This window comes from Paenibacillus sp. J22R98, from assembly GCF_059383835.1.
Map to the genome: position 1 here is coordinate 288,358 of NZ_JBXENW010000007.1, position 115,343 is coordinate 403,700.

At 50.8% G+C, this 115,343-nt stretch carries 92 protein-coding genes, 2 pseudogenes and 1 riboswitch (2 of these 95 only partly in view); of the genes and pseudogenes, 24 read left to right on the plus strand and 70 right to left on the minus strand.

Annotated features, from left to right (window positions below; translation table 11 throughout):
• The 4 genes from AC50Y3_RS20690 to AC50Y3_RS20705 form a co-directional block, all read right to left on the minus strand.
• Nucleotides 1-2,322 carry the 5' portion of a DEAD/DEAH box helicase gene (locus tag AC50Y3_RS20690; RefSeq protein WP_494820617.1) on the minus strand. The gene continues 609 nt to the left of window position 1, outside the view, so 2,322 of the gene's 2,931 nt are visible here — the first part of the coding sequence; it begins with the start codon at nucleotides 2,320-2,322; its stop codon lies off the left edge, out of view.
• Nucleotides 2,319-3,923 (minus strand): SWIM zinc finger family protein, encoded by a 1,605-nt coding sequence (locus AC50Y3_RS20695; protein ID WP_494820618.1) that lies wholly within the window; start codon nucleotides 3,921-3,923, stop codon nucleotides 2,319-2,321. The genes AC50Y3_RS20690 and AC50Y3_RS20695 overlap by 4 nt, the downstream gene beginning before the upstream one ends.
• Before the next feature lie 164 nt (nucleotides 3,924-4,087).
• Entirely contained in the window at nucleotides 4,088-5,836 is a 1,749-nt protein-coding gene (locus AC50Y3_RS20700) for a sensor histidine kinase (RefSeq protein WP_494820619.1), read from the minus strand.
• A gap of 169 nt (nucleotides 5,837-6,005) precedes the next feature.
• Nucleotides 6,006-6,680 (minus strand): tetratricopeptide repeat protein, encoded by a 675-nt coding sequence (locus tag AC50Y3_RS20705; protein WP_494820620.1) that lies wholly within the window; start codon nucleotides 6,678-6,680, stop codon nucleotides 6,006-6,008.
• Nucleotides 6,681-6,838: 158 nt separating this feature from the next.
• Here AC50Y3_RS20705 and glsA point away from each other — a divergent pair, with 158 nt between their 5' ends.
• Nucleotides 6,839-7,777 (plus strand): glutaminase A, encoded by a 939-nt coding sequence (glsA, locus tag AC50Y3_RS20710; protein ID WP_494820621.1) that lies wholly within the window; start codon nucleotides 6,839-6,841, stop codon nucleotides 7,775-7,777.
• A gap of 77 nt (nucleotides 7,778-7,854) precedes the next feature.
• On the opposite strand, the gene AC50Y3_RS20715 is transcribed toward glsA, so the two are convergent.
• A complete protein-coding gene (locus AC50Y3_RS20715; RefSeq protein ID WP_494820622.1) occupies nucleotides 7,855-9,327 on the minus strand; it encodes a DHA2 family efflux MFS transporter permease subunit in 1,473 nt (490 codons plus the stop codon).
• Between the two features lie 228 nt (nucleotides 9,328-9,555).
• Here AC50Y3_RS20715 and AC50Y3_RS20720 point away from each other — a divergent pair, with 228 nt between their 5' ends.
• The gene (locus AC50Y3_RS20720; protein WP_494820623.1) at nucleotides 9,556-10,161 is read left to right on the plus strand and encodes a TetR/AcrR family transcriptional regulator; all 606 of its coding nucleotides are present in this window, start codon (nucleotides 9,556-9,558) and stop codon (nucleotides 10,159-10,161) included.
• Nucleotides 10,162-10,363: 202 nt separating this feature from the next.
• Here the strand turns inward: AC50Y3_RS20720 and glpX are convergent, their stop codons facing one another.
• Genes glpX through AC50Y3_RS20735 form a run of 3 tightly spaced genes read right to left on the minus strand, consistent with a single transcriptional unit; the run spans nucleotide 10,364 to nucleotide 12,837 of the window.
• Complete coding sequence (glpX, locus tag AC50Y3_RS20725; RefSeq protein ID WP_494820624.1) at nucleotides 10,364-11,332, minus strand: class II fructose-bisphosphatase; 969 nt, start codon at nucleotides 11,330-11,332, stop codon at nucleotides 10,364-10,366.
• A 15-nt stretch (nucleotides 11,333-11,347) separates the two neighbouring features.
• A complete protein-coding gene (locus AC50Y3_RS20730; protein WP_494820625.1) occupies nucleotides 11,348-12,166 on the minus strand; it encodes a pyruvate, water dikinase regulatory protein in 819 nt (272 codons plus the stop codon).
• An 11-nt stretch (nucleotides 12,167-12,177) separates the two neighbouring features.
• Nucleotides 12,178-12,837, minus strand: coding sequence for a CBS domain-containing protein (locus AC50Y3_RS20735; RefSeq protein ID WP_494820626.1), 660 nt, complete (start codon nucleotides 12,835-12,837; stop codon nucleotides 12,178-12,180).
• Nucleotides 12,838-13,070: 233 nt separating this feature from the next.
• Here AC50Y3_RS20735 and AC50Y3_RS20740 point away from each other — a divergent pair, with 233 nt between their 5' ends.
• Nucleotides 13,071-13,292, plus strand: a complete 222-nt coding sequence (locus tag AC50Y3_RS20740) for a helix-turn-helix domain-containing protein (protein WP_090641524.1) — start codon at nucleotides 13,071-13,073, stop codon at nucleotides 13,290-13,292.
• 538 nt (nucleotides 13,293-13,830) lie between these two features.
• Here the strand turns inward: AC50Y3_RS20740 and AC50Y3_RS20745 are convergent.
• Nucleotides 13,831-14,745, minus strand: a complete 915-nt coding sequence (locus tag AC50Y3_RS20745) for a phytanoyl-CoA dioxygenase family protein (protein ID WP_494820627.1) — start codon at nucleotides 14,743-14,745, stop codon at nucleotides 13,831-13,833.
• Nucleotides 14,746-14,920: 175 nt separating this feature from the next.
• Between AC50Y3_RS20745 and AC50Y3_RS20750 the strand changes: the two genes are divergently transcribed.
• On the plus strand, nucleotides 14,921-15,784 hold the full coding sequence (locus tag AC50Y3_RS20750) for a helix-turn-helix transcriptional regulator (protein WP_494820628.1): 864 nt from the start codon (nucleotides 14,921-14,923) through the stop codon (nucleotides 15,782-15,784).
• 121 nt (nucleotides 15,785-15,905) lie between these two features.
• Here the strand turns inward: AC50Y3_RS20750 and AC50Y3_RS20755 are convergent, their stop codons facing one another.
• Nucleotides 15,906-16,694 carry a YhcN/YlaJ family sporulation lipoprotein gene (locus AC50Y3_RS20755; RefSeq protein ID WP_494820629.1) on the minus strand — a complete coding sequence of 263 codons (789 nt, stop codon included), beginning with the start codon at nucleotides 16,692-16,694 and terminating at the stop codon, nucleotides 15,906-15,908.
• Nucleotides 16,695-16,869: 175 nt separating this feature from the next.
• Between AC50Y3_RS20755 and AC50Y3_RS20760 the strand changes: the two genes are divergently transcribed.
• The 3 genes from AC50Y3_RS20760 to AC50Y3_RS20770 are packed head-to-tail and all read left to right on the plus strand — an operon-like array spanning nucleotide 16,870 to nucleotide 20,333.
• Entirely contained in the window at nucleotides 16,870-18,189 is a 1,320-nt protein-coding gene (locus AC50Y3_RS20760) for a spore germination protein (protein ID WP_494820630.1), read from the plus strand.
• Nucleotides 18,186-19,244: a GerAB/ArcD/ProY family transporter gene (locus AC50Y3_RS20765; RefSeq protein ID WP_494820631.1), complete on the plus strand. Its 1,059-nt coding sequence runs from the start codon at nucleotides 18,186-18,188 to the stop codon at nucleotides 19,242-19,244. Before AC50Y3_RS20760 ends, AC50Y3_RS20765 begins: the two co-directional genes overlap by 4 nt.
• A 9-nt stretch (nucleotides 19,245-19,253) precedes the next feature.
• Nucleotides 19,254-20,333 (plus strand): Ger(x)C family spore germination protein, encoded by a 1,080-nt coding sequence (locus tag AC50Y3_RS20770; protein WP_494820710.1) that lies wholly within the window; start codon nucleotides 19,254-19,256, stop codon nucleotides 20,331-20,333.
• A gap of 43 nt (nucleotides 20,334-20,376) precedes the next feature.
• On the opposite strand, the gene AC50Y3_RS20775 is transcribed toward AC50Y3_RS20770, so the two are convergent.
• Genes AC50Y3_RS20775 through kduI form a run of 5 tightly spaced genes read right to left on the minus strand, consistent with a single transcriptional unit; the run spans nucleotide 20,377 to nucleotide 25,800 of the window.
• Nucleotides 20,377-21,489, minus strand: a complete 1,113-nt coding sequence (locus AC50Y3_RS20775; protein ID WP_494820711.1) for a glycoside hydrolase family 88 protein — start codon at nucleotides 21,487-21,489, stop codon at nucleotides 20,377-20,379.
• Nucleotides 21,490-21,536: 47 nt separating this feature from the next.
• A complete protein-coding gene (locus tag AC50Y3_RS20780; protein ID WP_494820632.1) occupies nucleotides 21,537-23,381 on the minus strand; it encodes a heparinase II/III family protein in 1,845 nt (614 codons plus the stop codon).
• Between the two features lie 32 nt (nucleotides 23,382-23,413).
• Nucleotides 23,414-24,163 (minus strand): 2-dehydro-3-deoxy-D-gluconate 5-dehydrogenase KduD, encoded by a 750-nt coding sequence (gene kduD / locus AC50Y3_RS20785; RefSeq protein WP_494820633.1) that lies wholly within the window; start codon nucleotides 24,161-24,163, stop codon nucleotides 23,414-23,416.
• Nucleotides 24,164-24,165: 2 nt separating this feature from the next.
• Nucleotides 24,166-24,933, minus strand: coding sequence for a DeoR/GlpR family DNA-binding transcription regulator (locus AC50Y3_RS20790; protein WP_494820634.1), 768 nt, complete (start codon nucleotides 24,931-24,933; stop codon nucleotides 24,166-24,168).
• Between the two features lie 33 nt (nucleotides 24,934-24,966).
• Entirely contained in the window at nucleotides 24,967-25,800 is an 834-nt protein-coding gene (gene kduI / locus AC50Y3_RS20795; RefSeq protein ID WP_494820635.1) for a 5-dehydro-4-deoxy-D-glucuronate isomerase, read from the minus strand.
• Nucleotides 25,801-26,043: 243 nt separating this feature from the next.
• Here kduI and AC50Y3_RS20800 point away from each other — a divergent pair, with 243 nt between their 5' ends.
• From AC50Y3_RS20800 to AC50Y3_RS20820, 5 genes are all read left to right on the plus strand, one after another.
• Nucleotides 26,044-27,087, plus strand: coding sequence for a LacI family DNA-binding transcriptional regulator (locus AC50Y3_RS20800; protein WP_494820636.1), 1,044 nt, complete (start codon nucleotides 26,044-26,046; stop codon nucleotides 27,085-27,087).
• A gap of 459 nt (nucleotides 27,088-27,546) precedes the next feature.
• Nucleotides 27,547-28,515: an ABC transporter permease gene (locus tag AC50Y3_RS20805; RefSeq protein WP_494820637.1), complete on the plus strand. Its 969-nt coding sequence runs from the start codon at nucleotides 27,547-27,549 to the stop codon at nucleotides 28,513-28,515.
• Nucleotides 28,516-28,527: 12 nt separating this feature from the next.
• Nucleotides 28,528-29,412, plus strand: coding sequence for a carbohydrate ABC transporter permease (locus tag AC50Y3_RS20810; protein WP_494820638.1), 885 nt, complete (start codon nucleotides 28,528-28,530; stop codon nucleotides 29,410-29,412).
• Between the two features lie 46 nt (nucleotides 29,413-29,458).
• On the plus strand, nucleotides 29,459-31,111 hold the full coding sequence (locus AC50Y3_RS20815) for a type 2 periplasmic-binding domain-containing protein (RefSeq protein ID WP_494820639.1): 1,653 nt from the start codon (nucleotides 29,459-29,461) through the stop codon (nucleotides 31,109-31,111).
• A 67-nt stretch (nucleotides 31,112-31,178) separates the two neighbouring features.
• The gene (locus tag AC50Y3_RS20820; RefSeq protein WP_494820640.1) at nucleotides 31,179-32,438 is read left to right on the plus strand and encodes a Gfo/Idh/MocA family protein; all 1,260 of its coding nucleotides are present in this window, start codon (nucleotides 31,179-31,181) and stop codon (nucleotides 32,436-32,438) included.
• A 73-nt stretch (nucleotides 32,439-32,511) separates the two neighbouring features.
• On the opposite strand, the gene AC50Y3_RS20825 is transcribed toward AC50Y3_RS20820, so the two are convergent.
• The 11 genes from AC50Y3_RS20825 to AC50Y3_RS20875 form a co-directional block, all read right to left on the minus strand.
• Nucleotides 32,512-33,339 carry a carbohydrate ABC transporter permease gene (locus tag AC50Y3_RS20825; RefSeq protein WP_494820641.1) on the minus strand — a complete coding sequence of 276 codons (828 nt, stop codon included), beginning with the start codon at nucleotides 33,337-33,339 and terminating at the stop codon, nucleotides 32,512-32,514.
• Between the two features lie 4 nt (nucleotides 33,340-33,343).
• Complete coding sequence (locus AC50Y3_RS20830) at nucleotides 33,344-34,204, minus strand: carbohydrate ABC transporter permease (protein ID WP_494820642.1); 861 nt, start codon at nucleotides 34,202-34,204, stop codon at nucleotides 33,344-33,346.
• A 74-nt stretch (nucleotides 34,205-34,278) separates the two neighbouring features.
• Complete coding sequence (locus tag AC50Y3_RS20835; RefSeq protein ID WP_494820643.1) at nucleotides 34,279-35,631, minus strand: ABC transporter substrate-binding protein; 1,353 nt, start codon at nucleotides 35,629-35,631, stop codon at nucleotides 34,279-34,281.
• Between the two features lie 98 nt (nucleotides 35,632-35,729).
• The gene (locus AC50Y3_RS20840; protein WP_494820644.1) at nucleotides 35,730-37,310 is read right to left on the minus strand and encodes a response regulator transcription factor; all 1,581 of its coding nucleotides are present in this window, start codon (nucleotides 37,308-37,310) and stop codon (nucleotides 35,730-35,732) included.
• A complete protein-coding gene (locus AC50Y3_RS20845; protein WP_494820645.1) occupies nucleotides 37,291-39,012 on the minus strand; it encodes a sensor histidine kinase in 1,722 nt (573 codons plus the stop codon). Before AC50Y3_RS20845 ends, AC50Y3_RS20840 begins: the two co-directional genes overlap by 20 nt.
• 916 nt (nucleotides 39,013-39,928) lie before the next feature.
• Nucleotides 39,929-40,921: a glycoside hydrolase family 43 protein gene (locus AC50Y3_RS20850; RefSeq protein WP_494820646.1), complete on the minus strand. Its 993-nt coding sequence runs from the start codon at nucleotides 40,919-40,921 to the stop codon at nucleotides 39,929-39,931.
• Nucleotides 40,922-41,037: 116 nt separating this feature from the next.
• Nucleotides 41,038-41,484, minus strand: coding sequence for a divergent PAP2 family protein (locus tag AC50Y3_RS20855; RefSeq protein ID WP_494820647.1), 447 nt, complete (start codon nucleotides 41,482-41,484; stop codon nucleotides 41,038-41,040).
• Between the two features lie 107 nt (nucleotides 41,485-41,591).
• Complete coding sequence (locus AC50Y3_RS20860; RefSeq protein WP_494820648.1) at nucleotides 41,592-42,086, minus strand: hypothetical protein; 495 nt, start codon at nucleotides 42,084-42,086, stop codon at nucleotides 41,592-41,594.
• A 32-nt stretch (nucleotides 42,087-42,118) separates the two neighbouring features.
• Nucleotides 42,119-42,958 carry an undecaprenyl-diphosphate phosphatase gene (locus AC50Y3_RS20865; RefSeq protein ID WP_494820649.1) on the minus strand — a complete coding sequence of 280 codons (840 nt, stop codon included), beginning with the start codon at nucleotides 42,956-42,958 and terminating at the stop codon, nucleotides 42,119-42,121.
• A 144-nt stretch (nucleotides 42,959-43,102) separates the two neighbouring features.
• Entirely contained in the window at nucleotides 43,103-43,789 is a 687-nt protein-coding gene (locus AC50Y3_RS20870) for a response regulator transcription factor (protein WP_494820712.1), read from the minus strand.
• A gap of 5 nt (nucleotides 43,790-43,794) precedes the next feature.
• On the minus strand, nucleotides 43,795-45,261 hold the full coding sequence (locus AC50Y3_RS20875; protein WP_494820650.1) for a HAMP domain-containing sensor histidine kinase: 1,467 nt from the start codon (nucleotides 45,259-45,261) through the stop codon (nucleotides 43,795-43,797).
• Nucleotides 45,262-45,670: 409 nt separating this feature from the next.
• Between AC50Y3_RS20875 and AC50Y3_RS20880 the strand changes: the two genes are divergently transcribed.
• Nucleotides 45,671-46,663, plus strand: a complete 993-nt coding sequence (locus tag AC50Y3_RS20880; protein WP_494820651.1) for a ketoacyl-ACP synthase III — start codon at nucleotides 45,671-45,673, stop codon at nucleotides 46,661-46,663.
• A gap of 133 nt (nucleotides 46,664-46,796) precedes the next feature.
• The gene (locus AC50Y3_RS20885) at nucleotides 46,797-47,720 is read left to right on the plus strand and encodes a J domain-containing protein (protein WP_494820652.1); all 924 of its coding nucleotides are present in this window, start codon (nucleotides 46,797-46,799) and stop codon (nucleotides 47,718-47,720) included.
• A gap of 1,019 nt (nucleotides 47,721-48,739) precedes the next feature.
• Here AC50Y3_RS20885 and AC50Y3_RS20890 read toward each other — a convergent pair.
• The gene (locus AC50Y3_RS20890) at nucleotides 48,740-49,876 is read right to left on the minus strand and encodes a sn-glycerol-1-phosphate dehydrogenase (RefSeq protein WP_494820653.1); all 1,137 of its coding nucleotides are present in this window, start codon (nucleotides 49,874-49,876) and stop codon (nucleotides 48,740-48,742) included.
• Nucleotides 49,877-50,051: 175 nt separating this feature from the next.
• Here AC50Y3_RS20890 and AC50Y3_RS20895 point away from each other — a divergent pair, with 175 nt between their 5' ends.
• Nucleotides 50,052-51,140, plus strand: a complete 1,089-nt coding sequence (locus tag AC50Y3_RS20895; RefSeq protein WP_494820654.1) for a glycosyltransferase family 4 protein — start codon at nucleotides 50,052-50,054, stop codon at nucleotides 51,138-51,140.
• 112 nt (nucleotides 51,141-51,252) lie between these two features.
• Nucleotides 51,253-51,969: a glycosyltransferase family 2 protein gene (locus tag AC50Y3_RS20900; protein ID WP_494820655.1), complete on the plus strand. Its 717-nt coding sequence runs from the start codon at nucleotides 51,253-51,255 to the stop codon at nucleotides 51,967-51,969.
• A gap of 81 nt (nucleotides 51,970-52,050) precedes the next feature.
• Here AC50Y3_RS20900 and AC50Y3_RS20905 read toward each other — a convergent pair whose 3' ends face one another.
• Together AC50Y3_RS20905 and AC50Y3_RS20910 are read right to left on the minus strand one after the other, a co-directional pair.
• On the minus strand, nucleotides 52,051-53,034 hold the full coding sequence (locus AC50Y3_RS20905; protein WP_494820656.1) for a phosphotransferase enzyme family protein: 984 nt from the start codon (nucleotides 53,032-53,034) through the stop codon (nucleotides 52,051-52,053).
• A gap of 16 nt (nucleotides 53,035-53,050) precedes the next feature.
• The gene (locus AC50Y3_RS20910) at nucleotides 53,051-53,782 is read right to left on the minus strand and encodes a Stf0 family sulfotransferase (protein ID WP_494820657.1); all 732 of its coding nucleotides are present in this window, start codon (nucleotides 53,780-53,782) and stop codon (nucleotides 53,051-53,053) included.
• Nucleotides 53,783-54,235: 453 nt separating this feature from the next.
• Here AC50Y3_RS20910 and AC50Y3_RS20915 point away from each other — a divergent pair, with 453 nt between their 5' ends.
• Nucleotides 54,236-55,123, plus strand: coding sequence for an AraC family transcriptional regulator (locus AC50Y3_RS20915; protein WP_494820658.1), 888 nt, complete (start codon nucleotides 54,236-54,238; stop codon nucleotides 55,121-55,123).
• Between the two features lie 537 nt (nucleotides 55,124-55,660).
• Here AC50Y3_RS20915 and AC50Y3_RS20920 read toward each other — a convergent pair.
• The gene (locus tag AC50Y3_RS20920) at nucleotides 55,661-58,294 is read right to left on the minus strand and encodes a GH116 family glycosyl-hydrolase (protein WP_494820659.1); all 2,634 of its coding nucleotides are present in this window, start codon (nucleotides 58,292-58,294) and stop codon (nucleotides 55,661-55,663) included.
• 163 nt (nucleotides 58,295-58,457) lie between these two features.
• Between AC50Y3_RS20920 and AC50Y3_RS20925 the strand changes: the two genes are divergently transcribed.
• The gene (locus tag AC50Y3_RS20925) at nucleotides 58,458-58,931 is read left to right on the plus strand and encodes a hypothetical protein (RefSeq protein ID WP_494820660.1); all 474 of its coding nucleotides are present in this window, start codon (nucleotides 58,458-58,460) and stop codon (nucleotides 58,929-58,931) included.
• 73 nt (nucleotides 58,932-59,004) lie between these two features.
• Here the strand turns inward: AC50Y3_RS20925 and AC50Y3_RS20930 are convergent, their stop codons facing one another.
• The 3 genes from AC50Y3_RS20930 to AC50Y3_RS20940 all read right to left on the minus strand — a co-directional run bounded on the left by AC50Y3_RS20930 (nucleotide 59,005) and on the right by AC50Y3_RS20940 (nucleotide 62,386).
• Nucleotides 59,005-60,999, minus strand: coding sequence for a D-apionate lactonase family protein (locus AC50Y3_RS20930; protein WP_494820661.1), 1,995 nt, complete (start codon nucleotides 60,997-60,999; stop codon nucleotides 59,005-59,007).
• Nucleotides 61,000-61,399: 400 nt separating this feature from the next.
• Nucleotides 61,400-62,050 carry a pyroglutamyl-peptidase I gene (pcp, locus tag AC50Y3_RS20935; RefSeq protein ID WP_494820662.1) on the minus strand — a complete coding sequence of 217 codons (651 nt, stop codon included), beginning with the start codon at nucleotides 62,048-62,050 and terminating at the stop codon, nucleotides 61,400-61,402.
• 36 nt (nucleotides 62,051-62,086) lie between these two features.
• A complete protein-coding gene (locus tag AC50Y3_RS20940) occupies nucleotides 62,087-62,386 on the minus strand; it encodes a hypothetical protein (protein WP_494820663.1) in 300 nt (99 codons plus the stop codon).
• A 192-nt stretch (nucleotides 62,387-62,578) separates the two neighbouring features.
• Between AC50Y3_RS20940 and AC50Y3_RS20945 the strand changes: the two genes are divergently transcribed.
• Nucleotides 62,579-63,061 (plus strand): hypothetical protein, encoded by a 483-nt coding sequence (locus AC50Y3_RS20945; RefSeq protein ID WP_494820664.1) that lies wholly within the window; start codon nucleotides 62,579-62,581, stop codon nucleotides 63,059-63,061.
• Nucleotides 63,062-63,932: 871 nt separating this feature from the next.
• Here the strand turns inward: AC50Y3_RS20945 and AC50Y3_RS20950 are convergent.
• The 6 genes from AC50Y3_RS20950 to AC50Y3_RS20975 all read right to left on the minus strand — a co-directional run bounded on the left by AC50Y3_RS20950 (nucleotide 63,933) and on the right by AC50Y3_RS20975 (nucleotide 72,197).
• Complete coding sequence (locus tag AC50Y3_RS20950; RefSeq protein ID WP_494820665.1) at nucleotides 63,933-65,441, minus strand: ABC transporter substrate-binding protein; 1,509 nt, start codon at nucleotides 65,439-65,441, stop codon at nucleotides 63,933-63,935.
• Between the two features lie 117 nt (nucleotides 65,442-65,558).
• Nucleotides 65,559-66,488: a carbohydrate ABC transporter permease gene (locus AC50Y3_RS20955; RefSeq protein ID WP_494820666.1), complete on the minus strand. Its 930-nt coding sequence runs from the start codon at nucleotides 66,486-66,488 to the stop codon at nucleotides 65,559-65,561.
• A gap of 15 nt (nucleotides 66,489-66,503) precedes the next feature.
• Nucleotides 66,504-67,496, minus strand: coding sequence for an ABC transporter permease (locus AC50Y3_RS20960; RefSeq protein ID WP_494820667.1), 993 nt, complete (start codon nucleotides 67,494-67,496; stop codon nucleotides 66,504-66,506).
• A gap of 231 nt (nucleotides 67,497-67,727) precedes the next feature.
• Nucleotides 67,728-69,338 carry a response regulator transcription factor gene (locus AC50Y3_RS20965; protein WP_494820713.1) on the minus strand — a complete coding sequence of 537 codons (1,611 nt, stop codon included), beginning with the start codon at nucleotides 69,336-69,338 and terminating at the stop codon, nucleotides 67,728-67,730.
• Between the two features lie 39 nt (nucleotides 69,339-69,377).
• On the minus strand, nucleotides 69,378-71,150 hold the full coding sequence (locus AC50Y3_RS20970; RefSeq protein WP_494820668.1) for a cache domain-containing sensor histidine kinase: 1,773 nt from the start codon (nucleotides 71,148-71,150) through the stop codon (nucleotides 69,378-69,380).
• 138 nt (nucleotides 71,151-71,288) lie between these two features.
• Nucleotides 71,289-72,197: a YfiT family bacillithiol transferase gene (locus tag AC50Y3_RS20975; protein WP_494820669.1), complete on the minus strand. Its 909-nt coding sequence runs from the start codon at nucleotides 72,195-72,197 to the stop codon at nucleotides 71,289-71,291.
• Between the two features lie 169 nt (nucleotides 72,198-72,366).
• Between AC50Y3_RS20975 and AC50Y3_RS20980 the strand changes: the two genes are divergently transcribed.
• Together AC50Y3_RS20980 and AC50Y3_RS20985 are read left to right on the plus strand one after the other, a co-directional pair.
• Nucleotides 72,367-72,795, plus strand: coding sequence for a hypothetical protein (locus tag AC50Y3_RS20980; RefSeq protein WP_494820670.1), 429 nt, complete (start codon nucleotides 72,367-72,369; stop codon nucleotides 72,793-72,795).
• 431 nt (nucleotides 72,796-73,226) lie between these two features.
• Nucleotides 73,227-73,493, plus strand: a pseudogene (locus AC50Y3_RS20985) (transposase); the annotation flags it as partial.
• 111 nt (nucleotides 73,494-73,604) lie between these two features.
• Here AC50Y3_RS20985 and AC50Y3_RS20990 read toward each other — a convergent pair.
• From AC50Y3_RS20990 to AC50Y3_RS21040, 11 genes and pseudogenes are all read right to left on the minus strand, one after another.
• Nucleotides 73,605-76,085, minus strand: coding sequence for a carbohydrate-binding protein (locus tag AC50Y3_RS20990; protein ID WP_494820671.1), 2,481 nt, complete (start codon nucleotides 76,083-76,085; stop codon nucleotides 73,605-73,607).
• Nucleotides 76,086-76,421: 336 nt separating this feature from the next.
• Nucleotides 76,422-76,803: pseudogene (locus AC50Y3_RS20995) on the minus strand (GNAT family N-acetyltransferase).
• 65 nt (nucleotides 76,804-76,868) lie between these two features.
• Nucleotides 76,869-78,440: an ABC-F family ATP-binding cassette domain-containing protein gene (locus tag AC50Y3_RS21000; RefSeq protein WP_494820672.1), complete on the minus strand. Its 1,572-nt coding sequence runs from the start codon at nucleotides 78,438-78,440 to the stop codon at nucleotides 76,869-76,871.
• An 827-nt stretch (nucleotides 78,441-79,267) separates the two neighbouring features.
• Entirely contained in the window at nucleotides 79,268-80,065 is a 798-nt protein-coding gene (locus tag AC50Y3_RS21005; protein ID WP_494820673.1) for a glycosyltransferase family 2 protein, read from the minus strand.
• Nucleotides 80,066-80,110: 45 nt separating this feature from the next.
• Nucleotides 80,111-81,061 (minus strand): NAD-dependent epimerase/dehydratase family protein, encoded by a 951-nt coding sequence (locus tag AC50Y3_RS21010; protein ID WP_494820674.1) that lies wholly within the window; start codon nucleotides 81,059-81,061, stop codon nucleotides 80,111-80,113.
• The gene (locus AC50Y3_RS21015; RefSeq protein ID WP_494820675.1) at nucleotides 81,058-81,900 is read right to left on the minus strand and encodes a dTDP-4-dehydrorhamnose reductase family protein; all 843 of its coding nucleotides are present in this window, start codon (nucleotides 81,898-81,900) and stop codon (nucleotides 81,058-81,060) included. Before AC50Y3_RS21015 ends, AC50Y3_RS21010 begins: the two co-directional genes overlap by 4 nt.
• The gene (locus AC50Y3_RS21020) at nucleotides 81,897-82,880 is read right to left on the minus strand and encodes a polysaccharide biosynthesis protein (protein WP_494820676.1); all 984 of its coding nucleotides are present in this window, start codon (nucleotides 82,878-82,880) and stop codon (nucleotides 81,897-81,899) included. The genes AC50Y3_RS21015 and AC50Y3_RS21020 overlap by 4 nt, the downstream gene beginning before the upstream one ends.
• Nucleotides 82,870-83,967, minus strand: coding sequence for a non-hydrolyzing UDP-N-acetylglucosamine 2-epimerase (gene wecB, locus AC50Y3_RS21025; RefSeq protein WP_494820677.1), 1,098 nt, complete (start codon nucleotides 83,965-83,967; stop codon nucleotides 82,870-82,872). The genes AC50Y3_RS21020 and wecB overlap by 11 nt, the downstream gene beginning before the upstream one ends.
• Nucleotides 83,968-84,007: 40 nt before the next feature.
• Complete coding sequence (locus AC50Y3_RS21030) at nucleotides 84,008-85,531, minus strand: glycosyltransferase family 4 protein (protein ID WP_494820678.1); 1,524 nt, start codon at nucleotides 85,529-85,531, stop codon at nucleotides 84,008-84,010.
• A gap of 163 nt (nucleotides 85,532-85,694) precedes the next feature.
• Nucleotides 85,695-86,840 carry a CgeB family protein gene (locus tag AC50Y3_RS21035; protein ID WP_494820679.1) on the minus strand — a complete coding sequence of 382 codons (1,146 nt, stop codon included), beginning with the start codon at nucleotides 86,838-86,840 and terminating at the stop codon, nucleotides 85,695-85,697.
• Between the two features lie 44 nt (nucleotides 86,841-86,884).
• The gene (locus AC50Y3_RS21040) at nucleotides 86,885-87,979 is read right to left on the minus strand and encodes a CgeB family protein (RefSeq protein ID WP_494820680.1); all 1,095 of its coding nucleotides are present in this window, start codon (nucleotides 87,977-87,979) and stop codon (nucleotides 86,885-86,887) included.
• 201 nt (nucleotides 87,980-88,180) lie between these two features.
• Here AC50Y3_RS21040 and AC50Y3_RS21045 point away from each other — a divergent pair, with 201 nt between their 5' ends.
• On the plus strand, nucleotides 88,181-88,387 hold the full coding sequence (locus tag AC50Y3_RS21045; protein ID WP_091220103.1) for a cold-shock protein: 207 nt from the start codon (nucleotides 88,181-88,183) through the stop codon (nucleotides 88,385-88,387).
• An 846-nt stretch (nucleotides 88,388-89,233) separates the two neighbouring features.
• Here AC50Y3_RS21045 and AC50Y3_RS21050 read toward each other — a convergent pair.
• From AC50Y3_RS21050 to AC50Y3_RS21075, 6 genes are all read right to left on the minus strand, one after another.
• Nucleotides 89,234-91,222 carry a methyl-accepting chemotaxis protein gene (locus AC50Y3_RS21050; RefSeq protein ID WP_494820681.1) on the minus strand — a complete coding sequence of 663 codons (1,989 nt, stop codon included), beginning with the start codon at nucleotides 91,220-91,222 and terminating at the stop codon, nucleotides 89,234-89,236.
• A gap of 232 nt (nucleotides 91,223-91,454) precedes the next feature.
• Nucleotides 91,455-93,038 carry a DUF3502 domain-containing protein gene (locus tag AC50Y3_RS21055; RefSeq protein WP_494820682.1) on the minus strand — a complete coding sequence of 528 codons (1,584 nt, stop codon included), beginning with the start codon at nucleotides 93,036-93,038 and terminating at the stop codon, nucleotides 91,455-91,457.
• Nucleotides 93,039-93,131: 93 nt separating this feature from the next.
• Nucleotides 93,132-94,022 (minus strand): carbohydrate ABC transporter permease, encoded by an 891-nt coding sequence (locus AC50Y3_RS21060; RefSeq protein ID WP_494820683.1) that lies wholly within the window; start codon nucleotides 94,020-94,022, stop codon nucleotides 93,132-93,134.
• 15 nt (nucleotides 94,023-94,037) lie between these two features.
• The gene (locus tag AC50Y3_RS21065; protein ID WP_494820684.1) at nucleotides 94,038-94,973 is read right to left on the minus strand and encodes an ABC transporter permease; all 936 of its coding nucleotides are present in this window, start codon (nucleotides 94,971-94,973) and stop codon (nucleotides 94,038-94,040) included.
• Nucleotides 94,974-95,679: 706 nt separating this feature from the next.
• Complete coding sequence (locus AC50Y3_RS21070; RefSeq protein ID WP_494820685.1) at nucleotides 95,680-98,025, minus strand: helix-turn-helix domain-containing protein; 2,346 nt, start codon at nucleotides 98,023-98,025, stop codon at nucleotides 95,680-95,682.
• Between the two features lie 18 nt (nucleotides 98,026-98,043).
• Nucleotides 98,044-99,192: a GntR family transcriptional regulator gene (locus AC50Y3_RS21075; protein WP_494820686.1), complete on the minus strand. Its 1,149-nt coding sequence runs from the start codon at nucleotides 99,190-99,192 to the stop codon at nucleotides 98,044-98,046.
• A 262-nt stretch (nucleotides 99,193-99,454) separates the two neighbouring features.
• Nucleotides 99,455-99,555: riboswitch (cyclic di-GMP riboswitch) on the plus strand.
• A 124-nt stretch (nucleotides 99,556-99,679) separates the two neighbouring features.
• Here AC50Y3_RS21075 and AC50Y3_RS21080 point away from each other — a divergent pair.
• Nucleotides 99,680-101,893 (plus strand): putative bifunctional diguanylate cyclase/phosphodiesterase, encoded by a 2,214-nt coding sequence (locus AC50Y3_RS21080; RefSeq protein ID WP_494820687.1) that lies wholly within the window; start codon nucleotides 99,680-99,682, stop codon nucleotides 101,891-101,893.
• 58 nt (nucleotides 101,894-101,951) lie between these two features.
• Here the strand turns inward: AC50Y3_RS21080 and AC50Y3_RS21085 are convergent, their stop codons facing one another.
• The 10 genes from AC50Y3_RS21085 to AC50Y3_RS21130 all read right to left on the minus strand — a co-directional run bounded on the left by AC50Y3_RS21085 (nucleotide 101,952) and on the right by AC50Y3_RS21130 (nucleotide 109,803).
• Nucleotides 101,952-102,269 (minus strand): hypothetical protein, encoded by a 318-nt coding sequence (locus AC50Y3_RS21085; RefSeq protein ID WP_494820688.1) that lies wholly within the window; start codon nucleotides 102,267-102,269, stop codon nucleotides 101,952-101,954.
• The gene (locus AC50Y3_RS21090; protein ID WP_494820689.1) at nucleotides 102,266-102,586 is read right to left on the minus strand and encodes a hypothetical protein; all 321 of its coding nucleotides are present in this window, start codon (nucleotides 102,584-102,586) and stop codon (nucleotides 102,266-102,268) included. The genes AC50Y3_RS21085 and AC50Y3_RS21090 overlap by 4 nt, the downstream gene beginning before the upstream one ends.
• Nucleotides 102,583-102,939, minus strand: coding sequence for an alpha-helical endospore appendage domain-containing protein (locus AC50Y3_RS21095; protein ID WP_494820714.1), 357 nt, complete (start codon nucleotides 102,937-102,939; stop codon nucleotides 102,583-102,585). The genes AC50Y3_RS21090 and AC50Y3_RS21095 overlap by 4 nt, the downstream gene beginning before the upstream one ends.
• Nucleotides 102,940-102,964: 25 nt before the next feature.
• Nucleotides 102,965-103,252 (minus strand): nucleoside-diphosphate sugar epimerase, encoded by a 288-nt coding sequence (locus AC50Y3_RS21100; RefSeq protein WP_494820690.1) that lies wholly within the window; start codon nucleotides 103,250-103,252, stop codon nucleotides 102,965-102,967.
• A gap of 100 nt (nucleotides 103,253-103,352) precedes the next feature.
• Complete coding sequence (locus AC50Y3_RS21105; protein WP_494820691.1) at nucleotides 103,353-104,714, minus strand: glycosyltransferase family 2 protein; 1,362 nt, start codon at nucleotides 104,712-104,714, stop codon at nucleotides 103,353-103,355.
• 21 nt (nucleotides 104,715-104,735) lie between these two features.
• Complete coding sequence (locus AC50Y3_RS21110; protein ID WP_494820692.1) at nucleotides 104,736-105,947, minus strand: GT-D fold domain-containing protein; 1,212 nt, start codon at nucleotides 105,945-105,947, stop codon at nucleotides 104,736-104,738.
• Nucleotides 105,944-106,669, minus strand: a complete 726-nt coding sequence (locus AC50Y3_RS21115) for a sugar phosphate nucleotidyltransferase (RefSeq protein WP_494820693.1) — start codon at nucleotides 106,667-106,669, stop codon at nucleotides 105,944-105,946. The genes AC50Y3_RS21110 and AC50Y3_RS21115 overlap by 4 nt, the downstream gene beginning before the upstream one ends.
• Nucleotides 106,670-106,689: 20 nt before the next feature.
• A complete protein-coding gene (locus tag AC50Y3_RS21120; protein WP_494820694.1) occupies nucleotides 106,690-107,442 on the minus strand; it encodes a glycosyltransferase family 2 protein in 753 nt (250 codons plus the stop codon).
• Nucleotides 107,439-108,536, minus strand: a complete 1,098-nt coding sequence (locus AC50Y3_RS21125; protein ID WP_494820695.1) for a hypothetical protein — start codon at nucleotides 108,534-108,536, stop codon at nucleotides 107,439-107,441. The genes AC50Y3_RS21120 and AC50Y3_RS21125 overlap by 4 nt, the downstream gene beginning before the upstream one ends.
• 4 nt (nucleotides 108,537-108,540) lie before the next feature.
• Complete coding sequence (locus AC50Y3_RS21130; protein WP_494820696.1) at nucleotides 108,541-109,803, minus strand: glycosyltransferase family 2 protein; 1,263 nt, start codon at nucleotides 109,801-109,803, stop codon at nucleotides 108,541-108,543.
• Between the two features lie 171 nt (nucleotides 109,804-109,974).
• Between AC50Y3_RS21130 and AC50Y3_RS21135 the strand changes: the two genes are divergently transcribed.
• Entirely contained in the window at nucleotides 109,975-110,448 is a 474-nt protein-coding gene (locus AC50Y3_RS21135; RefSeq protein WP_494820697.1) for a DL-endopeptidase inhibitor IseA family protein, read from the plus strand.
• Between the two features lie 873 nt (nucleotides 110,449-111,321).
• On the opposite strand, the gene AC50Y3_RS21140 is transcribed toward AC50Y3_RS21135, so the two are convergent.
• The 4 genes from AC50Y3_RS21140 to AC50Y3_RS21155 form a co-directional block, all read right to left on the minus strand.
• The gene (locus AC50Y3_RS21140; RefSeq protein ID WP_494820698.1) at nucleotides 111,322-112,497 is read right to left on the minus strand and encodes a trans-sulfuration enzyme family protein; all 1,176 of its coding nucleotides are present in this window, start codon (nucleotides 112,495-112,497) and stop codon (nucleotides 111,322-111,324) included.
• A complete protein-coding gene (locus tag AC50Y3_RS21145) occupies nucleotides 112,494-113,321 on the minus strand; it encodes a carbohydrate ABC transporter permease (protein WP_494820699.1) in 828 nt (275 codons plus the stop codon). The genes AC50Y3_RS21140 and AC50Y3_RS21145 overlap by 4 nt, the downstream gene beginning before the upstream one ends.
• The gene (locus tag AC50Y3_RS21150; RefSeq protein ID WP_494820700.1) at nucleotides 113,321-114,202 is read right to left on the minus strand and encodes a carbohydrate ABC transporter permease; all 882 of its coding nucleotides are present in this window, start codon (nucleotides 114,200-114,202) and stop codon (nucleotides 113,321-113,323) included. The genes AC50Y3_RS21145 and AC50Y3_RS21150 overlap by 1 nt, the downstream gene beginning before the upstream one ends.
• A gap of 63 nt (nucleotides 114,203-114,265) precedes the next feature.
• Nucleotides 114,266-115,343 carry the 3' portion of an ABC transporter substrate-binding protein gene (locus tag AC50Y3_RS21155; RefSeq protein ID WP_494820701.1) on the minus strand. The gene runs 260 nt beyond the window's last position, so 1,078 of the gene's 1,338 nt are visible here — the last part of the coding sequence; its start codon lies off the right edge, out of view; its stop codon occupies nucleotides 114,266-114,268.

The window sequence follows — 115,343 nt, forward strand, 5'->3', positions numbered from 1 at the left end:
GCATACCTGCTTCAAGCGAGTAAGCGCGGAGAGAATGATTCCCCGGCGCTGCAGCGCACCGACTGCCTCCAGCTGATTCATCAGTTCAGACACAATATTCTCGTATAGCGCACCTTGCTCCACGGTCAGCGACAAATAGGTACGCATCTCATTTTTCTCCGGCAGCGCAAGCGCAATGGCAGGATCTTTCTTAAGCCTCCGCAGCATGAAAGGCTTCACCCAGCGCTGCAGCTCTGCAATAAGCGCCTCGTCGCGCTCCTTCTCAATGGGAAGCACCACGGCTTTGCGGAATTCAGTCAACGTCCCCAAATACCCCGGATTTGTAAAATCATACAGCGACCAAAGCTCCGTCAACCGATTCTCCATCGGCGTCCCCGTCAATGCGACCCGGTGATGCGCGGAGAACCCGCGAATCGCGGAGGATTGCTTCGTATAGTAGTTCTTAATATTCTGCGCTTCGTCGAGACAAAGGACATCCCACGAAACAGCGCCAAGCTCTTCCTCATCAATTGGAGCAAGCGTATACGAAGTAATGACAAGGTCAACCGCCGCCGCTTCCGCCGCAAACTCCTCGCCGCGCATACGTTTCGGTCCATAATGCACCATCACGCGAAGCTCCGGTGCGAACCGTTCCAGCTCCTTCTCCCAGTTGCCGATAACCGACGTTGGGCAAATGAGCAGCGAGGGTCCGAAGCTCCCTTGCTCCAGTACATGCTGCAAATACGCCGTAAACTGAATCGTTTTGCCAAGACCCATGTCATCCGCTAAGCAGCCGCCAAGTCCGAATTTCCGCAGAAACGCGAGCCACGATACCCCTTGCAGCTGATAATGGCGAAGCTCGCCTTGGAACGCATCCGGCGTTTCGACAAGCGGCAAGTCCGCCGACTCATTGAGCTGCCCGATCCAAGTCGCCAAATGCTCATTCAGCTCGATTTCGGCTGTTAACGCTTCTTGAAGCTCATCCTCCGGCTCCAGCTCTGCCCCGCCGCGCAGATGCATCTCCATCACATCGCGCATGGTTAAGCCGCGCTTGCCGCCGTTCTTCTTCAACCACTTGCGCAGCCGCTCCATGTCGCCCGGGTCCAGATGCACCCATTCGCCGCCAACTTGCATCAGTCTGCGGTTCTCGGACGCCAGCTTCATAAACTCCGCTTCCGTCATATCGACATTGCCTACAGCAAGCTTCCAATCAAAATCAACGATTTGCTGAAGGCCGAACATCGACTGCTCGGCAGAGCCGACAGACGATTTCACTTTGGCTTTCAGCTTCATGCGGCGATTACGCGCCGCCTCCCACCAAGATGGCAGCAGGACCGAGCAGCCTGCCGCAAGCAGCTTCACGCTCTCCTGCTCCAGAAATGCATACGCCTGCGCATCGTTCAGCTCAATACGGATGAGACCCGCATCTTTACGATCGCCTAGCCCCTCCTCCGATCGCGTCCATTCCGGCAGCGCCGCAGCCCACTTCATCTCTTCCTTGCGCATACGCTCGGCAAAATGCTCCCGCCACGCTTCCGGAGCATCCGCCGGCAGCACAAACCGTTCTTCGCTCCGTGCCTCAGCCGCTTCGTTAAGCGCAAGCGTCATCCAGCGTCCGCTATCTTCGCGGTCACGAACGGCCGGGCGAAGCCGCCAGCCATGCCCATCGCTCGGCTCCAGCAGCTGCAATGCGGTACGAAACGGTGCATTGTCCTGCTTCATGCCGATGGAAACGAGCCAATCGTCCTCATCGGCCGCTTTCATCATAAGCGCACCTTCACCGGCCTGCGACGCGGCGTTGCGCCAAGCTGCGCCTACCGAATCATCGGAAGCAATCAACTCTTCCATAATGCCGGTCAGCCACCCTTGTATCGCACCGCTATCGCCTTGCTCCTCGAGCTGCGCTGCAAGCTGCTTCCACGCCATGCGCGTGTTCTCTTCACCCCGCGGCACATCCAGGCGCCAAGCTCTCGCTTCAGCCCGCCAGCGCGACCAATCCGGCGAGAACCAGCCGTGGAGCAGCGCCTCGCGCATCATGACAGCAAGCTTGGCCAGTATCTCCAGCCTATCGGTCCATTCCACCTGAAGCAGCCTAACCGGCCGCGGAGAAGACAAGTAATCCATCGCAATCGCCGGCGACAACGGCAGCTCGGTCCGTTTGAGCCGCTCATCCGTACGTTCCTCAATCTCCGCACCAAACCAAGAAGCCTCGTGCCAAGCGAAGAGAAGGCGGCGCAGACGAAGCGTTAGTCCAGCGACATGCCCAGCTGCCAGCACCAGGCCTTCGCCCTCATTCCAAAATCCGTCAACGACGACCGTTTCAGTACCTGTGTAACCTCTCATGTGATGATTTTACCCCTCCAAAGCTCTTCCTGCAGCGCGCGCAGGCGCCCATGCTTTCGTACGATACCATCCACATAACGGCTCCATTTATCGCCGTGCTCCTCCGCTTTGTACAGCTTCTCGAGCTTCTTCATCAGCTTGACCGCTTGCCTGTAGCCTTGCCGATTACGCGAGCGAATCGCGCCGTCAATCGCTTGATGATACAGCGGGTACAGTACACGGGGAGCAGCCTTGCTGATCTCCCGCACCAATTGGATATCCATCTCATCGGGCTCGATGCCGAATAATAGCTGCAAATCGGCCCATTTCTCATAATGCTTGCGATCCAGCCAATGCTCCGTCAACGCCGAATAGGAATACGGCAGGAATGAAACCAAATACTGCTGCCAGCTTGGATTGTCCGGCTGCTGAAGATCTGCCAAACGGCACATCGACAAGAACGGTCCAAACGCTTTGGATTTCCGTTCAATCGATAACCCGCCATACAAATACCGAATCCAGTTCTCCAGCTTCGCCCAATTCCGCTCCTCCAGCCGCTGCAGTGCACAATCGCAAGCAAGCAGCGCCGTCCGATTAAATTGGGTTCTGGACAGCAGCTCCATCGCATAATCGTCGTTGTCCTCCGCATAAGCCAGATAAGCGAGTGCCATCGGAGCAAAGAAGCTCGCATGTCCCGTGCCTTTCTCCTCTGCCAGCTTATGCTCCAGCCATTGCTTCTCCTTGCCCGTCCAAGTGGAATCGTGTACAAGCTGCCCCCAAATCGAGAAATACAGCGCCTCCCACCTGTGAAGCTGCTGCTCCCGATCCATTTCCCGTTCATGAAACAGCTCAAGCAATTGTTCGACCCCGACACGTTCGAGTTCCGTCATTGTTTCCGGTGTAAGCTCCCCTGCAAGCTCATGGTAGTGATTTATCCAAGGCTCCGTCATCCGCGCAAAAGCCATCTCATAATAGTAACGGCTGTAGCTGTCCGTATGGGAATAAGCCCGTTCGGATTGCTCCACGACAAAAATAATGCCATGCATCCAGTGCAGCCTTCTCAGACCTTCCTCCCAATTCTTCGAAACCGCCTTGATCGCCTGCAATACAGGCTGCAGCGGGTGCAAAGAATGTCTGCATTGCCGCCATACTTCACCATGCTTCGCTTCCATATCTTGCTGCCATAGACGCGGGTCTCCTTCGAGACCTGTCTTAGCTGCGGCAGCGACTTCCGCTGCCGGAGCCCTATCCCCGGCTCCTTGCTGACCTACCGCAAACATTGGATCACGACCATATAACAAGCGGTTATGCACCTCATCCGCACTTCTTCCCGCGTATTCATAATAAGCGTAGAAGACTGCAGCCATATGCTTGCAATACCCTTTTACCGGACAAGTACAAGTGCTAAAAGAAAATTCATCGCAGTCGAGCGTAACGGCAAAAATTGCAGCATCCTTGACGGTTCCATATACAGAGGTTCCTTCCATCACTTGAACGGAAAGCACCTTCTCCCGGCGGTAATAATCAAAGCCAAGCTGCATCACCTCAAGGGGGATGCTGCTTGCGACAGCTGTTTCCAAAGCCTGCAGCCGCTGTTCATCCAATTGAAAAAACGTGCTCACGATGCGTCCCCCGTTCCTCAATAACCATTCCAACCATTATACCACATTCACAAACGGTTTCGCTTTGAACTGGGACAGACATGATGAGAATAAAATAAAAGCCCCTTGTCCGGACCGGAAAGTCCGAGCAAGAGGCCAAGTATGATTTTCAGTAAAATCGCAACTTAATAAGGCACTTTCACGATAAATGTCACCGTATTCGGTTCATTAATGGCAAGGTTAATGGCACCTTTGTACTTATCGACAATGGACTTCACGATGTGCAGGCCAAGTCCGGAATGACTGCCCTTCTTCGACGTGTACCCTGCTTGGAATAACGGTTTATTCGCAAGCTCTTCTGCGCGCAAACAGGTGTTGCTTACGGCAAATTCATAATAACCGGTCTTCTGGGATGCCGCGATGTGAACCGAACGTTGGCCCTCCGCGTAATTGAGCACCTCATCAAACGCATTATCGATCAAATTTCCGAGCAGCCTTGTCATGTCAAGCGACTTCATCCCAAGCTCAAGCTTATTGATGTCATTGAAATCCGACTTGAATTCCACCTTGAGCAGTTCAGCCTGCAAGCCTTTCGCACGAATGAGCGCTGCAATGGCGGGATTGCCGATATCGATAATATCGTTTAATTCCCTGATCTCGCCGGTTAATTCAGCCGCGTACGACTTCAATTCCTCCGTCTTGCCAAGCTCTGCAAGCGCGTGAATGGTTTGTACATGATTCGCGAAATCATGTCGCTGGGAACGAATCGACTGGAACAGACCGTTTATTTCATCCAAATACGTTTCTTGCGCCTTACGAATCAGCTTATCTTGTGATTTGCGGTAAGCAGAGACGAACAGATAGACCAGAATCAAGCTAATTACCGTCACGATGCCGATAATGATTGCAATATTGACGAATTGCTTATCCAGGGTATGTTGAATGATCGCATAATCCGATACAAGCGAGATAACATAGCGATTAAGCGGTTCACCGTTTTCATCCAGCATACTGGCTGATTTATTCGTTATATCTACCGGAATAAACAGCTTGATTACATGCTTGCCGTTAATGACAGCATTCTGATAGACCTTTATGTTCTTCTCATTCGCCAATTTTACGTTAGCCAAATCATCAGGATTCGTAAACTTATACGTTCCATTGATGATCGGATTTTGCGTCATGTGCTGCAGAACCTCGCCATTATCGGTAATGGTTGTTTTCTCGCCGTCACCAAAGGTTTCCGGGTTAATGATCGTAATTTCGCTTAACGATTTATTCTCTTTGAGCGTCTGCGAGATGAGCTTATCGACGCCGGTCGCATCATCGTAATCATGCTGTCTGCTGTCGTAGCTGATGTAAGGATCGATCATATAATTGGTTGTGCCGTCGTAATAGTAACCCCATTTCTGAATGGAGCTGGTTTCCGTCGTGGCAAACTCAAATGGACCTGTCCAATAATTCGTCAAGTGCTGGCCCCAATCAATCGTAACCCTATGCTCATCGAACAATTGGTTAAAGGCCTGGTACCAGGGTTTCCATGTATTTGTCTTGTATCCGATCTGTTTAGGACTGGACGATTTATAGAGGATGATGTTGTCCTTGGTTCGTTTGAGCAACGTGATACCCACCATATCCAGCTTCTTGGAAAGCTCTACCAGTTGTGAGTTGGATACTTTCTCAACATCCGGATTTAGTGCAAATTGAGTAGCGATCGAGGCGGCACGAAGCTCACGTCCGATTTGCTCTTGATATTTCTCTGCGCCGCCCCGGGACAGCTCAATGGAAATTTCAATTTGCTTTGCAACGGATTCCATTTCGTGTTCTAGGCCAGCTTCCAATGAATCTTTGGTTGTAAAATAATAGATGGTATTATTGACGCCAAGTAATAACGCGATTAATAAAATGGCAAGAAGCCACGCATTTCGCCGCATTTCGACAGACTCTCCGATCAAATTCGATATTTCCTTCAATTATCTACGATTTCATAGAGAGTGACAATGAAAGAATTGAACAATAATGGGTGTAACGTACTAAATATGGAGGCTTTTAACGCTAAAAAAGCGGCTCAGCACATGAAAGTCCATGCTGACACCGCTTCTTTTAGGAAGAAAGTCTTTTGAAAAATGCTAGAAGCGCCCATTTGCGCTCTTGTCGTTTCTTGTAACGAGGCAATGCACGGTAGAGTGTCCCGCATTCCACCAGCGTTTGCTTCGCATCCTCCGTTCTTCCCAGCTGCGTATAGAGCAGAGCCAGCTTATAGTAAGCTTCGATGGAAGAAGAATGTATGGCACGGAAGGATTGCAAATGTCCGATTGCCTTCTCCGGATTGGTTTTGGCATAAATCGCAGCTAACCGCAAGTAAGGCGTCCCGTATTTGACTCTCGGATTAATCGACAGCGCATTGCCGATTGCCGCTTCGGCTGCATCCGTTTCACTAAGGTGAATAAGCGAAGCGCCTAAATCATCCCAGAATTCCGCGGAATGCTCCAGCGCATCCTGCAGCGGCATCAGCCATTCCTTCGCTTCTTTATATCGTTTGCGTTCAATCAGCAATCGCGCGAGCTCGTGCTTGGCCGGAATATCGTTTGGATTCATAATGATTTGTTGGCGCAGCCGTCTGATCGTACTGAATCTGCGCAGCGGCTTCACGAAACTCGGCGTGAGTCCGATGAATCTGCGGTCCAGTACATAGAGTAGGGCTAGTAGGACAAGAACAGCAAGAAACGGACTGCCCGTCAGCCACCATATTAAGCCGAAAAGTAAGATTTTAACCATATTTCCTCCTGCTAACCATGATAAGGTTTATTGCTGTCATCATTGTACACGATTGGCCTAGATATCAGATAGTGGAAATTCTATTCCCTCTTGCAGAGCAGCTCCGGTGCGCCGTACACTATGAAGTAGATAAGGACAGCGAAGAGGATGAGGCGACAATGATGATGGAGCAATTGCGAGAAACGCTGCCGTTATGGGTACATGCAAGCCGGCTGCATGCCAGCGAAGGACAAGTGGCCTCTTATATACCGGAGCTAGCCAAAGCACCAGCGGATGCGCTAGGTGTTACGATTATGGGTGCCGGCGGAGAGACGATCAGTGCCGGAGAGACTGATTTCCCGTTTACCATGCAGAGTATTTCGAAGGTATTCACACTGCTCCTGGCTCTTATGGATAACGGGGAGGACGGCGTGTTTGCCAAAGTTGGCATGGAACCGACCGGAGACGATTTCAACTCGATGCTGAAGCTTGAGCTTGTTGAACCGGGCAAACCGTTCAATCCGCTTATCAATGCCGGGGCAATTGCAATCAGTTCATTGATTCACGGCGATACGCCCGCTGCCAAGACGCAGCGTATTCTGGCCTTCTTCGAGGAAGCGGCAGGCGGTACGTCTTTGTCTGTCAACGAGGATGTCTTTCGCTCCGAATCGGCAACGGCGCATCGAAATCGCTCGCTCGCTTATTTCCTCAAGGATAACGAAGTGCTCGGCGAAGAAATTGACGTTGAAGATGTGCTCCGCGTCTACTTCCAGCATTGCTCCATCGAAGTCAGCTGTAATCAGCTTGCACGAATGGCTCTGCTTCTGGCCTTCGACGGTTTCGACCCCTTGGCGGGAAAACAAATCGTACCGAAGCGTTATGTGCAGATCGCCAAAACGTTCATGATTATGTGCGGCATGTACAACGCATCCGGTGAATTCGCGATTAAAGTCGGTATCCCGGCAAAAAGCGGCGTGTCCGGCGGCATACTTGCCCTCGTTCCCGGCAAGTACGGCATCGGCGTCATCGGCCCGGCACTCGGTACGAAAGGAAACAGCACAGCAGGTGTTCACTTGCTGGAAACAATGTCGGCAGAACTTGATTGGCGGATATTCTAAGTAGCGGAATGAGAAAAGAGGCTGAACTTGGTGGGAAGCTCCACCTGTTCAGCCTCTTTCATATAGATGTGATGCAATTAACCTACGTGCATCATCATTTCCAGTTGTTTATTGCCTTCTTCACCGGCAATCGGTGCCGGTTTGCGAAGCAATAAGCCCAGTGCAGCGCCGAAGATCGCGATGAACGTCAAGATCAGGAACGTATCTCCGAATGAGAGGGAATAAGCTTCAAGCTCACTCTTAGCTGTCGGTCCGTAGAACACCATGCGTTTTGCAAGAATGGTTGCCAAACCTGCCACTGCAAATGAAGTCATGATTTGCTGCGCAGCATTCGTAAGCGAAGTTACGCGGCTGACGAGATCACGCGGCGCGGATTGCATCAGATGCGTATTCAAAGGCATCATCGACATCCCCATACCTGCTCCGAGCAAGGCCAGCGGACCCATAATCATCATTTTGCCGGATTCTGCATCCACATGGGAGAAGATGTACGCCGCTACTGTTACGAGCAGCATCCCGGCAAATACTAGCGGTCTTGCACCGATCTTATCGTAGAGCATCCCGCCGATTGGCATGAACAAAGCTGCGGCGATCGCTTGCGGAAGCATAATAAGTCCTGTGTCGAATGCACTGTAATGCTGTGCTTGCTGCAGGAACAGCGGAACTAGGAACATCGTGCCGAACAATGCGATTTGGGAAATCCATTGCACGACAATCCCTTTCGTGAAGTCCATGGAACGGAAGACACGAAGCTCAAGCAGTGGATCTTTACGTCTGAGTTCAACGATAACGAACAAGATAAGGGCTACTGCTCCAACAACAATACCGATAATCGTCTTCGACGCCGTCCAGCTTGTCGCGCCTTCACTAACACCGTACGAAAGACCCGCGAAAGCGATTGGTGCCAAGAGGAATCCAAACTTATCGAGTGCGGCTACAGCCTGACGCTCAATGCGCGGCAAAGTGCGAATACCAAGGAATACGCCGAATACACCGATTGGAATGTTGATCAAGAACAACCATTTCCAGCTGACATAGTCTACCAGATAACCGGCAAGTACAGGTCCAAGCGCCGGAGCAAGAAGGATCGGAATCCCCATCATGCCCATTACCGCGCCAACCTTCTCCGGTGGGCTAAGACGATAAATGAACGCCATCGCAACCGGAAGCACCATACCTCCGCCGACCCCTTGAACGATACGGAAAATAATCAAGGTTTCAACAGATGTTGCCAACGCGCAAAGCAGTGAGCCTACCGTAAATAGGACTACGGATGTTAGAAATACTTGCTTCGCGCCAAAACGGTCAGACAACCATCCGGCAAGCGGGATGACCGCTGCTTGTGCCAGTGCATACCCTGTAACGGTCCAGGACACGACCTGATACGTCGTGTTAAACTCTTTAAGCAAACCCGGAAGCGCCACGTTAACGGCTGTTCCGTCCAGCACGACCATGAAAATCCCGATAATAATTGCTGCCAGCGGCCCTAATATTTTCCGAATGGAAAACGGCTCTTCGCTCTTTGCAGCTGATATTGCTTGTGCAGACATCGTACTCTCCAGCTCCCTTTACCCGTCCTATGCTCCTTCCGATCCTCGCACTTGCATTGACCCTTCTAAGGGAGAGGAGTACAATGAAGGCATTGGAACCTAGTTCGGAACATCTCGGTTTTTTATAAATGGACAATTGTCCGCTTTAAATACAGCTTACCTAACGCTACGCACATTGTCAATGAAAGACAATGTGAACTTTTTTCAATTTCAGGAGGTTCATGGCATATGCAGCAACGGAGCGAACGAAAGGACGCCGCCAGACACCGAGAGCTTATACTCGATACAGCCTCCCAGCTGTTTCATGAACATGGTGTGGAAAGCGTCAGCATGCATCAGATTGCCAAGTGCGCCGGCGTCGGGCAAGGTACATTATACAGACGTTATTCCTCTAAGGCCGAGCTTTGCATGGAACTTCTCACGGATCGCTTCGAGCGATTTGCATCCAACATTTCCGCTTATCTCGCGCTTGAGGCGCAGCTGCCCGTACGCGAGCGAATGGAAACGTTCTTATCGCGCTGGATTGATTTTATCGCAACTGAAATGCAGTGGTTCAATGCGATTCAGCCGGATGCCTGGTGTTCGGATGATCGGGATAACATGGTCAACTCGCCGCCTTTTCAATTCGTGACGGGCGTGCTGAAGAATCTGCTTGATGAAGCTGTTGCATCCGGCTTGGCCCCTAACGTGGATACCGAGTTCGCGGCCTTCCATATTACGATCTCCATGAGTCCGATTGCGTTTCTCTACTTCACCGACGATCGCGGACAGACAACGGAACAGATGAAGGCGAAGTACATTTCTTATTACAGTAGCCTATTCCTCGGGCGATAATGCAATCAAGGTGAAACGGCTGTCGCCATCCTGTAGGTGGAGAAGCGCGTTTCATTCCGGTGAAATATACGAAAGTGTAAGGTGAAACTTATACTTTCGTATATTTGCAAAAAGGACGCTGACGCGCAATTCCCTTGTAGGTAAGGGGTTGCTCGCCAGCGTCCTTTATTTGGTTGAATGGTTAAGTTTTATTTCGCTATCGCTATAGCTGACCCAAAATCGGCTTGTTCGGCAAATAATGCTGAGACTTAATGTATCGGATCGTGCGGGTTTTCACGCGCATGACGATGGAATGGGTTTCGGCCCGCTGATCCGGCAGCATGGAGACACCGCCAAGAAACTCGCCCGGCGTGACGCCTGTAGCAGCGAAGATGACATCGTCATTGCCGATCATATCCTCCATATGCAGCAGCTTACGCGGATTGGAAAGTCCCATGGCCCTGCAGCGCTCTTCCTGCTCTTCATTCAGGGGCATGAGCCGGCCTTGAATCTCGCCGCCAAGGCATTTGAGCGCGGCAGCGGCAAGCACTCCCTCCGGCGCGCCGCCAGAGCCGACATACAGGTCGATGCCGGCTTCAGGAAATGCCGGGGCAATCGCGCCTGCAACGTCGCCGTCCGACAGAAACTTGATGCGGACGCCAACCTCTCGAAGCGAGCGGATCAGCTCCGCGTGGCGCTCGCGGTCAAGGATCATAACCGTTAGGTCCGAAACTTGCTTGTGAAGCGCAAGCGCCGCTTTCTCCACGGTCGTGCGGATGGGATCCTCCAGCTTCAGCTTTCCGGCAAGCGCCGGACCAACGGCAAGCTTCTCCATGTACATATCCGGTGCATGCAGCAGCCGACCTTTCGGAGCGACGGCGATGACAGCCATCGCGTTGTTGAGTCCTCTCGCTACGAGCTCCGTCCCTTCCAGCGGATCCACCGCCACATCCACCTCCGGCCCCTGTAGGCTGCCGACTACTTCACCAATGTAGAGCATTGGCGCTTCATCCATCTCGCCTTCCCCAATGACGACCGTCCCTCGAATCGAGACGGAATCCAACATACCACGCATCGCATTCGTCGCCGCTTCATCGGCGCGATGCTTGTCTCCTCGACCCATCCAAGGAGCAGCAGCAAGGGCCGCCAGCTCCGTTACGCGTACAATTTCAAGTGCCAGTTCCCGCTCCATCGTACATCTGCCTCCTCAGTTTGCTTGCTGCAGCCAACCAATAATGATGCCCGCTGTTTCTTCAATCGCTTTCTCGGTGACATCGATAATCGGACAGTTTAACGCATTCATAATCGATTGCGCGTAGGCCAGCTCTGCGTCGATGCGCTCTGAGGATGCGTATTTCGCGGAGAAGGGGAGTCCCATCGCTTTAAGCCGTTCGGTTCGTATTCCGGAAAGCTTCTCCGGCTGCATCGTTAACCCTACGACGAGCCTTTTGCCTCGATAAAGTTCCTGCGGTACCTTCACTTCCGGCACGAGAGGCAAGTTGGCGACCCGAATGCCTTTATGGGCTAGATAAATGCTTAGCGGTGTTTTCGACGTTCGGGATACGCCGACAATGACAACCTCTGCGAGCAGCAGCCCTTTGGTGTCCTTGCCGTCATCGTATTTCACCGCGAATTCAATCGCTTCAATGCGGCGGTAATAATCATCATCGAGCGTATGAAGCAGGCCTGGTTGTCGTTTCGGTGAATCATTGAACGTATCGATAAACGCTTGCATCATCGGTCCCAATACATCGATGGCGCGCACGCCTTTAAGCAGCGCTTCCTCTCTCATCGTTTCACGGAGCTCCGGCTGCACCAGTGTATAGGCGATGAATCCGCCAGCACCGGCTGCATCTCCGACAATGTGGACGATTTCGTCCTCCGTCTTGATGTGGCCGCACCGAATCAATTTCACATCTTCAAAAGCGAATTGCCGCATCGCCGCCTTCACGACCGCTTCCGCCGTTTCCCCAACTGCATCCGAGCAAATATAAATCGGCTGCACACGTTTCCCCGAGCTCCCCACGTCCTGCCTCCTTATCCCTGCCTGTCCGATTCCAGCTCCATCATCCAGCGGAGGATATTCGTTTTGCTGATCCACCCAACGACCTCATATCGATTCGCCGGCTGTTCTTCACCTGAAACTACCGGTAAACCGTCCAGCTCCTGTACAAGCATTTTCTTCACCGCGTCCATCAGCGGATGATTGGCTTGCACGGCTGCAATAGCCGGCAAACGCGACATCGCCATACTTACCGGAATCGAGGCGGCATTGCTGCTGCCAAGAGTGATTTTGAGCAAATCCTTCGGCGTCACTACGCCTACAAAATGCCGGTTCTCATCCACGACGGTGAGCACCTCGGCATTGCCCATGAATAAGGTAATGACAGCATCATGGACGGATGCGGTCTCCGCCACACTGATCGGCAGCCCCTGCACATCCTTCACATACGCGTCTTCCCAGCGCTTGAGCACTTGCTCTCTTCCCTGTGCCGCCGTCCCCGGAAAATACCCCACTCTCGGCTTCGCCTCCAAGAGTCGCAGCATCACGAGCAGCGATAAATCCGCGCGCAGCGTCGGTTTCCCCGTCCCCAGCATCTCTGCAAGCTGATCGCCCGTAATCGGCGCATGCAGCTTCACGAGCTTTAAGATTTCGACTTGCCTTGCCGTTAACGTGATGCCAACCACCTCATTCATGCGTCCTTATTTGATAATTAATGTATCACATTGGTTCATTAGTACACAATATATATTTGGCTATTTTTGGTTGTTTCGACTTTTGTCCCCGCACCTGTCATGGGGCGACAAATACCCGCCCATTTTTTCAATATACCGCACCACTACAGGCGCCTGATCATAATATAATTTGACTGTATCCCTTAACCTTGTTAAACCATAAAAACCCGAGCAAGGAGGGGTGACAAACATCAATGGGTAGCGACCAGAAGAGCAAGTTCTTATTAACTCATCGTGAACGCGAGGTTTTCGAGCTGCTTGTGCAGGATAAAACCACAAGGGATATCGCACAGCAACTGTTCATCAGCGAGAAAACTGTTCGAAACCACATCTCCAACGTCATGCAGAAGTTGAACGTTAAAGGTCGTTCACAAGCGGTTGTCGAGCTTATAAAGCTTGGGGAATTAAAGATTTGACCAAAATCACCGCATACCTTGCTCAGCCTTCTGGCAATGCTTCCGAATTTATTCGGAAACGTTTGCGAGAAGGTTTTTTGACGTTTATGGGGCAGCTTGGGAGCTGAGAAGCGGATTTCCGACTCTCGGCTTCTTTTTGCAGCATTTTCGGTGCCGAGAGACTGGTTTTCCGACTCTCAGTGATCGCGCGAAGGTTGGATGGGTTAATTTTGGTTTTGGTTGCTGAGAGTTCCATTTCCGAACGCTCAGCTGCTGTAATATGCGATTTCGGCGGTGAGAGTTCCATTTTGGAACGCTCAGCAGCTGCGCGAAGGTTAGTTGGGGGCGTTTGCTTGCTGAGAGTTCCATTTCCGAACTCTAGCTGCTACAATAATTTCGGCGGTGAGAGTTCCATTCTGGAACGCTCAGTGGCCGCGCGGAGGTTGTTGGGGGCTCTCATCGTCCGCCCCGAGCTGGGGGCGATAGTCTATTGAGCAATAACGAAAAAACCGCAGCCCAGTCGCGAAATCGCGACCGGGCCGCAGGCCCACTCAAGCGCCTATCGGCGCCAATACACTTCGTGCGCGTAGCGATACTGCGCAGGCGGCTTCGGTGCGCGGATCGCGAATGCGCCGCTCGGCTCATACGCGAACGGCGTTTCGCCTTGCGCATACGATGCGCTTTTGCGTCGTTCGATGCAATCCAGCAGCAGATGCTGCTTGAGGGACAGATACTCCAGCGTGTGCGGGCCGAATTCGGCTTCGATTTCGCCGGGGCGGAATTCGTAGTAGACCGTGCGGCGCAGCGGGTTGCCGTCACCTGCAGGTGAGCCGTGCAGCACCTCGATATTGTGGAAGATCACATCTCCGGGCTGCATCGGAACCGGGATCGCATCCTCCGTCGTGAAGCCAGGCTGCTTGCAGCGTTTGTCCGCTTCTTCTTTGCTCCACTTATTGCTCCCCGGGATCACCCATAAGCAGGTTTGCATATCCGCCTCATCCAAATAGAAATCCACATTGAATATCGGCCGCGTATCTGTACAGCCTTCCGGTACCGCCGCATCGCGATGCCAGGGGACGATAATGCCTTCATTCGGCGCTTTCAGCACCATGGAATCCCAGGTTGCGATGAAGTTGCGGCCCTGCAGCTTCTCCACGGAACGAAGGATAAACGGATGACCTAGCAGCACCTTCATCGGATCGCTTTTTGCAATGACATATTCGACACGTTTAAAGATCGATTGGCCTGATTTCACACCAATTCCGTACATGAAATCCGGGTCATCATCTACGCCTGCCGCGCCTTTCTCATAAAGCGCTTGCATTTCAGACTGCACCAACTTCAATTCTTCGCCTACAACCACATTCCGAATGACAAGAAAACCGTTTTCCAAGAAAAACTGCGCCTGTTCCTCCGTTATACAATCCTGCGCCGCTGCATCGACGAAAGGAATTTCCACCTTGATCGTGCCCATATTTGTTCCACTCCCTCATGGATAATAAGTGCTTCTGAGCTAAGTATAAGGGATATGGACGGAAGGTGTATGTAGTTGAAAGTAACAAAGAGGTTGCAGAAATCACACGATATTGCGATAGTAATCTTGAATAGTCAACACCTACTCTAACGCCTCAGAGGTGATCCCGACCCGTATGACCACGAATATGCCGCCCAAAATCCCTTACTATCATCACGCACTGCCCGAGCATGTAGCAGGTTTGTATTTTCATCCCCCCTATATCACACTCGCCCATCTGTTTCACGCGCCGCAGCACTGGGATATCGCAAGAAGGATGCTGAACAACTATCAGTTCCAATATGTCGTTGAAGGTGCCGCCGAATATCGCATCGAGGATCGAACTTACATTACACGGCGCGGCGATCTGATCTACCACTCCCCGTCACAGGCACATGAGGTCCATACGATTCCAGGGGAAAAATATATTTGCATCTCCATCCTATTCGACTTCGGAGAAACGGGCTATCCCGTTGAGCGGATGCTTGGCGAGGAGCGTTACTTAGGTAACTTCGCTGGGCATGATATCGAGAAGAAGCTCACGCAGCTGATTACGCATTATCATCAGCCCGGATTGACGCATCATACGCAGTGTCAGAGTCTGCTGATGAGCATTTTGGCCGATCTGTCGGGTATTAAGCAGGAACAGGAAACGAAGACCGAGGGTCAGCAGAAGATTAAGACGAAAATGGTGCTCATCCGAAATTACATTGCCAATCGCTTTAACGAGAACATTCAGCATAGTGAGCTCGAAGCTATGTCGGGGCTCAGCCGCAATTATATTATCATCAAATTCCGTGATGCATTCGGCATTACGCCCTTCGAGTATTTAACACGCGTTCGAATCGAACGGGCTAAAGAGCTCGCCATTCAAACGAATATGTCGATCGGAGAAATCGCTAATGCCGTGGGTTATGCAGATGTGCATACGTTCGGGCGGATGTTTAAGAATAAGATGGGCACAAGCTTCAGCCAGTTTTGTTCCTCCATGGTAACTTAGCGTAATGAAGAGGAACAGCCAATCACGTCAAAGAACGTGAATTGGCTGCTGCTTAATTGCTCATAGTAACTAGTAATAAATCCTCGTTTAAGCTCTGCAGTCAAAGGGTCGAAACTCCGGTTTAAGAACCGGATCTATGCGGGAATACGCGGTCCACCATGGCATTAAATTCAGCGATAAAGCCTTGAATTGGATGCCCAAGCTTCACATCGCTCATGTAAGCGTCCATGCGATCGAAGAAATCCGGATTCGCCGAAACGTACACGTTCTTCACTTGCGGCGCCATTTGTTTCACTTCATTGGCAATTCGGTCCTTCAGGCCGCCGGCCACATCAGCATCCCGCGTCATACGGCTCGGAGCACTAGGAACCGTTGGTGCAGGATTAGTGTTATACACCCGCAGCATGTTCGGACCGGTAGCAATTGCACTGATCTTCGTATCCAACGATTTTGTAGTCATGTTTGGACGCTGGTACGCTCGCTGCGTACGACTGAGCGGAGTCGGTGCAGAAGGAACATTCATGGCACGCGTGCCCATGCCCTTCATATCGGCGGTGTCCTTCAGCGATACGCCAACATAGGCGTTGTCATCAGTCAGCATCACATACGCCTTATTCACTTCAGGCAATCGTTCCAGCCGATCTGAGATTTCCTGACTCATTTCCAGCCTGTAGTTCTTGTGAAGACCGATAATATTATTACTGTTTAACCGGTGTCCGTCCACACGATTCATTTCGTTCATTTGATCGTTTGCAAATCTGGAATGGATGATTCGGTTGCCATTCATGTCATAAGCAATACTGTTATTACGGATATTGCGGTTGCCGAGATCCCCTTGTTTATCCATACAGCCTGTCAGTATCGTCGTCAACATCGCGCCGGCTGCGAGCACTGCCAATTTTCGCTGCATTCCATCTCATCCTCCGTTTCGTATGAACCGTTTGATGCGGCCCACATATAGGGTTAGCCGAACGGGGATGAGCTATGCTGGCAAGTTTTTAGGTAGCTGTCACGCACCGGGACCGCTTCAAGCACGTCTCATAATTTCGGTGCGCATTGCCAATACTACCCACAGGTGGTGGGTTATGGTGGATCATGTCATCAAAAAACTCGGGAAGAGTCCCGACTTTCAACATCAGCATATTTTGCTCGGCGGCAAGCATGTTGAACTCTTCGCACTTTCGAGCCTCGTTGATGTCGCGGCAACCGTATGGCGGATCAAAGAAACCGCTTCTGCCGAATCCTATTCATGGGAACAGCTGAAGTGGACACTTGGCGCTGAAGAAGCGGCGAAGGCAGAGGACCATGTTCAAGGTCTTTTGGAAGGACGTGCTCTTCTCTTTACCTCGAACCGCTCGGAGGCCATTTGGGTACAGCCTCTGTCTCAGAATTTGAACCGATCGATTAATGTCCCGAACAATCAAAACATCCTAATCTCATCGCAAACCGGCTTCATCGAAGATATTATGACGAACGTGGGCTTGATCCGAAATGAGCTTCGTTCCGCACATCTGAAGCAGTCTCTTGTGCTCGTTGGCTCTACGCATAAGCAGCGCATGATTATTCTATCGCTCGATAATACAGTGGATGCGGCACTGCTTGCGGATTGCGAGGCAGCCATTCGCGCCCATGCCAACGAAGACTTTACCTCTACTCGCCAAGTAGCGAAGTGGCTTCGTCAGCAGCCGTTATGGAGCCCGCTCCCCTGCTATAACAGAACGGAGTCGCCTCATGAAGCCTGCCACTATCTGAAACAAGGACGGATTGCGCTGCTGATCGAGGGTTACCCGGAAGCGATCATCATTCCCGTACATCTTGCCGACTTATTTATCTTAGATACGGACCTAGACTTACCTTCAGCTCTTTCCGTCATGATTATTTTCTTCCGCGTCCTCGGCGCGCTCATTGCCATAATCGCTCCAGCGGCCTATGTCGCATTAGTTTCGATCAATCCTGATGTCATGAAGCTGGAATTGATTTATTCCATCGCCCGCAGCCGTGTCGGTGTTCCTTACCCATCGTTAACGGAAGCGCTCATCCTGCTCTTTATTATTGAAATGCTCCTCGAAGCTATCGTCCGATTGCCCAAGAGCATCGGACCGGCCATGACGATGGTAGGCGGGATCATCCTCGGACAAGCGGTTGTCGAAGCGCAGCTAGTCAGCAATTTGCTGATCATCGTGCTTGCCGCCTCTACGATCGCCAACTTCACGATTATTGGCTATCAATTCGCGCTAACTGTTCGACTGTGGCGATATATCATGCTATTTTTTGCCGCCTTGTTCGGCCCTCTCGGCATCGTGTGCGGCTTATTTTTACTGCTCTCCCTAATAAGCAATGTCACGATACTCAGTAAGCCGTTTGTGCCAACCACAGCTTCGAGGGGAGGGAGACCGAATCGATGAAGCAAGGCGTCTCGATAGCCGTTTTATTTATCGTGCTCCAATATGGTCTGCTCATGTTTATTTTCCCCCAGAGCATTATCCAGTCCCAGCCCTCCGGTCATTGGATGACAGTGGTGCTTGGATGGCTGCTCCAAGGCCTCTTGCTTCGCTTACTTATTGGGGGATTTAAGGAAAGCAAAGAGGATCTGCTGCTTTGTTTCTTACAAACGAAAACAGCATATCGATTTATTTGGCTGTGGCTGATAACCATTAGCAACATTCTGGTCATCACGATCATCATTCGCGGCCACTCCCAATTGCTCAAAATGTTATTTCTTCCGAATACGCCGATCTGGGTGTTAATGGCGCTCCTGCTCTTCTCGTCGTTATGTATTTCGTATGCCGGGCGAAATTCGTTATTGCGTCTCTCCATTCTCGTAGGAATATTTGGACTTCCACTCATCATCATTAGCCTCGCGAGTACGTATGGCAATCTATCGCTAAACATGATCAGTCCGCTCGTACCGACATTCTCGTTCTTGGGGGAAGCGAAAATATTGCCTTTGTTCTTTATCTTCTCCCATACGATCGGTGTAATCGGTTTTTTTGGCCCGCTCTCTAACGTCTCCAAGCGCTGGCTCTGGGGAGCTTGGTGCATTTCGTTATTTTTTTATTTGATTATCGTTTATATCCCGCTTGGTATGTTCGGGCATGAAGGCGCAGCGCCGCTGCGATATCCGCTAATCATTGTTTTGGATTCCATCAGGGTGAATTGGTTTTTCTTTGACCGGCTTTCCTTGTTCTATGTGATGGCTGTCTTGCTGAGCACGCTTATGAACGTCACGGGGCTTCTTTGGCTCACCCGGGCAATGGCCTGTCGTTCATCGAGGTTAACCAAATGGATGACGAATCCAATCACGGTATCCGTGCTGGTCCTTATATTGGCACTGCTAATCGTTAATATGGGGGATCTGGAAAAATTGTCAGAATGGGGGGCCCCTGCCCGATTTGGGCTAGTGCTGGCAATAGCGATAGCCGGAGCTTACTACCGAAGACAAGCGCGGCATAGGAGATGACCTGACTTGATGATCTTACGTCATTGTAAACCTGCAAATATTCTCGTAAGCCTCTCCTGCGTACTGCTGCTGAGCGGATGTTGGGACAGCCATGATATCAATCTACGAACCATGCCCATTATCGTTGGTATTGGCAAAGGCGAGACTCAAGCCTTCGAAGTCACCTTGCAGATTCCTATTCCTGCCGAGAAAGCATTTTCGATCAAGACGATTTCGCATGAATCCAGCTCGGTCAGCTCAGCCTTCGATAATATGAGAGTCAATATCGAGAATTACATCGATATGTTAGATATCGAGATGGTCGTCTTTCATGAATCGGTCGCTGTCGAAGGGCTGGAGGATGAATTCAATAATGCCATCAGAACGAGAGGCATTCCGCCCCGATCATTAGTAGCCATTACGGATGCGAATATGAAGGAGCTGTTTACCAATACGAATCAGGCCATTCAATCCGATGTGACGACTTTTTTTAAATACTCCAATAAAGCAGCCGGCTGGACACCTAAAACAGCCAAAACCAAACTGTGGGAAGCCTATGAATCAACGAAATCCTATACCGAAGACGTGATTATCCCCATTATTCGTCCAGGTAAGGAAACGGTGCTTGCCTTTCCCGGATCTGCCGTTATGCGAGAAGGTAAGATGGTGGCTCGCCTGGGGAAGGAAGAGACCATGTTCGCTAACGTGGTTACAAACCGATATCACGGTGCTGCGATCGAGGTTCTAAAGAGTGCAAATCTGACGATTCTAAGCGCCAAATCGAAATGGAAGGCTAGATTAACGAAAGAAGGGCCTGTTTTAGACAGCAAGCTCTTCGTAAAAGCAGCCCTTACTGAAAGCAGAAAGGATGCTTCCGAGGGTGAATTGACCAAGGAAATGGAATCGTATATGACCGAGCAGCTGACACGGTTAACAGCCAAGCTGCAGAAATACAAGAGCGATCCTCTTGGCTTAGGCAATCACTTTAGAAGCAAGCTTCCGCTCCATGATCTGAAGCGTTGGCGAAGCGACTTTTATCCGAAGCTGAAAGTGAATTATAAGGTTAAAGTAGTCATCAACAATTTCGGAAATTTAGAGCAAGAGGAATGAATAAGGGCTGTCCCCGTGTGGGACAGCCCTATAGCCACTTCCATTACTCCCAAGGAATTATGCTGTCTCCTCTAAGCCTCGCCAGTCCTTCTACGAAGAAGTAATCGCCGTAAATCAGCGGTACATCGACATTTTTGCGCTCCGGATAATGACTCGTGCCGTGCAAAATAAGTCCTTCTTCCTTCTCGTCGTCGAAGGCTCCGTAATTCCGGTAGAGCGACTCCAATATCCGCTCGCTTGCTTGCCTATAACTGCTCGATTCCGTTTCAGGAACTAGATCGGCGAGCAGCAATAAGCCGCAAGCAGCACATGCCCCGGCAGAAGAATCGCGAAATGTCTTTGTCTCGGACGGCGCGCGGAAATCCCATGCTGGTACGGCGTCCTCGGGCAGCTGCGAGAGGAAGAAATGCGCCACTCGTTTGGCGGCATCGATATATTCTTGACGACCCGAATGCTTGGCGGCTAGAGCAAGTCCATAAAGAGCCCATGCTGTCCCGCGTGACCATGCAGATTCCGGGGCATAACCTTGGCCGCCAATATATTCCGCAACCTCCCCTGTCTGCGGGTCGAACCGCACGATATGCCGAACCGATCCGTCCGGTCGAATGAAATGCGCGAGTACGGTGCTCATATGCGCTTCGGCGATATGAGCGTAACGCGGATCGCCGCTTTCCCGCGAAGCAAAATATAGCAGAGGCAGATTCATCGCGCAATCGATGATCGCCAGACCTGCATTGTTATCGCCTTCCCGCCAAGGATTCCAAGCGCGGATATAATTGCCTTTCACATTAAAACGGCCTGCCAAGTGACTCGCTGCTTTGAAGGCTCGCCTACGTGAAACTTCACCGCCGCTCAGCTTGTAATTGAAAACGCTGGTTAGCGTCCACATGAAACCTGAATCATGATCAAGATGGTCGAAGCCGTCTAACACTTCATCAAGCTTAAGCTCACATTGCTCCGCTAACGCTTGAAATGCTGGATCGCCTTCACGCAGCAGCCACAGCATCCCCGGCCAGAACCCAGCCGTCCACCAATGCGGCTCCTCCAATACATATCGGCCGCCCTGACTTGCATGAGGGAATTCGGCTCCGATTCGGGCACTTGTTCGTTTCACCTTCAGAATCGTCTGCTCCCACGCCTCATTCACCCATTGCATCGCTGTTGTTTCCGAATGTGCAGTCTCCACCACGCCGAGTCACCTACCTATTCCAGAAATTTGAATTGAAACGCTAGCTGAATCTCGCTGCCCTCTATCCTTTCTACCCTTCGATCCAAGTAAATGCGAGAAAAGCTTTCTTCCTTACCAAAGTGATTCGAGTAACTCCGCTCTTCGATCCGCACCTCGTAGCAGCCAGGTTCGTACGCAAGCCGTACGGACTGCCTATCGCCTTGCAGCATAATTTCACCGTCAGCCATAAATTTCGGCTTGTTGCGGGTTATGATCGTCTCCGTTATAGGGGCGGGCTTCCCGGCAAAATGAAACGTATCCCGCAGCTCGAGAATCGGCCGTTCGGACTCCTTGTGCCAGCAGAATCGCCGCCGGTACGAAGTCAGCCCGCTTCTTGGATAACAAGAAGCCAGCTCCAATTCGAAGCGATCTTCCTCATCGCTGGTATGCGCTTCAAGCACAACTGCCGCACTTTGCGCGCCAACCTCTTGTAGATGCCCGCCAATGATCGGCAGCGAGTGACCTTGCGCTCCGTTGCAATCATAGGCGTAACGACCTTCGCCGAAATAGTCTGCCGTATATTCACCGCTGCCAAGATCAGCCGCAAAAGCCGGGTCCCCATCTGCCAGCACAATAAAATGGCCAACGTCGATATGGTTATGCGGCTCCTGATTTGTTCCGCCTTTTGCTGCAAACCCAAAGCTGCCTGCATGCGTCGTACAACGCGAAATGAGCCACCCCGCATCCGGCAGAAACCAGCTGCCGGGCTGCCAGTTCTTTGCTCTTGGTGCTTGCGGCTTATACCAGATGAAATTGCGCAGGATATGGGCGAATCGCCAGCAATAATCATCGCCGAAACTTGCCTGTACAGAGAGTGGAGGATATTCTACTTCATCATAGTAGGAGGCCAAATAATCCGAGAGTCCGATATGAACATTCACAACAGGAACCGCATCGGAGAAATTAGCAGGCCGATTGCCGACAAGATAACAGCGCTGCTGAAACTGCGCAATAGCTCGCACCTTGTCAGCGGCGAGCAGGTTGGCTTTACCGCCAGTCCCGCGATTCAGCAAATCGGCGAAAGTAACAAAATAGCCGAAGCCGTAATTCCAATACCCCGGACCTTCGAGGCATGCACCATCCTCGCCAAAGCCGGACAGATAATGCTCCATAGTGATGATCGCTTTCTCTAAGATTGCGGACAATCGATCGGAATCCGATTCAATGAGAAGTGCAGCAGAGGCAATGGAACCGGCACAGACCGACGCCCAGTTATGATCCGCCGTTTCCCAGTGGTACGGGCCATAGTTCAAATAAGGAACCAACAGGCGCCGATCCACTTCAAGACGTATTGCAGCCTGAAGCGGGATCGATAGATGCCCATCGCCCGATACCGTTAAGATCTCTGACAGAGCGAAACCGGTCTCTGCCGCGAACAGATCAATATGGCGATCGATCGCTTGACCTCTCATATGTGCAGGCAAACACCAAGTCGGTTCCTCTAGAATCGCAGCTATGATTTCCTCAAGAGCGCCGGAGTAGCGCTTCTCACTCGGATACAAGAAGTGGAGCATGGCGAAGGTTGCCAGCCTTCTTCTTCGCTGAAAGTAGACAGCTTCATATAACAACCGGTTTCCCGTTCGCTCATAGAGCCCATACAACTCAGGCGAAAGCTCCGGGATTGCTGCTTGCTCAAGAAGCTGCCCTTCCTGCTCTACTTCCCGTACCTTGTCTGCATAATGCGGTGAACCTGCGATCTCCTGCCACTTGGCAGCGCTGCTTGCATTTGCGCCGTACATACTCTCTTCGGCAGAATGCCGTGGTCGCTCCTCAAGCCAACTCTTCAACCTGTCCTTCGTCCAATCTATCGCTACTGCCACACTCTCGCCTCCAGCTGAGTTGAACTAGTAAACTAGCGCGCCAGCCATCCGCCATCCACACAGAGGACGTGGCCGTTCATATAATCCGACGCAGCCGAAGCGAGGAACACGGCCGGTCCCTGCAAATCCTTTGGCAATCCCCAGCGTCCTGCAGGGATCCGCTCCAGGATCGCTTTGCTTCGCTTCTCATCCGCCATGAGCGGAGCCGTATTGCGCGTATCGATATAACCGGGAGCGATCGCATTCACTTGAATGCCTTTGCCGCCCCATTCATTGGCAAGCGCCTTCGTGATACCGGTCACGGCATGTTTGCTTGCCGTATAACCGGGTACATTGATGCCGCCTTGAAAGCTGAGCATAGAGGCAATATTGATGATTTTACCGCTGCCTCTGCTAATCATATGATTGCCTGCCAGTTGGCTGAGGAAGAAAACGGCATTCATATTCAGATCGATGACATCGAACCAATCGGAACGCGAGTGCTCTGCTGCCGGAGAGCGGCGAATCGTTCCGGCATTGTTGACCAGAATATCAACGCCGCCGAAATACGATGCCGCTTCATTAAACAACGGCTCCAAGTTATCGAGTTGACTCAAATCCGCCGAAATTTGGGCAGCAAGACCGCCATTACTACGAATCATGTGAACCGTCTCATTACTGTTCGAAGCGGATACTGCCACAATGGACGCACCCGCTTCAGATAAACCGATAGCGATCGCTTGGCCGATCCCGCCTGATGTGCCGGTGACCAGCGCTGTTTTGCCTGTTAAGTCAAAGCTCATCCTTATGCTCCCTTCTCTCCTATAAGAAGTGTCGCTCCTTCTTGCCGGAACTGCTCTGCCGTCTCCTGTGGAATGCCGGAATCCGTTATAATCGCACTTACCTCGTTCAACTTGGCGAATGTGAAGAGCGCACCTTGACCGAATTTGTAATGATCCGCAACGACGTAGGAGGTCTTGGCTGTCTCCAGCCATGCCCGCTTAATGTCTGCCGAATCTCCGGAATAGATCGTAAAGCCGGACTGCGCGTGGATGGCCGTGGCGGATAGGAACGCCTTGGCAATGTTCAATCTGCGAATGTAGGCTGCTGCCTCAGCGCTGATCAGCATATTGCGGATTTGATAACCGCCCGGTACGACCAAACGAATCGACGATCGGCGGGCCAGTTCCGCAATAATATGAAGATCATTCGTGATGACCGTAAGCGGCTCATCCGGCAGCAGTTTGGCAATGGCAAGCGTTGTGCGCCCGCCATCCAAGGCGATAACCTCGTTAGCTTCGATGAGCGAGACCGCCAGCTCTGCAATCTCTTGATGCTCGGCTGTGTATGGCGCTTCTTCTTGCTTCAGCGACATAATACCGAGCTGATTCTCCTGCGCCAGCACCGCGCCGCCATGAATGCGCTGCAGCAGTCCCTTCTGCTCCAGCTTCGCCAAGTCCTCGCGAATGGTCTTGCCTGTTACCTGCAGCTGCTCGCTAAGGTCTGTGACCATCACTTCTCGGGAAGCGAGCAGTATTTCCATGATTTTCTCGTATCTGCGCAAAGGGTTCATCGGAAACCATCACTTTCATGCTGAATTGCAGCTTTATTTTAAGTCCTTCATCGCGACGGCGTCCATGTCCTCGAAGGTTTGATTCTCGCCCGCCATCCCCCATATGAACGTATAGCTGTTCGTACCCACGCCGCTGTGAATCGACCAGCTCGGGGAGATTACCGCTTGTTCATTGCGTACGACCAGGTGGCGAGTTTCAGCCGCTTCGCCCATGAGATGAAACACCGCGCCATTATCGGGCATGTCGAAGTAGAAATACACTTCCGACCTGCGGTTATGCGTATGGCAAGGCATCGTATTCCACATGCTGCCCGGTTTCAGCAGCGTCATCCCCATTACCAGCTGGCAGCTTTGAATGCCTCCCGTATGAATGTAGCGGTAGATGGTCCGCTCATTGGAGTTCTCCAAGCTTCCCAGATGATTAGGGGACGCTTCGCTGATCGCAGCTTTGACCGTTGGATACGTCTGATGCGCCGGAGCAGAATTCAAATAATATTTGGCAGGCTGCGAGCCATCTTCACTTGCAAAGCTGACATCTCTCGCGCCGCGGCCAATATATAGGCAATCCTTGCTGTCCATGGCATAGACTTCTGCGTCCACCGTAACCGTGCCCTTGCCGCCGACATTAATAATCCCAATCTCCCGGCGCTCCAGAAACGTAGCCGCGCCGATCGTTGCAGGATCGACTGCGAGGTTCACCGAACCATTCACCGGAACTGCGCCGCCGATAATAAAACGATCCACATGAGAGTAGCTAAGCTTGAGTTCGTCAGGGGCGAATAGTTGTTGGATCAGAAACTCTTCACGAAGACGAGTCGTATCGAATGCTTTGACTTCATTGGGATGCGAAGCATAACGGATTTCCATGTGGGCACGATCTCCTTTTACGTTCATATAAGTTCGTTTAGTAATTTATATGTTCATATTAATTGAGGTTTGTTCAATGTACAAGAAGAAAAATCCAATTTCGTCTAAATAAGTTTTTGCCTCTCTGAATACGCTTCCTCTTCTATCCGAATGGGATGGATTTGTCATCGAACACAAGTTACAATACGTTGTGAGAGGATTGCGTCAATTGCCCGCAGTCAGCCTAGCAAGGAGGATATCGTTGTGCCTACATTAAGAGATATCGCTGAACGCGTAGGCGTTTCTATTTCGACAGTTTCTCGGGCCATTAGTGACGACACGAGCAGACCTGTGAGTGAGGAAACGAAACGTAAAATAAGAAGTGTCGCTGTCGAACTGGGATATAAGCTTGCTGATTCAGACCATCCTGAGGCTCAGAGCAACACGCCATTGAAGCAAGTCGTATGTATCATCCCCCAGTCCCTTATGGGAGATCATCCTTATTTCTCGCAAGTACTGGAAGGCTTCCACAGGAAAATGAGTGAGCTAGGGCAGCCCCCGGTCATCGTTCGTACCGTTGAGGAATTAAAGGATACGCAGCGTCTTGCAGCCATGCTTGGAGAAGCAAGCGTGAAGGGAGTTCTCGCCGTCAGCTGGTACGATGAAGAATTTTTCGAGCTGATGCAGAACGAAGGTGTCGTCCTTCTTGGCGTGAGCTTAAATGATGAATCCTTATCTGTGCCGGTAGTCGACTGCGATCGCGTAGCTGCAGCCCGAATGGTTATTCGCCATCTTGTGGAGCAGGGGCATACGAGAATCGGTTACATAGGCGGACCCGCCTTCTACCGAAAGATGGAGAACGATGAGCGGTATATCGGCTATCAATTCTCTATGCTGCAGTCCAATCTCGCCATCAATCCGGATTGGGTCATCGACACCAACTGGAACGTGAACGAAAGCTATACCCAAATGACCCAAATGCTCCTACGTGTACCGAAGTCCGATTGGCCAACCGCCATTTTCTGTGCGAGCGATATGCTTGCTATCCCTGCCATGCGAGCCGCTCTGGAGAAGGAATGCCGCGTTCCGGAGGATATTGCCTTTGTTGGAATGGACAATATTGCCTTCGCTCAATATACATCTCCACCACTTTCATCTATTCATGTACCTAAATTTGAAATCGGCAGTATAGCGGCGAAGGCGATGGTTGATCACTTAGATGGTCACTACTCGATTCCGCCCAAAATATTGCTTCCGTGCTCCTTGATCGTCAGAGAGTCATCAGACTATCATCGAAGTGCGAACTAATTTGTTCGTCTAATTGAGTCGTTCACTATAGATTAGCCCGACGGTTTGCGCCGTCGGGCTTTTTAATTTGCCCAAACACCAAATCCAGCCATGGTTATATCCAAAAAATCGATGTAATCCATACAAAATCAGTCATAATTTTTGGATAATTCACCGAATAGTTTGGATAAAACTTAGGAAAAACTTTATGAAATTTGACCATTCCTCACATTGAAAGCGCTTAATTTTATGATAGAATATTGAAATATAACTAATGACAAGGAGAAAATACAGCATTTTCAATGGACCCGCCCTCTATCCAAACAGTCCGCAACTTTATCCAAAAATATTATAATTTTTGGATAAAAAGATTGACAGTTTATTCCCACCTCTCTTATGATAGGTGCATGTTATGAAACGTAACATCGAGATCAATCAACGAGGTACACAAAGACTAAATTACAGTCGAGGTGATAAGAAATGGCTATCCGAACTGCCCAGGCTCTGCAAAATCCCATTCGGACGACTGCCAAAACGGGAAAGAAAAAAGCCTTTTGGAATCGTATCTTTCGAAATTGGCAGCTCTATCTGCTCATTTCACCTGTTCTCGCCTACTTCATCGTGTTCAAGTACATCCCCATGTACGGTGTTCAGATTGCTTTCAAGGATTTCATTGCAAACAAAGGGATTTGGGGAAGCCCTTGGGTTGGCTTCGATCATTTTCATCGGTTATTCAATAGCTACTTCTTCAAACGCTTAATCAGCAACACGGTTGGTCTCGGCCTTTATTCACTCGCGGTAGGATTTCCCATTCCGATCCTCCTCGCTCTTCTGATGAACGAAGTTCGAGCAGAGAAGTTCAAGAAATTTGTTCAAACCGTTACCTATGCGCCACACTTCTTATCCACCGTTGTAGTGGTTGGCATGATGATGATGTTCCTGAATCCACGGTACGGTCTAGTCAATACCATGATCGAACTGTTCGGGGGCAATCCGATTAACTTCCTCACCGAGCCCTCCTGGTTTAAAACCTTATATGTGATGTCCTCTGTCTGGCAGACGACAGGCTGGAGCTCTATCATCTATCTGGCCGCGCTCGCCGGCGTAGATCATCAATTGCATGAAGCGGCTCGCGTAGACGGTGCAACTCGGCTGCAGCGCATTTGGCATATTAACATCCCCAGCATCCTGCCGACAATTATCATTCTGTTTATATTGGAGCTCGGAAACGTGATGTCAATCGGCTTCGAGAAGGTTCTTCTTATGCAAAACACGTTAAATATGGGCAGCTCAGACATTATTGATACCTACGTCTACAGAAGCGGTATTCAGGAGGCAGATTTCAGCTTCTCAACCGCAGTCGGGCTATTCAGCTCCATCATCAATTTCGCCCTTCTGGTCAGTGTCAACTCGATATCCAAACGACTTAGTAAAACCAGCTTATGGTAAGGAGGTATACGAATGGCTGATCAGACCCGAGGTGACCGCCTCTTTAGCTTCATAACGTACTCGGTGTTAATCCTTGTCGTGATTGCCGTGCTTTATCCGCTTGTATTTGTCCTAAGTGCCTCATTCAGCGATCCCCAATACATAATGAGCGGCGAGATTCTGCTTTGGCCGAAAGGATTGACGCTGGATTCCTACAGTAAAATCTTCCATAACAGCGACATTGTCCGAAGTTTCGGCAACACGCTTCTGTACACCTCGCTTGGTACGTTCATTAATCTGCTGATGACGATATGCGGTGCTTATCCATTGTCGCGGCGTGATTTTGTCGGACGCAATGTGATCATGGCTCTGCTCGTATTCACGATGTTTTTCAGCGGAGGCCTCATCCCGACCTTCATTCTCGTCAAGAAGCTCGGCATGCTGAATACCCTGTGGGTTATGGTCATTCCAAGCGCGGTATCGATCTGGAATATTATCATCATGCGTACATTCTTCCAGCAGACCATTCCCGGCGAGCTGCAGGAAGCGGCCACAATCGATGGTTGCTCCAATTTTCAAATTTTGCGCAAGGTAGTCCTGCCTTTGTCCATGCCTATCATTGCAGTAACGATTCTTTTCTATGCGGTTGGACATTGGAATGCGTTCTTCAATGCCCTCCTCTACCTATCTGATAAAAGCAAGTTCCCGCTGCAGCTCATTCTGCGCGAAATCCTTATACAAGGTCAAACGGATGACATGATCAAAGCGTCTACGGAATCCGCAATTAAGCAGCAGCGTGCCGTTGAAGGTATCAAGTACGCCGTTCTCGTCGTTGCTAACATTCCGATGCTCATCCTCTATCCATTCCTGCAGCGTTATTTTGTAAAAGGCATTATGATTGGCGCCATAAAAGGATAATTCCTTTGCGTGGATATAAATTGGATGGCTAAGGGAGGAAGAAACAATGAAGGTTGCAAAAATGGGGAGTATTCTGTTGACCTGCGCACTATCGGTATCCATGGTCTCTGCCTGCAGCAGCAATAACGGGAACAACAATGGCACCGGCTCCGCGACAAACAATGAAACGAGCGCACCTGCAAGCAAAGAAGAAGCAGCTGGGCTGAACACCGCTGGCTTCCCGATCGTGAATGACAAAATTACGGTGAAGGGGTTCGCAGCGAAGCTATTTGCCAATGCGGACTGGAACAATTTGAAGCTGTGGCAGGAATACGAGAAGATGACCAACGTTCATATGGTTTGGGACACCACACAGAAAGACAGTCTCAAGGAGAAACGGAATATTTTGCTCGCAGGCGGCGAATATCCTGAATTGTTTTATGCGTCCGCTTTCTCCCGCTCCGATCTGTTCAAATACGGGAAGCAAGGCGTATTCGTGCCGCTCAACGACCTGATCGATAAATATGCACCTAATTTCAAAGCACTCATGGATAAATACCCGATCATCGGAAAAGGCATTACGATGCCGGACGGTAATATTTACGGTCTTCCGACTATCTATGATCCTGAATTCAAATCTGTTTTCTATAACACGCCATGGGTCAAGAAAGAATGGCTCGACAAGCTGGGCATCGCAGAGCCGCAAAATCTGGATGACTTCTATAACATGCTGAAAGCCTTCAAGGAGAAGGATCCTAACGGCAACAGCAAGCAAGATGAGATTGCTTGGGGCGGTGTAGGTACAACCGGTCTGCTTGGATACTTGAAGGGCTCCTTCGGTCTTAATAATCACGGCAACTCCAATGCTTATGTCGATACGGATCCTTCAACAGGCAAGCTTCGCTTCGTTGCAACGGACCCCAACTACAAGGAACTGCTCCAATATGTAAACAAGCTGTACAAGGATGGTCTGTTGGAGAAGGATATCGTTTCCGTGCAGAGTGAAGAAATTGACGCCAAAGGAACAGGCGGTCTTCTTGCAGTCATCGACAACGTAGATCCTGTGGCCATTTACAATCAACAAGGCTATGTCGGTCTTCCGGTGCTGAAAGGACCTCACGGCGATCAGACCTATACCTATATTGGTTCTCCCCTAGGAAACATCGGGATGTTCGTACTGACGGATAAAGCTAAGAATCAAGAGGCGATGATGCGCTGGATGGATTATTTCTACAGCGAGGAAGGCATCAAATTGTTCTTCATGGGCTGGAAGGATCAAACGTACAAGGAGCAAGCAGACGGTACGGTCGACTACACCGATGAGATCAAGAACAATTCAAATGGCCTCTCGCTCGATCAAGCAGTCAGCCAATATTTAGTATGGCCTGGCGGCTACTATCCGGGATTTGTAAAGCAGCAGTTCTTTAAAGGCGCAGAAGGACTTCCAACGTCGGTAGAGAATGCGAAGAAATCAGAAGCACTTACACTTAAGCAGGATCAAATTTGGCCGGCATTCAATTTCACTAGCGAAGAGCAGACCGAGCTTACGACACTTGCTACCGATATTCAAACTTACGTAGATGAGATGAGAGATAAATTCATCGTAGGCAACGCTTCATTCGATGAATGGGACAATTATGTAGCAACACTTAACAAAATGGGACTTGATCGTTATATCGCAATCTACCAAGCTGCACTGGATCGTTTTACATCCCAATAAATGAACTCCGCGGTGCGAAGCTTCTTGACTGCGAGTGAATGACATATGAAGAAGGAGCACGAAGCTAATGAGTCCATTAACTGCTGTATTGATTGGTGCCGGATCTAGAGGTGCAGGGGGCTATGCGCCTTTTGCACTGGATTATCCGCATGAGCTGAAGTTTGTTGCCGTAGCGGAAGCTGATCCGGTACGCCTTGATAAAATGGCGCAAGCGCATGGCATCCCGCCCGAGCACTGCTACGAATCCTGGGAGGGACTGTTGGCACAGCCCCAGCTTGCTGACATTGCCGTCATTTGCACGCAGGATCGGATGCATTATGAGCCCACGATGCAAGCGTTGAATACGAAATATCACGTCCTTCTAGAGAAGCCGATGTCGCCGGACCCGCTTGAGTGTCTGGATATGGAACAAGCGGCCAGAGACAATGATCGTCTGTTATCCATCTGTCATGTGCTGCGGTATACGCCCTTCTGGTTAACAATCAAACAGGCGATTACAGATGGGCGAATCGGGGAGGTAGCCTCCATTCAATTGAACGAGAATGTAGGATATTGGCATATCGCGCACAGCTTCGTGCGCGGCAACTGGAACAATTCGGACAAATCCAGTCCGATGATATTGGCCAAATCCTGTCATGATATGGACGTCCTCTCCTGGCTCATGGACAAACCGTGTACCCGCGTCAGCTCCTTTGGTTCCTTGATGCATTTCAATGCAGACCATGCTCCTGAAGGCTCCGCGGAGCGCTGCCTTGACTGCTCGGTTGAATCTACCTGTCCGTATTCGGCACCTCGATTCTATTTGAGCAATCAGTTCAAAGGCTGGGCACGGCATTTCACGCCGGATCTGGTTAAGGAAAATATCGTTCAAGGTATGCGGGAGACCGACTATGGCCGCTGCGTTTATCGAAGCGATAACAATGTCGTTGACCACCAGGTCGTGAACATGGAATTCGAAGGCGGCGCCACGGCGATGTTCAGCATGTGCGGCTTTACGTTCGAGCAGGAGCGAAGAATTCAAATTATGGGCACGCGGGGCGAGCTTCGGGCGGAAGAGGATAAAATTACGCTGTATGATTTTCTGACTCATCAGAAAACGGAAATTACGATTCCTCCCCAAACAACGGGACACGGCGGCGGTGATGCCGGAATCGTCCGCAGCTTCTTAAATGAAGTGCGACACTACAACGGTCAGGAAGGTTTAACGTCCGCTGCCGCATCTGTTCGCAGTCACTTAATGGCGTTTGCAGCAGAGGAATCCCGTCTGAATGGCGGTAAGACGATTGTGCTAACGGATTATGCGAAAGACTTGGCTGCAGCCAAATAAGCCGAATATGTAAAAGGAGGAGCAAGAGTTATTCTTGCTCCTCCTTTCCGGTTAGCGGTACCTTTACAAGCCTCTACGATTTCACCGTAATCTGCATCCCTTTAATAAAGTTCTTCTGAAGGGCAAAGAACAGAATAAGCGTCGGAATAGACGTTACCACGATGCCCGCCATCAGCGTTGTAATGCCTGTCGAGATATAGGTACCCTGCATAGCGGCAAGCCCCGACATGATCGGACGAATATCATCGCTTCGCGTTAAGATTAATCCGAAGATGAGATCATTCCAGATAAACGTGAACTGGAACAAGAACAAGACAGAGATCGGCGGCACCAAGAATGGGAATATGATCCGAAAGAGAATCGCGATGGTCGAATAGCCGTCCATTTGCGCCGCTTCCACATATTCACGCGAGATCGTTGTCATGAAGTTACGCAGCAAGAACACGCAGAACGGGATACAGATGGCAGTATAGAACAGACACATGCCAAAGAACGAATCATAGATGCCCACTTTCTGATACCCCGAGAATAACGGGACCAGATACATTTGGAAAGGAAAGATTGTGCCGCTATAGATAAGCAAGAACCAGTAGAAGGAACCCTTCAAGCGAAGGACAACCAAGCCGTAAGCGGCAAAGACCGAGATTAGAATACTAGCTGAAGCCCCCACTACACCATAGGTAAAGCTGTTCTTCACATATTTGGTGAGTTTCCCTGCATTCAACGCTTCCTCTAAGTTCTGAAAGAGGTGAAAGCTCTTCGGCCATGCCCACATACTTCCATTCATGAAATCCCCTATCGATTTCGTAGAATTCATCAGCACTAAGATAACCGGAGCAATCCATAATATGGCTAATGCGATGACAATGAAATATTTGATTCCATTTGCAAGCTGTTTCATGCCCTCAATCCTCCACTATCGTTTTCTTCAAATAGAACCAAGATGCAACAATGGATAATACCGTTAAGAGAATAGAGATCGCCGCACCTTGTCCGAAGTGGAACAGCATGAAGGATTCACGATACATCGTAACAGCCAGCGTTTCCGAAGAACGATAAGGCCCGCCTTGCGTCATGACCCAGATGATATCGAAAGTCTTAAAGCTATTAACCAGCGCTAACCCCAGCACAACAATCGTGACCGGATTTAAGAGAGGCAGCGTTATTTTCCAGAACATATGGAACCGATTCGCACCGTCAATCGCGGCAGCCTCGAACGGATCCTTCGGCAATGATCCTAAACCAACGAGAAACAGCAGCATATTCGTGCCGGCTCCCTGCCAGACGGAAGCAACGAGCATGGCGAATGTATTATAGTAGGGCGTACGCAGCCAATCCTTAGCCCAGGATTCAAGCCCCATATGGGTGAGAAGATAGTTGATTCCGCTCGAGGAGAACAGAAAGATCCAAATGACACCGACAACTGTCAGCGACATGGCGTATGGCATATAGAATAGATTTTTGAAAAAACGTTGTCCCTTAATTTGCTGCAGCAGAATACTGAGCAGAAGTCCAAGCCCAACCGGCAGGATCAGAGACAATGCAACCCACATAAAGGTATTCTTGAGCGATGTAATATACGTAACATCACTAAACACTTCGATATAGTTACTCAAACCGACCCAGTGAGACCTCGTTAATCCATCCCAATCCGTAAAGCTGATAAAGAACGTGTAGATAACGGAGGAAACAAAAAAAACAGTGATCATCAGGGCGGCAGGTAATACATAAAGCAAGGCTTCTCCATGTTTCTTGAAGTAGTTCATCTTGTCACACTCCCATAGGTCCCGATAATAAGCAGGGTTAAGAGGCAGCTAACGCCCCTTAACCCTATCGACTATTATTTATGTTCTGCCCAGTACTTATCTGCTTTCTTCTGGATGTTGTTCAGGACATCCATGTATTGCTCCGGGTTGAGCATGAAGCGGATAAATTCGCTTGAACCGTACTCGGAAAGCTCGGATGGTGTTGCTTCCCAGTAACGAGTGATCGCCGTATAGTTGTCTTTGGAAATGTTGTCGACAAGCGCTTTGATCGTTGGGCTGCTTGCTTCCACATCCTTACGAGTCGGCACGCCGCCGAACACTTTGAGCAGCTTTTCATTCGTTTCTTTTTTCGTTAAGGAAATGGCCGCTTTAATGGCATCATCGCGGTTTTTGGCATTTTGCGATACTAGGAACGGTGTAATCTCAGAGATGACGGTATGACCGGCTTCCGGCTTAATGGCTGGCATGATGAACGAGCCGTAGCCTTCTTCAGGTTTCAAACCAACGCCGTTCAGGAAGCTCTCATACCATGTTCCAACCAAGTACATGCCGATTTCGCCTTTCACGAATGCCTGCGGAATTTCGGCATCCATCGTCATCGGTTTCGAGAAGTAACCTTTGTCGTACATCGATTTCCACAGCTCCATTACTTCTACCATTTCCGGATCCGTGTATTTCGCTTGACCGACAACGAGCTTATTGTAGAAATCAGGATACGAGTGGATGAGCAGATCCTCGAACCAGATAAAACCGTTCCATGTATCTTTGATCGAAGTACCGAATGGGGTAATGTTCTTCGCTTTCAGCGTATCGCTGATTTTCATCAGTTCATCCCATGTTGTAGGCGGTGTTAAGCCATTATCTGCGAATACCTTCTTATTGTAGAAGATCGTCCAATAATGCGCAGAAGCCGGAATTCCGTAAACCTTGCCATCGACCGTCAACGGACCTGCGAGTGAAGGCAGGATGCCATTGCCATCCGCGCTAAGCTCTTTCCATTGCTCTGTCATATCGGCCAGGTTGCCGCTGTCCGCGAGCTCTTTTAATTTATAACCGTTCCACCATTTGAAGAGATCAGGTGCTTCTTGTGTTGTAAATCCGATACGCACCGCCGTTTGATAAGCCGTTGTGTCCGTGTAAGGAACCCCTTCGAAGGTTACGTTATCTGACGCTTGGACGATAGGGTTGATGTCCTTTATGTAATCGGTAAGTGGCGCGAAATCATAGTAGAATTGCGCATTAATCGGCTTTGCTTCTTCAGCTGCCGGCGCATTATTCGTCGTATTGTTTGTAGTCGCCGCCGTATTGGTTTCTGACGCTGAAGTGTTGTTCGAGCCGGAATTGTTGTTGCTTGAACAGCCAGCTACTACAAGAGATAAGCTTGACAGCGCTACCAAACTGCTGAGCACCACGTTTTTCTTTTTCATTCTTTGGTTCCCCCCATTTGTTTTGACTGGACCATGTGAATTGTCTACTGCTTCATTGTATAGGGGGATCGCTTAGGTTCCCATCTAGGAAATATAGATTATCTTGGAGTATTTATAGTTCTGTATTCTTGAGGTGAAGCGCCGCAGTATTTCTTGAACAAGGTAGAAAAATAAGCCGCGTCGTTATATCCCACCATTTCGGCAATTTGATAGGTTTTCAAATCGGTGTGGACTAACTGCTTCTTGGCTTCTGCCATCCGCACTTCGGTTAAGTATTCAATGATGCTTTTACCTGTCTTCTTCTTGAACATCACGCTCAAATAAGCCGAATTCATGTAGATGTATTCCGAGATCGAAGTTAACGTTATATTCTCGCTGTAATGCTCCCGGATGTACTTCATCACTTGCTCTGACGTCCGATTCTCGATTTTCCCCTTCTTGCTGTCCGAGCTGATCTCCTTAAGCACCTTGATTAAAGGATTCATCCTCGCATAGAAGGAATCTGCCGCCTCCATCATGCCGATTTCCGCGCCGAGATCATACTCCTGATCCCCTAGCTCCTTCACGAAATGGCGCAGCAACGAATGGAAAACAATCCTCACTTCTTTCTCCATGCTCGCGACAGCATCTAGCGATAATTCTGCTTGCTTCAGCCCTTCATACCATTGCTTGAGCCGCTCGATAACGCTATCTGCTTGCTCCAGATCGAACAGCTCAGCCAGTTGGTCCATATAGGGTTTAATGGAATGGTTCGTATTATGGCTTGCGTGAGAATAGAAGATTATGAAATGACTGTCGGAGATGAGACGGTACTTCAGAACCCGCGTCGCTTCTTGATAACCGGTCGACAGCTGTCGCAGGTCATGCGTTTTCGATATGCCGATCGAAACGGTTATTTTCAATAGCTCTCTGCTTTTCATTACGATCTGGCTGCATAATGCAAGCACGATTTCTTCGTCCATAACGCCCTCATACAGCACGATCAGCGCTTCCTGCTCGTCATAATAGCAAGGGGCATAACCTGTTAACTCCTCTACGATATTGTGGAGGGCATATTTCATTAATGTCCAATCGCTTTTGCCATATTTACTCTTCGTCTCCAGCTTCTCTTCAATTTGAATCGCGAATAGCGAATAGCTGGCCGCCTTCAGTCGTATGCCAATATTCTCAGCTTCGGTCATGATGGTCTCTACCTGCTGTACCTTATCGCGCTGAATAAAATTACGCAGAAACTCATGCCTGATGAGATACTGATTCTGATTCAGAATCCCCTTGAGCTTCACTTCTTCGAGCATTTTCTTCTGCACAGCGGAAAACTCAACCTCTATCTTGCCTAGCAGCTCTAAGAGATCGTGATACATAATGGGCTTTAAAATATAATCCTTACAGTTCAATTTGAGTGCTCGCTTGGCGTACTCAAAATCATCGTATCCGCTTAACACGATGGAGCGTATATTGGGGTTCACCTGCATGACTTCCTCTAAGAGCTGCAGCCCGTCCTTCTTGGGCATCCGAATATCCGTAATAATAAGATCCACACCAATATGAGAGAGCTGCTCCAATGCTTCTTCACCATTGCCAGCCACCGCAACGACTGAGCCATTCAAGCCCATCCGCCCAATCATCTTCACAAGACCCTCTCGGAGCAGATCTTCATCTTCAACGATCATGATTCTCATTGCGCAGCCTCCTAGGGATTTCGATATAAAATGATGTTCCTATTCCTTCTGTACTTTGCAGTGTGAATTCGAAATCCCCTTCGTACGAAAGCGCGATGCGATTGTACACATTTTGCAAGCCGATGCCGCCCGACTGATCCTCGTATTCCCTCAGCCTCATCATCGTTGCATCAACGGTCTGCTGATCCATGCCCACGCCGGAGTCCTTAACCGAGATAAACAACCGGCTGTCGCCGGAATCCGCCAGCTTCTCGCCGACATGGATGTTAACCAACCCTTCTTTCCCTTTCGGAACAATCCCATGGATAATCGCATTCTCCACGATGGGCTGAATCAATAGCCGAATGACCAGCCAATTATTGACGCTTTCGTCGATTTGCAAGTCGAACTGAATGAGTGGGAAGCGGAATTGCATAATCCGAATATACGTCCGGATATAATCGCATTCTTGCCGTACCTCAACCCACTCCTCTTGGCTGCCGATCGAGTAGCGCAGCAGCTTGCCGAGCAGGGAGGACATGTCCGAAATTTTATAGTTCTCGTCAAGCTCCGCCTGCATGGTGATTGCACTTAAAGTGTTGTAGAGAAAATGAGGATTAATCTGCGATTGCAGCGCCTCGATTTCCGACTTCTTGCGCCTTCGCTCCGTATCCGTAACCGTGTCGATGAGATTATGTATTCGCCGAACCATGAGGTTAAAGCTGTTGGATATCATGCCGATTTCATCCTTGCGCTTGAAGCTGATCGTATCGATAATGAAGTTTGTTTTCGAAGCCTGTTGCATAATCTTGCTTAATTTCCAGAGCGGCCGCGTAATGCGATAGCTGAGCAGATAGACAATGACCATGGTCAACAGGATGAAGACAATATTCGCGAGTAAAATCCATTTGCGAAGCTGATCCACCTTCTGAAATAAGAGATGCTCCGGAACCATGCCAACCAGCTTCCAGCCGGTCAATTCCGAATCATAGCTGACGTGGAATTGCTGCTCTTGGTTGTTCCAATCCATCCGCTCCTCGGTCCTCTTCCCGTTCAGATCAAAGATGACGCGATCTGATTTGTCCAGGATCAGTAAATCCCCCTCCTGCAAGAAGTTCTCGTTGTCCTCCTGCGTAAGGAAATTCAATTGAAAAGCGAGCTGGATCGTTGCCGTAACGTGAAAGGTATTCGGGTTGATAATCGTGCGCGTTACCGAGAACACGGTTTCCCCATCCGCTAACTTAACCGGCGGCCAAACGAGGCTGCCCCCATTCAGTTCACGGGTGCGATCGATCCAATCTTTATTCGCTTCCACATAATCCTTGCCCAGATGAAAGCGGTTACCGTTTATGTCGACAAAATTAACGGCATAGATGTTATCATCCATTTCTCTGAGCATCGACAGCCAACCATTGATTTGCACGCGTTCATCATAGGGATAACCGTACAGGCCATGCTTATTAGTCCGATGTCTTTCGAAAATGCTCATTAACGTACTATCGTATTCAGGGTTTTTGGTTATTCCGGTGACAAGCTGAATATAACTATCCATCGTTCGCCCCGAGTTATTCGTAATGCCCTTCAGCCACGTGATGGCATCCTTCTGCATCTGAGTCTTTATGGTAGAGAAGGTAAGGAAATTGATGAGGACCGATGGCAGCAGCACGGTCAGGAGGATAACGAGCATTAACCGGTGCTGGAAGGAAAGAGGTTTCCGAATCATGATCGTCTCCTTATTTGACAAAATTCGCATTAATTCAAGTATGCTTGAAATTTGAAGAAAGTAAATATCCGTTTACAAGGAAACGCGAAAAAAACCGCTCCATTCCCTACTAGGAAATGAAGCGGAAGCTTTGGATTAATTTACACCCCGTACAGTAAATCCGTAAGCAGGCAGTGTTACCGTGTAGCTCGATGACGTGATAGCAGCTGCTCCGCCAGCTTCACTCTTGAGCCATTCGGTGACAGCGCTTTGTAGCTGTTCTGCGCTTTGATCAGCTTAGGTGAGCCATCTTGTAAAAACTAACCCCAATATCCTACTTGCCAGCTCTTTAAGCGGTATATCCGCTTACAGCATGAAAAACCGACCAAATGACACTCCTTTAGCGAAATAGTCGCTTACTGCGCCGATATTCTTGTAAAACTAACCCCAATCTCCTACTTGCCAGCTCTTTAAGCGGTATATCCGCTTACAGCATGAAAAACCGACCAAATGACACTCCTTTAGCGGAATAGTCGCTTACTGCGCCGATATTCTTGTAAAACTAACCTCAATCTCCTACTTGCCAGCTCTTTAAGCGGTATATCCGCTTACAGCATGAAAAACCGACCAAATGACACTCCTTTAGCGAAATAGCCGCTTACTGCGCCGATATTCTTAGTTTGGTTTTCGTGCTGAGAGTCGGTTTTTGCGACTCTCAGCACCATTTCGGCGGAGTTTTGCTGCTGAGAGTACGATTTTACGACTCTCAGCAGCGCCGGTATCTCTTTTAGGTTAGTTTTCGTGCTGAGAGTCGGTTTTTGCGACTCTCAACATCATTTCGGCGGAGTTTTGCTGCTGAGAGTGCGATTTCCCGACTCTCAGCGGCCGTCGGCACAAAAAAAGGAACCCAGCCCAAGGCTGCGTTCCTTTTCCTAACCTATTCCTTATACGGATCGATCGTTTGGATCGTACCGTCCTCATTGTAATGCAGCTCCGTGAACTTCACGCTGCGTTTATGATCGACTCCGCCGGATAGGGAGGCGTCATGGTAGAACAGATACCATTTGTCCTGAAATTCCACGATGGAGTGATGCGTTGTCCAGCCGAGAACCGGGGTCAGGATCGTGCCTTTGAAGACAAACGGTCCTTCCGGATTGTCGCTCACGGCGTACACGAGCTTATGCGTTGTTCCGGTGGAGTATGAGAGATAATACATGCCGTTATATTTGTGCATCCAAGGCCCTTCGAAATATCGGCGATCCTCGTCACCCGCTAGGATCGGATTACCATCCTCGTCTACGATCGAAATTTCCTTCGGCGTTTGTTTGAACGTCAGCATATCGTCGCTCAGTTCAGCAACTTGAGGTCCTAGTGCCGGAGCATTCGCATCCGGCCCGGCAGCTTCAGGCAAGTAAGTGCCGGTCTGCCACTTCTCCAATTGGCCGCCCCATAAACCGCCGAAATACATATACGCTTTGCCATCATCATTCACGTATATCGCAGGATCGATGCTGAAGCTCCCGGGAATGTAGTTGTCCTCTGCCTTGAACGGACCAGTAGGAGAAGTACTTGTCGCGACACCAATGCGGAAGATGCCATCCTTGTCTCTAGCCGGGAAGAACAAATAATACAGGTTATTCTTAAAAGCTGCGTCCGGTGCCCACATTTGCTTGGACGCCCAAGGCACGTCTTTCACATGAAGCGCTTCTCCGTTATCCACGCAAGGCGAATCTATATTGTCCATCGACAGCACATGATAATCTTCCATCGCGTACTGATCGCCGTTATCGTTAGTCGGTCCGTCATGGTCGATGTCATGGGAAGGATAGATATACAGCTTCCCTTCAAAAACATGGGCAGATGGATCTGCTGTGTATATGTGCGTGACAATTGGTTCGTTAGGTGACGCGACTCGTGCTTTTGTGTTCATGATAAACGCTCCTTCTCTATTACGTAATCGCTTTCATCTTATTATAGAAATGTTTTCACCTCTCTTCACCAGGTAAAGTATTGATCTTACTTATAAAACTTTAGAACCTGCCGACTTTACAAATAAGCATACTGAAGCAAAATACTGATTCCAATGCCAAAGAGCGCGCCAACAAACACTTCAATCGGCCGATGACCGAGCATCTCTTTCAGCATGGGATCGACTTTCTCATGCCGCTGCACGGAGAGCTTCTTAGCGATCCGATTAAGCAGCGAGGCATGCTCTCCCGCATGCCTGCGAATGCCTGCCGCATCATACATCGTAATGACGGCAACCATACAAGCGATTGCAAACATACTCGAAGAGAACCCTTCCTTGATGCCGACTGCTGTCGTCAATGCCGCCACGGCCGCGGAATGCGAGCTTGGCATTCCACCGGTGCTGAATGCTAGCTTGAGATCCAGCGTCCTATGCGTAATCAAATAAACGGGAACCTTTATAAATTGCGCGATGAATATGGCAGCCAATCCTGCGACCAATGGGTAATTATGAATGACGCTCATTTTATGCCGACTCCCTGCTTCAATATGACATCCGAGTAACAATATAGGCTTTCCAGAATGTGAGAATCGCATGCATTACTCCCCTACAATCTGCAAGCTGTTGATAGCTATCGCCTTTTCTTAACCAGTACCCTAACTAGCAAACAGGCCATAAGAAGAACTGCAAGGTCCTGAACAAGCCCCTTTCCCACTCCCCGTTTCGACGAAACCTCTTGGTTGCTCTCTCTTCTTGTTTTGGCCAGCGTAAATTCTTCCGGTGCTACTTGAAAATCAAACTGATTCCGATTGGTGTCCTTATTGCGCTGTAAGCGAATATCGAATTCATAGTCACCGGGTTTAAGTATGGGGGCATTACGGAAAACGAGCTGCTCCGGCTTTCCCGGCAGGAAGGCAACATTGCTGCGTGTAATCGCAACACCGACGTTCTTGAACCTATAATCGTTCTGAGCGGAACTTAACGCTTTGCCTATCTGTACGGATAGGTCGCCAAGCTGTTCCTCCGCCCCCATATTCTTAATGATCAGTTCGATAACAGGCTGTCCCGAAGGCATGTAGCGGTATTCATAGTGTTCGATTACGAGGTCGGACATGGCTGGAAACATATCGCACTCTCCTCTCCCGCATCCCCCGTCATCTATGATGCTGTCAGCATGAGATAAACCAGGAACACTGCCGCAAGCGCAAAACGGTAATACGCAAAAGGCTTCAATGTGAAACGTTCCAGCAGCTTCAAGAAGGTAATAACGGCTAGCAGCGCCACGAGGAAGGCGACAATAAATCCGGTTGCGAAGAAGCCTGCGTCTGCGGCAGTCAACGTGTCGTAACTCTTGATCAGCTCATACCCACTTGCAGCAACCATCATGGGAATCGCGATCAGGAAGGAGAAATTGGTCGATGCCCGGTAGCTAACACCGGCTAATAATCCACCGGCAATCGTAGCACCGGAACGGGAGAAGCCTGGCCATAACGCCAGACATTGAAATAAACCGATCATCAACGCCTGCTTATAGGTTAATTGGTCGATGCCCTCTGCTTGAACAACGGCTTGTTTCTTCTGGCCAAGCAGCATGAACCCCCCGCCTAATACCAAACCAGCGAGCACCGTATAGGGGGAGAACAAGTAGCTTTTGATAAAAGAATGCAAAATCAAGCCAAGCGCCATAGCCGGGAAACAAGCCACGATCACATGGATGAGATTCAGCTTATGAGTCTGAGCCGACGAATCGCTTGCCGGTACATTTGGATCGATCTTCAAACGAGTAAAGCCGAGCAGATTGAGTATCCGCCGCCAATAAATGACTGCTACGGCCAAGATGGCGCCTAGCTGAATGATGATTTCGAACGTATCTGCCTTATCTCCGGAGAATCCCATAAGCTTACCCGACAATATCAAATGTCCCGTCGAGGATACCGGCAGAAACTCTGTCAGTCCCTCCACAATTCCTTGGACGATAGCAGTAATTATATTTTGCATGAAAAATTGAGCACACTCCCTTTGTTTAATGGTTGTCCCTGTCTAAGCTATTCCTACTTTAGTGCCTATTCCTAAACCCGCTATGAACCGTTTCTTAATATTCTATTAAATAAAAAAGCCTGATCGCGATGATCAGACTTTACGTTATCCTTTAAAACGGTAGCCCGTTCCCCATACCGTCTCGACATAAGTCGGTTCGGCGGGATTGCTTTCAATTTTTTCGCGGATTTTCCGAATATGAACGGTTACCGTCTGCATATCCCCAAGCGCATCGATACCCCAAATATTTTCGAACAAATGATCCTTGCTGAATACATGGTTCGGGTGCTTCGCCAGGAAGTAGAGCAGGTCGAATTCCTTCGTCGTCAGTACCGCTTCTGCCTCGTTCACGAACACTTTTCGCGTTACCGGATCGATCTGAAGCCCGCGAATATGAATATCGTTCTTCGTTTCCGCCGTACCCACTAACCGTTCATATCGCGCAATGTGGGCCTTCACTCTGGCGACAAGCTCAGCAGGCTTAAAAGGCTTCGTGATATAGTCGTCTGCGCCAAGTCCCAGACCCCGAATAACATCAATATCTTCTCGCCTTGAAGAGACCATCAGAATAGGCGTGTTCTTCTTTTCTCTAATTTTCTTGCACACTTCAAAGCCGTTCAGCTTCGGCAGCATCAGATCAAGAATGATCAGATCATACGTCTCAGTTAAGCTCATCTGCAAACCGATTTCGCCATCGGAGGCCATTTCCACTTTAAACCCGTTTATCTCCAGGTAATCCCGTTGAAGCTCTGAAATAGATACATCGTCTTCAATAAGAAGAATGGTTTTCATCATGATCATTCCTTCTGCGCGATGGGGATACTAAGCTTAATTGTTGTGCCAACAGACAGCTGACTCCAAGCTGTAATTGTGCCCCCATGCCCTTCCATTATTTGTTTGGCGATGGCTAGACCAAGTCCGCTTCCGCCTGTTTGGGCGCTGCGTGATTCGTCTGCCCGGTAGAACCGTTCGAAAATATGCTCAAGCGCACTCGGTTCAATGCCGATTCCGTTATCCGCGATTTCAAGAACGGCCGCATCACGATCCCGGTAGGCCGACAACCTAATCTCCGGTTGATCTTTGTCCATATATCGCAAGCTATTCTGAATAATATTGTTGAGTACGCGTCTAAAATGATCCCTGTCCAGCGAAACGACCACTTCCGAGTCAAGATTGAAATCGCTGTGAAACTTCATGTTGCGCTTCTCCAGCTCAAATTGCAGCTCTTCCGCCCAATCCATAAGGAAAGGTACCACCTTCACCGCTTCAAATTGAAACTGCTGACGGTTCAAGTCTAATTTGGAGTAGAGGAACAGCTCCTGAATCAGATGATCGAGCTCGTCTCCTTTGGCTGCGATCGTTTGCATATACTTTAAGGTTTTCTCCGGCGTATCCGCTATACCATCCATAATTCCATCAATGTATCCCCGAATAGCTGTAAGCGGCGTTCGCAGGTCATGCGATATAGTCGCGATCAATTCTTTGCGGTTCTCCTCATACTGCATTTGAACCTGAATCGATTGCTGCAAGCGTGAGCGCATCTCTTCGAATGCAACGCCTAATTGGCCGATTTCATCTTTTCCTGATACATCGAGCTTGAAATCAAGCTTGCCTTCCTTGATTGCACCGGCCGCATTCCGAAGCGCTTGAAGCGGTCGAATAATGCTTCTGGACATCATTGAAGTAAGGAACAGGTGAGTCAGCACCAAGATGCAGAGCAAGGCTATGAATAAGGTCGGGAAATATTTACGGATAAAATAGGTGGTTGGATCGATCTTCGAAATGATGAAAATGCTGCCCTGCCCTTTATTCAAATAACTAAAATCAAACTGAAGGAACAAGTAGTTCACATTCCCGATCTTCTTGAGCGGGTATTGCTTGAAGGCATCCCCCCGTTCAAAAGGCGGCAACGCCCCTGTAGCAATCAAAATCGGTTGAATGTCTGGTGAACGATATAGAACCGTTTCATTTACGCGTACGGCCATACCGGCGTTTTTGCTCTTAAGCTCTGTCGTCATTTCATCGAGATACGTGCGATCCTTCAATAAATCAGGCTGGCGTTGTACGGACCGTTTGATTTCTTTGGCAATATGCTCCACGTCCTCATGATCGAACCGATCCTCCGTGGTCTCGTAGATCCCTTTGATGTTCTGCAGATCCCCTTTGAAGAAAACGACCATGAGCAGCGAAAGGAGCAGAATAGAAACGAGCGGAATAACAAGCATCGCCGCGTAGGATAAGAGCAGTTTAAACCGAATGGACATTGCAGAAATCTCCTTCGTGCTTATACATCTTTGCGAACAACCATAAAGTATCCTTGTGCAAAAAACAAGAGGAATGCATGGCAACGGGTTCAGTGCCGAGTCCGGTGCAACTTTGGATTAAACCTTTCGACTGCCCCCGCCCTGTTAACAATGGATCGCCTACTCAGGTTAAACGATGCTTCTGAAAAATTGGTGAACCTGATCTTAAAATTCTATTAAGTCTTCGCCGGCGTGCTGCATGTTCATGATGCTTTTGGTTAAACTTAGGCTTACATGCGCAAAATACCTTTTCAAGGAACCCATTCGGACTCGTTAGCAATCAATTCTCTATAGACATGTGTAATAAAAAGGTGTACGCTGAATTTATTAATATCAGATCATAGTACCAGGTACTAAGGAGATGAGAAACATGCTGCAACACCCTTTACGATCATTGGCATCCATTACAGCTTTTGGCGCTTATGTCCCTGAACGAATATTATCAAATCATGACTTAGAACAGATGGTAGAGACGACGGACGAATGGATTTTCCAGCGGACGGGTATCAAAGAAAGAAGGATTGCCGCGGAAGATCAATTCTGCAGCGACCTCTGCTTCGGCGCAGTTCGGGACCTGCAGCTCCGTTATGGAGTCGTGCTTGAGGATGTCGATTACATCCTTGTTGCAACGACTACTCCGGATACCTACTTCCCGAGTATGGCTGCCCGGGTACAGGCAGAGTTCGGTATTACTTCGTGCGGAGCAGCCGATATTCAGGCGGCTTGCGCCGGGTTTGTCTCGGCTCTTCAGCTTGCCAACGGCTTGTTGCTCTCAGGCGCGTATCACAAAATTCTCGTCATCGGCGCGGAGACGCTGTCCAAAGCGACGGATTACACCGACCGTTCCACTTGCATTCTGTTCGGCGACGGTGCAGGAGCGATGCTCGTGGAACGCAGCGAAGACGGAGCGTTCCTTGCTTCCTATAACAATACCAAAGGCAACGACGGTCAGCATCTCTACCGCTACTCGCTGGCTCCTGCCATCGATGGCGTGCCGATTCAGACGAACGGTATGATCGTTCAGAACGGACGCGAGGTATACCGCTGGGCGGTAACGACTGTTCCTAAAGGCATTCAAGCCTTGATGGATCAAAACAACCTGAAGCTGGAGGACATTAACTGGTTCGTGCCACACAGCGCCAATATGCGGATCGTTGAATCGGTTTGCGAACGAACCGGGATTCCGCTTGAACACACGCTGACCAGTATGGCGCAATACGGCAATACATCCGCCGCGTCGATCCCGCTCGCTCTCGATCTTGCGATCAAGGATGATAAGATCAAAACCGGTGATGTGGTCTTACTTTACGGCTTCGGCGGCGGCTTGACGGAGTCCGCTCTGCTGCTTCGCTGGACCCTATAAAAGCTGGCTGACAGCCCTTTGCCATAATGTACATGGCGGGGCTGTTTTGTTTTATTTTGTCGAATGGGGGCAAAGGAAGTATACTAGTAGAAATACCAGTTTAAGTTTAAGAGAAAGAGAAGGTAGCCCGCTTATGAATGATCTGAAACAGGCTTATGAGCTGCTTGGCCTGCCGGAAGGCGCAGCGAAGGAAGATGTGGAGAAACGTTATTTTATTCTGATCCGCCGTGACCGTGTAACAAAGCAACGTGAAGCATCCGAGCATACCGAAGAGCAAGGTATCAGTCTGGAAGAGATTAACCGGGCGTACAAGCTGATCCTGGAGATGGAAGATCAGAAGACGACGGAACAGTTTAATCAAGCGAATTACGGAAAATATAAGGCAATGGGGCCTTTTGTTCAGAAGACCGAGCACTTCTTTAATTACTATAAGTTTCATGTTCTTGGTGTAATCGCTGTCATTTTGATTATTATTTTCGGAACGCGTGCTTATATCGATCATCGCCATGAGATGGCTGAACTTGCGAAGCTGCCGCCTGTTGATGTGAGCGTTTCCTTCTTTGGCGAATACTTCAGCGAGGACGGCACTTATCCGATGTCGGACCTGAAGCCGCTCGAGAACCGGTTCCTCTCGCAGTTCCCGGATTGGAAGCGCGTCACCGTGTTCTTCACGTACGTGCCTTCCCAAATGAACAGCCAGCAGGACTCCGCTATGATTCAGAAAAGCATGATCGATCTCATGATGAACAAAGCCGACGTCTACATCATGGATCGGGATAACTTCATCAAGCTCGCGCAGGATGGCTCGCTGCTTCCGCTTGACGGCGAGAATCTAAGCAAGCTTGGCGCAGGTTACAAGCCGGAGCAGGCTATGAAAACCGTGACGGAAGACGTGCCGGAACCGCATGTGTACGGCGTCGATATCACCAACAGCCCGCTGATGAAGGGCGTTCCGGTCTTCGGCAAAGAGTATATTGCCGGCATCCGGATCAACGGCGAGAAACGCGACAACGCGTTTAAGTTTATCGCGAATTATTTGCAGCCTGCTGCGAAGTAAAAGAAAGAGCCGTACCTGGGGTCAACTTTTGTTGACTTGGGTACGGCCTTTTTTTGTTGGTTGGCGCAGATGTGCGCGCACGCAGGTGCGGGTGAGGCGCAGGTGCGACGCTTCACGCGGGTGAGGCGCAGGTGCGAGCGCTTGACGCGGAGGAGGCGCAAGAGCGTAGCCGCTTGGCGCGGAGAAGGCGCAAGAGCGAAGGCGCTTGGCGCGGGTGCGTGAAACTAACCCCAATCGCCTACTTCCACCTCTGTTAGCGGTATAGCCGCTTTCAGTAACCACAACCGACCAGAATACACTCCATTAGCAGAATAGCCGCTTACAGCGCCGACATTTCCCTAAAACTAACCTCAAACTCCCACTACGCACCTCTGTTAGCGGAATAGCCGCTTACAGCGCCGACATTTCCTTAAAACTAACCCCAAACTCCCACTTCGCACCTCTGTTAGCGGCATATCCGCTTACAGTAAGCACATCCGACCAAAATACACTCCATTAGCGGAATAGCCGCTTACAGCGCCGACATTTCCTTAAAACTAACCCCAAACTCCCACTTCGCACCTCTGTTAGCGGCATATCCGCTTACAGTAAGCACATCCGACCAAAATACACTCCATTAGCGGAATAGCCGCTTACAGCGCCGCCGACATTTCCTTAAAACTAACCCCAAACTCCCACTTCGCACCTCTGTTAGCGGCATATCCGCTTACAGTAAGCACATCCGACCAAATTACAATCCATTAGCGAAATAGTCGCTTACAGCGTCGAAATCCCTTAAAAACTAACCCCAATCTCCCACTTTCCGCCTCTGTTAGCGGTATATCCGCTTACAGTAAGCACATCCGACCAAAATACACTCCATTAGCGGAATAGTCGCTTACTGCACCGACACGAATATCAGGTTAGTTTTCGTGCTGAGAGTCGATTTTCACGACTCTCAGCATCATTTAAGCAGTATTTGGCTGCTGAGAGTCGGATTTTGCGATTCTCAGCTCTCGCCGACATCTACGCCAGCTCTCTCAAACACCAGCCCGCAGCACCAGATGCTTCAAGCCCGTGTAGCGATCCCGCAGCTTATGCGCTTCCTGCATCGCTTCGGCGATGAGCGCCTCGGACAGGCCGATCTCGTCCGGATCGGCGGGTCCGCCGGCTGCGCGGAGCCAGTCCCGCAGCTGGTCGGCATGCGGAAGCTCGCCATAGATGGCGGGGTACTCCGCAGCCAGCTGCTCGCGGTACAGCTCGGCGAGCAGCACCGATGCTACGCCGACTTTGGCCCCGTGCAGCAGCTGCCTGCGGCCTTCGCGTATGTACGCCATCTCAAAATGATGCGACAAATGATGCTCGCCCCCAGACGCCGGACGTGAATGACCGACCAGCAGCATCGACCAGCCGGACTGAAGCAGCGCCTCCATCAGCACGCCAACGCCTTTGCGCGAGCCGGAAGCGATCTCGTTTACGTTCGCGATGCACTTCATGAGCGCCTGCTCGGTGAGCTCATAAGCCAGCGGGCAGAAGGGCTCGCCAGCCAGCTCATGCGAGAACCTCCAATCGGCAAGCGACGTAAACTTGCCGAGCATATCGGCGAAGCCTGCAGCCGTAAGTCGCTGAGGTGCAGCTGCAAGGACGTTCAAGTCCGCGAAGACGGCGCATGGCGCGACGGCCGGAACCGTTATTTTGACGCCATCGACAATGATCGGAGCGCCGACCGAGGTGAACCCGTCTACCGACGCCGCTGTTGGAACGGACACGAAATCGCGCCCCGTCTGGTAACATACGAACCTCACGATATCATGGATCGTGCCGGAGCCAACGGCCAGAATCGCCCCGACATGAGGCGGCGTTTCCAGCATGAGCTGCACAATCGTCCGCTCATCCGCGATGACATCCCCTTGGGCATTTGGCTTCAACACACAAACCCGGTAAGCCGTCCCCGCTTCCTCAAGATGCGCGGCAAGCTCTTTCCCCGCTGCTTCCCACGTATTTCCATCGACGACAAGTACAACCTCGCCATATGCGCGTTCTCTCACAAAGGGAGCAACCTGCCGCAACGCACCTGAGTCCAACACACCTGCCATCACTATAGGAGCAAACACTACCCCTTCCGATTTCTCTCTGGCTGCAGCGTTTACTTCTTCTAATGCCAATTGGATATTCATATTCACCCTTCCTCTCGCATGGATATAGGCACTGAAACTTCGTCCTTTTCAGTATACATCGTTGCGTGTGAAACGCACCAAAAGCTTCTCGCTCTCCAACAACTACCCACACGCGCCCCTACTCTTCCACATATAGTATTCATAAGTGTTTGCTAGATAGGGAGGTTCGCAAGTAATGAAGCTGCTGTTCACGTATTTTATTCCAAGCGGCGGGATCGAAACGCTGAATCGGCTGCGCTATCATGCGCTTCGCGCGGTTGGCATTGAGGCGCACGCACTCTATTTGTGGGATGGAGCAGGTAGGCAGAATATGACGGGAATCCCTCATTTTATCACCAATAGTAATGAGGAGATTCAATCGATTCTTGCTGCACAGCAGTATGATGCCATTGTTGTAACCTGTGACCATCTGATGCTGGAGCGGCTGTATGGACTCGGTTACCGAGGTACCATGATTTACGAAGCTCAAGGGCTGGGCACGAAGGAGCAGGCGCTGGCTACGTTCGCTTTTGCCTCGGGCTATATTCGAACTTACGCCAGAGCGGCCATCAGTCCGCCAACGTCGCATCTAATGGGGCTTTTTCAAACGTACTTGGGAGACCTCCCCCGATTCTATGTGCAAAATATGATTGACACCGGCAGCTTCATCCACCATCATGCGCCACTATTGAACCCTACCGGTGCGCCGATTCTAGGCTGGATCGGTAGACTGGAACAGAACAAAAACTGGCCGCTTTACCTGTCCATCTGCGGTCAATTGATCAAGGAACGCCCGAATCTGCAGCTGTGGATGTTTGAAGATGCTACGATTTCGGAGCCGGGCGAGCGAGATAAATTCTACGCCAAGCTATATGAGCTCAATCTTCAGAACAATATCACGATACGCTCCAACATGCCGCACAGTCACATCCCCCATTACTTATCCGCAATCGGGGATTCCGGCGGAATGCTGCTTTCCACCTCGACGACAGAAGGTTTCGGTTATGCTGTCGCAGAAGCGATGAGCTGCCTCTGTCCGGTGCTTTCCACAGATTCCGACGGCGTGCGCTGCTTCATTACGCATAATCAGACCGGTAAATTTTTCGCGAGTCATACGGTAGAAGAGGCTGTTCGAGAAGCAAAAGATCTCATGGATAATCGGCCGCGTAGAGAGCTCATTATTCGAAATGCGCAGGGCCATATCCAAACCGCCTTTTCCCCAAGCCGATATGCGGCTGATCTAATCAATATTTTCGTAGCCCTGCGATTAATGGTTCATGCCTGAGTAAGGCTGCCGCAAAAATGGTCCTCTACCTAAGAACACCTGCTGTGTCTGCATTCGCCCTGTCCCCATATAGTAAGGGTAGATATGAAACTGTCGAGGTGAAAGAAAGATCATGCTGCCAAAAGTGTCGATCGTCATCCCCTTCTATAACGATCCTTATGTTGATCAAGCTATCGTCAGTGCGCTCTATCAAACCTATCCGAATATCGAAATCATCGTCGTCGATGACGGCTCGACTCGGCATCAGAACGTGATTGCCCCCTATCGAAGCCGCATTCATTATATCGGCAAGAGCAATGGCGGAACAGGTAGCGCGCTGAACTACGGCATCACGATGGCCACCGGCAAATACGTCGCTTGGCTTAGTTCAGACGACCGTTTCACACCTGATAAGGTGGAGAGGCAAGTAGCTTATATGGAACAAACGCAGGCGCGCATCTGCCACACGGATTACCATCTCATCAATGAACACGGCACCATTACGGAATATACAGCAGCAGCCAAATATGCATCAGCCAAAGCGTTCATCAACGGCATTCGGCACGGTTGTCCGGTAAACGGATGTACCGTTATGATGACGAAGGAGCTGTTCCACGGTCTAGGAGGCTTTAACGAAGGCCTGCCCTATACCCATGACTACGACATGTGGATCCGCGTGCTGCTTTCTCGTGTTGATTTTCACTATCTGAATGAGCCGCTCACGTTGTACCGCCGCCATTCCCAGATGGGAACGGTCCGAAACTTCAACACGGTTATGAATGAAGCCAATGCGGTGAATGCCAAATACGCCCTTCTACTTGATCAACTGCTCGCAACACTGCCCGGGTAACCGAACCGGATTCAACTAGCAACGAAGAGAATGCCTGCTGAAAGCACTTCGGCGGGCATTCTCTTTCTTTCCGTTATCCTACTAGATCGCCTCAAGCACTTCGTTGCCGGCAAGAAAATCGCCGCATAGTGTGTCGCAGACTCTGGCCGCATGCGCTTTTATCCAACCATTACGCTCTGCATCACGAATGAAGAAGGCGTAGCCGATGAAAGTATCATAGAAGATTTGACCCTCAATATAACGGATATCTTCCTTGGAGAAGTTGGTTTTAGAAGCGTAGCCTTGCAGGAACGATCTTCGTTGTGCACCTTTAAACAGTGTGACCGCGCTGCCTACGTCAAATAGGAAGTAGCCAAACCCCGATAAGCAGAAATCAATGAAAACCGGGTTCCCTTCTTCTTCTGCAAGAATGACATTATTCCGCTGAAAATCAGCATGTATAAGGCCCCTCGCATCGCCTCTCATATCCAACTCTTGCATTTGTTTCTTGACGACGCCAAGCACTTCCTTGATAATGCCAAAATGCTCGCTGCTATAAACGCCCGCCTCCACGCCATAATGCAGCTCAGCTAATACAGAGTCTAGCCGCTCCGCATCATAGTTCGGACGAGTCGTGGCCACAGGAAGTTTATAATGCCGCGTAAAATTATGGAAATCCGCCAATTGTTCACCCATTCGGAATTCGAGTTGTCCGATATGGATATTCGTATCATCCAGGATCGAACCTTCAACCCATGCCAGCATCGTCGCATAGACTGTACCCAGTTCGTCGGATTGATGCGTCGTCACCCATTCACCCTTCGTATTCGCAACAGGCTTCTGCACACGCATGACCTCATGCCGATCCAACTCGCGAAGCAGCTTCATCTCGGTTTGCAGCCCTTCCGGTGAATGCTGAATCCCCGACAGCCCGTCAGTAACGGACTTATGAATGCGCAGCAGATAGCTAGTACCGCTGGCCGAATCGGTTACTTTGTAGGTCATATTTTCGTTATGTCTAATGAATGCAATGATCGGTTCTTGTATCGGATAGTGCGTTAATACTTCTTCAGCGTGTTCGTTCACTGTATGTCCCCCCTATTTACCAAGCGCGATTCGTCCAGTCCTTCTGTCTTTCCTCACGGTAGCGCTGTACCCACTGCTCGGCTATGTCGTCTGCAATCTGATCGAAATGCGGCGGCGCTACGACAACACCCTCCCTCTCCAAGCCCAAATAAGTCAAGATATCCAGCACAGTTCCCTCGTAATTCCGGATAAAATCCTCATAGACGATGGTCATCGGCGTGATTTCGCCTTCTAGGAAGAACTCTTCCATCGCCGCCTCGCGCAGTACCGATTCCGCTACCAAATGATTGATCGCATCGAAGTTATACTGATTGGAAATATCGACATCACTAGGTTTCTGCCCATGCCCGCGGTGCCATTCGTCCGAAACGATCGCACGCCACCAGGAAACGGCAAGGCGAACCTTGTTCCGCCTAGTCATGAAGATGTATTTGCAATTTGGAAAAGCGCTCTCCCACACTATTGGCCGCGATACATCGTCCGCCAGACCATAGGTCTTCCGGAAACACGTGATCCACTTGTCAAACTGAGGGAAACATATCGAATCTTTGATGCCAAAGACGCCGTTCGGGGTAGTCCCTTCTTTCAATTTTTGCTCGATCTCTTGTAAGCTGATTGTTTCGGGATCGTTAAAGTGCATCCATTCTCTCGGAACCCCCGCAACACCGGTTGATTCTAATGCAGATGCGAGCAAAGTACTTCCGGTACGTTGAGAAAAAAAGATCGTATACGATTGAGATGGTTTCATAAAGGTTTTCCTGCTTTCGTCACGGATTTTTTGTAGGAAGAGAGTAAAATGCACGCAAAAAAGCCGTAAATGAACAAATGTCCATCTACGGCTTCAGGCAGCACGAGTACGCAGCATGGGCTGCGCGTCCGATTAGGCCAAGCGTTTATGATGAATGTTCATGACAGGTGCACAGTAGCTGACAACACAAACAGACTGCTGCTGAGCAGCTGTCCTTTCGCGTGTTACCGCTATCATGCTTATTCAGATATCGATTAACCGATAACTGCTGTCAAGAACTGGTTCATCGTTGCACGCTCCATCCTCTTACAAATTTACCCTAGTGTAATCGCTTACCATTGCAATCGTCAAGTAAATTTTTACTGATTACGTATTATCATCCAATTGAGCATTCCCTCTGCTAGACCTGCTATGATAGAGTCGACGGACTATTTTACACTAGGCAGGTTACCTATGAATCCTACTCAGCTTGATCTTGTTCCCTACATACGCGCCGCGTCGAATGCCATTCGCAAACCCTTCTTCCTCGGCGAGCGCACCTTGCTGGATTATGCCATTCTTTATGTGCAAGAAGGAACGATGCGCGTTACGCTTACCCGCGAGATGAAGGTTTTGACCATAACCAAAGGGCAGTTCTGCATGCTGCAGCCCGGTGATATTCATATTCTGGAGGGGACGACGGATACCATTTCTCCGTATGTCCATATGGACCTGTTCTATAACCCGCATCGTGAGCGCAGCTTCATCACCTTACCCGGGCAAATTCAGTTAGCTGGGCAAGAGGAGCTGATCCAGCCTCGGATCTCCGAGTTGGAAGGCTTTCAGCAGGTACCGACCATCTTTACTCCCAAAAATAAATCGGCATTCGTCGAAACCCTAATCGCGCTCATTCAGGCATGGGATGACGGAGCTTGCGGCCTGCATAATCGAATGAAGGCACAGGGTGCTGCTCTTCAATTGATTTTCCAGCTGCTTGAGCCCTATGTCGAGGAGGAGCGGCCGCCGAATAAGAGCCATTCGCTGCTCGGCTGGGTGACGTCCTATTTTGCTCTGCATATCTCAGAGCCGCTGCGCGTAGCCGATATGGCAAAAAAGGCGAACCTCTCCGTGCCGCGCTTCAACGTTGTGTTCCGCGAGACATTCGGCGTTTCGCCTTATCATTATTTTCTAACGCTTCGGCTCAAGCACGCGAAGGAGCTGCTCCGCACCAGCCAATTGACCATGCACGAAATCGCCGATTATTGCGGCTTTACCGACAATCACCATTTTGCCAACACGTTCAAGCGGACGACGGGGATCACCCCCGGCCAATACCGGGCCGGGGTGAACGAGGACGCGTAAAGCTTGGCCGCTTGGAAACGCTAGCAGAGATGCCAAAGAGAGGTATTGGATACCTCTCTTTGGCGGTTTCCGCTGGAATTCCGCTTCATGTAGATCCCTGGGTGCTCTTCTTTCGCGGATTTCATCGAAATTCCGCTCATGTAGCGACTAATATGTTACTTTAATAGCCACTCTTTCGCCAAATTCACCGGTTTCCCGCCAATGTGTTGCTCTCAGAGCCACTCTTCCGCCGCATTCACTGGTTTCCCACCATTGTGTTGCCCTTGAAGCCACTCTTTCGCCAAATTCACCGCTTTCCCACCATTGTGTTGCTCTCAGAGCCACACTTTCGCCGAACTCACCAGTTTCCCACTACTGTGTTGCCCTTGAAGCCACTCTTTCGCCAAATTCACCGGTTTCCCACCATTGTGTTGCTCTCAGAGCCACACTTTCGCCGAACTCACCAGTTTCCCACCATTGTGTTGCCCTTGAAGCCACTCTTTCGCCAAATTCACCGGTTTCCCACCATTGTGTGACTCCCAGAACCACTCAATTCACCTAGCTCAATACCACCCGAATTGTGCTATTTGGTGAGATTAACGCACTACCGCTTACTAGGCTAAGCTGGTCTCCGCTGCGCTCGAATTGCAGCTCTTCGTCACCGAGGCGCACGGCTTGAACTCGCTCTATGAGGGCTGCCCCCAACTGCAGGCGCTGCAGCGCGAATTCTCCGTAGAGCACCTCAACTTCAAGCGCATCTTCGCCAAGTTTTACCGTTCCCCAAGCACCGTCGAGCGCCCAGAACGCTTGATAGAATTCCATTCCCGCGCTTGCACCAATTCCCGCTCCAGCCGCAAACTTCGGATCGAAACCGAGCAGCCCCTGCCCTTTGTGATAGTGGAATCCACTGTATGCATGCAGCAGCGAGTAGCTGGCCATGGAACGGGCGTAGTTGCTGCCGCATTCGATTTCGTTCCACGGATTACGGCGGTTCCCGTCATAGCGGCGGCGAATGGCTTCTACAATCGATAAGCCTTCCTCGTACATGCCCTCCTGAATCATGTGCACTGCAGCTTGATATTCGAAGCCGGTCATCGTCTCCGAATTATAGGTAAGCGGAACAGCAGGCTTCATTCGACCTTCCGGCCAAGTGCAAATGAGCAGCCCGCCTTCATCGCCAAGCGAATACAGCCGCCATGGGTTGGCTTCTTTTCTCATCTCGCTTTTGAAATTATAACGATAGAGCGATTGCAGCGCAGTTCTCGTCTGCGCCGGATCGAAAATTTCGCCTAATCCGCACAAGTTGGCATGCCACTGCGCGACAACCTGATCGATGCTGCAGCCTTCGCCGATTTGGTATTTGATCTCGCCTGCTTCTGCATTCCAGTATGCCTTCTCTACTGCATCACCGAACAGCGATTTCCCGTCCGAATAACGGGTAAGCAGTGACAAATCTTGCAATTGAACCAACTGCGTATAATATTCTCCGTTGAACAGCTCGCGGTCGGTATAAGCTTTTCCACGTTCGAACAGTCCGCGGTACAGCTCCGCCGTTTCTGGCTCGCCCAGATAATCCGCAATCTCCGCGCCTGCCTTCAAAGCGGCCAGATAGAATCCGTTCAGCCACGAGTTTGGACCGAACAGCTCCATATCGAGCGTGTGATGCTGCCGCCCTTCCAGTACGCCATCTTGATTTGCATCCCATTTATCCTCATTAGTCTCAGCCCAGGCGTAGGATATCATTGATTTTGCCGCATCCCAATGCCCCTTCAGCCACTCGTCATCCCCACTAATTCGCCAATCGCGGTACAGCTTAATGATCCCGCCGAATTGTCCGTCAGCGCAGGCGTGGAAGTTCGAGCGTTCGCGGCCCACCGGCAGCGCCAGTCGGAACTGCATCCGGCCGTCTTCGCGGCGATTATATGTAAAGTCCAGATCGCGCATGCTCCGCTCCAACTGCGGGAACAAATACGGCAGCGCATAAGCGTAATTCCAAACATGCGTACAGGAGCCTTCGCAGCAACCAACATCCTCGATGCAGCCCTCAAACCCATAGAAGGAACCATCTTCAAGCCGCAGACAGGTTGGCGACTTCAGCACCGATAAATTCGCCGCTACTGCGTCCATCACAGCCGCCGGAAGCGTTGACCCATACAGCGCATCACGGAAAAGCCGCGTTTCCCGCTCCAGTCGATCCCACTCCGCAAACGCATAAGTACTGCTGGCGAGAGAATCTTCGAATCGAACGGCGTAGTGATTTTTCCAGATGGTGCGTTTGCCGTCTTTTTCGGGATTCCAATGGTTGTACATGAACGGACTGCTCCAAGCGAGCATGAACCTCACACTGCGCGACTCGCCTGCAGGAACGTTTAACGATGCTGCCAGTGAAGCCATATCTTGATTGCGGAATTTTGCATCCGGCTCATATTCGCGATTGTTGAAAGGTCCAAATGTAGTAAAATCCCGCCAAAACATCTCCAGCGAATCACACCAGCCGCCGCGGTACCAGTACAATTGATAGCTGCCATCCGCTTGATCTGTAGCCATTGTTAGTTCGCCATACTCCGGATTGTCGCTTTGCTCCGTTTGCGTTGCCATATGTATTCGTTTCAAGCCGTTATCATTCACATAACGGTGCAAACTTGGCGAGGTTTTCATCATATTGGCCGATGATAGATTGACCGTATAGGTTAATGCCTGCTCGGTCGTATTCGTCACGGTAATCGTAAAGAACGCTGCCGGCAGACTGGAATCGTCTTCATTCGAGGGAATGAACGGATTAAACGCGCTCATCCGCACTTGCCCCGGGAAAGCAGCATCTTGAAATTCGATATCAGCCATTGGGAACGTCCCTTTGAAGACGGTTTTCTCAAAATGGGGCATGCCACCCAGCGTCCCAGCATGCGGGCCAAATCCATAACCCGAATGCAGCGCGCCTCCCCGGACCGGTTCACCCATATACGGAGGATGCAGCTCCCCTTGTAAAATCCGAGCGTCAAGCACACGCTCGCCATCCTCTGCTTTGATTGCAAAATGGCTAAGGGCATTCATGCTGCGCTTGTTAGGACGATTCAAAATCTCCCAATCCATCAATCTCCCATTACCCGCCAGACCGATGCAGCCTGTTCCAATGCCGCCTATCGGAAATGAAATCGCATTTAGTCGCTCGTCCTCATATACAAATTGATTCACTATTATCGCTCCCTTCTACTTCACATTGTAGTACGAAGCCGGTGAGGAAGCATTGCAAAAGGGCCTTCTTTTGTTGTAAATTCGGATTGTTTATTAACCTACTCCAATCGACTCAACAACTTATAAGCAGATGGTATAATGGTTATATCTGGAAAACAAAGGAGTGAGGGACATCGCACGATGGTTAATGAGCGCACTCATCATTTTATGCAGTATCGTTATACTTAGCGGCTGTACGAAGCCGTCAGATATTTATGGAGGCATTAGCAAAACAGATTTTCCCGAACTGATCGATGCCAATATTGAATACGTCTACGAATATAGAGGGCATTCCGATAACTGGAGTGCAGTTCTGTTCGTCTACAAACTGAAAGGCGCAGATAACTTCAAGATGAAAGAAGTTCTCGTGTATAACGGACCAGATCCGAAGCCTACCGGCCAGCTTTCTACTGAATATTCATTTGGGGATGCTGTCGGCGGCTCCGGGGCAATATTCTCCGAAGCACCGGAGAAGGGGATTTATGTGATGATTCCTTCTATGGGGAAAACGGAGCTAGTGCCTAATACAACCGCGAAGATGCTGGTAAAATGGCGTACGGATTCCGAATACTTCGAATTAAAACCTGTGTCGCATTAGTACCCAAACGTTCCTCCACATAACAAAAGCAAGGATGCGGGCCGAGGCTCGCATCCTTGTTAACTTTCCAACCTTATCGCAACACTGCAAGCGCGAACGGCAGCAGCTCGAGCTCAAATGAGCCGTCATCCTGCACCATCGGTGCCGGAAATGCGACCGGCGCTAGCGGCTGGAACGCTCGCTCATCCAGCGTGAGCAATTCCACCGGCTGAAAAGCCGCTGACTTCACGCGAACGCGTATTGTCTCGTTTGTATAATTCGCTGCGAGCAGCGTCACTGCGCCATCGTTACCTCTTACAGCGAGCGCATCGCAGCATAATCGGTCAGACACCCGACAATCCAGTACCTCCGCGCCTTGCAGCTTAGCCGCAGCCTCTAGTACATGATAGAGCGGATACTTCTCGTCCCCGCCGTCACGCATAACCCCTAGCGGGCCAGCCGTCTCTAGGTAGCAGACACGCTCAGCTCCGGCTTCCGATAAGCTGCGCAAACTGCCGAGCGTCCACGCCGCGCCGAACAATGACCATTGGCGCGCATCGGTATGATTAGCGCGGTCTTCGGACTTTCGCCTTCCTTCCTCACTAGTCGTGTTCGGATTCAAACGAGGCTTGAACGTAATTGGGCCAATGCTTAGCGGCACATCAGGTACGATGCTGCGCGCGCTGCGAACCGTATCCGCCTGCGCGGAAACCGTTTCGGCGAGCGAGGCGATATCGAAAGCGTGAACCTGCGGATTCATGGTGTACATCGCCGCTTCCATCGGAGCGAGCGGCAGCCCCGCGCGATTGAGCTCCGTAAAGTAAGCACGGGTCCCTCCGCCCACGCGAAAAGACAGCTTCGCCGAATCGCGCAGCTTCATAAGCATAGAGGATAGCTCGTAATGGCTCACATAGCCGGCATCCGGGAATACAAACACTGTATCCACGGCAGCCTCCACCTCGGCGATAGCTTGAACAAGCATCTCAAGCATACACTCACTTGGGCTTGGGCTTGGGCTTTGGCTTTGGGTTTCGCCTTTCCATTCCCCAGGGACAATCACTTCAAGCTCTACACCAGCACCGAGCGCCGTTGCAGCCGCCACCGTAGTGGCAAGCTCCTGCTTCCAGCCATCATCAGCCAATCGGATGACCGCTCGAAGGAAAGTCAGGGCAAGCGGACGAAGGGCATTAATTTCAGAAGTCGCAAGCGGACGGCCCGGCGCCATCCCTAAACCAATTCCGGGAACATGCCCAACCACAAGGTCATGGAATTCCACTTTAATTTCTTGTACGCCTGATAATTCCGCCGTGGCCACTACGTCTCCGCCAACCTCTTCGGAACCCAAACCCACAGCCTCTGCCGCGTCCGCTCTCTCACCAATCAACCTGAGTGTCACCGACTGCTTTACTCGCTCCCCACTCGAGACTGCTACCGGGTAAGGGATGCTGAGCGGCGTACAATAGGTTTTGTAAGAAGCATCCGTCCAGTTGCGCTGATCCTCCATCTCGAACAAATCACCGCTAAATTTCAGCTCTGCGACCAGCTTCGGCGTTATCTCGTGTCGGATAGCTGTCATGCCAAGGAATGGTTGATGCGGCGAAATCCGCTCCGGGAACACTCCCGCAATTGTCCGCTTCTCCATTCCTTCCTCCGTCTCCACTTCAACCTTGCAACCCGCCAGATCGGAAGGATGCAGAATACAGAAGCCAATCCGGTTCCGAAGAAAATCCGACCGCGCTTCCCCGTCGAATGTAAAACGAATGGTTCCATCCTCCAACCCGGTGATGGACCCCTCCCACTCAAAATCAATCTCGCCCTGCCGATGCTCCGCAACAAAACGGACCTCAAACCCATTCCTGTGCTCCGCTACTCGAAATTCCCGAAAAACCGGCTTAATCGTGCCCCAGTTCTGATCACGGACAGCCACATAGATGCCGCGCACTACTTCCTGCCCGCCATAGCGAATATATCGAAGACCGCCTTCTTCCAGCACTGCAGTCAGCGGACCTGCTTTCAGCTGCCGCTGCTCCGGCAGCGGATCGGTTGAGCCGTACCGCAACACGGATATCTCCCTTGCCTGACTTACCATAACACGCGCTCTCCCCTTTGTTAGGCTTGCTTCTTCAGACACAGCACCCAGTCGCTGTCATGCTCATCTCTTTCATGCTTTTTACTATTACGCTCACGCTCTTCACTGTCATGCCCACCACTCTCATTACCGGCATCCACAGCAGGTCGTAAAATCGTGAATGCGCTTCCCGATCCCTCTTAGCCAAACTCACTGCAAATGAACGCCTTCGCCGATGGACAGGCGTGAAGCCGAACCTGTTGATCAATCCAAATTCAGAGTGCCGGAGTGTGGTTAATCGACTTAGAACACAAATCGTGCGGCCTCACCCCTTTCGTCTGTATTCTAGGCTTTTGAGCAAAGGTGGACAATATAAAAAAACGACCGATTTTTCGATTTTGCCATAGAAATCTTGATCATTCTATCCGTGCAGCTGACCTTCGGGAGCGATGATATCGTGATTATGCTGAACGCTTGTAATCACAGCGATTTCAACTGCTTTTATCATGTCCTCTAGGCTCATGCTCGGCATCTGTGGCTTCTGCTCGGTTTGGATGGGTAGGTAAGGGATATGGATGAAGCCGCCTCTTATCGCCGGAAACTCCGTCTCGATCATATGCTGAAGCCCATAGAAGAGATGATTGCATACAAACGTTCCCGCTGTATGGGATACCGAAGCAGGTATGCCGGAATCGCGCAGTTGCTTGGTAATCGTCTTAATCGGCAAAGAGGACCAGTACGCGACCGGACCATTTTCGACAATTGGCTCATCGATTGGCTGATTTCCCTCATTATCTGGGATGCGGGCATCGTTCAAGTTGATCGCGACTCGTTCTATGGCGATGTCGCTGCGACCGCCGGCTTGCCCGACGCAGATGACTACATCCGGCTGCACCTCCAGAATGGCCTGCTTTAGTACTGCTATGGATTTGGCAAACACCGTCGGGATCTGCCTGACTTCCAGTTCGAGATTGGTAAATACCTTATGCTGAAAATGGCTGACCACCTCCCAAGCGGGGTTGATCGTTTCTCCTCCAAACGGATCAAAGCCGGTTAACAATACTTTGTTCATGTCGTGTTGCTCCTCTCACGGGAAGCTGAATAGCGATTAATCCTTCAGTCTCAACCCGCAGCTCGGACATTCCGGATCATGCTGGATGACCTTCTCGCCGCAGGCGGGACATTCCTCGTAAAGGTCTTGCAGTGCGCCCGGCTGAGTCGATAGGAGCTGTTCGGCAACCGCGCGTCTGTTTGTTTTACCTTCTCTATTCGAATCGTATAAGTAGTCTCGAATCTCCTGAATGTTCTTCGCCATGTTCGACGAATCCAATGCGGACTGAATAACCGAGTACAGGATAAAGAAGAAAACGGCCATCATAAACAGCCATAGTAAAATCGCTCCAACCATCGTGATTCTCCTTTTCGCTTCTGATCGCGTTGATCGTTTCAGTCCTTTTCTTCTGCACGATCGTTTGGAATCCCTTCCTGGCATTCCCAGTTCCCGCGAAAGATAGGACCTGCGAACGTAATAAATGCGCCAGAGACTAGTCCATTTTTTCTGCATTTTCATAGAATGATAGTATTGAATGGAGGTGATTATATGCCCAATCAATTTCTGGATACACGTATTTCCGTGCATCGTAACGACTTTGGCGGAGATGAGCCGTTAGACAATTTGCCGATCTTGATCGGAGACATCGGCTTACAAGTTGGCGCTGCAGTCCCCTTGAACACGAACAATGTCCGCGTTTCCTTGACCGGAACTGCCGTTATTGATTTTGCATCATCCGTGGAGCCGACGTTGGAGCTCCCACTGGAACCAACCGTTGTTTCCCTCTTCGTCGAACGAGGCGGCGATGGCACTCCGGGAACAGGCGTCACTATTCTGAGTGAGCAATTTAATATCCACTTCTGGAGCGCTTTGTTTCCAATCAGCATCACTGCCGGTGACTTCCCACCTGCGGCTGATGTGTTATCCGGACAAATCCGTTACACGCTGTTTATTGCAAGAGACGGATTCTTCGATCTCGTCCTGATCGGCCCTGCCGTCTTCAACGGCATCGCTTCGGCTGGATCGACCTAGCGGTCATTAAAACGAAGGGCCAATGAATGGAAGCGTTGCTTCCGATCATTGGCCTTTTTTTGGATCGCGGTCTACATATCCGACTCTCAGCTAACTAACTCCCCCATATCCGCCCACGTCTGTAGCTGAGAGTTTCATATTCGAACTCTCAGACGCGAATACGCGCAGTATTGATGCTGAAAGTTCAAAAATCGTACTCTCAACTAACTAACTCCCTCATTCCGCCCACGCCTGTAGCTGAGAGTTTCATATTCGAACTCTCAGACGCGAAAACGCACAGTATTGATGCTGAAAGTTCGAAAAATGTACTCTCAGCTAGCTAACTCCCCCATATCCGCTCACGCCGGAGGCTGAGAGTTTCATATTCGAACTCTCAGACGCGGAAACGAGCAAATGTGATGTTGAGAGTTCGAGAATCGTACTCTCAGCTCTCCAAAAAAGCAAGTTTATTGGTGCTGCGGCGGTTATTCCATTCCTTAAGCGGTATATCCGCTTATGGTGCAACAATCAACCTCGGTTGGAGGCTGTAAGCGGCATATTCGCTTACGGCTCCCCGAAAGGGCGTGTTTACTGGTGCTGCGACGGTTATTACACCTCTTAAGCGCTATATCCGCTTATGGTGCAATAATCGGCCTTGTTTGGACGCTATAAGCGGCATATCCGCTTATGGTGCAACAATCGACCTCGATTGGAGGCTGTAAGCGGTATATCCGATTACGGCTCCCCGATAAGGCGCGTTTACCGGGGGTTAGGCGGTTGTGCCACTTCTAAGCGGCATATCCGCTTAATTCCAGTCCAACAAGAAAACCCGCCGGGCAGAGGGCCCAGCGGGTTTCCAAATCCAGCAAATCCGACAACTCCGGCTGCTAGATTACTTCGAAGCAAGGAACGCGTTCAATTGTTTTTGCTTCTCTTTGAGCACTTTATCGAGCCCGTTTGCTTTCTCTTTCTTCTGGAACTCAGCCGCTTTCGAAGGATCGATTGCGCCTGTTTCCAGACCGGCGATGTATTTGCTGCGCACTGTAACGAGCGCGGCTACTTGCGATTTGACCGGCTGGGCATTAAACGTGAATCCAAGCGCCGGCGACAGTTTCGCGCCTTTGTTGAACTTCTTGAACTGTGCCCATTTATCCGGAGCTTCCGTATTCCAAACATAGTTCAAGAATTGATTGCCGAACATCCAAGTCGCTCCCGGATTGTAGTTCGCTGCATCCGGACCTGGTTTAATAATTTCGCCCGATACTTTCTCATAATGCACGCCTTGAATACCGAAGTTGAGCAGGTTATTTAAGTATTTGTCGGAGTGAAGCAGGTTGATGAACATCATCGCACGCGCCGGATCCTTCGAAGTCGTGGAAATCCCCAGCATGGAACCTGCTGTTTCACCCGTCGAAACCGTACGCTCCGTCATGTTAATCTGCTGCAGCTTGCCTGCCAAATTCGCGGCTATGGCCATTTCAGCATCTTTGCCCGGCTTCAAGGAGGACACGATCATAAACACATTGCCCTTCTTCAAAGCATCTTGACCGGACAATTGCGTCGTTGCCGCATCTCTGTTGATGTAGCCTTTCTTGTAGAAGCTGCGTGTTACATTCAACTGATCCATGTACTTCTTATCGTCGAAGCGTGTAATAACCTTCGTGCTCGTGCCGTCTTTGCGAATCAGACCTTCAATCGTCGTATCGCCAAGGTAATCCTGCTGAATGAAATAGTGGGAGTTGAAGGTTTCGCCGTCACGCAGGAACAGCGGCGTCATGCTTGGCATTTTCGCTTTCACCTTTGCCAGAATCGGCGCAAGATCATTGACCGTTTTCACGGCATTCAGCTGAGCGGTCAAGCCGAGCTTGCTTGCAATATCTTTGCGGTAGATTACGCCGCCTTGCGCTGCCAATTCTTTGTTAGTCGGCACGCCGTAGTTATGCCCGTTTACTTTAGCTCCTGCCAGGAATGCCGGGTCGAGCGACTTCGTAATGTCTTTGCCGTATTTGCTTAGCAAATTGCCGGCCGGACCTTTCGCATCATCGAGCGCAAGGAACACTTTCTTCGCCACATCGTTGGCATGGCCGTTCCATTGTGCCGTGAAGATGACATCCATCGGCTCGCGGCTTGCTTTCAGCAGGTTCATCTTGCTGTCCCATTGGCCCCAATCGATCGGGATGAGGTCAATTGTCGCATTGATTTTGTCTGTCAGATACCTGCTCATTTTCGCTTCGATCTGAGCCTCATCTTTGGCAGGTGAGCCAGGATAATACAAGGTAAGCTTGTAAGGAGCCAGCGTGCTGCTACCAGCGGCGCTGGCAACCGGTAACGCGGATAAAACAAGGCTTCCGCCTAAAATCAGAGAGATGCTTTTTCCCAGCTTGCTTTTTTCTTTGAACATGCGGTAGTGCCTCCCTTATAAGATTAAGTGCGCTGTATACTCAACCGGCTAAACCGGAACGAGCCAAAAGAAATGAACCGCTTGCTGCATACCTGCATTTCTGCCTTCTCTCCTCGCCTATCCCTTAATCGCTCCAACGGTCAAGCCCTTGATGAAGTACCGCTGGAAGAACGGATAAGCAAACACGATCGGACCAATTCCGACCACCGCCATCGCCATCGTCACTGTCTCTGTAGGCAGCTGGTAGTCCGGATTTTGAGCCAGAATGGCCGAGTAGGCCGACGAATTGGCGCTTAAGAAGGTGATATCCAGCAGCGCCTGATACATACGGAACTGGATCGTGTACAAGGTGTCATGATTGATGAACAGCAGGCTTAGGAACCAATCATTCCAATAGCTCAGCGTACAGAACAAGCCAACCGTCGCCAATACGGGTAAGGAGAGCGGGAGTACGATTTGAGCAAATATCCGCCACTCGCCTGAGCCGTCAATCTTGGCCGATTCGAGGAGAGCAGGTGGAACCGAGTTCGTAAAGAAGGTACGCAGCACGAGTACGAAGAACGGCTGAACGAACATTGGAATCATGAGCGCCCAGATGTTATCCCTCATGTGGAGCCCTTGTGCATACAGTAAATAGAAGGGTACCAGTCCGCTATTGAAGAGAAGAGTAAAAAACATGATGAAGGAAAATGCTTTGCGATGCTTGAAATCCGGTCTTGAGATCGGATACGCAAACAGCGACATCATCGTGATCGCAATCAATGTGCCGACCACCGTAACGAATAACGAAGTGCCATACGATCTGACGATGCTCTGCCAATCGCTCAGCAGAAAATCATAGGCCGATGCACTGAACTTCTCCGGCCAGAACTTATAGCCATTAACGAGAACCAAGTTCTCATCGGAGAAGGAAACGGCAATGACGAGCAGCAGCGGCAGAACGCATATCAGCGTGTAAATCCAGAAGAATCCGTTGATAAAGAAATTCGAAAGGTTTGATATTTCATGAAGTCCCTTTTTCCGTTTGGTCACAATCGTCGTTGCCATTCACATGATTCCCCCTTAGAACAAGGCATCGTCTCTGCTGATCCGACGAATAACCAGATTTGATAGCAGCACCAGTACGAATCCAACAACCGCTTGGTACAAGCCGGCCGCAGAAGACATCCCGATATCCCCGCTCACGATAAATCCTTGGTACACGTAAGTATCAATGACGAGCGTCGTGTCGTAGAGAATGCCTGAATTTCGAGTGACTTGGAAGAACAACCCGAAATCCGAGTAGAAAATACGTCCAATCTGCAGGAAGGTGAGAATGATAATGACCGGCCTGATCAACGGGAGCGTAATACTGAAGATCTGACGCCATTTGGAAGCACCGTCGATCGTCGCCGCTTCATAATACTCGTTATCGATCCCAATAATGGCCGCAAGGAAGATGACTGCGTAATAGCCAATCCCTTTCCAGGTGTTAATGATGGGCAGAATGAAAGGCCACCACTTGGACTCCGTATACCAATCTACAGGCTCTATCCCAAACGCAGGGAGCACGATTTTGTTGAGAATTCCGATATCCGGATTTAAGAAAGCGTATACAAGATAAGAGATAACGACCATCGACAGAAAGTAAGGCAGGAACATGGCCGTTTGGTGGATCTTCGCCAACCGGCGGTTTCGCATAGCATTGAAGAGGAGCGCCAGTGTAACTCCGATCACCAGGTTCAAGACGATAAATACCGCGTTATAGGCCAGCGTGTTGCGGGTGATGGTCCAAGCGTCGGTCGTGCTGAACAGATAATTGAAGTTTTCCATGCCGACCCATTTGCTCTCCAGGAAGCTCTTGATGAAGCTCGTTGACGTATACTCAATTTGCTTAAAAGCGATTAAAGAGCCGATCATCGGAAGGTAATTGTTCATCAACAACACGAGCAGCGCGGGAGCCATCATAATATAGAAAGCTCCGTATCTTTTCCAATAGCCGATATTTTGCTTGGTTCGTGTTTTAGGCGCCTTCGCCTTCGCTACGACTTCCGCGGCTTCCGTTGAAGGAGTCATCCCCATAACCATCCTTTCGTCCACTTTATAGCATTTAGAAGGTTTTCCCTCCATTTCTATAAAGTAAGTCTATGGGAAGAAACTTACCGCGCCTCCGGAAGACGGCGACGGCTGTTTCTTCTTCTCTTGTACACTTATTGTATAGGCTGGATACCGACTCCATCTATCTACTGAGATGACGCACATAGCACTTTGGTGACATTGGGGAATAGAATTGCGGGGGCTAGACGTTTAGCGGAGGTTTTGATGTTTCTTGCGGTAATCTTGCGGAGATAATCCGGTCATCTTCTTGAACAGCTTGGCAAAATAAGAAAAATGGACATAGCCGACTTCCTCTGCAATGTTGCTTACTTTATCGTTCGTATCGACCAGAAATCGCTTCGCTCGTTCGATGCGCAGCTCCGTCATGTAGTCCGACAAGGAGAGCCCTGTCTCTTTGCGGAATAGGCGTGATAAATAGGCCGGATTACGATAGACGTGCGCGGCTATATCGTCGCGCGTCAGTTCCGTATGTACATGCTCCTGAATGAATGACTTCACCTTCGCAATGACGGCGGATGCATCACGCGGACGCTCTGCCAGTGCTTGTCCCATCTTGGTTACCATTCTTCCAGCCGAAACCATCAGCTGCAGAGAGTTACGGGCGGCCTGGATCTCCTTCAATTCCTGGACCGTAAACACATCATAGATCGAGAAGCCTTTGAGATAAGCTGCGCGATACAGCATGTTTAGGAAACCATAATGAAACAGCTCCAGTGCTTCACGACTGGCTTGTTCGGCCTGCCAGCGCCTTAACGTCTCTTCCAATTGGATGATAAGCTGTTCATATCCGCCATTATCAAGAAGCGCCCCCCAATCGGTAAAAGAAGGAATCGGGATTCCGGTATCCGTACCGACCGCTTCCAACCCCGCTTGTGCTGACGCATCCTGTACAGACTGCGGCGCGGATACATTGGCTCGTTCCAATTGCAGCAATCGTTCGAGTGCGCCGGCTAATCCGCCAATAGCTGCCGGCTCCCCCACATAACAGGAGACTCGGCAGTGAAAATAGGTTTGGCAAGCCTGCACATACTCGGCACATCTCCGAAGCAGTCTATCTCGATCGGCTATCTCGCTGTCATTTAGATAGAGCAGCGCCATATTGAGCTCATTTCGGTCCTGCAGCACCGTGCCCGGCCCGTTCCCCAGGATGATCTCCGCAGCTGATTTGCGCAGCGCATACTCCATGATGCTCTCATCATGAGCATCCAGCTCAATATCCCATTGCTCGATACTAAGCAGAACCGGAAGAACCTTGCTGCTCGCAGATAGTGGGATTTGATAGGACTCCAATTGGCGATCTAGTCGTTCCGGGGAGAGCCTCACTCGACCAGCCAGCAGCTCTTGCCAGAAACGCTCTATCAATATCGGAAGCTGGCTCGTCCATTGTCTGCGGTTCGCATCCACCAACTCTTCGATTTGCAGCCGTTCCCTTCGCATCCCGATCTCCGTGATCGCGCGTTTCACAATCGCCTTCAGATCATCGTGATCGACCGGCTTCAGAATGTAGTCAAAGCAGCCGTTATGCATCGCCTCCTGCGCATAATCGAACCTCGCATGCCCCGTGAGGAATATCGTCAGCGTCTGCGGCTTGTTGTCTCGAATCCAGCGGAGAAGCTCAAGTCCATTCATACCGGGCATTTCGATATCGGATATCACCAAATCCACGGGATGCTCCTCCAGCACTCGGATCGATTGCGTCACATCTTCGGCCTCCCAGATGGACTGAACGGGTAAGTCACTCCAATCGATACCTTGCGCGATTCCTTTCAGTGCATAGATCTCATCATCTACAACGAGCATGCTCACCACTATTATCGCCCTCCATCGTATGTCTGACCGTTATTCATGGCCTTCGAACGTATTTGGTCTCTCTATGGGAAGACGCATCTGCACGATGGCCCCTCCCAGCTTTCCGTTCATGAATGTGATGCCGCCATCATTGCCGTATAACATGCGGAATCGACGCAGAATGTTCCAGATGCCTAAGTGATACTCGCCGGCTCCTTCAAGTTCCACACCGGTTTGCAGCCCCTCCAGAATCGACTCGGGGAATCCCGGACCATTGTCGATGACCGTCAGCTTAATGAACCTGCCCGCGTCCTCCTCATCCTGTTCCGAGTAAATGCCAATGCGGAAAGGCAGCCCATCCTGAACTTTTTTATTAAAACCATGAATGACCGAGTTCTCGACGAAAGGCTGCAGCAATAAAGGAGCAATCGGCACCGGTGCATGCTCGGGCATCATTTGGATTTCATACTCCAGCTTCGCCACATACCGGATTTTCTGGATTTCCAGATAATGCTCGATATGCCGAATTTCATCCTCGAGCGAAACTACGGCGCGATGGCCTAGCATCACGAAGCGGAAGTAATCCGCTAGGTGCAGGCTCATTTTCTGAACCAGCTTGTAGTCCTTCAAGGCGGCCAAATTATAAATAATATTCAAACTGTTCATATAGAAATGAGGATTGATCTGGATCTGCAGATGCTTGTACTCCGCCTTCTGGACACGTATCTGCTCCTCGTAAACGTCGATCTTCAGCTTCTCGATTTGCTCAGCCATTTGGTTGAACGTCCCTGACATGAACGCAAATTCACTGTTATCCGTGTTCACCGGCATCCTTACGTTGAACTGGCCCTGGCCCAGCTTGCGCATGCCGCGTACGAGTGCAACCAGCGGCTTAAACATCACACGCTGGAGGAATAGCAAATAGAAGGATAAGACAATGGCTACCGTGAGCGGAATCCAGATGTAGAGCATCTTTTGGAAATAAGGAAGGTTCTTCAAAATATAAGTTTCCGGAATCACGATCATATAGTGGATATCCGAAATGGCGGAAGGCTGTGTGATAACGAGAAAATGATTCTGGTTCCAAGTCGTTCTGTTCTGCTTGGTCATCTCCACAATATCCATCTGCACGATGGATTCCTGTACGACAGGCAAAGGGGAGTTCGTTAACGGATTGCCCGCCGGATCCACGACGAACGCAGCGCCATCGGGTCCAACGTCAAATTTGCTTAAGACCTCATTTAATCGATCGACCTGTACGAGTGCGCCAATATAGACGCCTGAGCCCAGATCGACGGTTTTGATGAGATAATTGGTGTCGTTCGGAATGGAGAAACGCTCCCAGCGCTGCGTCTCTTCCGGTAAAGCTTTGGAGGCTAGTTTCGTGGTATAGTCCTGCAGGGCGGACTGCACTTCCGCGAAGTGGAAGCTGTATTGCGTAGCAAAAAACATATCGTCGTCCTTGCGGGAATAGACGAAGAAGGTATCCACTTTATTGTAGTAGCCGGTATCGAGCAGGAACCGTCTGGTCAGCTCCATCTTCACCATCGTATAATCCGAGTCATCTTCGGCCAGCGACAGCTGCTGCAGCGATTGAATGTTCGGGTCGCCCTGCATCCGGTACAAATAACGCATCGTTTCCTGCAGGATCGCGTCGTTATTTTGCACCTGCTGCTCCATCAAATTATTATAGTGCAGCGAGATTTGCTCACGCACGACTTTAGTCGCATAGATATTATTGTAGACTAGGAAGAGCACCATAGGTGCAGTCATGAGGAGAAAGCCGAATACGATCTTGAACCGAACGGATTGCCAAAATGGCATAAGATTCCACCCTCACGTGATAGCATTCAATCCACTCCCAGCATACCTTACACGAATGAAAGCGGCAACAAAATATCCCGGCCGCTTACGATGCTCCCCCCTCTATCTACCTATTGGAAAGATGGTGCAAGGCTAGTTCTAGATTCCTACGCCGTTTCGCTCCTCTATTAATTTAACAAGCAGCTCACGATCCTCTTCGAAAGATAACGCCAGCTCCCTCACCTCGTCGGCCGACTTCCATGCGATATCATAAATCAACCCGTCCGGATCTTGGATACGGCGCTCGCCGCCGATAATATCTCCGTGGAAATAGGCGATTCTGTCATGTTTCAATAGGAGCTGTTCCCCCAATTGAATGCGATAGCCCGTTTCCTCGAAAACCTCGCGAATGCAGCAGTCCTCATAGGATTCATCCGCCTCCCGCCCGCCTGACGGGACAGACCATCTTTTCTCCTCATGCGGTTTCCCTTGCAGCACCATGAGGAGCTGGCCGGAAGCATTGAAACAGATCGCCGCTGACCCGCTCCAGTTCAAGCGATACCATAGCGATTCGATCTGCGCCGCATGATGGCGATTATGCCAGACAAACCGCTGCAGCGCTGTATCCAGCGTGATACTGCCAAGCGCCAGTGTTCGCAGCTTTCTGCTGAATTGCTCCGGGTTCAACCCTTGAAGTAAAGTCGCAAACCGCCGATGAAGGATCTCTAGCAAGTCTAATGCATCCTCGATCGGAACCTCTCTATAATCATGCAGTTCTGCCCATAAATCCTCCCGGTATGTTGCCCCGAGCGGCTCTTCCTCCGTCAATGCCCGCTTGAACCGCAAATACGCATTCATATCATTGTCGGCCAGATGATGTACGATCTGTCTGGCAGACCAGCCGCCATCGCGATAAGGAGTGTCTAGCTGCTCCGAACCGAGGCTGCGAACCAGCTTCCTCAACGCCACGGTAATGCTGGGAATCTCCTTCATGAGGGCTGCTCGTTCTTCATGTGTAGTCATCGGCGCCGCTTGAAACTGTCCGATCGGGAAACGAATGTCGTTCATCGGTTTGGTTACCGCCTTTCCTGAGCTTCATTATTCTATCACCGCCATAAGCATCTCAACTATATTCGAGAAACGATAAAATGAATCCTTTTCACGATCCTGCTGACACATGTCCCTTTCCATTTCTAGCGATGCTGCATAACTTGGTAGAAAAGGAGTAGGTGCTGCTATGGGACAACTTATCGATGCGCGAACATCCAGCAATATTCCCGTCGTTCTCACGGAGTTTGATAGTTTCCCGCTCGATGCCCCTGTCATCGTTGGACAGGTAGGACTGAACATTCCACACGATACCCCGGGAATTATCCGGGTTCAATTGACGGGGATGGCGGGCGTCGCGCTTCCTACGGATTTTCCGCAAGGTTTCCTACTTGAGCTTTACATGGTAAGAGGTCTTACGATCGACGATTCGCTTATCTACAAATCGCAGCATTTATTCGATTCCGGCATACACACGGTTGGATTCTCTGCATCCGATTATAATATCCCTGCGCCTGCATCGGGGCTTCAGCCCTACACGTTATTCGCAATCGCCCGCTCGGAAGGAATCGCCCGCGTCGGTCCGGAGAACTTGAACGCTTCCGCTTATTTCGGGTAATGAAAGGCAAAGGAAAGGGGCTGTCCCAAAAGTCATCGATGATGACGAAGGGATAGTCCCTTTTTCTCTTAATAGGAATTGGTTTTGCCGCATTCATTGCGCAGTCGAATGTTCTTCCGATCGCTGTTGTTCCTGTTTTCCCCTGAATGAATAGGTTAAGGCTTCTCTCCAACCTTCGCCGCTCTAACGAATCGTGGAGGTCTGATTTTGGAGAATTGAGCACCTCTAAAATTCTAACGAACCACAGAGGCCTTATTTAGCGGAATTAAGCAGAAATGCACGGGTTTTGGAGCCAATAAGGCCTGTAGGATTCGTTAGAATTTCAAACCGGGTTTTTTGTAGCAAATAAGCCCCCTACGATTCGTTAGCGACAAAATCTAATCCTGCGTTACCGGTGGCGACCGGTCACATAGCAGCCCCCTCGCCAAGTTATAAGTATGGAGTATCAGCGCCATAAACAGGTCGCAAGAGAGCGATTGAAAAGTGAAGGAGGCTACGCACTGTCCGTTCGGCGCATGTATGAACCGGAAAGCCTATTTGGCAAATCAAAAACAACCGAGGATTTCGAAGGTTCCTGCTTCGAGGCTTGCAAAAAGTAAGCTTAGAGGTCAGGTGGCTTTCGCTTGCCCCATAATTTGCTGAAGAAAGCCGCAGTTGACCGAAGACGAGAAATGGCGCCACAGGTAGGAGACCTATGACGCCATTTTTTCATCTGAAAATTGCCTCTGAGGGCTTGAACACCTATCTGAAGCCCCCTTTTGAGACAGCCTCTTCTTTATGTTACCTATCGCTGCAATAGCTTCAGATTTCTAGAACCCTGTATTCCCGTTCAACACCGGCACTACTAACGGATTCGCGTTCGTATAGTTCGGCAGCGCATTGCCGGAGGCAACGTTAAAGTTGAACTGCGTCCGACCGCCGCTGTCTCCGTAAGTCGTGTTGTCGATATGAATGCCTTCCGTCTCGCCGTTTGTAATGGTGTTGAGCTCGATTCGCACATTGAGCATCGGATTCACATAGAGCCAGAACTGAATGCCCGCATGGTTGTGACCGGTATGACCCGCTTTGTTAATCGTGTTCCGTTGGAATTTGAGGCCGCTGATCGTATACGAAGGTTTCGTCGGCTCAACCGGCTCCGTCGTGACAATCATGCCCGCGTTGAAGGTGCTGTCGATGTAGTTATCGCGGAAGATCAAGCTGTTGCCGCCAACATCGGACATGCCGCGTCCCCAGTAGCTGGCGATAATCGTGTTGAACTGCCCCACGTTATTCTGCGCGACGCCCGGGAAGTTCATCAGATTCACCTGCGCGACGCCATCATCGCCTAGTCCACGCATGAAGTTATTCTGCGCCAGGTTGCCGGAGTTCCCGTCATCTCCCCAATGAATGCCGTCGAAGTACGTATTGTACAGCCGCACATTCTGAATGGTCGAGTTCGACCAATCCGTCCAGCCTTCCAAGCAGCCCATATGCTCTGCCCATAGATTCTGCAGCACATTGTTGGAGCCCGTGCCGGGATTCGTAAGCACGATGATGCCATAATGCGCATCCCGCTGCGTATCCACGCTGCTAATGCGAAGATCTGAGATCGTCGTGTTATTATTCAGCGTGAATCCTACTTCGCCGCCCCAAATTCCATTCGTAATCGTGCTGTGCAAATGGGAATACCAGATGCCTGCGCCTTTCACGCTTACGCCTGAAGGAACAGCGATTTTATCGCTTTGGTTGTACGTCCCTGGAGGGAACCAGACGTTCTTGCCGGCCGAAGCCGCGGCGTTAACCGCACTTTGAATGGCTGCTGTATCATCGGCGATTCCATTGCCAACCGCATTGTATGGCGCCGATTTGACCGAGATATAGTTCGCCGGCATCGCAATCGGTGCCGCCGCCGTCTCCAGATCAATCAGATCGATCCCGTACCAAGCGAGTCCGTTTCCGGAATCCTTTTGCAGCTTAATTGTATCTCCTGCATTGATATCGACTGCAAAATCCTTATCATCAAAGCTGCGTACATACGAGTTCCCCGGCGCTGTATCATAATTGAACGTAGAGGTGAGCGATAAGTCTTGTCGCTTCACGCCGTTGACATAGAGTGCCAGTGTCCCGCTCGTATTCTGAGGAATGCTGTATCGCAGAATCATCCGGTTCGCATCGCGAACATTCGTCCACTGTACAGACTCGCCTGTAGCGTCGAGGTGCACATAGCTTTTGCCGGAAGCCGCTTCTTTCTTCATCGCCGTATCATTATTCGTAGTCGCTCCGCCGCCAAGTGTACCATTTTCCGCTTCGTAGGTTGTGAATGGCATCGTTGCGCCGCGCGAATTGTTGTTCGTCAGCCGGATCCAGTTGATATTCGCGATACCGGAACCCAATATTCCTTTCACATAGAGATTGTGCGTGCCTGTAGCAGTGCCCGTGATCGGCCAAGTTTGTGTCTCGAACGTATTCCAGCTATCCGTGTTGGCCACTGTAAACGTGTTAATTACCGGTCCAGTCAGGCTGTCGAGCCGAACCTCGAATTTGCCGCCTGTAGCCGTTGCCGCAACGCGAGCTTCAAGCGTCTTATAGCCGCCGCTTAAATTCACGTTGTTGTACACCATATAATCATTCGTATCGAAGCTGCCTACTTGCTGGCCGCCGCCTGTATCCGGGGTCGTCGCCGGTGTAACGCCGGACATCGCGTTGTAGCTCTCCGCTTCGATCTTGATTGCCGTGGTCATCGTCACGACCGGCGACCAATTCGTTTCATCAAAGTTCATATTGCCATTCGCATTGATGACAAAATACAGCGCATCCCCAGCCTCCACGTGAATGTTCGATACCCCGCTTGGCGTGACATCGGCTGACGGCGTCACAGTAGCGCTCCAGAGCTGCGTCGTATTTTTGAAAATCTTCGCCACAACGCCGTTACTGCTGGCATTGACCTTGAGCACATTGCCCGTAATGTCGACATTGCCTGCCTGCGGCGCAACCCATTTCTTCACCGCATCATAGGTTGTCTCCGGATGGAAGAAGGAGTCCCTCACGTACGGATAACCGGAGGTTTCTTTCCACTTAGCCGGTGCAATAGCATCATAGACACTGAGATACGAATACGTGCTTCCTGTCTTCTTCATATTGAACCAATTGCCCACGCCTTGCGATGTACCGAAGGAGGAAAATGCGCTGTACGTTACCGTTTCGGGAATCGGTGCCGCTTCGGATTTCCCTTCATTCACGAGCAAACCGCTGGCAATGAGCGTAAATGCCATGGCACCATAGATACCTTGCTTCCACTTTCTTCTGAACATCGCTGCATCTCTCCTTTTCACATGTTTTCACTACCCCACGTTTCATTGCAAAGCCGATCACATTTCTCTGCACCACCTCCATCACGAACGGATTAGGATTAGGTAAGATGAATCTGGATGTCGTTGACTTCGAAACTGAAGCGCTTTCATGAAACTGCGAGAGGAAATCAGGCCTATCAAAGTCCAACATCCTAAAGGTACCATAGTGAACTAAGTAAAATTCAGACATGTTATTAGCAAAATATTAACTTCCTCTAAGACATCTTCCTAGACAACCTACCACCGAGTTACCAGTAGCGTCATAGAGATCCTAGCAAACGCAAAACCGGATACCTCCTAAGGGGACACCTGGTTTATTGAGATAAGGTCCTTCTTCAAATAATAATGTTCAAAGCCGCCTGCATTCGGTATTACTCCATAAGTTTCATACCCCTGTTTCTTGTAGAAGTCCAGCGCTTGGAAGCTTAATGTATCCAGTTTGCTGAAATCGCACTTCTTCTCCCTGGCAAGCAGCTTCGTCCCGTAGCCGCCATGTCGCAGCTTCTCATCTACATACAGGTAGTGGACCTCCAGCCAATTCCAGCATATCTCACCGACTAAGCCGCCATAAATGTGACCGTCGGTCCTGTGGAAAATGCTTCTGATTAAACGCGGCCATTTGGCATCTAACATAGCTTTTGTCAACTGCACTCGACTCTGTTGAGATGGATAATTTCATTGCGATACGCTCCCTCTAAATAGGAAGGCCGGAAGCACTTCATCGAGTGTCCGGCCTCCCTATGACTAAAGATTCTGTATGCTTATTCCCGCTGCCGGGTCGAAGGTCAGCATTTTCGTGCCGATCTTATCGATAAAGAACCGGTCATGGCTGACGGTTATGACAGCCCCCGGGAAATGGATCAACGCCTGCTCCATAACCTGAATGCTCGTCAGGTCCAGATGGTTCGTCGGCTCATCCAAGATAATGACGGCTGCTCCCGAGAGCAGACATTTGGCCAGCGCAACACGGGCTTTCTGTCCACCGGATAAATTGCCAATGAACTTGCTTAAATCCATCTCCGAAAACTGCAGCATAGAGAGGAATTTGTTTACTTTCTTGCGCGGTGCATCCAAGCCCAAACCATAGGTGTTCACGGCATGGCTAACCGTATCCTTCGGATCAAGCTCCTCCCACATGCGGTTGAAGTACGCGTAGCTGACGCCCTTCTCCCAGGTTACCTCCCCGGATTCAGGCTTCTCCTGACCTGTGAGCACCTTAATCATCGTCGACTTCCCGCTTCCGTTAGGGCCAACGATGACCAGCCGATCTTCCTTCTGAATATCGAAGCTGACCTGCTCGAAAATCTGCCGTCCCTCATAGGATTGACTGATATTCTTCACTTCGCACAGCTTGTCCGGAAAACGCAGCTTCTCATAGATATCCGTAATCAGCACGTTAACCGGATGCGGTTCGATTCGCTTCTTATTATCCGCCAACTGACGGGAGAGGCGATCCTTGGACGATTTGCGGCTTGCACGGCTGTCGATTGCTTCGGATTCCATAAGGAGCAGTTCTTCCTCCCACTCGAACTGGCGGTCGAGCTCCTTCTTGCGCATCTTCTTCTTGCGGATGTAATCGGTGTAGTTGCCTTCGTATTCCTGAAAATGATAGTTTTCAATCTCAATCGTACGCGTCACCACTTTATCGATAAATTGCCTGTCATGCGATACGAGAATCATCGCGCCTTTGAAGCGGTACAGCCACTGCTCCAGCCACGCGATCCCTTCCATATCCAAGTAATTCGTCGGCTCGTCGAGCAGAACAACGTCAGGCAGCTCGATCAGCATTTTGGCCAGTGCCGCACGGTTTCGCCAGCCTCCGGACAGCTCATCAACCGGCTGATGACGCGATCTGTCATTAAATCCAAGCTTCGTCAGCACCGTGTTGATTTCAACGGACACGTTCCAGCCATCCAGATGCTCCATTTGCTCGAACAGCTCCGCCTGTCTGGCAAGCAGCCGCTCCATTTCGCCGTCATCGGTGACAAAACCCAGCTTTTCGCCTACCTCCTGCAGCTCACGCTCGATCAGCGCAACTTGCTCGAAGCAGTTCTCCAGTTCCTGCTGCACAGACAAGCTGCCGTGCATTTCGGAAAATTGCGAGAAGTACCCGATTCTAACCTGCGGCGCTATTTCCACATTCCCGGATGTAGGCTCTTCTTGCCCCATAATGAGCTTGAATACCGTCGACTTCCCGGCACCATTGCGCCCAATCAGGCCGATTCGTTCGCCTTGCGTCACTTTAAAATAAATATTGCGAAAGATCAGCGTCTCTTCGTATTTCTTCGTTACATCTTCCAATCGTATTACGCTCATGACAATGCCCCTTCTGCTTCCGTCCGTCTTAGGTGATTATACCACTTGTTGGCTAGGAATTAACTCGAAACCCTCACAACGGTCGAGCCTGCATGACCTACATGCTGTAGGAGCCACACGGGCACACCAACATGAGCCATAGACAGACACCAGAATCTAGCTTTACTCTTGCGATAAATCAAAAACACGCCGAAGCAACTGGCTAGAGAAACAAAGACCGCCAACAAAAAAACAGCGGCGAAGTCACTATAACCTCGTCACTGCCTCTGTTTTTGCGCTGCTGAAGAGAATGCTGCTAAATATACAACATTTGTTGGTTTTGGCCCTCATTCTAGGAGAAATGTTGCGCGGTGTGCAACATTTCTCCCCGCAAGGAGTGGTAAAGCCCTGTTTGGTAAGCAAACGTTGCATTTACGACAACATTTGCTCGGTTGGGATCGATTCCACTAGAAAATGTTGCGATTCGTGCAGCATTTTCTTGACGCCGAGCTTGAGCGACTAGCCCGTTAAACACGCTAACGAACCGTAGAGCCCTTATTTACCGGAAAATAACCCGAAATTTATTCTAACGAACCATAGAGGCGCTATTGAGGGTAATTGGAACGAAAAAGAGCATGAAAACATGAAATAAGTCCTGTAGGGTTCGTTAGATTTTCAAATCGTCTTATTTCGCTCAAATAAGACCTCTGGGGTTCGTTAGAGTGAAAAGCAATCTGCTGCGGAATCATTCAGCGGCGGCTGAGTTATAACGAGTGCGGATCACGGCAATCACGGCAGTTTAGTTTCATTAAATTTGTGGATCTGCCAATGTCCTTTGGCGGTACGCTCTAGCCGCGAGCCGACTTGCGCTTCTGATTCGTCCTTGTGCGATTGACCGAAGCCGGCGTCTTCACGGTTCGAGGAGGGCCGAAGCCGAGCTGCGTAATATAGGCGCGCCAACGTTTCTCGTATTGGGCGAACGTTGACTTCACCTCAATGGCAATCGCGTCTCGGTGGCGGACAGTCCCCATTTCCTCGTGGCGGCGATACGCGCTGAGCGGTTCGGGGATGAGCAGAAACGGAATGCCGGTCAGCAGCACGCGGTACCAGTAATCGAGATCATGCGTATACTTCAGCCCCTCATGGAACGGGCCGGTAATCCGATAGAGCGCTTTGCTCATCATGACCGTGCAGCCGTTAATTGGGTTGCTCGTTTGAAGCGCGCGATAGAACGCGCCGTTCTCGTAGCCGGGCGGAATGAGGTCGAGCTCCGTCATTTTGCCGCGGCCGTCGATGATGTCGAAGCCGGTATGGCTGATGAGCGCTTCCTGCTCTTCCATCGCCTCGACTTGGCGTTTGATTTTGTTTGGATAGAAGCGATCATCGGAGCTGAGCCATGCTACATACTTGCCGCTGGCTAGGCGGAACCCCGCGTTCAGCGCGCTTGCTGTGCCGCCGTTCACTTTTCCGGCATAATGAATTCGTCCCTCATACGGACGCAGCTTCTCTGCATGCTTCGTTGAGCCGTCATCCACGACAATAATTTCGATATTGTCATAGGTTTGCGCGAGCGCACTCTCGATGGCTTCCGTCACATAGGGGTCGTTATAAAAGGGGATGACGATACTCACCCTCGGGTTTCCCATCCTACCTGCCTCCTGCTGCTTCTTCTCTGTTGTCATACTTCAGCTTCAGCGCAGTCGCGCCGCTTCCAACGTTTCACGCAGCGACTGCTCAAGCGTTATTAACGGCGTCCAGCCAAGGGCGATGACGCCTTCGCAATTCACCGGTGCAGGCGAGGCGGCTTGCGACTCGCCAACCTCCCACTGCAGCGGATGCTGCGCCAGCGCGTCGAACGCATCTGCGATCTCGCCGAGCGTGCGCATCACGCCGGAGGCGACCGGGTAGATGCGGCCGCTCTCTCCGGCGCGCAGCAGCAGTTCATAGGCGCGAATCGCATCGCGCACATCAAGCAAATCGCGCTGCTCGCTGCGCGAGGACAGCCGGAACGGCGCCGGCGGAGCAGCACCGCTCGCTGCTGCTAGCTCCGCCTTGGCAGCGTAGCGCGCAAGCAGCGCGCACAAGCCGCCGGATCGGCCGGGGCCGATCAGATTCGACGGCTCGGCGATCACGACCTCCATGCCGTAGAGCGACGTCCAGCTCTGCGCAATCAGCACCTGCATCGTCTTGCTCAAGCTGTAGGGATGCTGCGGCTGCGGCCGTTCTGCACCTCCGTGATCAGCTGCAACGAGCGGAAAACGCAGCATCGAGCCGGCTACTACGATCCGGCAAGGAGTCCCTACCCTCCGCACGCCTTCCAGCACGTGCACGGTTCCCATCACATTACTCTGCAGCACGGCTGCAGGATCATTCCATGAAGCGCCAACTGCATTGGCACCTGCCAAATGCAGCACATATTCCGGCTTGGCGCGCTCTATCACCGCCAGCACCTCGGACTGCGCAGCCAGATCGCAGGTCACAACCGCATGAACGGCGTTCAGCCACGTCCATTCTTCCGCATCTTGCTGCGGCAGACGGCGAACGACCGCCGTCACCTCCCAGCCTGCGCTGCTAAAGTACCGGCAGGCATGCTCGCCGCAGAAGCCGCCGGCCCCTGTTACTAGCAGGCGCGGGCGGCTCAACCTTCATTCATCCAGTTCGCAAGCTCCTCCAGCATCGGTACATAGCCTGGTGCAAGATAACCCCAATCGCTGCGCGAGGAAACAAGCGTCCGATCCAAATAAAGCCGGTCATCCGATATGATCTTAACGCCGCTCACCTGGAAAGCGGATTGAAACAAGTGCAGCAGCGTAAGCTTGCTTACCGTTTCGGCAGCTGTCAAATGGACCAATCCTCCAATCGTCGGATTCGCAATTGCATAATCCACCGCTTTGGCCAGCTCAAGCGTGGTGACCCCGTTCCACCACACTCTCGCATAGCCGTTGACGGTTCCCTTTTGCTCCAGAAACCATTTAAGCAGTCCGATCCCCTGCGGCCGGATTTCAGGACCGATAATGGAAGTGCGAATCGTGAGATGGCGGGATCCCGGCGCTTCTCCAAGCGCCTTGGACCTCGCGTATACGGAGGTGCCATCTGGCACATCCTGCTCCGTATACGTCCCTTTCATCCCGCTGAATACGCAGTCCGAGCTGATATGAATGACGCGAGCCGGCGTGTCTAAATGATCCGCCAGATGCCGCAGCCAGTGAGGCAGTAACCCATTCACCTGATAAGCGGCCAGCGGGTGCTGCTCCGCCTCCTGATTCAGCACGCCCACCGCATTGACGATAATATCCGGCTGTACTGCACGCACAAGTACAGCTACAGACTCATGGTCCAGAGCATCCAGGTGAAGCCCGTTAGCTCCCTCCTCTGACGATCGCGTCGTGTACACAACATCCATTTCGGGATGCAGCTGTTCAAAATACCGGATCAGAACATGACCTGCCATGCCGCTTCCTCCGATAATGAGCAGCTTCATGACAGAAACCCGCCCCGGTTCAGCATCGAACGAATTTCTTCCTTCGTCAGCAGCGACTGACTGGAACTGTAGCTCTCGAAATCAACGCTTGGATAGCTGCTGTAATGCTGACGAAGCCCCGGAATATCAAGGGTTGGCAGAATGACCAAATACTCTTCATCGTACACAACCGTAGTCGTGCTTTCGTGGTCTGTCAGCAGAATCTCATGTATTTTCTCCCCTGGGCGGATCCCTGTTGTCACCATTGTCGCAGGAATGCCCAAATCCTCGATCAACACAGCAGCCAAGTCCACGATCCGGCAGGTTGGCATCGTCATTACGAAGATTTCCCCGCCAATGCTTTCCTCCGATGCTTTGAACAATAACGTAATTGCATCCTGCAAGGTCAGGAAGAAACGCGTCATGTTCATATCCGTTATCCGCACTTGCCCCTTATCTCTGATCTGATTCATAAACAGATGCACAACGCTTCCGTTCGTGCCAAGTACATTTCCGCCGCGTACGCAGACAAATGTCGTATTGGAATGCAGCAAATTCGCGTACACGATCAGCTTCTCGCCAATGGCTTTGGTCATGCCATAGAAATTCGACGGGTTCGCCGCCTTGTCGGTGGAGATGTAGACCACTCGTTTGACCCCGTTTGCGATGGCGGCTTCGATGACATTTTGCGTTCCGATGACGTTCGTTTTGAGCGCCTCATACGGCTGATCCTCACAAACGGGCACATGCTTCAGCGCTGCCAAATGAAACACGTAATCGACACGCTCGCAAGCACGCATCAATGCTTCTTTATCGCGAATATCTCCGATACAGAAGGACAGACGCGGATCTTCAAACGTGCGGCTCATCGCCACCTGGCTGGACTCGTTACGGGAAAACACAATAATTTGTTTGGGCTGCTGAGGCAGCAGCTGGCGGATCAGTTCGTAGCCCCAGGACCCTGTTCCCCCGGTGACCAGTATGCGCTGATTAGTAAACATTCCATTTCCCTCCAAGCACAAATTTAACCACTTTATCCGACACATCTTTTGCCAAATATCCGTCCGGACACTCCCAAGCTGCAGGCAGCGAAGTCATGATGACCGCAGCCTCCTCGATTCGTTCTGCCTTCAAGCCGCATACGACGTTGCTGCCGCAATCAATCGTTTCCGGACGCTCGGTCGTCTGCCGAATGGTTACGGTTGGAACTCCGAACAGGCAGCATTCTTCCTGCACGGTGCCGCTGTCCGTGATGGCGCAAAACGCATGCTGCTCCAGCCGAACAAAGTCGAAGAATCCCAGCGGCTCATAGAAAACTACCCGATCATCCATCTCCACGCTCACCGAACCGCTGTCGATCCGCGATCTCGTCCGCGGATGAACACTGCAGATGACTCGCTTGTCAAAGCGCGCCGCTACGCGATTAAGCCCCTCCAGTATGCCGGTCAACCGTTCCGGCACATCGACGTTCTCCGCGCGGTGCGCTGTCACGAGCACGTAACTGCCAGGCTGCAGACCGAAGCGTTCCAGCACATCGCTGGCATCAATCTGCGGCTTGTAATGTTCAATTACTTCATGGATGGGATTGCCTGTCAGCACGATTCGATTGCTTGGGAACCCTTCACGCAGCAAGTTGTTCTTGCTGTATGACGTATACGGCATGTTAATACTTGCAATGGCATCGATGATCCGGCGATTCTTCTCCTCCGGCACCGATAGATCGTAGCAGCGATTGCCCGCTTCCATGTGCACAACCGGAATGCCCATCCGTTCCGCGATGATGGCGCAGAGTGCACTGTTCGTATCGCCAAGCAGCAGAACTACATCCGGCTCATGGGCAACCAGAATTCGTTCCACCTCTGCAAACATGACGGACAATTGCCCGCCGAGCGTCTGCCTTGTCTCCGTGAACAGATAATCCGGCTGCCTTAGCCCCATCTCCTTAAAGAACACATCGCTGAGCGACGGCGAAAAGTTCTGTCTTGTATGCACGAGCACATGCTTCTCGGCCAGCGCATCCAGCTTCTGAATGATAAGACTCAGTCGTATAATTTCCGGGCGCGTGCCCAAAATCGTTACAACGCGCATGAAACGTCCCTCCTTCGTCGTTCAACTTACGGGTGAGCTGCTATCGTTTCTTCTTAGCGCCTCTTGCCCGATTTCTCTGGCGCCCCGGCTGCCTTCGGCGCTTCAAGCTGCCTTGCTTTCGAACGCCGTTGCGGCGGCGCCCGGTTTTCCCTATCCGGCCTGTCAGCCGTTTGCGACTCTTTCTTCTACTTCTGTACGCCGTGCCAATCGGCGCGCCTTTCGGCCATGCGGCAATGTAAACATCCGGTACCTCGCGAATCTCTTCCATCCGATGTCCTGCTCGATAGAAGGAGCGTTTCGATCGAAAAGGTCTGAGAACGCCATTATCAAACTTGTAGATCGTTGGCGTGCTGCCCTTGAGCACAGTTGGCGGGTAGTATCCGTGAACGGCGAGCGTAGCAATGAACCTGCTTAGTCGATCACGATAAGCGCTAATCCCATACACTTCATGAGCCTTCTGTGCATTGCGAGCCCCGATCGTTTGAAGTGCAACCTCATCTGCGAGCAGGGATGACACACGGTGTGTCAGCCCTTCGGTATCCCCCATCGGCACAACATAGGCTTCATTTCCGGTAGCTCGGCCTATTTCAGAGAGTCCGCCGGAGCCGTACACGACGACCGGTTTCCCGAACACCATGCCCTCGAGCGCCGTCATGCCGAACCCTTCCACCGTTAAACTGGGAACAACGAGCACATCCATGGCCGGGTAAACCGTCTCCACCTGCTCCTCGAACCGAACCCAGCGAAATCGCTCCATCAGTCCGCGGTCTCTGGCAATCCCGATACATTTGTCAAAATAGCCTTGATCCACGGGGTTCCCTACAATGAGATACATGGCATGCGGATGCTGCTCGGCCGTGTTGACGGCCATTTGCATGAAATGCTCTAGTCCCTTCGCCTCGAAGATGGACGATGAAATGTACCCCACCAGCCGCCGATCATCGGGTATCGCCAACTGACCTCGCCGGTTGATACGATGCTGCTGCCAGCTCTCCGGATTCAGCTCGCTCTGCTGCCAAGATGGCGGAATCAGCGTCGATTTGGGAATCATCCCCGGGGTGCGGAGCGGTGCGAGAGTCGTCTCCGAGATGCCGACGATGTAGTCGGAATACTGCTCGATAATGGAAGCCGCGAGCGCCGTATGAGGCGTTTCACGAATGGCTTCCATGACGGTCCAGACGACAGGAATGCCGAGCATCTTGCCGGCAATCGCAGGCATCGGATGTACGCAGGTGTTGGCGATGATGATGCTCGGCCGCTCATAGTGGATGAGCTGGATCAACTGCAGCCACAGCGGGTCCTGCTGGTGAGCGCCTATCTCATCGGTCATATGAGAGAGTCCTAGATACAGAGGCACGACCAGCGGAATTTGATGCACGATGACCGTAATTCCCAGCTTGCGAGCATTTACGGCAATAATGCCCTCATTGGGAACGACGAGCGTGCAGGCGAAGGAGGGCAACAGCTCCCTGACCATAAACAGCAGCAGTTTCTCAGCGCCGGTCACATATTGAGGGCTGCAAATATGCGAGAATACTAGCATTTTTGGTTTGCTAAGCTTCAATTGGTTGACTCCCCTCCGCCTGTTTCTTCGCAGCTATCAAAACCCTAGTTGTACAATATATTGAGAAGGCTACTTGCGCGGCACGACATTTGAACCTTTCCAAACGCACAAATACGGCCAATTCTAACTCCGCTGCTCACTGTGATGGACAGCTGTACCCCTTTTAACCGGGAAACAATATCGCAAGCAGTCTCTCGATCCTTTTGCCATACGTATGTTCCCGCATCGTTCGGTACATCCCGCGCATGGCGATCGCCTTTCGTTCTTCTTCGTGCGCGAGATAATAGTGAATTTTGTCTATCATCTCTTGCGGCGAAGCGTAGGTCACAATGTCCACATCCGGGGTGTAAAAGGATACGAGATCACTGCGAACATCTGTCAGCTGCAGTGCTGCGCAGGCCGAAATTTCAAACGTCCGCGGGTTCGGTGAAACTGCGCCGATGCCTGCACTATTATTGTTGAAGGTTTCGTCATCGTGGGCACGGTGCATGTTAATGACGATTTTGGCGCCGTTGTACATGTTCGCGGTTTCCTCGGGTCCCATCCATCGGCCAAGCTCAATCTTGTTCTTCATGAGCTGGAAGTCTTTCAGCCGCTCCCACCAGATACCTGAGATATGTGTATCCTTCGTGGCAAGAAATTTCGTAACCTCATTAAAAAACTCGACGCGCCGCCAATAAGCCGAACCGATAAAGCAAATATCATGGCGCTGCGACCTCAGCGGATTGCGCGGTCTGAACGCTGCCGGATCTGCTCCGAGCGGCAAATAATAGACATTCGGACAGCCTAACCTGCGGTAGTAGTCGACACAGACCAGCTCTAGGGTAAACACTTCATCGTAATGAGGCGCAATACCTGAGGTGATGTCCGTATAGTAAGGGTCATCCGTGAACCAAATGGCGGTCCGAATACCGGCTGCCCGCATGGCATCGGCATGGGCGACATTGAACTGTAGACCATCGAGCACGATTACAATATCCGGTCTGATCCGAAGCGCGATATCTGCTACCGGCTGCAAGGTATCCGTAATCGTCAATTGGGTCACCTGCGCACGAAGCGCATTCGCTATGGCCTCATCGAGCGGCGAATATGGGAATCCTTTGCCCGTCGCGACAAACAGCACATGCGCCTGTCTCACAGGGAAAATCTGAGTCTGTGCCGTATTTTGCAAGACCGACTCGCATTGGCCGAACCAATGACCGTGCTGCCAGCCAAGCCGGAATCCGTCTACTCTTCCCCGCGCTTCACCCCGAAGTCCCCGAACCACTTTGCCCTTGCGGATTCGGCGTCTTCGTGTTTTGGTCGCCATTCGATTCGCCCCTCCCTGCTTGAACCTTTTTCTTCTGCTCCTAATCACCATTTCAGCACCTCAGCTACCAGCTGCAAACGTTGAGCGAATGTGTGGTCCTTCAAGGTGCGATGCAGCCCCCGTAAGGCAACTTGTCTGCGCTGTTCTTCATGTTTTAAGTAGTAGTCCAGCTTCATAATGAGCTCATCCGGTGAATGAAAGGTATCGAGCTCTACGCCAGGCACATAGTAGTTAGGCAAGTCTTCGCGCACATCCGTCAGTTGAAGCGTGCCGCAGGCTGCGATCTCGTACGTGCGCGGATTGATGGATCTGCCCGGCAGGTTCAGCTCGTTTTTATTGTCCTTGCCCTGCTCTGTAGTCCGATGCATATTAATGACAATCTTGGCGCCGTTGTAGTAGCGGATCGATTCATCGACCGGCAGCCAGCCCATTCGTATGAATTTCTGCAATTGCTTATAGTGGCGCAGTCGATCCCATAGACCTCCTGCAATAAACACCTTGCGGTTCTTCAGGTAAGGAGCGATGGCATCGAACAGCTCCACGCGGTTCCAGAATGCTTGCCCGATAAAACAAATATCGCTGCGATGCACGGCCTCCACTTTCATGGGCTTAAACCAATTGGGATCGACAGCCAGCGGCATGTAGACCACCTCAGCACAGCCAAGTCCTCTGTACAGGTCAAGTGTGCTCAGCTCATGTGTAAGCACAACATCGTAATGCGGCGCGATATGCACCGTATCTGCCGTTACATACGGATCATCCGCGAACCAAATGGCCGTACGAATGCCCATTGCCCGCACCGCATCCACCTGCTGCAAATGATCGTCCGGGAACACATGCAATCCGTTGAGGACCAGCATCCAATCCGGTCTGATGAACGAAGCTTGCTCGGCCATGAATTTAGCATCAGCTACATGCACCTCGCGCACGGTTTGGCGAAGCGCTTCAATGATGCCTTGGTCGATGGCTTCAAAGCCCTGCGGAATGTACAGTACACAGACATTCCTTTTGGGGAATGCTGCGGCGGGATACATTCGGCGGTAGATGAAGTCGCAAGCGCCATCCCGCTGGCCGTTGCTGTATCCAGCGGCGAATCCTTTTCTTGCTGCCTTGGCGTAATATTTTCGCTTCGCCTGCACATGCTCCACCCCTGATTTTCGAGTATTCTGTCTCCATATATATGCGAATGACAGGCAAGGCTCTTGGTCACTTGTCCGCTTGGCTTACAAAATTGGCGTTTGACCCCTAAGGCAGATTGTCTTGAAAAAAGTAGTATATTTCTGGCAGTACAGTCACATATTAAAAGAGGTTACGGCATGAACATGAAGGAGGGCTTGATTATTCATTTCTCAAAGAAAGTGGTTGAACCGATTCCGGAAGAGCAAACGTCCATTTGGACATGCAGTAACGATGACTGCAGCTGCTGGATGCGAAATGATTTCTCATTCGGCGAATTTCCAAGCTGCCCCATCTGCCATTCCAGCATGACCAGCGAAATCAAATGCCTGCCCGTCCTCACCAACGGCACCAAGCGCAGCTTTCAGTAGATGATTGGTTTTTGAGATGACCTCTGGTCAACTCAGTATTCATCTCATTCAGAGAGCTGCTGGACCTATGGGGCAGCGAGAGATAAACAGCATGAAGAGGCTGACACTTAATCATCGATGATGATTAAAGGTCAGCCTCTTCATGTTCTAGTTGGGTTGTGCCAGTGCCCTCCATTCTGGGGCTGTCAGCGGATATTTCGCTAACAGCATTGAAACGTAGTCGAATCGATGCGCTTAAGCGGATATATCGCTCTTGAAGTGGCTCGATCGCCGAACCCCCAGTAATCTCGCCCTTTCTGGATGCTTTTAGCGGATATGCCGCTAAAAGTGCTGAAACGTAGTCGAATCGGTGCGCTTATGCGGATATACCGCTCTCGAAGTGGCTCGATCACCGAAACCTCAGTAATCTCGCCCTTTTTGAGGAAAGAGGCTAGTTGGTTCGCTGAAAGTTCGATTTTAGAACTCTCAGCTTCATTTCGGTGTGGTTTCGGCGGTGAGAGTTCAATTTTCGAACTCTCAGCACCAGATCCAGAAGGAAAGAGGTTAGTTGGTTCGCTGAAAGTCGGTTTTTCCGACTCTCAGCTTCATTTCGGCATGTTTTCAGCGCTGAGAGTTGGATTTTCCCACTCTCAGCATCCATCAAAGGAGGAATTGGGTTAGTTGGTTCGCTGAAAGTCGGTTTTCCCGACTCTCAGCTTCATCTCAGCGTGGTTTTGGCCATGAGAGTCGGATTTTCCGACTCTCATCTTCACCTCAGAGGTAAAGTGGCGGTTGGCGCTACCTCCAACCAAAAAACAAAAGTGCCAAGAAAAGTCCCCCCACGGGACTTTCTTGGCACCTACAAATTTAAACCGTAAACCTAGCCGCCGACTGGGACAGTTGCTGCGACAGCCCGGAGAGGCTTTGCGAGCTCATCGCCGTCTGCTCGGAGCTGGCAGAAGCTTCCTCGCTGACGGACGCGATGTTCTCGATGGCCTCGAGCACTTCTCTTGTTTGGCGCGACTGCTCCTCGCTGGCTGCGGCGATATCGGTCACTTGCACCGTAACCTCGCTCACCTTTTGCGTGATATGTACCAAGGATTCGCCGGTTTGTTTCGCGAACAGGACGGAATCGAGTGCCGCTTGCGAGCTCTCCGACGCGAAGGTTTGCATCTCTTCGATAATGCCGGTAATTTGATTGGCCGCCTCGCTGCTGCGCTCGGCCAGCTTACGTACCTCTTCGGCTACAACGGAGAAACCTTTGCCGTTCTCCCCTGCTCTGGCCGCTTCAATCGCCGCATTCAAGGCGAGCAGGTTGGTCTGCTGCGCAATCTCATCGATCACGCCGATAATTTCACCGATCTTTGACGATGCTGCTTGCAAGGTGCTCATCTTATCGCTGAGTACGTCCATGCTTTGAATGGAGCGCTGTACGATCCGATCGCTCGCCTCTGCTACACTTCGCGTATCACCGCACAGATTAGCAGCACCTTCTGCACGGATGGCAACCGTATCGATCGCGACCGACAGCTCCTGCATCAGCTCATTAATCGACTGGGCGGATTTTGCCTGCTCATTGCTTCCTCTGGCGATCTCATCCGTACTTTTCGTAATATCGAAGGAAGCAACGGAAACGGAATTCGCCGACTCCTTCATATGAGCAATGACGCTGCGCAGGCTCGTCACCATATCATTAAACGAACGCGAGAACTGGCCAACCTCATCCCTCGACGTAAAGTCGCTGTTCACCGTCAAATCGCCCCGTGCCACCTTCGCTGAAATATCCGCCAACTGCCGAAGCGAACTTCGCGTGGAAATACAGAATCCGATGGTTAGATACGTCGCCAGCAGCAGAAGCAGCGAAATAAAGAGTGTGCTCCGCAACCGTTCGGATGTGAAGCCATCCACCCGCTTATGCAGCAAGTCATCCAGAACATCCGAGGAGGTCTCGTACAAAGAGAAAGCCGCGGATATCGCGTCACCACTCAAATCATCCTTACTCCCAGCTCCCACAGGTACCCGGTTCGCTTCCATAAACCGTTCATTCATCAGCTCCACGAACGTATTGAATGAAGCAGCCGATTCCGTTGCAACGCGGCTCATATCCTCTCGCAAGCTAGGATTGTAGGCGTAAACCGTCTGCAGGTTTTTCTCGATCTCCGCGAGATTACTCTCGATTTGAGTCAAATAGCGATCCAATCGCCGCTTCGTCGTTTGCGTCAACTCTCCGTCATAGATCGCACGGTTTGCAATGACGGCGGATGCGCTGAGCAAATCAGTCATATACGGAAGCTTCACTAAGCTAATATCCATGATATAGTACGAATCCAAATCCGGATCCAAGACCAAATTCGAATGATCGCCTACTAATGTAATTAAATCCAAATGATCCTGTATCAGTACATCATATTTCTTGTACTCGTCATCCACTACACCTGCTTTGGGCATGCTGCTCTTGAAATCCTGCCAGTCGGATTGCAGCTTCTTCCAAGCCGTCTCTGTCCCTAGCTTTGATCCATATTTGTCTTCAAGCGTTTGCTGCTGCTTCATCGCCATCGCCATCAAGTTCTGACTCTCAGCAATCGCGGCCTCGCTTCCGATTTCACCCAATTGAAGGGAAGTCGTCTGCTCCCGCAAGTCGAGTGCAATCTGCAGCATATTCTTCATGCCTGCGTTATATTGGTTTCCGATTAATTCCTTCCTGCCGAATTCAATGCCGACCTTCTTCTCCGAAATGTAGAAGTACATCAATAATGCGACAGGGATGATCAGAACAACGCCAATAATGATAAATTTCTGTGCGTAGTTCAAGCGATTCATCAGTTTAATAGCAGGATTAAAGATCGTTGTAATCATGGTGTTTCCTCCTTATTAATCTTGGTCATCCCTAGCAAGCACTTCAATAGTACGATATATTTTCGACAAAATTCAGCATTTACCTCCTTTATTCGACGATATTCTGCGTAAATTTTCCATAAAGATGAACCGGCTTTCGCCATCCTGGCAGCAGAGAAACTCGTTTCATTTCGGACAAAAAAAGGCCGGCGATTCCTCCTCCTAATCAGGAAAGAACCGCCGGCCTCGTCATTTATTTCGATGCTTTCCAGGCATCGATCTGTGATTGCATTTCCGACAAAATCTTATCGAGACCTGCCTTCTTCAGCTTCTCGTTCATCTTCGTCAGTGTCGTATCCGGATCAGCGATACCGGTTACCAGACCTGCGTAGAACTCATCCACGACGGAGGCCGTTTGCGCAAGCTCACTCTTCACATTGCTCGGATCAAAGGAGAAGCCAAGCAGCTTGGAAGGAATTGCAGCCGCATTCTTGTCAGGACCTGCCGGGAACCATTTCGGCTGTGTTGGGCTTGTGCGGTAGGAGTTGAACATATTGCCATACTCCCAGCCGGAATCCATCCAGTAGCCGGTATTGTCGATCTTCTGAATGAGGTCGTCCCCAACCTTCGTGTAATGTTTGCCTTCGATACCGAAGCTCATCAGATTAAACAGTTGCGGATCAGAATAGAGCAGGTTGTAGAACATCATCGCTCTGGCCGGATCTTTGGACGTGCGGGAGATCGCCGTCATCGTTGCAATGATGGAGCCCGTGCTCATGTAAGGCTTGGAGAACTCAACTGCTGCCACGTTCGCTGCATCCCCGCCTCCGAATTTTGCCGCTTGGTTAGCCGCTGAATCCGGATTGATAACGGTAAATGTGGAGGACACGTATTTGCCTGCCAGCTCATCGGAGTTTGTATCTTTCAATGTGGAAGCATCCTTGCGGATAATGCCTTTCTCAAACCATTCATGCATGAGCTTCAAGAAGTTCGTGAATTCAGGTGTTTCGTACAAATTAACAACCTTCGAGCTGTCATCGTTGATATAGACGACACCCGGGTTTTTCTGCGAGAAATATTCAATGCCAAGCGCACTGCCGTAGTTACCCATGACATCGGTGTCGCCTTTCAGGCTGAACGGGAATTTATCCGGCTCGCCGGCTTTAACCTTCTCGAAGAACGGCGTCAAATCTTGAAGGGTCTTAAATTGATCCGCCGTGAAGCCGTACTTATCGAGGAACGTCTTGTTAATCAGAACGCCCGGTGTTCTTGCCAGTACTTGTGTATTAATGATGGCATAAAGCTTGCCTTTCACTTTGGCCGCATCCCATGCTGCTTCCGGCACCTGCTTCAGAATGTCCGGTCCGTACTGCGGGAGCAGATCCGTAATGTCGAGGAACGCGCCTTTATTCACATTTTGCAAATAATCGTTGGTCCAGTTGGAGGTAAAGATCAGATCCGCATTCTCACCGGAAGCGGCAATGGCCTGCATCTTCTGATCGTAAGTGCCCCAATCGACGAGCTGAATGTTCAGTGTCGCATTGATTTTCTCCTTCGTAATCTTGCTCATCTCATCCTGTACGAGCTTCGCATCCGGGAAAACGCTTTGCGGCAAATACCATGTAATTTCATAGGGATCGAGCTTGGATGCATCCGTTGCAGTCGTGTTCGCTGCCGAATTGTTTGCTGCCGTGTTATCCGCCTTGGTGCTGCCGTTGTTCGCAGACGATTTTGCATCGTTCTCTGTGTTACTGTTGCCGCAGCCGCTAAGCAGCATGCTAACGGAAAGAACCGCTGTCAGTGTTGCCGTAACAAACTTGAACCCTCTTCTTCTCATTGAAATAACCCTCCTGTGATTACTATTTATTATCATCCGAGAACGGACCGATAATCCAGTACAACTTTTCAAGCCGAGCCTCATTCATGAGCTTTAACCCTTGACCGCACCGACCGTTAATCCTTTAACCAAATATTTCTGAAAGAACGGGAAGGCGAACAGCATCGGCCCGGCAGCGAGAATCGCGATCGCCATACGGGATGACTCTGTTGGAATCGCGCTCAGATCGACGCTGATTCCTGCTTGCACATTCTTAGTAAGGAACTCGATATTGGTCATAATGCGGTTCAAGAAGAACTGCAGCGGGATCAGCTTCTCGTTCTGAATGTAGAGCATGGCAAGCCACCAATCATTCCAGAACGCCAGCGCGTAGAACAACCCGATCGTCGCCAAAGCCGGCTTCGATAGCGGAAGTATGATTCGCACGAAAATACTCAGCTCCGTTGCGCCGTCGATTTTTGCGGATTCGATGATTTCAAACGGCAGCCCCTGCATAAACCCCTTCATCAGCATCGCGAACCAAGCACTGACGCCATAGGGAAGAATCAACGCCCAAATCGTATCCTGCAGATGCAGCACATTCGTCATGATCATGTAGGACGGTACAAGCCCCGCATTAAAGAGGAGCGTGAAGAACACGAAGAATGTAGTTGCCTTGCTGTATCTGTAATCCTTACGCGTCATGACATAAGCAATGGAAGACGTAAGGAGCAGAGCGATTGCGGTTCCGACCACTGTCACAACGATCGTTATGAAATACGATTGCAGCAGCAGCTTCGGATTCTGGAGCAAATAAGAGTAGGCGGTAAACGTAAACCGCTTCGGAATGAGCTGGTACCCGTACCTGGCGATGTCGGCGTCATAGGAGAGCGATACCGAAACCACGTACAGCAAAGGAAAAATAATCAGAATCGACAGCAGGGTCAAAACCAGTACGATCAGTACATTGTTGCCGCCCAGTCTGCCCGCTCTAGCTGCGTGCATTTGCGCTCACCTCCATTAGAACAACGCGTTGTCCTTGCTGTATTTTCGAACGAGCAGATTCGTGGTCAGGACTAAGAGGAGTCCGACAACCGCCTGATACAAGCTTGCCGCGGAGGCCATGCCGAGATCTCCGACGACGCGCAGCGACCGATACACGTAGGTGTCCATCACATCGGTTGTCGAGTAGAGCATCCCTGCATCCCTCGGTATGAAGTAGAACAAGCCGAAGTCCGAGTAGAAAATACGTCCGATATTCAACATGGTCAGCATCGTGATGAGCGGCGTGATCAGTGGAATCGAGATGTTGCGAATCTGTTGAAGACGGGAAGCTCCGTCAATCGAAGCGGCTTCATAATAGCTCGAATCGATCGCAAGTAAGCCGGTGAAGAAAATAATCGCGGTGTAACCGACGTTCTTCCACAAATAAGTCAGCGTCAGAATGAGCGGCCAATAGGACGGATTGCCATACCAATCAACGGCTGTGCCATGAAATTGTTCCACTACCTTATTGATGACGCCGTACGTGGGGTTCAGCAGAATATAAGTAACAAACCCGACGACGACCCATGAGAGAAAGTAAGGGAAGAATAGGATCGTTTGAAAAATCTTCACGAGCCGTCTGCCCATTTCCGCCATCAGCAGTCCTACGATAACGGAGCAGAATGTCCCGACGATGATGAATACCCCATTCAACAGGAGCGTGTTTCGAGTTATCCGCATCGCATCCTGCGAATTAAAGAAGAACTTAAAGTTGTTTAAGCCTGACCAGGCGCTGCCCCAAATGCCGTCGGCATAATTGATGTCTTTAAATGCGATCACGATGCCAAACAGCGGCAGGTAATAGAAGATAAAGACGACGATGATCGCAGGCAGGCTAATCAGTAATAAGCTTCTGCCTTTCATGAAATGTTTCCATTCCTTCTTCAAAACCGAAGTGGTTCTTCTGCTCATGTGCTCCTCCTTTATGCGGTTTTGCAATTTCGTTGTTTACGATTCTGAGCATACGGCGCTTTGGGGCAGCGGCGAAACTGCTCATTTTTGCAGCGTCGAAAAAGCACTGTACGATACTGAAATGCGCCGAAAATCCACTGTACAAAAACAAAAAAACTAGCTAATCCTGCTTTTTAGGCAAAACAAATAATCCTTCATAGGCCTGAAGGATTATGGATAAATATCGTTGTGGTTGGCAGAGCTCGTTTGTACTGTGGATGCATAAACGTGAAGCAGCCAAGCATGCTCGCGCAAGCGATCACGACCGCCTTGTATCTCCTGTGCTTCGTCGAAAGCTGCTTTGGACGGCACAACGCTCGCCTTGAGCAGCCTTTTTTTGTGATCCTGCTACCTGGTTCACATCGCCGCCTCCAAGCAACCAGCCGAATGCATTCCCTCGCGATTCTAACGAACCGTAGAGGTCTTATATGGGAGAAATGGGCTCCTCATTTATTCTAACGAACCACAGAGACCTTATTTAGTCGAAACAGGCAGAAATGCACGGGTTTTGGAGCAAATAAGGCCTGTAGGGTTTGTTAGAATTTCAAATCGCCCCTTTTTGATCAAATAAGGCCCGTACGGTTCGTTAAAATTTATGGAGCCGCATTGTATACGAAAAGACCGCCGATACTCGATCGGCGGTCTTTTGCATCTCAAAAAATGGGTTCTACCCCTTCCCTCGCCCGGCAATATATTCCCGCGGCGTCATGCCAAACTTCGCTTTGAACAATTTATAGAAGTAGCTTTCATTCTCGATTCCGACTCGGCGCATGATTTCTTGAACGCTCAGCTTCGAGTTCTCCATCCACTCTACCGCTTTCGTCAACCGGATCTGATTGATGTACTCCGGTATCGACATGCCGAAGTGCTCCTTGGATATCTTGCTCAGCTTATAGGCTGAGAGCCGCATCATGCCCGATATATCGGTCGCCGACAGCGAGGAGTCAAAATAATTCGAGTCGATAAAAGCCTTAATCGTATCCGCCGCCACTTGATTCCCTTCCTCGGCAGCCGATTTTCGCTCACTCGTAATCGTCTGAACCGCTTCAAGCAGCTGTTCCTCGAACTGCTCCGCCGTCTCCTCTTCATACAACTCCCTGTTCAGCAGCTTCGCATGAATATGAATCGGCTCTTTGAGCGTCCGGTTCATTTCGTATACAGCCTTCTTCAAATGATGCACAACCTGCATGCTGACGAGCATAATGTCGCTGTACTCCAGTTTACGGATATACCGGAACAGCTCGCGGAACTTCTCTTCCGTTCGAACAGGATCGCCTTTCTTAACAACCTCGATGAACTTGCCCGTAAGCTCCATCACCTGCTCCATATCAATCCTGCCCGTCTGCTCATCGATTTCCGCTTGCGTAATGACCGCCATATGTCCTCGCACGTAACGATAAGAACTGTTCGTGAAGGTGTGGCTATATGCCGCCGCGATAGCTTGATAGTCCTCGATCGGCTCGCTGATAGCGACAGAGAACGAGATTTTGTAATGCTCTTTAATGTAGTGCTGCGCTTCCATGAGCAGCTCCTTAACCGCGTCTGCCTGCGAGGCCGAATCGATATTGAGAAGAATCGTGAACGAATCATCCTTCATGTCCACCGTTTGATGCGCGAATGAACGGCTTATCACTTCCGTCGTGATGTTGGCAATCGCGAAGCGCAGCAGCTCCCGTTCGACCAAGCTCTTCGTCATAAACAGCTTATAGTTGTCGATGCGCAGCACGCAGATGAGAAACGGCTTCTCCTGCGACATTGCAGGATGGAGGGAATGGAGCGCCTCACCGAAAGCCGTACCGCTCATACTGAAGCTGTCGACGAGCAATCGCTTGAGAAAATAGAGCTTCATAATGCCGGTGTTGTTGTTTTTCTCCAGATGATACTCATACAGCTGCTCTCTCGATTTCTGGTACACCTCGGTTAAATAAGAGAATTCATCCTTCGCCCCCGGGGTCACGGAGCCGCCGCGCGAGGTCTGTTCCATCAGCCTTCTGACCGGCTTGTAGATCCCTCTTGAAACAGACAAGGTCAACAGCAGCGCTCCGGCAAAGATCGCCATTGTAATGAGCAGAATCGTGTCCAGCAGCTGCTTCAGGTTCGCATACGCCTCTTTGTACGGCTTTGCATCCAGCAGTGTCCATCCCGTCTTCTCAAGCCGGATATACGAGATGATATATTTCTCGCCGCCGATGCTCTGGTTGAAGAAACCAGACGGCTGCGCAGACTGTGCTTCCGAGCTGCCCGCCTTGTCTACGTAAGCTTGCCTGATCGTATTCGCGAATGTTGACGTTTGTACCGGATTCGCCGGATCCGTCTCAATCAGTCCATTGCCGCTGTCCAGGATGTAGAGCTCACTTCTCGCACCTGCTTCAATCCGGTTAATCGCACGAATATTATCGACAAGCCAGTCCAGCTTAATGTTCAGAATAATGGCGCCATCCATGCGGTTATCCCGATCCGTCGTCTCGTACATGATATAGCTTAATACCGTATTCGCAGCACCGCCTGCGCCTTGGTCCGCGGCTTCCGCGCTGCGGCGCACGATTGCGCGAAGGACCGGAATGCTCGTGTAGCTTTGCAGCACCTTATCGAGTTCCGCGTCCTTATGATATAAATCGCCGTATGTCGAGTAATACAATTTCTTATGATTGTTATAAATGTAGATGGATTGGATAAACGGATTGTTCGCCACAATCGTCGCGTTTAGTTTATTGATGACATTCAAATGCTCGTACGTTTCCTCATCGTTCAAATACATGAGCGCCTTCACGTCATTGCTGCCATACGTGGAGAGCGTGATGTTGCGAATCATCGTATCGAGATAATCGATATTGTATTTCATCTGCGAGAGTACCTTCTGACTGTTCTCGTATTCGCTCTTGAACACCTTCTTCTCCACATTCACATAGACAAGCGTGGAGAACGATACGACGATTAGCAGAATAATACTGGTAATCCATAAGAATATGCGCAGCAAATATTTCTTCTCTTGAAACAGACGAATGAGGCTCATAAGCAAGTACCACCCTTGTTATTCAATCTTCGCTTCCCAAACCGAGCTGCCGTAATGAATGTCCGCTTTGCAAATATGTCCGGCAACCGCGATCGGCTGCTTGCCTTCTGCCGCATGCAATAACTGAAGAGCAGCACTTCGTCCCATATCATAGAAAGGCTGGTTCGCACCCGTAATATCCAATCGAAGTCTCCCATTCAACCCTTGCGCATCATAAGAAACAAGAGACATGTCTTCCGGGACACGTTTGCTGAGACGCTTAAGTGCGACAAGTACAGCCTCGGCAATCTGATCATTCGCTGCAAAAACAGCCGAATATCGCAACGTACCCAGCACTTCCTCAAGCCGAGAAACAAAGGATTCGAACTCACTCTCGAAATTCTCAAACCGGGTCGGGATGCACAAGTCGTAATCAGACCCGAACGGAATACCCGCCTCAATAAAGGCTTGTCTCATGCCAAGCAGCCGTTCATAGAACGTGCTGAGATCCGAATTGCGTACGAAAGCAATCTGCCGATGTCCCTTGGCAAGCAGCAATTTCGTGAGCGAATAGGCTCCCGAAGCATTGTCGCTTGTCACAAAGGGAATATCGATATCCCAAACGCGCCTATCCAGGAATAAGACCGGGATGCCGCTTGCTGCCAACCCCTCATAGAGCTGCCGACTGCGAGGCTCATCCTGACCATCGTGGATCGGACTAAGAATGATTCCATCCACTTGTCTTGCAATCGCGCTCGTCACGAACGCCTCCAGCTTATCGAGGCTTCGGTTATCGCTGCTGCTCATCAGTTGAAAGCCCTTCGGCTGCAGCACGTCCTCGATCCCACGCAGGGCGGCTCCCCAGAGCGGATTATCGATGCCGATAACCGAAGCGGCGATTAGTCCGCTCCCGCCTCCGCTTATGTTTCCACCGAGGCTATTCCTCTGGGATACGGAACTCAGCCCGCCATCTGCGAGATAAGTACCCCGGCGGTTATCCCGCGTGAGCAGACCTTCCCCGCACAGTTCCTTAATCGCCTTCTCTATCGTATTTACGCTGGATTGATAGGACTCCGCCAAAGTGCGGCTCGATGGCAGGCGTGAAGCGCCTTGCCACTCCCCTATATGTATGCGCTTTCGAATATCTTCCTTAATTCGGTGATACGGGTACGTAGACAGCCTATTCACCTTCATCTCTACTAGATTAGCTTGACTATATGATATGTGTATCATCTGTGTCAATCGAGAGTGTGTATTTGATTATGGCTATGTATATAGCCCTATCAATATATATCTTTAGTCCTTATTTTCAGCAATGACAGTCGTCATGCACGCCTATAAATACCAACTCCATCCTGTTAAATAGGTTCCAGAGACTCATTCACGACACTTAGATATTATGGAAAATAGAAATAGAACTATATTCCTACATTTTTCGCCAAATTGAATCTATTCTCATAGGCAAACCCTTCGAAATCAGGGGACGCAAAGTCATTGGGTCTAAGTCTTTTCTCCTAATTAGAGATCAGATACGACTGCCAGACTGCCGAAGTTAATCTGCTGGCCTTGGTTCCTCCAAGCGTGAAGATGCGTATCGGTCTATTGCCGCCATCTCACACCGAGGGCCTGAGGCTTTTTTGCATACCCATATCTACGTAGAAAGGATATGATCGGCTTGGCAACCCCATACGAGCAGTTCAGTTCGAAGCTTCTGACCTTTACCTTGATGTTTCTGATCCTTACCTCGCTCCCTATTTATGTAACCGTTCTCTCGCTTGAGCTGATTACCTTTCAGGTCTTTATTCGATTCGTCTCGTCCGTGATCCCGCTTGGCCTTGTGCTCTATTTCGTTTACCGACAAACCTATAAAACGCTTAAAGGGAAATTGATTATTTCAGCCTATTCGTTCCTGCTTTGCTTCATTGTCATGTGGTTTATACCGACGCCAAATTCCGGAAACGTGGTCTTCCTCTTCGCGCTACTCTCCCTCATCTATCTGGACCGCTACGTGACGCTGCTCGCAAGTGGATATGGCACCCTTGTACTCATCATCCATCAATTGTTCAATCCTTACCTGCTCGAAACGGATCTGCTCTACCGAATTGTACAGTTCACGTTGTTCACCATGTGTTGTATCACCTGTGTCAGCGTATGTATCATTGGAGGCAAAATCATTTCGAATGCCCAGCGCAGCGAGAAGAAAGCACTGGATAATGAGAAACGGTACCGGCAAATATTCGAGCTGTCTCCCGAAGCCAATATCGTGCAAATCGACAATAAGATTGTTCATATGAATAGATCAGGACTCACGATGCTCGGCGCGAAACACCTGGATGAATTAATCGGCGTTGATGTATTTGACCTGGCTTTGCCGGAGTATCACGAGCTGATCCGCGCGAAAGCGGCTGACCTCATAGAAGGCAAAACCATCTTGGATTACACGGAGCTCCGCATTTACAAGCTGAATGGAGAAGTGATCGAGGTGGAAACCAATTCCATCTCGACCTTATTCAATAATCGCCCAGCCATCCTCTCGAACTTCCGTAATATATCGGAAACGAAGATCGCACGCGAAACCATTAACTATATGGCGTACCACGATCAATTAACCGACTTGCCGAATCGCTATCAATTAATTATGAAGATGGAAGCACAGCTTCGGAATGCCGCTAACCATCCAAGCAGCTTCGCAATCTTGTTCCTGGACATGGACCGGTTCAAATCCATTAACGATACATTCGGCCATCCCCTGGGGGATCGACTGCTCAAGAGCTTCGCCAATCGGCTTCGGACTACGCTTCAGGAATCCGTGTTTGCGGCCAGACTTGCCGGCGACGAGTTCGTCATCCTGCTGCCGAATATCGACGCTGGGGCAGTGGGAACGCTGGTTGAGCCACTGCTGGAGCGGCTCTCCGAACCTTTTATTCTCAAAGGGCAAGATATTATTGTGACGACGAGTATCGGGATTGCGATGTATCCGAAAGACGGGCAGGATGCCGATACGCTTCTGATTCACGCGGATGCGGCTATGTATGCGGCTAAGCGGCAGGGGAGAAACAACTACGCTTTCTATAGCAATGAGATGAACGAGGTCAATTTGCGGAAAATGATGCTGGAGCAGGACTTGCGCAAAGCACTGCAGCAAGGCGAGCTGCATTTGGTCTATCAAGGCAAGAAAGATTTGCAGACCAGCCGTCTGAGCGGCTTCGAGGCTCTCCTGCGTTGGACGCATCCGAAGTTCGGCACCGTTTCGCCGGCTGAATTTATTCCGCTTGCTGAAGAAACAGGGCTCATTGTTCCGATTGGCGAATGGGTGGTACGGCAGGTCTGTGATCAAATCAATGCTTGGAAGCAAACGGGCTTGTCCCCGCTGCCGGTATCCGTGAACCTATCGGTTCGTCAATTCAAGCAGGACAACCTAATTGAGATGCTGAAGACGATCCTGCTCTCCACGGAGGTCGAACCGCAGCTCATTGAACTTGAAATTACAGAGAGCGTTGCTTCTTCCAATTTCGAAGCCCCGCTTATTCGCAAGCTGCACGAAATGAAGGCACTCGGCGTTCATATCTCTATTGATGACTTTGGAACCGGCTATTCCTCACTCAGCTACCTGCGCCTTTTTCCGGTGGACACGCTCAAGATGGACAAATGCTTTATTCGCAATATCGATCACAATCAAGATGATTTGGCCATCGTCACTGCGATCATCGGCATGGCTCACAGCCTTAAGCTTCAGGTGCTTGCTGAAGGCGTCGAGAACGAGACACAGCTTGCTCTCTTGAAGGAGCAAGGCTGCGACGGCGCGCAAGGCTATCTAATCGGCTATCCCATTCCGGCACATGAAGTGGAGCTGCTGCTGCTTCCGACCCTTGTGCCAAGCAATTCGTAGGGGAGTACAAGCCCGTTCCTATGATGGCCCGAACTCCCTCCAAGCTGCTTGATCGTCATTAGGTCTGCTGCTCATAGGCAAGCTGATGGCCATCCTCGAAGCCTTTGGCAAAGCCAAGATTATAGCCTTGATTATAGGCATTGTCGAAAGCCCGGTTATAGCTGTGACTGTTTAACCCCCGCTTCCGTCCACGCTTCTGCTTTCGCATGGAAGATTTGCCGGTGCCTGATTTCGTACGCCTGCGCTTCGTCGTAGAGGCCGCCTGTTTCTTCTGACTGCCTGCTCCTTCTGGCTTACTTGAAGTCTTGTTCGGTGTGACCCGTGGTGAAAGTGGTAACCTACTGCTTTTCTTCCCGCTTATTCCCGCTGCAATCACTTTCCGGTTCCTCCTTTACCTTCCCGTATTGGACGCGAACCAACCTGGACGACTGCATTCAGCCACGGTTCGGCAGAGCGGCTGTCTCTGCATCGTCTTTGGCTTTCACTGCTCTCCATGGCGCTTACCATCGTCGTAAGCGTCAGCTGCAGCGCCTCGAGGCGCTTCATGTTTCGCTGTATGGCTTCTGCCAGACCGGATGCACGCTCGGCCTCATCTGCGACGCTGTTCAGAATGCGAGCGACGGCCTGCTGGCTGCGGGAGAGTGACGCTAGCAGCTCAATTCGTACCTCCCGCTCCTTCAAGCTCCAACTCATTGCCGCCGATCTCCCATATCGAACGGTCCGCCCAGCATATTGTCTATGCCGTTCATCGGTCCGGCTCCCATCCCCATATCATCCACCTGGCGCAGTGCTGCCTTCAGCACGTTGGTCATCCCATGATTGAGCTTCGCAAGTCCGTCAATCACTTCGACAAGCTGGTCGTGGACCATCATCGAGGACTTCCATTGGTCTTGCTGCTCCGTAAATGCGTCGGGTGTAATATGATTGCACAGCCAAGCGCGAACCTTCTCCGCTTCGACAGCCTTTGCCTCCAGAATCATTGCCACATTCCACTGCAGCTTAGCGGAGGCATCCAGCATTCTGATATATGCGGTTTCTCGACTCATCACCAGCACGCTTCCTTTCCTCCGCTTATTCTTCGTCCTCGATGTCCATCTCTTTCATCACGACCGAAATCGTTAGGGCAAGCGACTCCTGCAGCTCTGCAATACTGTTTAAATAAGCGACTACACTCTTCGTCATCACTTGCGAATTATCCATCAGCTCGCCGACCCCGCCGAAGCTTGGGTGCGTATCCGGCAATGCGTGCACAATTTGTGCCATCCGGACAGCGACATGACGCTTCGCCTCCAAGACGCGCGCCAGCTGCTCATGGGAATGTGACATATGCTCAATCATTTCCGTTACGATATGCTGCAAGGCGCAGTCCCTCCTTTACCTATCGCAATATCAGGAATCGGTCTCTTTGTTAACATATGCGCCGCCCTCTCCGCTTGGCACAGCCAAGACCGCAGAGAAGCTATAACTGATCGGCAACCTGGACGGGAGCGATAATCGGCAGCCCTTCCGGCAGCATGCCAAGCTGCTCCTCCGTCACCAATCCGACAGGCTTCCACTGCAGACACCATGCCTCTGCTGCTTTCGCGCTGGCCACTCTGCGCCGAACGCCATTCTCGATCACATAGATGCTGCCGTCCGCTCCTGCGGCAGTCACGCCTTGCATCGTTAGTGAGCCATCGATGCTTCTCCCTTGCCAGCCTGCTTCCACAGCCTCGGCTGCAATGCTCTCCCCCATCGGCCAGCGGCGCAAATCCACTTGCGAGAGCCGAACAATAGGCAGGGCAACTTGGCCCACAATCGGGCGTCGCATTCCGCCTTCCACCCAGTAGAGCGCCCCGGATACGCCGCGGACGACGACATGCTGCGGGAAGAAGACCGACTCCCCCTGCGCCCGATCCACCGCTGTACCCATCGCCAGAACTTGCCGGACAAGATCATGGGGGTTGCCCCATTTCTCAACGTACACCTGCAAATTATGATCGTTAACCTCGACAAACTTCTCTCCAAGCGCCTTCATGCTTACGCTGCCGAAATGATGAATGAAGGAATCGCGCGCGATAGCCAGCCCATACCCCTGCAAGCGGACACGGATATTGTAATCGTCATCCTCATAGTTGCCAATCCGGTAGCCTTCGTCCAGAAAGCCCGTTCGATCCCACAGCTCGCGTCGAAACAGCAGGCAGAAGCCCGTTAATCGGTCGGTTCGCTGCCATTTGGCCGGGTTTGGAATATTATAAAGTCTTGCGAACGGAGCTATGCCCTTCACGCTCTTGTACGGTACTTCAATGCGCTGATCGCCGCTGATATAGTTCGTCACGGGGCCAACCATGCCGATTGTGGGATCACTGTTTAAGCAGGCCATCATGTTGTCGAGCCAACGCTCTGTCACGATCGTATCGTTGTTCAGCAGCATCAAATAAGAGCCTTTGGCCATCATCATGCCGATGTTGGTTGCTCCGGCGAAGCCGCGATTGGTCTCCAGCACCCGATACCGTACTCGGTTGCCGAGTCCGCGCAGATAAGCAGCCGTACCGTCCGTCGACGCATTGTCCACGATGATGATTTCATAGGGACTGCTCGTATGCTGCTCAATGCTGATAATGCATTTCTTCAGAAAATCCACCTTGTTGTAGCTTGGAATAATGATACTTGTGCCTTCAAAATAAGTACCGAAGCCAAAGTACCCCGTGCGGACGCCTTCCTGATAGCCGGCTGCCATTCCGATTGGAAACCGGCTGGATTTCTTTGTCTTGCGGGCCGCAGGGGTACTCGTAGCCGCCGATTTCTTCCGCTTGCGATGCGCATGCGCTTGCCTTCTCATCCGCTCTGCCCTCTCCTGTCCTTAATGCGTAAGCGCGATCTGACCCTTCACAATGGCATCCGCCATATGGCCAAAATCAAGCGCCGTCTTGCCCCGCTCGTGCGCGATCCGCGTACAAATCATAACAGCCGCAATTCCCGCGGAAACGAGCGCCAAATCAAATTCAATATACCGCATCTCATAGATGACCCGTTCCACGTCACGTACTCCCCGTACCGGGCTGATAAGCCCCGACACGATGAATCCTCGTTCCGTAAGCATATGTGCCAGCGCCGGAGCCGCATTGCCGATGACAAGCAGCTGCTTGCCGGCGAGCAGGCTGCCGAGCAATCCGGCTTGAGATAGCCCGTAGTTGACCGTCGAGTTGGTCATCCGGAGCGTCGCGGGTTCAAGCTGATGCGCGCGAAACACTGGATGGAGCAGCGGGTGAAAATGCTTCCTGCGCGCCAGCGGCACACCGACAATATGCGCATGGCGTATAGCGTGCACGAGCTGGTCCCGCGCGAGCAGATCGGGCGGATTTACGCCGGCATACGGGAGAAAGGTGCCCTCTCGCTGGATCGTACCCGTGTCGTAGACGACTTCCTGAGCGAGCGTCAGCAGCTCTCCGTCTCCCAGCCTGACGATTGCACACGGTCTGCGCTCATGAATGGCCTGCTCCATCTCGGCATACACCTCATGAACATCCATTAGCGGCAAACACCTTGGCCGCAAATGCTCAGCACCGATGGCAATGACGTCTTGGAGCCGCACCTCCGGGAGCAGCAAATTCATCGGCAGCGCTTGCTCGAGCAGCAGTTCTCCGCCTTCGTACTTGCCAAGCTCATACCCGGCTGTAAAAGCATTGTCGTGGAATTGCCCATGTTCCATCCCCGGCTGTATCAGGGCAGCAACACGCTGTCCCCGGCGTCGTCCCCGTTTCTTGACTGGGGATGACTTCCGCCCTCTTGTCCTTTTCTTGGATCCGCTCGAGCTTGATTTCCTCGACTGCCCGGCTTTTGCAGCTCCGCCTCCGCCTCCCGTTATCGCTGGGATCGCCCGCTTCTTCACGCTCTTCTGCGGCGAGGGGCCTCCCGACGTCTTAGCCGCTGCAGGCGTGTGAGTCTGCTGCGGCTGAGACGCCGGAGGCGGCGCATTCCGTTTGGCGGCAACCTGACCTTGCCCCAGGCGGCTAGTGCTCGTGAGCATCACATGCTTATGGACACCCGCCACCGTATGCGTCGTCACCTTCATGGTCCCTCATCCCCGCTAAACTTTATCGAAGCCTCAAGCAGCGATTGAAACGTACCGGCATCTGTCCACCAACCGGTGATATACCGGTGCGCCAGCTTTCCCATGCCCGCATAAACGTTGTTCACATCGGTTATTTCCAGTTCGCCGCGGTGTGATGGCGTCTGTGCCGCAATGAAATGAAAGACTTCGCCGTCAAACATATAGATTCCGGTTACGCAGCTATCGGTTGAAGGCTTTTGCGGCTTCTCATCGATATGAATAATCCGTCCACTTTCATCGAAGACCGGTACCCCGTAGCGCTCCGGATCAGGCACTTGCTTGAGCAGCACCATCGCACCTTCAGCCTGCTCCATGAATGCTTCCAGATGAGGGGCCAGTGAATCCTCGAACAAATTGTCACCCAGCAGCACGATAAATTTGGCATCCTCACCGACGAAAGTCCGCGCCAGCTCAAGCGCTTGCGCAATCCCTCCGGCTTCTTCCTGGATGCGGTAAGTAAGTGATACCCCGTACTCTGCACCGCTTCCGAGAAATGAAGTAAACATCCCCGCAGAGGCCCGGCTTGTAATGAGCAAAATGTCCGTAATGCCGGCTTCTTGCAGGCTATTAATGCTATAGCAGATCATCGGGAGCCTCCCGACCGGCAGCAAATGTTTGTTCAAGAGCTTCGTCAGCGGCATAAGGCGCGTTCCCGTACCGCCAGCCAAGATAACAGCTTTCAAATAAATAACCTCCTTTGCGCTCAATACATGAACTTAGCAGGGTCTACCTTCCACTTGGAGATAAAATGCTGCCGATTGCGCTCGACGAGCTGCTGCACTTCCTGCGGATTGCTGCGTTTGAAGCTGGCGCTGCCGCGATGATGAACGAACACATCCCTGCACATGAGCAGACTGTACCCGTGCATGCGTGCCCGGAAGCAGTAATCATCGTCCTCGTAGTGACCCGGCGTGAACCTCTCATCCAGCTCGCCGATCCGTTCATAGACCGAACGCTTGAACAGCATGCAGAAGCCAACCAGCCGCATGATCGGCTCACTGCGCTTCGCTTCCTTTACGAGCGCTATGGCCGCCTGACCATGAAACTCTTCCATCGAATTGAACGGGTACTCCACCTGCTGTCTTCCGCTGATGTAATTGGTTACAGGGCCAACTATGCCAATATCTGCGCGTGCTGTAAGAGCTCTAACCAAAGCAGGCAGCCAACCGGCCGAGACGGTCACATCGTTGTTCAGCAGCATCAGATATTCACCGCGTGCCATACGCAATCCACGGTTGCAAGCGAACGGAAACCCTGTGTTTCTGGCCAGTGACAGACAGGGAATCCCTTCACGGATACACCATTTGCATGTGCCGTCATCAGAGCCGTTGTCGACGACGATCACTTCATAAGGCGACTCTTTCGAGTCGGTATACCGGCGAATGGCTTCAATGGCACCCTGCAGAAGCGATAGTCCGTTATAGCTCGGTATAATTATGCTCGTCATGCCCTTCATGTTGCTGTTCCTCCCGCAGCGGCGCGCCGCCGAACCTGATCTGGAAATGCCAATCTTGGACCCTTCGATCTCATTGCAGTCTGCAGTGCTTCGATGTGGTCGCCAACGGATAGTTCCTTGGAAACAACGCCTACCGGCCCTCTAATCGCGACCGTCTTGTTCTTGCGTACTTTGCTGAGCGAGCAGCTTCGGACTACGAGCTTGTGCTGGATAGCCGCCATGTGGGCCACCGGCGGGACCGCAAGCGTAGATACGCCGACGGTTTCCATTCCGTGCCGTGACCAGGCATGGGGCAGCAGCTCCACCGAGTTTGCCAGTAGTTCAGAGCGACCGAGCGACCAGTTCATGAACGCTCTAACCCGCGCAGCTTCATCCCAGCTCTTGAAAATCCCAAGCAGCGGCGTCTGATCCGCCATGACAATATCTGCGCCGGTCTCTGCAATCGAGAGCATTAAGGCTAGCTGCTCTGCTGCGATAAGCGATTGTCCGTCGGCAAACAGGACAATATCGGATCTTGTCATTCGTGCACCGATCGCCCGCCCAACATCTGCGCCGAGCGCTTCTCCGATCTGCATGATCGTGATCTCCGGTACCGCGCGAAGCTCAGCAAACTCACCTTCGCCGCCACCTTCCAGCACGACGATCACTTCCTGCAGCGGCAGTCGCAGCAGCTGCTTAATCGCGGACGGATTCATGCCCGGGACGGAGAGGACGACAGCCGCAACGGATTTGCTCATCGCGACCGGCTGCCACATGCCTCGCGGCAAATCCAGGGCGGCGGCGAAGCCGTCGGCATACGCTCTGCCTTCCGCGAGCAGCTTGACTCGCAGCGCATCGGTGTGGTTTCTGCCTGCGCAGCGCTGCGTCCAGCGCTCATTCATTCGCAGCTTCGCCTCCGTGGTGCCGGCCTGCGTGATATGCCCGTTCTTGCGCAGAAGCGCAGCATCGACATGGCCGGCATGAAAGGCATTTCTTAGCTTGCCGGTATAGCTGCCGGCAGCAGCGCGCTCTTGGCCTGCTCGCGACGCACGCGAGCGATGCGTGCGGGTCATCGATGCTCTTTTGCCCGAGCGGCCTGACTTCCTGGATTGCATACGTTCACCTCGCCAAATAACGTTTTCGCTCCATATCCTTGTAGCCGCCGCGATCATCCGTCTGCTTCGCCAGCCAATCGATGGCTTCCAAGTGATCGCCTACAATAAGCAGCTCAAGCGGATTCGTCCGTTCTCTCTGCTTGCGGGGCAAGTTGAGCTTCCCCACGTTAATGCGTTTTACTGCTTGCACGGTAAGTCCATGCTGCACGGCTTTGGTATGCGCGAGCGGAGGTATCGCCAGTGCATCGGCGCCGATTCTCGCTAGAGCGGTTCGACTGATGGCATGGGGGACGGCCGTCATCGAGGTGCCTTTCAAATCGGGACGCCTCAGAATCGTATTCAGCGCATGTTTGGCGAGGACGACACTGTGGACGGATGATTTGTTCGTTGGGCCGGAATAATCGTTCAGTGCCACATCCACGCCCCCGTGTAGTACCGATTGAACGAAAGGTTTCAGCCCGGATGCCTTGATGATCATATCGCCGTCGAGAAAGAGCAGCACCTGTCCGCTGGCAGCAGCAGCCCCGACGCTTCGACCGACATCATGCCCAAGCGGCTCCGCGAACGAAATAACCCTAGCTCCCTTTCTCCGTGCAATTGCCGCCGAACCGTCAGTCGATCCGTTGATGACGACGATCACTTCTACGCTGGGATGAACCTTCTTCGCTTCTTGAATCACTTTGCCAATGGTACGACGCTCATTCATGACCGGGATGATAACCGAAACGACGGGGTTAGCCGGTGCTGCAGATACCGTTACTATAGGCTCAGGCTGTGGATGAGGCTGCGGGAGTGAATACGATTGTTGGCGTGATTGCGGCAGCGATTGCGAAACCGGCATTGGCTGTGGCACAGCTATCGCGAATGCCTGCCGCTTAACGTGTTCAATTGACGGAGATTGCCTCTGTTTCTGGTGGTAGGCAGCTTTGGAGAATATCTTCTTAGGCTGTGTCGACGCAACTTTCGCAGAGGGCGAATGCTGAACGATCGTAGGCTGCTTGGCTGCCCGTTTATTCGGTACGGACTTCTTCACACTTGCCTTCTTGCTTGCTCGCGGGACGGAATTAGCCACTGGTTTACTTTTTCGGGAAGGCGGTGGTTGCCTTGTGGGAGTTGCTGCTGCGATTGGAGGTGCGGCGGAGGTCTCGTTCCACACTGCGCGAATGGCGTAGCCCCCGGATGCCTTCGATAACCCGGCATAGACTCTATCATTTAGGAGCGGCTGCTTCCGAATCTGTTGGCTGACTCTTCCGCTGCTAGGCTTCATGATCTCGTTCACCTCCATATTCATCTTTTTACCAGTTAGTTTATGGACGATAGAGTGCAAGAGGAACGGCTGTTGTACGTTAAGGCAAGAGCCGCGCTGATTTTACGCGCTTTTCACGTCACTGAATCTACCTAATTACATATGCTGTTGGCATAGAGGAGGTGATGCCAAATGGTAGAAAGCTTACAGCTTCGACAAGCACTCCGTGTCTTCCTAAACAAAGCGGAAGCAGTCTGGTTTGATGTGTACGGCGCAAGCTTTAATAGAAAAGAGATTAAAGTTGGCGGAACAGAATATATCCAGCTGCCTTTACGCTACAGTACCAGGTCCAAAATTTACGCGTATTTCCGCAAATATTGGGGCATAGCTTTCAGCCGCATGCAGCTGCGCAGCTTGAAGTCCATCGTGCATAATGGGAGGGTTTATGTCATTTTGGGCGATCCCGGCCCCATCCCGAACTTCGTCGAATCCGTACGCATTCTGAGCATTACGAGCACCAGAATCCGGGTCCGCGCTATGTTATCCGGTGATCCCGACGGCAATGTACCGATCTACTACACCATTGCCCGCACTTCTTGCGGGTACAAAATCATCAGTCGTACCGGCAAACAATACGATTACCGGTTCTTAAGCGGCAAACAGTAATCGGGCGGCGGAGGATCAGAACAAAAAAAGGGATTGTCCTCGAAGTCATCGTTGGATGACAGGACAATCCCTTTTTGTTCTGATGCATAAGACTGTTATGCATCCGCCTGCTCAAGGCGAACGAGCGAACTGGACATCAGCTCCGAGACGGCCTTGCTGTTGCTAACTTGTTCTAACGAATCGTGGAGGTCTTATTTACACGAAAACAGCTGCCAATCAAATCTAACGAATCGTATGAGCCTTATTTGGGGAAAATTGAACCGAAAATGGCATTTTCACAAGTAATAGTGCCTGTAGGATTCGTTAGATTTTCAAATCCATTAATTCGGTTCAAATAAGACCTCTGTGGTTCGTTAGCGGTTCACGGCTAGTTGTTGGGTGGTGTTGGGAGTGTTGGCTGTTGGGTGTGCACCACTTCTGCGACAGGATCTCACAACTGAAAGATCAGATTAATTCCTCTTGGGATTCTCAGCCTCCCCAAGCCGCTGCATCCGCTTGCTTTCGATGCTGAGAGTTCGACTTCACGACTCTCAGCATTATTTCAGCTCGAATTCGCAGCTGAAAGTCGCTTTTTCGTACTCTCAGCCTTCTCAAAGCCGCCGGATTCGCTGCTTTCGATGCTGAGAGTTCGATTTCACGACTCTCAGTATCATTTCGGCTCGATTTCGCGGCTGAGAGTCGCTTTTCCCTACTCTCAGCCTTCTCCAGGCCGCTGCATCCGCTTGCTTTCGATGCTGAGAGTTCGATTTCACGACTCTCGGCATCATTTCGGCTCGATTTCGCGGCTGAGAGTCGCTTTTCCCTACTCTCAGCCCTCACAAAAAAAGGCTAAGCATCGAACAACCGATGCTCAGCCTTTTTATATCTCGTTCCTTATAGCGAATTCCAAGCGAGATCAATATCCGCCATCAGATCCTTCGGATCTTCCATTCCCACGTACAGTCTAACTACCGTAGCGGATTGTCCGTCACTACCCTGTGGAAGTGAATTTACCGTCACGAGGCTCTCGAAACCGCCCCAGCTGACCGCGATCTTGAAATATTGCAGCTTCGTTGCCCAAGCTCTCATCTTCGCAAGCGGTTCATCCGTTACGAAGGAGAATAAGCTGCTGTAGCCCTTCATCTGGCTTTTGCCCAGCTCATATTGCGGATGCGAAGACAGGCCCGGATGATTAACGCGGCTTACATACGCTTTGCGGCTCATAAACTCCGCCAGCAGCAATCCGCTCTCTTCGTGTCTTTGCATGCGCAGCGGCAATGTGCGCAGCCCCTTGGAAACGAGCGCTGCAGTCTGCGGCGTCATGAGACCGCCAAGCAGCATATACTCGGCATACCCGACTTGATCAATCAGCTCATGCGAGCCGAGTATGACGCCGCCGACACAGTCACTGTGACCGCTAATGTATTTCGTGATGGAATGTACGACCAGATCCACGCCGAGATCAAGCGGACTCTGGAAGCAAGGCGTTGCCCACGTATTATCAATAATCGTCCGTGCGCCAATAAGCTTGGCATAAGCGGCGCATTCCCGCAGATTTTGCAGCTCGAACAGTCCTGAGGTTGGGCTCTCCAGATACAACAGCTTTGTATTCGGGCGTACCGCAGCTCTGAAGCTGTCAATGGAGGTCCCGTCCACAAACGTCGTTTCCACGCCGAACTTCACCATGTAGCTTCCCAAAAACTCTCTCGTCGGTCCGTAAGCCTGATCCACGCAAATGACGTGATCTCCTTGCTGTACCGAAGACAAGATGGCCGATGAAATGGCAGCCATACCGGATGCGAAGCATTTGGCTTTGTCCGCGCCCTCGAGCTCCGCAAGCTTTTGCTCCAAATACGTTACCGTCGGATTGTTGCCGCGCGAATAGATATGATTGTCTAACAGTGCTTGAAAAGCAGTGTCGAATTCTTCGTAGGTTTGGAAAGCAAACAAGCTGTTCTGATAAATCGGCATATGGATCGCACCGTGATGCCTCGAATCAAGCTCATCATAAGAGACTTTTGTGAATTGTTTTTCCCTTTCGGTAACTGCATCGTGCCCGGTTTTACTCATCCTTTTTCTGCTCCTTGTGTCAAACCTTCTACGATGAAACGCTGTGCAAAGGCGAAAATCAAAATCGTTGGAATGATTGACAATACTACTCCTGCTGACATTGAGCCCCAATCGACGTCAAATTTGAGAATAAATGAGTTCATGGCGACCGGAATTGTCTTGAGTGAATCGTTATCCATAAATAATGCGGCTAGGAACAACTCGTTCCAGTTCTGTACGAAAGCGAAAATAAATGTAGATGCAATACCTGGCAGCATAACGGGAATAATAATCCGGATCAATGCCGTCCAACGTGAGCAGCCATCAATCATAGCCGCTTCCTCAAGACTGCCGGGAATCCGCTGGAAGAAGCCGCGCAGCATAATGGTCGAGAATGGGATTAGCCCGACCGTATACATCAGGACCAGTGCTATGCGGTGGTTAAGCAAGTGCATATGGCTCATCATGAGATATAGCGGTGCAAGCGCGATAAATCCGGGCAGCATCTGTGTGATGAAGAACGCAAGCATGATTTGGCGATGTCCTCTAAAGGTAAAGCGAGCAAGTACATACGCACTCAATACCGCAATCACCAATACGACGAATGCAGCCGAAATCGCAATCAGAAAGCTGTTGCCGATGTAAATGTGAAACTTGGATATTTTAAAAATGTTAATGAAGTTATCAAGGGTAAATGTAGTCGGCCAATATTTAATCGGATAGGAAAAAATATCCTTCTGCGGTTTCAGTGACGTGATGACGATCCAATAAAGCGGGAAGATCATACCGATTAAGTACAGTGACAAGTAACCAATTCGAAACAGGCTCAGAAGGCGTTGCTTCATTAGAAATCACCTACTTTCTCAGCCTTTGTGACTGCTAGGAAGAAGATTGTGTAAAGCAGCAAAATAATTATCATAATAATACCGATTGCTGATGCGGCACCGTAATCTCCGCCGTATAGGATTTTATCCAGCATAAGCGAGGATAAGATATGTGTTGTTCCGGCAGGGCCGCCATTGGTCAAGCCGTAAATGATCGTCGGATCGTTGAATATCCAAATCGCACGCAGCAGCGTTGTCGCGATAATAGTCGGCATAATGTAAGGCAAGGTTACGTTCAAAAACTTCCGCGTATCGGAAGCACCGTCCATGTCTGCAGCTTCGTAGAGCTCGCCGGGAACGGATTGAAGAGCAGCTAGCAGCATGATTGCGAAGAAGGCTACGCCGTACCATACGTTGGCGACAATAACGGAAACCATCGCCCATTTCGGATCCGATAGAAAACCAATACGTTCGTGAATAATGCCTAACTTGAGAAGCAGATCGTTGATAACCCCGATTTGGGAGTTAAACATCCATTTCCAGATCAACCCGATAAGGAAACCGGATAATGCCCAAGAGTAGAAAGCAAAGCCTTGATAAATCCCTCTGCCTCTGAATTGCTTCTTCATCGCCAATGCTAGAAGGAGTCCGAATGTAAATTGCAAAATCAAGGAACAGAACACCCAGTAGGCGCTGTTCTTCATGGCCATGATAATTTTAGGATCGTGGAAAGCTGCTTTAAAGTTAGCCAAACCGACAAAATGCACATTACGTAAATCAAACAGCTTGTAATCCTGGAACGCCATTAAGATTCCTTTTAAGAACGGATAATACGTAAACACCAGCACGAGACACAAAGCGGGAAGCAGCCCCGATAGTATAAAGATGCGTTGATTTTTCATAAGACACCGCCTTGCTCTTGGAATTTAGTAAGGGCGGCTTGTCGCCGCCCTCCTGTTTAATCGTTATTTTGTTGCTTTTGCTTTTTCATCTACCCAGTACTTATCCCACTTCTTCATCGTATCATCTAGATTCGCTTGACCAAGCAGAAGCGCTTGCGTAGATTCCATTGCAACTTGTCCCCATTGTGCATTACCTGCGTACTGGAACGCCGGTTTGAAGTTTACGAACGTATCTGGCTGAGTGGACATGTCGAGCAATGTTTTGTAAGGACCTGTTTTGAAGAACTCATCTTCAGCAGCGCTGGAATGAATCGGAATTAGACCGTAGTCTTTCGAGAATTGCGTGTTTTCAGCCGGGCTCGACAGGAATTCGATCAGCTTCCAAGCCGCGTCTTTATGCTCGGAGTTTGCCGCGATACCCCAGCCTGCTCCACCTGCCGCGAGCAATGCTTTGCCTGTTGGACCTGTTTGCAATGGAGCTGTTGCCCATGTGCCTGCTTGCATTTTCTCGTTAAGCGATTGAATAACGTCCGGATCTTGAAGCAGCATGCCTGTTACGCCGGAAGTAAACGCCTGTACTTGCTCTTGGAAGCCCCAGTTAACGGAATCCGGTGGCGATGCATCCTTGTAAAGCTTGAGGTAGAGCTCCATTGCTGCTTTCGCTTCCGGCGTCGAGTAAATCGTCGTGCCGTCTTTCGTAAACATGGAGTCTTCTGTATTTACTTTCTCGCCGTTAAAGGAGAGGATCATGGCATCTGTCGTACCTGTCGAACCTGAACCGCCGCGGAAGGAGAAACCGAAACGGTTCTTCGCCGGGTCAGTCAGCTTCTTCGCTGTTTCATAGAGCTCGTCCCATGATTTTGGCGGTGTCAAACCAAGTTCTTTGAACCAATCGGCACGATAGAACAATTGTCTCTCGTAGAGGCCGTTTGGAATAAAGTAGATTTTATCGCCTACCGAACCAACGGATTGGGAGATCGGTGTCAATGTTCCGAAATCGGTCCATTTATCGGTGTATGCGTTAAGTGGCTCAACAAAGCCGTTATTTACCATTTCAGCAACGTTCAGGTCACGAACCTCAAGGATGTCGATATCCTCTTTTGCACCCAGCATCGTTCTGATTTTATTGTCCGCTTGGTCG

What these genes read in the sequence shown, in the direction of transcription:
- AC50Y3_RS20860 (WP_494820648.1), bottom strand. Translation starts at nt 42,086, where the DNA reads ATGTTTCCAGCCATGTCCGACCTCGTAATCGAACACTATGAATACCGC.
- wecB (WP_494820677.1), bottom strand. Translation starts at nt 83,967, where the DNA reads ATGCGCGTTGTAACGATTTTGGGCACGCGCCCGGAAATTATACGACTG.
- AC50Y3_RS20840 (WP_494820644.1), bottom strand. Translation starts at nt 37,310, where the DNA reads ATGAGAATCATGATCGTTGAAGATGAAGATCTGCTCCGAGAGGGTCTT.
- AC50Y3_RS20805 (WP_494820637.1), top strand. Translation starts at nt 27,547, where the DNA reads ATGGCTATCCGAACTGCCCAGGCTCTGCAAAATCCCATTCGGACGACT.
- kduD (WP_494820633.1), bottom strand. Translation starts at nt 24,163, where the DNA reads ATGAGCTTTGACTTAACAGGCAAAACAGCGCTGGTCACCGGCACATCA.
- AC50Y3_RS20765 (WP_494820631.1), top strand. Translation starts at nt 18,186, where the DNA reads ATGAAGCAAGGCGTCTCGATAGCCGTTTTATTTATCGTGCTCCAATAT.
- AC50Y3_RS20750 (WP_494820628.1), top strand. Translation starts at nt 14,921, where the DNA reads ATGACCACGAATATGCCGCCCAAAATCCCTTACTATCATCACGCACTG.
- AC50Y3_RS20890 (WP_494820653.1), bottom strand. Translation starts at nt 49,876, where the DNA reads ATGAATATCCAATTGGCATTAGAAGAAGTAAACGCTGCAGCCAGAGAG.
- AC50Y3_RS21110 (WP_494820692.1), bottom strand. Translation starts at nt 105,947, where the DNA reads ATGAAGGTGACGACGCATACGGTGGCGGGTGTCCATAAGCATGTGATG.
- AC50Y3_RS20880 (WP_494820651.1), top strand. Translation starts at nt 45,671, where the DNA reads ATGCTGCAACACCCTTTACGATCATTGGCATCCATTACAGCTTTTGGC.
- AC50Y3_RS21125 (WP_494820695.1), bottom strand. Translation starts at nt 108,536, where the DNA reads ATGCAATCCAGGAAGTCAGGCCGCTCGGGCAAAAGAGCATCGATGACC.
- pcp (WP_494820662.1), bottom strand. Translation starts at nt 62,050, where the DNA reads ATGAACAAAGTATTGTTAACCGGCTTTGATCCGTTTGGAGGAGAAACG.
- AC50Y3_RS20825 (WP_494820641.1), bottom strand. Translation starts at nt 33,339, where the DNA reads ATGAAACAGCTTGCAAATGGAATCAAATATTTCATTGTCATCGCATTA.
- AC50Y3_RS21090 (WP_494820689.1), bottom strand. Translation starts at nt 102,586, where the DNA reads ATGAGTTGGAGCTTGAAGGAGCGGGAGGTACGAATTGAGCTGCTAGCG.
- AC50Y3_RS21000 (WP_494820672.1), bottom strand. Translation starts at nt 78,440, where the DNA reads ATGAGCGTAATACGATTGGAAGATGTAACGAAGAAATACGAAGAGACG.
- AC50Y3_RS20970 (WP_494820668.1), bottom strand. Translation starts at nt 71,150, where the DNA reads ATGCCATTTTGGCAATCCGTTCGGTTCAAGATCGTATTCGGCTTTCTC.
- AC50Y3_RS21095 (WP_494820714.1), bottom strand. Translation starts at nt 102,939, where the DNA reads ATGAGTCGAGAAACCGCATATATCAGAATGCTGGATGCCTCCGCTAAG.
- AC50Y3_RS20755 (WP_494820629.1), bottom strand. Translation starts at nt 16,694, where the DNA reads ATGCAGCGAAAATTGGCAGTGCTCGCAGCCGGCGCGATGTTGACGACG.
- AC50Y3_RS20740 (WP_090641524.1), top strand. Translation starts at nt 13,071, where the DNA reads ATGGGTAGCGACCAGAAGAGCAAGTTCTTATTAACTCATCGTGAACGC.
- AC50Y3_RS20820 (WP_494820640.1), top strand. Translation starts at nt 31,179, where the DNA reads ATGAGTCCATTAACTGCTGTATTGATTGGTGCCGGATCTAGAGGTGCA.
- AC50Y3_RS21070 (WP_494820685.1), bottom strand. Translation starts at nt 98,025, where the DNA reads ATGAGCCTCATTCGTCTGTTTCAAGAGAAGAAATATTTGCTGCGCATA.
- AC50Y3_RS20940 (WP_494820663.1), bottom strand. Translation starts at nt 62,386, where the DNA reads ATGGTTGGAGCGATTTTACTATGGCTGTTTATGATGGCCGTTTTCTTC.
- AC50Y3_RS20855 (WP_494820647.1), bottom strand. Translation starts at nt 41,484, where the DNA reads ATGAGCGTCATTCATAATTACCCATTGGTCGCAGGATTGGCTGCCATA.
- kduI (WP_494820635.1), bottom strand. Translation starts at nt 25,800, where the DNA reads ATGGAAATCCGTTATGCTTCGCATCCCAATGAAGTCAAAGCATTCGAT.
- AC50Y3_RS20775 (WP_494820711.1), bottom strand. Translation starts at nt 21,489, where the DNA reads ATGCAATGGGTGAATGAGGCGTGGGAGCAGACGATTCTGAAGGTGAAA.
- AC50Y3_RS20770 (WP_494820710.1), top strand. Translation starts at nt 19,254, where the DNA reads ATGATCTTACGTCATTGTAAACCTGCAAATATTCTCGTAAGCCTCTCC.
- AC50Y3_RS20895 (WP_494820654.1), top strand. Translation starts at nt 50,052, where the DNA reads ATGAAGCTGCTGTTCACGTATTTTATTCCAAGCGGCGGGATCGAAACG.
- AC50Y3_RS20835 (WP_494820643.1), bottom strand. Translation starts at nt 35,631, where the DNA reads ATGAAAAAGAAAAACGTGGTGCTCAGCAGTTTGGTAGCGCTGTCAAGC.
- AC50Y3_RS21105 (WP_494820691.1), bottom strand. Translation starts at nt 104,714, where the DNA reads ATGAGAAGGCAAGCGCATGCGCATCGCAAGCGGAAGAAATCGGCGGCT.
- AC50Y3_RS21020 (WP_494820676.1), bottom strand. Translation starts at nt 82,880, where the DNA reads ATGTTTACTAATCAGCGCATACTGGTCACCGGGGGAACAGGGTCCTGG.
- AC50Y3_RS20990 (WP_494820671.1), bottom strand. Translation starts at nt 76,085, where the DNA reads ATGTTCAGAAGAAAGTGGAAGCAAGGTATCTATGGTGCCATGGCATTT.
- AC50Y3_RS20745 (WP_494820627.1), bottom strand. Translation starts at nt 14,745, where the DNA reads ATGGGCACGATCAAGGTGGAAATTCCTTTCGTCGATGCAGCGGCGCAG.
- AC50Y3_RS21135 (WP_494820697.1), top strand. Translation starts at nt 109,975, where the DNA reads ATGGTAGAAAGCTTACAGCTTCGACAAGCACTCCGTGTCTTCCTAAAC.
- AC50Y3_RS21060 (WP_494820683.1), bottom strand. Translation starts at nt 94,022, where the DNA reads ATGCACGCAGCTAGAGCGGGCAGACTGGGCGGCAACAATGTACTGATC.
- AC50Y3_RS20975 (WP_494820669.1), bottom strand. Translation starts at nt 72,197, where the DNA reads ATGAACGACATTCGTTTCCCGATCGGACAGTTTCAAGCGGCGCCGATG.
- AC50Y3_RS20930 (WP_494820661.1), bottom strand. Translation starts at nt 60,999, where the DNA reads ATGGTAAGTCAGGCAAGGGAGATATCCGTGTTGCGGTACGGCTCAACC.
- AC50Y3_RS21015 (WP_494820675.1), bottom strand. Translation starts at nt 81,900, where the DNA reads ATGAAGCTGCTCATTATCGGAGGAAGCGGCATGGCAGGTCATGTTCTG.
- AC50Y3_RS20715 (WP_494820622.1), bottom strand. Translation starts at nt 9,327, where the DNA reads ATGTCTGCACAAGCAATATCAGCTGCAAAGAGCGAAGAGCCGTTTTCC.
- AC50Y3_RS20830 (WP_494820642.1), bottom strand. Translation starts at nt 34,204, where the DNA reads ATGAACTACTTCAAGAAACATGGAGAAGCCTTGCTTTATGTATTACCT.
- AC50Y3_RS20955 (WP_494820666.1), bottom strand. Translation starts at nt 66,488, where the DNA reads ATGGCAACGACGATTGTGACCAAACGGAAAAAGGGACTTCATGAAATA.
- AC50Y3_RS20950 (WP_494820665.1), bottom strand. Translation starts at nt 65,441, where the DNA reads ATGTTCAAAGAAAAAAGCAAGCTGGGAAAAAGCATCTCTCTGATTTTA.
- AC50Y3_RS20760 (WP_494820630.1), top strand. Translation starts at nt 16,870, where the DNA reads ATGGTGGATCATGTCATCAAAAAACTCGGGAAGAGTCCCGACTTTCAA.
- AC50Y3_RS20810 (WP_494820638.1), top strand. Translation starts at nt 28,528, where the DNA reads ATGGCTGATCAGACCCGAGGTGACCGCCTCTTTAGCTTCATAACGTAC.
- AC50Y3_RS21035 (WP_494820679.1), bottom strand. Translation starts at nt 86,840, where the DNA reads ATGGCGACCAAAACACGAAGACGCCGAATCCGCAAGGGCAAAGTGGTT.
- AC50Y3_RS21140 (WP_494820698.1), bottom strand. Translation starts at nt 112,497, where the DNA reads ATGAGTAAAACCGGGCACGATGCAGTTACCGAAAGGGAAAAACAATTC.
- AC50Y3_RS20915 (WP_494820658.1), top strand. Translation starts at nt 54,236, where the DNA reads ATGAATCCTACTCAGCTTGATCTTGTTCCCTACATACGCGCCGCGTCG.
- glsA (WP_494820621.1), top strand. Translation starts at nt 6,839, where the DNA reads ATGATGATGGAGCAATTGCGAGAAACGCTGCCGTTATGGGTACATGCA.
- AC50Y3_RS21065 (WP_494820684.1), bottom strand. Translation starts at nt 94,973, where the DNA reads ATGAGCAGAAGAACCACTTCGGTTTTGAAGAAGGAATGGAAACATTTC.
- AC50Y3_RS21150 (WP_494820700.1), bottom strand. Translation starts at nt 114,202, where the DNA reads ATGAAAAATCAACGCATCTTTATACTATCGGGGCTGCTTCCCGCTTTG.
- AC50Y3_RS20875 (WP_494820650.1), bottom strand. Translation starts at nt 45,261, where the DNA reads ATGTCCATTCGGTTTAAACTGCTCTTATCCTACGCGGCGATGCTTGTT.
- AC50Y3_RS20960 (WP_494820667.1), bottom strand. Translation starts at nt 67,496, where the DNA reads ATGACTCCTTCAACGGAAGCCGCGGAAGTCGTAGCGAAGGCGAAGGCG.
- AC50Y3_RS20865 (WP_494820649.1), bottom strand. Translation starts at nt 42,958, where the DNA reads ATGCAAAATATAATTACTGCTATCGTCCAAGGAATTGTGGAGGGACTG.
- AC50Y3_RS20885 (WP_494820652.1), top strand. Translation starts at nt 46,797, where the DNA reads ATGAATGATCTGAAACAGGCTTATGAGCTGCTTGGCCTGCCGGAAGGC.
- AC50Y3_RS21120 (WP_494820694.1), bottom strand. Translation starts at nt 107,442, where the DNA reads ATGAAGGGCATGACGAGCATAATTATACCGAGCTATAACGGACTATCG.
- AC50Y3_RS20945 (WP_494820664.1), top strand. Translation starts at nt 62,579, where the DNA reads ATGCCCAATCAATTTCTGGATACACGTATTTCCGTGCATCGTAACGAC.
- AC50Y3_RS20965 (WP_494820713.1), bottom strand. Translation starts at nt 69,338, where the DNA reads ATGCTCGTTGTAGATGATGAGATCTATGCACTGAAAGGAATCGCGCAA.
- AC50Y3_RS20980 (WP_494820670.1), top strand. Translation starts at nt 72,367, where the DNA reads ATGGGACAACTTATCGATGCGCGAACATCCAGCAATATTCCCGTCGTT.
- AC50Y3_RS20850 (WP_494820646.1), bottom strand. Translation starts at nt 40,921, where the DNA reads ATGAACACAAAAGCACGAGTCGCGTCACCTAACGAACCAATTGTCACG.
- AC50Y3_RS21005 (WP_494820673.1), bottom strand. Translation starts at nt 80,065, where the DNA reads ATGGGAAACCCGAGGGTGAGTATCGTCATCCCCTTTTATAACGACCCC.
- AC50Y3_RS21050 (WP_494820681.1), bottom strand. Translation starts at nt 91,222, where the DNA reads ATGATTACAACGATCTTTAATCCTGCTATTAAACTGATGAATCGCTTG.
- AC50Y3_RS20790 (WP_494820634.1), bottom strand. Translation starts at nt 24,933, where the DNA reads ATGAACCCTTTGCGCAGATACGAGAAAATCATGGAAATACTGCTCGCT.
- AC50Y3_RS20900 (WP_494820655.1), top strand. Translation starts at nt 51,253, where the DNA reads ATGCTGCCAAAAGTGTCGATCGTCATCCCCTTCTATAACGATCCTTAT.
- glpX (WP_494820624.1), bottom strand. Translation starts at nt 11,332, where the DNA reads ATGGAGCGGGAACTGGCACTTGAAATTGTACGCGTAACGGAGCTGGCG.
- AC50Y3_RS20845 (WP_494820645.1), bottom strand. Translation starts at nt 39,012, where the DNA reads ATGATTCGGAAACCTCTTTCCTTCCAGCACCGGTTAATGCTCGTTATC.
- AC50Y3_RS20705 (WP_494820620.1), bottom strand. Translation starts at nt 6,680, where the DNA reads ATGGTTAAAATCTTACTTTTCGGCTTAATATGGTGGCTGACGGGCAGT.
- AC50Y3_RS20910 (WP_494820657.1), bottom strand. Translation starts at nt 53,782, where the DNA reads ATGAAACCATCTCAATCGTATACGATCTTTTTTTCTCAACGTACCGGA.
- AC50Y3_RS21130 (WP_494820696.1), bottom strand. Translation starts at nt 109,803, where the DNA reads ATGAAGCCTAGCAGCGGAAGAGTCAGCCAACAGATTCGGAAGCAGCCG.
- AC50Y3_RS20870 (WP_494820712.1), bottom strand. Translation starts at nt 43,789, where the DNA reads ATGAAAACCATTCTTCTTATTGAAGACGATGTATCTATTTCAGAGCTT.
- AC50Y3_RS20815 (WP_494820639.1), top strand. Translation starts at nt 29,459, where the DNA reads ATGAAGGTTGCAAAAATGGGGAGTATTCTGTTGACCTGCGCACTATCG.
- AC50Y3_RS21145 (WP_494820699.1), bottom strand. Translation starts at nt 113,321, where the DNA reads ATGAAGCAACGCCTTCTGAGCCTGTTTCGAATTGGTTACTTGTCACTG.
- AC50Y3_RS21055 (WP_494820682.1), bottom strand. Translation starts at nt 93,038, where the DNA reads ATGAGAAGAAGAGGGTTCAAGTTTGTTACGGCAACACTGACAGCGGTT.
- AC50Y3_RS20720 (WP_494820623.1), top strand. Translation starts at nt 9,556, where the DNA reads ATGCAGCAACGGAGCGAACGAAAGGACGCCGCCAGACACCGAGAGCTT.
- AC50Y3_RS20700 (WP_494820619.1), bottom strand. Translation starts at nt 5,836, where the DNA reads ATGCGGCGAAATGCGTGGCTTCTTGCCATTTTATTAATCGCGTTATTA.
- AC50Y3_RS20735 (WP_494820626.1), bottom strand. Translation starts at nt 12,837, where the DNA reads ATGAATGAGGTGGTTGGCATCACGTTAACGGCAAGGCAAGTCGAAATC.